Here is a 114,127-nt window from a genome sequence, read left to right on the forward strand (position 1 = left end):
TACAGGGGCGTCGCCAAGCGGTAAGGCAGCAGGTTTTGATCCTGCCATGCGTTGGTTCGAATCCAGTCGCCCCTGCCATTTTTTTCTTCAAATATTAAATTTCTCAATCAGTGCAGGCGAACGCCGGCGCTGGATTTTGCCGTTTCTGTTTCCTGCACGGGCTCTTCGCGGTTTTACCCCGCAAAGAGCCCGTACAGGCACAGCGAATCTAACCCGCTACCCGCAGCAGCTCATTCAGTACCCTGGCCAGTTCATCGGCCAGCACCGGCTTCTGCATCACCAGGCTCCCTGGCACTTCCAGCCCTTCCAACTCCGCATACCCGGTCAGGAACACCACCGGCAACCGCGGATAGCGTTCGCGCGCCGCCAGGGCCAGTTGGCCACCGTTGAATTCAGGCATGGCAAAGTCAGTCAGCAGCAGGTCGATATCGTCGTCCAGCAGGGCCAGCGCCTGCTCCCCACTGTGTGCCTGGCGCACCTGGTAGCCATACTGGCGTAGCACGTCACCGAGCATGTCGCGCACCAGGTGATCGTCATCCACCAGCAGCACCGTGCGGTCCCGGCCACTGTCATCGATTGCCAGGGGGGCGGTTGGCGCTACAGGGTCGATCGCCAGTTCCTGCTTCACCGCCGGCAAGTACACCGCCACCTGGGTGCCATGCCCAGGCTCGGTGTCGATGCGCACACCGCCGCCGGACTGCTTGGCGAAACCGAACACCTGGGCCAGGCCCAGGCCGGAGCCCTTGCCGATGTCCTTGGTGGTGAAAAACGGCTCGAACACCTTGGCCAGCACCTCTTCGCTCATGCCGCAGCCGGTGTCACGGATGCTCAGCATCACGTACTCGCCGGGCTCCGGGTCCTCCGGGCGCTGCGGGCGGGCCTTGATGCGTGTGTTGCGGGTCGCAAGGGTCAGCTGGCCGCCGTCGGGCATGGCGTCGCGGGCGTTGATCGCCAGGTTGAGGATGATCATTTCGGTCTGGGTCGGGTCGGTCAGCGCCTGCCACAGGCTGTGGTCCAGGTCCAGGCGCACCCGGATGTTGCCGCCGAGGGTGCGACGCAGCAGTTCTTCCAGGCCGCAGAGGGTGCGGTTCAGGTTCAGCGGCACCGGCTCCAGGCGCTGGCGACGGGAGAAGGCGAGCAGTTGCGAGGTCAGCTTGGCGCCGCGCTCACCGGCTTCGCGGATATGCGTGAGGCGGCTGCGGGCCTTGTCCAGGTCGCCCTTGGCCAAGTCGCGCTCAAGGAAGCTGGCGCCGGTCAAAATGACCGTGAGCAGGTTGTTGAAGTCGTGGGCGACGCCGGCGGTGAGCTGGCCGACGGCCTCCAGCCGCTGCATCTGCTGCAGCGCCGCCTCGATACGTTCGCGTTCGGTAATCTGTTCACGCAGGCGGGTATTGGCTTCGGCCAGGCCCAAGGCGGTGTCCCGCTCGCTGGTGATGTCCCGCGCCACCACGTAGAGCAGGGTGTCTTCTGGCACCACCACCCAGGACAACCAGCGCAACTGGCCACCGGCGTGCTGGATCCGGCCAACGAAACGGGCGCTGGTGCGGCCATGGGCGAGGGCGGCCAGCTCGGTGAGCAACGCCTCCTGATCCACTTCGGGCAGCAGGTGCAGCAGCGAAGCCTGGCTCAGGCGTTCGCGGGAAAAGCCCAGGCTGGCCTCCCAGGCCGGGTTGAGGGCCACCGGGGTCAGGTCCTTGTTGAGCACCGCAAGCAAGTCCTGGGACAGCTCCCAGGCGCGGTCGCGTTCGCGGGTACGGCGCTCGACCCGTTCGCCGAGCATCTCGTTGAGCTGCCTGAGTGCCTGGGTCGCCTGGCGCTGGGTATGGATGTCCTGCAGCACGCCGGTAAACCGCGTGCACTGGCCGTCGACGAACTGGCACTGGCCGCTGCTGAGCAGCCAGCGCGGTTCCAGGCCATTGGCCTGGACAATGCGAAACTCGACCCGGTACAGGCCGTCGCTGTCCGGGCGCATGGCCTGCTCCACGGCTTCGCGCACCTTGGCCTGATCGTCGGGGTGGATGCCGGCGTAGAACACCCCAAGGTTCATCTCGGTCTCGACCGGCAGGCCGAACAGGGCCTTGCAACGGTCATCCCAGATCAGCAGGCCCTGTTGCGGCCGGAAGTCCCAGGTGCCCATGCCGGCGGCATCGATGGCAATGCGCGCGCGTGCCTCGACATCGGCCAGGGCCTCTTCCGCACGGCGCCGGCGCTGGCGCTCCAGCACTTCAGACAGGGCCCGGCGCACGGCCTTGGGCAGCAGCGGCAGGTTCTTCTTCAGCACATAGTCGGTGGCGCCCAGGCGAATCATCTCAACCGCATGTTCTTCGCCATAGATGCCGGAGAGGAAAATGAACGGTGTGTCGGGCGCCAGGCGCTGGGCGATGGCCAGCACCTCGGTACCGGAAGAGCCGGGCAGCACGCAGTCGCAAAGGATCAGGTCGAAACTGGCTTCAAGCAGGGCGTGTTCGACCCCGGCATGGTCGAATACCAGCTGCGATTGCACCTGCAACCCGCTGCGCTCCAGGCGCATCAGGGTCAGCTCGGCGTCGAGCGAGCTGTCTTCGACCATCAACAGTTTGAGCGGTGTCGGTAACATCTTTGCGGGGGCCTCAGTGGCTGCCACGGCGGTTCAGGCGCAGCGAGCCGGGTGGTGGTTCGTTGAGCACTGCCCAGAACACGCCGAGGTCGGAAATCGCCGCGACGAACTCCTTGAACTCCACCGGCTTGACCACATAGGCATTGACCCCCAGCTCGTAGGCCCGCAGCAGGTCGGGCTCCTCCCGCGAGGAGGTCAGCATCACGGTGGGTATGCTGCGCAGTTCGGGCGTGGCACGCACCACCTTGAGCACTTCCAGGCCATCGACCTTCGGCAGCTTCAGGTCGAGCAGCAGGACGGCCGGGTTGCCATCGGCACGTTCGGCGTATGTGTTGCGGCGCAGCAGGTAGTCGAGGGCATCGGCACCGTCGCGTAGAACGATCACTTCGTTGGCCAGCTGGCTGCGCTCCAGGGCCAGCAGCGTCAGCTCCAGGTCGCGGGGGTTGTCTTCGACCAGCAGGATGGGCTTGAGCATGGTGATACGGGTACCTCAGGTAGTTGCCGGGTGACGGGGCAGGGTGAAGTGGAAGCTGGCGCCCTGGTCGACCTGGCCTTCGGCCCAGACTCGCCCGTCGTGACGCTCGATGATCCGCCGCACGCTGGCCAGGCCGATCCCGGTGCCTTCGAAGTCTTCCATGCGGTGCAGGCGCTGGAACACCCCGAACAGCTTGTTGGCATAGGCCATGTCGAAGCCTACACCATTGTCGCGGATGTACACCTCGATCTCGCTCTGGTGCTGGCGGGCGCGGACCGCGATGTGGGCGGGGTCACGGCCCCGGGTGTATTTGATGGCGTTGGCGATCAGGTTGTGCAAGGCCAGGTTGAGGAATGCCGGGTCGGCGATCACCTTGGGCAGCGGCGCGATGTCCCAGATGATTTCGCGGCCTTGGTAATCCGGGGCCAGGTCCTGGCGGATGGTATCGACCAGTGCGTTGAGGTCGACATCCGACAGGCGCAAGGCCGAGCGGCCCATCTGCGAGAAATTGAGCAGGTTGTCGACCAGGCTGCCGGCGAAGTGCGCGGCTTCCTCGATGTGTTGCAGATAGCGCTTGCCGCGCTCGCTCAACGCGCGGCCCTCGATTTCGCCAAGCAGCTCGGAGTAGCCGGCGATGTGACGCAACGGGGCGCGCAGGTCGTGGGACACACTGTAGGAAAAGGCTTCGAGCTCCTTGTTCGAGCGGCGTAGCTCGTTGGCCAGCTGTGCCAGCTCCTCGGCCTTGCGCAGCACGATACCCAGCACAGCCGTACGCAGTTCGAGCACGCCTTCGATGACCAGCGGGTCCCAAGGTTCGCAGTAGCCGCTGACCTGCTCCTGCCAGCGATCAAAGCTGTGCCGCGGGTCGAGCGCACCGTGGGCGCCAATCTGCTTGTCGGGCCGCCCGGCCCAGTCGACGGTGCGCACCTGCTCGGGGCGGAACCACAGCAGGTAGTGCGAGTGGATCTGCGAGATGGCCACTGCCAGCACGCCGCCAGCATGGGCTGCCAGCTCTGGCAGTTCATCGATGTCTCGGCGCAGGTTGTCGCTGTGGAATACCGTTTCCTCGCCGCGTTGCTCCAGCCAGTGCACCAGGGCGGTAACCTGCGCCGCAGGCGGGGTCTGGCCGATCAGGTCGCAGCGCTCGGCGGAGATTAACGCCGCGCCGCTGGCGCTGGCGAAGGCCAGCAGCACCTCGGGCAAGTCGCGCAGGCCTTCGCTGACACTGTCGTGGTCGGCCATCGAGGAGATCATGCGCACGACGTGCTGGCGCAGGTCGAGTAGCTGGCGAGTCCTGGCGTGCGATTCGCGGGCCTCGATCTGCAGTGACAGCACGCTGGCCAGCAGTTCGCAGGCCGTGCGGGTACGCAGCTCGACCGCGCGCGGCTGGGCGTGGTGGCAGGAGATCAGGCCCCAGAGCTGGCCATCGACCACAATCGACAGTGACATCGACGCCAGGGTACCCATGTTGCGCATGTACTGCAGGTGCACCGGCGACACGCTGCGCAGGGCGGCGAAACTCATGTCCAGGGGCTTGCCGGTGCGTGGGTTGGTGGCCGGCAGCAGGGGTGAGGCCTGGTAGTTGGCATCTTCGATCACGCGGATGCGGTTGACCCGGTACAGCTCGCGGGCCTGACGCGGGATGTCCGCTGCGGGAAAATGCAGGCCGAGGTAACGCGGGTAACCGGCGTCGGCCAGTTCGGCGAGCACCTGGCCATTGCCCTCGGCATCGAAACGGTAGGCCTTGACCCGGCCAAAGCCGGTGATGCGCTTGACCTGAACCACGCACTGCTGCAACAGCTCTTGCAGGGTGTCGGCGTTGTGCAGGCTGCTGACGAAACCGCGCACAATCGGGTAGTAGTCGCCCGGATCGGCCAAGTCGGCAGGCAGGCGGAAGGGTTCGAACTCAGCGATCAGTACCTGGTCGTGGCGATGGACCAACAGGCGCAGCGTGTCGCGGCAGGGCGCGCCCTGGCGCAAGCGCACATCGCCGATATGGAACGGGAAGGCGTCGTCGTTGGGCAGGCGTTCGAGCTGGGCGCGCAGGTCGAAGCTTTCGCTGACCACGTCGGCGAAGGTGCAGCCGATCAGTGCTGCGGCCGTCACACCCAGCCAGCGTTCGACATTTTCGCTGGCCTGGAGGATGCACAGGTCGTGTTCATCCAGTGCCAGCAGAAAGCCGTGCGGCTGGATGCTGCCAGGGACCTGGATCGGCTCCTCGGCGCAGCGTTCCACAGCTGCGGCGAGTGCTTTGTCTGTCATCAATGGAAAAGCTCCTGTGATGTTCTTCCATGCCTACTACCTGCGTCGGGTGCCGGCTGTTGGCTACCGCGCACCGTAGCAGAATGTCGACCGCTTTGCCGGCTCATGGCCATTGGAGGCATGGGATGCCCAGGGGTTCGCCTGGATTGGGAAATTTCTTGCCGGCGCGCCAGCGCTTTGTCGTTAGCACAAAAGAATGGCACCCAGCCATCACGGTTCTGCCACCTGCTGCTACGCTCAGAATCACACTAGAGAAACAAGGAACATCCAGTGACGGAACGCTTTTTGGCCGCGCTGTTTGGCCTGTTGTTGAGCGGCAGTGCCGTAGCGGCGGACTTCCTGGTCGAGGTGCGGGTACTGGTGCAGCGGGGCTGCATGCTGGTCACCCAGCAGCGTGACGCGGGCGCCCAGGCCCTGGGTCGGATCGACCTGGGCACTACCGCTCGTCTGGACGGCCCGGATGCGCCATTGAGTGGCGTACTGCTCAGCCAGCGCCCGCCACGCCTCGAATGCAACCCAGACACGCCTTATCAGGTGCGCGTCGACGGTGGCCAGCACGGCGGTGTCGGCGAACTGCGTTTTCTCGCCAGCCATGACACCAAGGCCAAGCCGATCCCCTATCGCCTGTTCCGTGATGCCGCCTGGCGCGAACCCGTGGTGGTGGGTGAGCCGCATGCCGCACGTGTGCCAGGCAGTGGGTCGGTCGAGCTGCCGCTCTACGCCCGAATCGACAAGCTGGCCTGGGTGCCCCGCGCCGGGCAGTACGCCGACCTGCTCAAAGTCACGGTCACCTGGTAGCGAGGCCGCCATGCACAAGATGAACCGCACATCAATCCTGCTGCTCAGCCTCGGCCCGCTGCTGTTGCCCAGTGGCGTGGCGCATGGCACCAGCACCGGGTTCATCCAGGCCCGCCTGGTGATCAGCGCCGCCTGCCAGATCAACAGTGGTGATCAGCCGCCCGCTACGCTGGGCAACCCAGGCCTGATGGACTTTGGCCAGCGCGGCCCGAACTGGGATGCGCCGCTGCGCAGCCGGGTTGACGAGGCGGTGGGCGAGGGCAGCTTGCAGATCAGCTGCACGCCCGAGGTGAGGGCGTTCAACGTGCGCATCAATGCTGGCCTGAATGGCGACGATGGCGTGCGTCGGCTGAGCAACGGCCGCGAAATGATCCCCTATCAGCTGGCGGTCGACCCAGGTGGCAATAGCCGCTACGGCATCGGCCAGGCCCGTGCTTTCACCATCAGCAGTACCGAGCAGGTCCCTGTTCCCATCTACGGTGTGGTAGTGGCGCAACCGCGCGCGCTGCCGGCCGGGCTGTACCGCGACACCCTGAGAGTGACCCTGGACTGGTAAACGACGCAAGGAGACTCCGATGCGAACGACTTTCACCCGTTGCATGCTCGCCGGCCTCGGCCTGGCCATGGCAGCTCACACCCAGGCCGCTACGGTGACCGGGACCATCACCTCGACCCTGACCCTGACCTCGGCGTGCCAGGTCAACGGCAGTGGCGGCACCTCAGGGTTGAACTTCGGTGCCCTCAACTTCGGTACCCAGGAGGCCCTGTTCACCACGGCCAACGCCCAAGTGCTGGGCGGCGGCGGCGGGGCCATGAGCATCCTGTGCTCGGCAGGCACGGTCCCGGCGATCCGCGTGCGCGCCGGGTCCCATGACGGCCAGTCGACGGGTGGTACGCGTGCGCTGGCTGATGGCGCTGGCAATTTCGTGCCCTACGACTTCTACACCGATGCCGGTCACTCCACGTTGCTGGCCATCGACGGCACCATCACCTTGCCGACCAGCACCGGCGTGGCGCAAACCGTCAACTTGTATGGCCAGGCGCGTGGCAAGGCAGGGCTACCGGCCGGGACATACACCGACACGGTGGCTGTCGAGTTGTCGTTCTGAGCCATGTTCAACGCCATGCGTGCCTGGCTCGCGGGTGGCCTGACGGGGCTCGGCATGTTGCTGGCCGCGCCCCTGGATGCGGCGACCAGCAGTACCTTCCAGGTGAGCGCGCAGATCGTTGCCGGCTGCCTGGTGGTGGGCGGGGTGACCAGCTATGGCGTGCTCGATTTCGGCACCCAGTCGGCACTGTCCACCGGCATCCTCAGTACTTCACTGGGCGGCACCACGGTGACCTTCCAGTGCACCCCGGGGGTGGCCATGAGCATGAGCCTGGACGGCGGCCAGAACAGTGCCAGTGGTACGCGCAACCTCAAGCGCACGGGCGGCACGCAGGTGCTGGCCTACCAGTTGTACCAGGACGCGGCCTACAGCCAGGCCCTGGGGATCGGCCAGAGCGTGACGGTGAGTTACACCGACGCCACGGCCATCAAGTTGCCGGTGTATGGCCGTACCCAGTTGCCTGGCACTTTGCCGGCCGGGACCTACACCGATGTGGTGCAAGTGTCGGTGACCTGGTGAACACACCAGCAGCCTAGAAAAAGAAACCAAGGAGAGTGGCATGGGGGTAGGCGCGAAGTGGGCGCAAGGTGTGATCGGTCTGTTGCTGCTGGCGAGCCTGCCGGCAGGGGCGGCCACCTCGGTGCTGATCTGGCCGATCGACCCGGTGCTGGAGGCTGACCAGAAGGCCGGCGCCCTGTGGCTGGAAAACCGCGGCACGGCGCCGGCCAGCTTGCAGGTACGGGTGTTCGCCTGGCGCCAGGGCGATTATCAGGAGCAGTTCCAGGCCCAGCGCGAAATCATCGGTAGCCCACCCGTGGCCACCATTGCCCCAGGGCAAAAGCAGCTGATCCGCCTGACCCGCACGGGCAGTTCGCCGGTCGGCCAGGAGCAGGCCTACCGCATCATCATCGACGAGATCCCCTCGCCAATGCCCACCGATACTGCCAGCCAGGGCACCACCGCAGCGATCCGCCTGCAGATGCGCTATTCGGTGCCGTTGTTCGTCTATGGCGAAGGCTTGTGGGGCAAGCCCGACCCGCAGGGCAAGCGCAACGCCGACGGCATCGGCAAGCCGCAGCTCAGCTGGCGCCCGGTGACGGTGCAGGGCAAACCCTATGTGGAAATGCGCAATACCGGCCCGGTGCATGCACGCCTGACCGATGTGGTGGTGCTGCAGGGCGGCCAGGGCAAACCCTTGGCCGAAGGCCTGCTTGGCTATGTGCTGCCCGGTGCCAGCATGCGCTGGCCGGCGCCGGTGGTGCCGAACGCGGGCAGCGTGATCAAGGGGAGGGTGAACGGCCAGGAAGTGGCCGAAGCGATCCGGCAAGGGCAATGAGCCCGCCGCTGAATGAAGGGCATGGGCCATGGAGGACCTGGCAATGGTCGGAATCCGTGTGTGAGACGGCTGTCGCGGGCTTCGCGCCGCTGGTGCCTGGGGCTGACCTTGTTCGGCCCCTGCCTGGCGCTGGCCGACGACCTGCCACCGCCGCCCAGCGAATCCATGGCCATCGCCGACGCCACGCTGTACCTCGACTTGCTGGTGAACCAGGTGCCCAGGGCTGAACTGGTAGCGGTGCAGCAACGTGCCGGGCGCCTGTACCTGGACAGCGATGTGCTGCGCAACCTCAGTATCCAGCTGCCGGGCGACCCGCAGGGTGAGCTGGCGCTGGACGATGTGCCGGGCCTGCACAGCGATTACGACAGCCAGAACCAGCGCCTGCTGCTGCAGGTGCCGCCGGCCTGGTTGCCAGACCAGCAGGTCGGTGATCGCGGCCTGTATCCAGCCACTGAGGCGCGCAGCAGCTTCGGCGCCTTGTTCAACTACGACCTGTACCTCAACGACACCGACGATGGCGGGTCCTACCTGGCAGCCTGGAACGAACTGCGCCTGTTCGACAGCTGGGGCACGTTCTCGACCACCGGCCAGTGGCGCCAGTCGTTTAATGGCGCGCAGAGCGATGCCAACCGGCAGGGCTTTCTGCGTTATGACACCACCTGGCGTTTCACCGATGAACAGCGCCTGCTCACTTACGAGGCAGGCGACTTCGTGACCGGGGCTTTGCCCTGGACCAGTTCGGTGCGGGTGGGCGGCGTGCAACTGTCGCGTGACTTTGGCGCCCGTCCGGATCTGGTGACCTATCCGTTGCCGGCCTTTGCTGGTGAAGCAGCGGTGCCGACGTCGCTGGACCTGTTCATCAACGGCTACAAGTCCAGCACCGCCGAATTGCAGCCAGGCCCCTACACCCTGACCAACGTGCCGTTCATCAACGGCGCCGGCGAGGCCGTGGTGGTGACCACCGATGCCCTGGGCCGGCAGGTGTCCACTACCTTGCCGTTCTACGTCACCAGCAGCTTGCTGCAGAAAGGCCTGTCGGACTTCTCGGTGGCCGCCGGCAGCCTGCGCCGTGACTATGCCGTGGAAGATTTCGGCTACGGTACCGGTGTTGCCTCGGCCAGCCTGCGCCACGGCGTCAGCGACAGCTTCACGCTCGAAACCCATGTCGAGACTGCCGAGTCGCTGCTGCTCGGCGGCCTGGGCGGCAACATGCGCCTGGGGACCTTCGGTGTGCTCAATGCCGCCTTGGCGCAGAGCCAGTTCGAAGGCGAGAAGGGCCATCAGGTTGCCCTCGGTTACCAGTACAACAGCCAGCGCTTCGGCTTCAACTACCAGCGCCTGCAGCGGCATGGCGAGTACTCGGACCTGACCCGGGTCGATACCCCCGACATGCAACTGAGCCAGCGCAGCGAACAGGTGACCCTGAGCGTCAACCTCGACCAGTACGGCAGCCTTGGCGCCGGCTATTTCGATGTGCGTGCCGGCGACGACACGCGCACCCGGCTGATCAACCTGAGCTGGAGCAAGCCGCTGTGGGGCAACAGCAGCCTGTACCTGTCGGCTAACCGTGAGGTCGGCGACAGCAACTGGGCGGTGCAGGCGCAGGTGGTGATTCCGTTCGACTTCGGCGGCACCCTGGCGGTGGGCACCGAACACGGCAAGGACGGCGAGAGCCTGCAGCGGGTCAATTACAGCCGCGCCGTGCCGGTGGGTGGCGGCGTCGGCTATAACCTCGGCTATGCCAGCGGCAGCGACCGCGATGCCTATCGCCAGGCTGATGTCACCTGGCGCCTGCAATCGGTGCAGCTGCAGGCCGGCGTATACGGCAGCAGCGGCGAGATGACCCGCTGGGCCGACGCCAGCGGTTCGCTGGTGTGGATGGATTCCGGCGTGTACGCCGCCAACCGCATCGACGATGCCTTCGTGGTGGTCAGCACCGGTGGCTACGCCGATGTGCCGGTGCGCTACGAGAACCAGGAAATCGGCCGTACCGACCGTAGCGGTCACTTGCTGGTGCCTTACAGCAGCGGCTACTACCGCGGCAAATACGAGATCGACCCGATGAACCTGCCGCCCGATGTGCTGGCCGCCGAGGTGGAGCAACGGGTGGCGGTGCGCCGTGGCAGCGGCTACCTGCTGGAGTTCCCGCTCAAGCGCGTGCTGGCGGCGAGCATCGAGCTGGTCGATGCCAATCAGCAACCGCTGAAGCTTGGCAGCAAGGTCAGCCATCAGGAAAGCGGCAGCCAGGCGGTGGTCGGCTGGGATGGCCTGGTGTACCTGGAAAACCTGTCGCCGCACAACCGCCTGCAGATTGCAGTGGAAGGAGGAGGGCAGTGTCAGGTCGAATTCGATTTGCCGGAGTCGGCGGGTTCGATCCCGTTGATTGGTCCGCTGCCATGCAAATGAAGCGGCTGTTGTGCAGTCTGCTGCTGTTGCCGGCAGGTTCTGCCTGGGCGCTGTGCTCGTCGGTGGCAACCACGCCAGCGGCGTTCGGCACGATCAACTCGACCCTGGTACGTACCACGGTGCAGAACGCTTCGAGTACCAACTCCGGGCTGCAGTGCACCGGGTCGCTGCTGAGCCTGCTCAGTTCCAACGACCATTTTTACGCGACCATCACCTCGTCTACCAGCGGGCTGGTCGGCCCGACGGGCGACGTCATTGCGTACACCCTGTACGCAGACAACAGCACCAGCTACCCGATCACACGCGGCGTTGCCTTTGACTTCGCCCGAAACGGCATCCTCGATCTGTTGGGGTTGTTGAATGGCACCACGCCCAAGTCAGTGCCGCTGTACATGAAGACCCAGGTCGGCAGCAATGTCGCGGCGGGTTTGTACCAGGAAACCCTGACCATCGCCTGGAGCTGGAACTACTGCTCCGGGATCGGTGTCGCCAGCATCTGTCTGGGGCGAGATATCGGTTCTGGCAGCCAGACGATGATCGTAAACCTGACAGTGAGCAACGACTGCCAGATCACCACCCCCAGCATCAGCTTCGGCAGTGCGCCGGTGGTGGCCGGGTTTGGCACGGTGAGCCAGAGCGTGAGCCTGTCATGCACCAAGGGCAGCGCCTACACGGTGGGCTTGAATGATGGGGAGAACGTGTCGGGTGGGCGGCGGCGGATGAAATCCACGGCCGGCAACTACCTGGACTATGACATCTTCAAGAGCGCCGGCACCGTGCGCTGGGGTTCGCTGACCAGCGCCCGGCGCGCGAGCAGCGATGCCGATGTAAACCCCGGAAACGGAACCGGGACGGGCAGCCAGGTGTTCAACTACAACGCCAAGGTCTACACCGACCAGGCCACGCCACCCGCGGCGAGTTATGTCGACAATGTGATCCTGGATGTGGCGTTCTAACCTGCTCAGCGCAAATCGTCGACCATCTTCAACAAAGTTTCCAGCACCGCCCCGGCCAACACCTTGGACCGCGCCCCCGACCATTCGGCCAGCGGTTCCGGTGCATCGTCATGGTCCTTGAACGGCATCTCCAGGGTCAGCGACAGGCAGTCATACGCCATCCCCACCGCATTGCACGCCAGCGTGGTATTCGCCTGCCCCGGTTCGTCCCGCGTGTAGCCATGCACCGTCTGGAAGTCCGGGGTCACGCTGCACAAGGTCGTGCGGAACTGTTGTTCCAGCTTGGCCAGTCGTGGCGTGTACCCCGGGTTGCCCTCGCAGGCCGCCGTGAATACATGCGGGATTTCCTCATCCCCATGTACGTCGATGAATGCATCCACCCCGTACTGCTTCATCTGCGCCTGGGCAAAGAACACCTCCGGGCTGAACTCGACACTGGCATCCTGCCAGGCCCGGTTCAGGTCCTTGCCTTTGAAGTTGGTGCGCAGGTGGCCGAGGAAGGCGCCGTCCGGGTTCATGTTCGGGATCAGGTACAGGTCGGCTTTTTCCAGCAGCTTCTGAACGGTTGGGTCATTGGCTTGCAGCCGGTCGATCACCCCCTCCATGAACCACTCGGCCATGTGCTCGCCTGGGTGCTGCTGGGCAATCAGCCACAGCTTGCGCTTGCCCGCCGCACCATCGCCTGCGCGCAGCAGTGGGATGTCCCGGCCTTGCACGCTGCGGCCGTGGGCCAGCAGCTCGACGCCAGGGATCTGCTGGGCGCGTTCTATCAGCTGGTTGTGGCGGGCACGCGGGTAGGGCTCGAAGTAGGCGAACCAGGCCTGCTCTTGCTCGGCCTTGAGCTCGAACGACAGCGCCTTGCCATCGAACTGGCTCGGCACGCGGAACCAGGTCTGTTGGTCGTAGGAGGCGACGGCGTTGTAGCCGCTCCAGGCGTTCTTGTAGGAAGACTCGCTGGCGTTGTCCAGGCTGAAGCGGTGGACCTGGCCCGGGGTGAGGCCGCTGACCTTGAAGTGGAACCACTGGAAGTGGCCGCTGTTCGTGTCCGGGCGGATGGCCAGGTGCACCTGGGCCGGGTTGCTGGCATCCAGGACCTGGATGTTGCCGGAATCGAAATCGCAGTCGATTTGCAGGGGGGACAGCTTCACGGTCATGGGCGGGCTCCTTGGGATTTGTTGTGGGGGTACTGTACACCGCTTGAGGGTGGGTGTGTGGGTGGACTAACGGGCGCGCGAGTTTGGGGTGCGGGAAGTTTCCTACAAGTGCTATGGGCTTTTCCTTCAAAGATTAATCTTGCGCATCTTTCTTTAATGGCGAAATATCGGGCGTCAGAATGACGCGGTACTCAATTAGGTAGTCGGGCTCGATTACATCTTATTTATATAGATTGAGGAAAGGGCTGGCTCGATGAGTAGGCGAGACACTCCGAAGTCCACTAAGTGTTATGTTTTATTGCTCCTTCTTATCACACTTTTGGGCGTATTTCCGCTCGATGTGATTTTACCCTCTGTGCCTTTGTTGGCCCGGGACTTTGCTGTCGATGCGCAGTACATTGCCTATTCGATCAGCCTGTTCGCTGTCGGTGTCGCCATTTCGCAAACCATCATCGGTCCGCTTTCTGACCGAATGGGGCGAAAGCGCCTGCTGATTGCTGGTCTAGTGGTTTCCGTTGCAGGTGCGGTGGGGTGTATCGTCGCAACCAGTTACGAAGGCTTCATTGCCTTTCGTTTACTACAGGCGTTGGGCTGCGGGTGCTTCGTGCTTAGCCAGGCGCTGGTGCAGGATAAGTTCAGTGGCCAGCAGCGCAATGCGATGCGTATCCTGATGACCAGCGGAAGTGGCTTGTTTATTTCTTTGTCGCCGCTTGCAGGCAGCGTGCTCCAGCAGTATTTCGGGTGGGCAGGCAGCTTCAGGTCTTTGTGGTGCTGGCCGTTGTTGTGCTGGTGCTTGCCTTGAGGTTACTGCAAGAGAAGCCGACATTACCTGGCAGTGCAGGCATGTTGAGTAGTTATCAGGTTTTGCTCAAGGATCGCACTTTTCTCGTCAGCTCGCTTTTTTCATGCTTGGCGTTCGCCTGTCATTTTTCATTTGTGGTTGTGTCCCCCTTGATGCTAATCGAACAGCTGGGCCTGACGGAGTTCGCCTTCTCCATGGTCTTTCTCGGATATGGGCTGGCATACATGGTCGGCGGATTCATTGCCAGCTGGCTGAATGGCCGCATGGGGATGCAGGCGCAGGTTGGTTGGGGATTCGCGCTCATCGGTCTGGCTGGGGTTGCTCTATGTTTGGTTGTAACCGTACATGAGCTTGGAGTTTTCAGCCTTCTGTTTCCATTGGTGCTCTGTACCATCGGTACAACCATCGTTCGGCCAGCTGCAACGACACATGCGTTGGGCCGGCACCCAGAGCGGGCAGGTGCAGCGGCTTCGCTCAACAATACGATGTTGTTTGCATTCGGTGGGGGCGCCAGCATGCTGGTGGCTTCGATCAGCGGCAGCTTGCCGATGAGTCTGGCGCTGGGCTTTATTGCTTCCAGCCTTGCAGGCTGGTATTTGCTCGTCTATCTGAAAGGCTTGGAGCGTAAAGCGCGGGTGGCTGCGGCCCCAGCGGGTATGTAACTCAGGCCTAATGGCCAAACTACCACAGCCCCTCCCACACACACACCCAAGTCAATTACGGTCAGAGGGTTTTAACGATGATATGGAAAAAGCTCATTTTTTTTAAAGCACTGATTTTTCTCATGCTAAAAAAGAAATGCCCTACAGTGGTGAAGGTTGACTGTCCTTAGTTGAAGTATTTATTCTCGTTTCCACCTTGGTAAGCCCCAGTAGTGATACTTCAATAAGTGGAGGGAGATGTTTATTATGGCGACCTCAGTAAAGCGAATTCTGTTAACCCGAGCCGAGCATATACAGGTCCGCAGCTTGTTGGATGAAATCCTTCAACAACCCGCAATGTCAAATCAATACAGCTTCATGGAAAAAGCTGCTTTGTATGCCCATGAGCTACCGATAGGCATACGCGAAGCATTTTATGATTTCAAGCGAAGGGAAGATGATTCGGCGCTTGTGGTTGTCGGCAAATCCGGTGTTGGCTGATGGTCCGGGACCCACGCCGTCCCGATACGTCGAGTTAGACGAAGACTATCGTTTGAATGATGCAGAGATACTGCATGGCCTTTATGGGTCGTTACTAGGCGAGGCAATTGGGTTCACATCGCAACGTAACGGTAGTATTTACAATACTATTGTTCCTCTTGAAGGAAATAAAACAATCGCCAATTCGAGCGCAGGGTCTGACTTGGCCTTTGGCTTCCATGTGGAAGATGCCTTTCATCCCGCTCGGCCTGAGTACGTGGGACTGGTATGCATGCGCAACGAAGAGCGCGCAGCAACCATTATTTCAAGTCTCGATAATATCAAGTTGAGTGCTGAGGAGAGAAAGGTGCTGTTTGAGCCAAGGTTCAGAATTTCTCACAATCCAATCCATGTCACGTCTAATGTAATAGAGGAAAGCGCCCAGAGTATTCTGTTCGGGCACAGCGACGTCCCCTACGTCAAGATCAACGCTGCAACGCTGAGTATTGATGAGTATGAAGGCATCGAGCGGCAAGCACTGGAAAGGCTGCTGACGCACTTCGCAGAGAATCGTGTAGCACTCATGCTTGAACCCGGCGATTGCGCCTTCATCGATAACTATCGTTGCGTGCATGCACGGGACTCCTTCAAGGCTCACTATGGTGAACGCGCTCGCTGGTTGTCGAGGGTGGTGTTCGCATCAAGTTTGAAATCGTCTCGTGCGATGCGGAACTCTATAAGTACTCGCGCCATCAATGCATAGGATATCGATGGTAGCCCAAAAAACGCCACGGGTAGTTCCACCCGGTTTTTGGTTTGATGACGAAGTCAGTTTTAATGATGTTCAAGGGTTCGGCTCAGAACGTCCAATCGTGGTACTTGATTCAGGCGTGGGCGGCTTGACTGTCGTGCGACAACTGGAGCGGCTGATTCCAGGCGCAAGCATCCTCTATGTAGTGGATAACGATTGGTATCCTTACGGTAATAAACCCGGCAGCGCAGTTGCTGGAAGAGTCCAGCAATTGTTTGATCAGCTATGCAACCAGGTCAAGCCCTCGGCGTTCGTATTGGCGTGTAATACCGCGTCAATAGCGCTAATAGAACATGGTTTTGAACCGCGTAATCATCATGTATTTTCGGTCGTCCCTCTCATAGAAGAGGCACTTGAGGTTTCGGTGAGTAAGCAGATTGTCTTGCTTGCCACTCCCGGCACGGTCAAGAGTGATTATATCTGCCATAAAGTAGCAGGTGCCAGAATGCACGCAAATCTGTGGTCAATGGCTGCCCAGTCTTTAGTTACCCTCTCTGAAAGAAAGCTGTCGGGGCAAAAGCCCGATTTCAAGGGTTTCTCTGATTGGGTCAGCGATCAGTTGACAGCAAAGGAACGTTTATCTGTCGATACCGTGATTCTTGGTTGTACCCATTTTCCGCATTTGATTGATGAGCTGAATGAGATCTTTCCGTCCGTCGAGCACTGGGTCGACCCTGCAAATAAAATTGCGTTGCAGGTGTTCGCTCTGACGGGAGCAAGACTCGCGTCTACCCATCGACCTGCAAAGGCCGCAATTTTTACCCGTCAGCGAGGTGCAAGTCACTATCAGCGGGTGCTCCGAAAAAATGGGTTCATCTCTTCATGGTCGTACATTTTGAGTGCTTTAGAAGGAGGGCTGGGGCGTGGGGTTACGAAATAATCAGTATCGTTGGGTGGTTCTTTTCGCCGCTACACTTGCACAAGCATGTGCCTGCTTTTTTGTTCAAGGCTTTGGGGCGATCGCACTAGACGTAAAAAATGCCATGGGTCTTGATAACTGGCAGGTGGGTATGCTGGTTTCAGCCGCGCAATTGGTCCCGATGATTGGGTTGTTGGTGGCTGGCGAATTGCTGGATAGATTTGACGAGAGGTTCGTTGTAGGTATTGGGACGTTGATCGTCGGGGGCTCACTGTGCGTTGCAGCCCTGGTCAATAGCTACACTGAGTTGCTCATAATTCTTGTCATATTAGGCTTCGGTTACAGTACTGCCCAGCCTGGAGGGAGCAAGTCTGTATCAAATTGGTTCGAAGGTGGCCAGTTGGGTTTTGCCATGGGCATTCGTCAAGCCGGGTTGCCACTCGGCGGCGCCATGGCGATCCTGCTGCTGCCATTTATTGCTGTCGAATACTCTGTTCAAGCAGCTTTTCTGGCAGGCGGCTTGGTCGCCTTGGTGGGTGCTCTTTTGTTTATGCTGTTGTATCGGAGTCCTGGACTGTCTCCGTGCAGCCCAAAAGAGCAGATCGATCTGAGAGATATCATCCAATCTCGGCTATCGATGGTTACGGAGCCTTCCATGAAAAATATCATGGTTTCGGGTGCTTGCCTGACGGCCGCGCAGTACGCTATCTCTGTGTTTTTAGTGCTGTATCTGCACACGGCTCTTGGACTTGATAGTTTCATGGCGACCATGATGTTCTTTCTGGTGCTGGGGTCGGGCATCGTCGGAAGAATAAGCCTCGCAGCTTGGAGTGACCGTTGCAAGGCAGGGAGGTATTATCCTGTGATGACCTGCCTAGGTGCAGTAACTGCCTTATTGATACTATTACCCTTGGTAAAGGGTTTAGATCTGGCGACCCTGAGTATATTCATGGCAGTCACTGGATTTTTTGTCTACGGATGGTATGGCCCGTGGGTAGCCTACGTAGCAGAAACTGCCCCCGCTGACCGTAAAGGCTTCGCGCTGGGTATGGCCATGACAGCCAATCAGGTATCCGTTATCTTGACGCCCCCGCTTGTTGGCTTATTGCGAGATGTCTTCGGCACTTATAATTACGGCTGGGGAGTATTGGCGGTCGCTTCTGCAGTTGTGTTGTTTACTACAAGCAGGCGTTATCAGACGATGAAGCCTCAGTCGACCTGACGACTTTTAAACAGCCGTTGAAGGTCGGTGCAGTCCGGTAGGATGACGCGCTCGCTCACGCCCAATAGCCAAACAACAACAGCGCTGCGATACCCAAGCCAACCGCCACCGAACACCCGCCCAACGATAGGGCCGCACGCCCTTGCCGATACCAGCCATCGTGCCCCAGCTCCCGCGCCGGGGCGAGCAGGCTGCGCCAGCGCAGCTCGGTATCGTGAAACGACTGCAGGTGTGCAGGTGCCGCATCCAGCCAGCGGCGAAAGTCGATGCGCTCGCACGACGTCACGTCCGGGCTCTGCAGGCGCACATACCATTGCCCGGCCAGACTGGCCAGTGCATCCCCGCGTGGTTGCACCACATGCAGGGCCTGGTTCATGTTGCGTTCGATGCTGAGCAGCGGGAGGTCGAGGCGCTTGGCGATGCTGGCAAAGTCCAGCTGATCGAGGCGGTTGAGCAGGAACACTTGCTGCACACGCCGAGGCAGGCGCTTGAGTGCATACAGCAGCTCATTCTCGACAGCATGTTCGCGGGAAGGCGTGGGATGCTCAAGGGGCAGCAGCAGACGGCTCATGGACAGCTCCTTGCTCGGGGTAGGGGTGGGGGCATCGTCCTTGATGCAGAAACAGCGTAGTTAAAACGAGATTGATTCTCAAGTGCTGATTCCGCAAAGATTTGTAATGAGCGTTCACGCTCTGAAACACTTTTGCTATCATGCGCGCCATCAACGATCTTCATTAGCCTGAAGAGCAAAAAAAAAGACCCGGCAAAAAGCCGGGTCAAAAACCGTGATTAGCCTGATGAGGAGATAATCTGGAGCGACCTAAGCTCCGGGTTATCCAGCAGATCTTGCGATCAGCTGAGTGCAATAATAATCGTTATCATTTGCCAGTCAAATGAATTTTCATTTATCCGGTAAAAAAGTTTTACCGGCGCGCTTCCTTGTCCCGGCAAACGGGGCCTTTGGCCGGTATTCGGCCATCACGTTTCTCCCTTCTTCTTTTGCCTATAACCCGTTCTGCAGGGCGCGTCTGTGCTCCAGCAGGGCCCTGGCCATGTCGATCATGTGCATTAGCGCGAACGTCAGTTCGCGGGTGCTGCCTTCCTGGTGAGTGGCGGTTTCGTGGGCTGTGGCGGCGGCGCAGCGCAGCAGCTCGATGGCGTGGTTCTGGGCCTGCTCGGCGGTGACGTCTTCGTGCAGGGTCCAGATTCTGTTATGCGCGCTTGGGCGCGTGGGGTTCGGATTAAGGTAGTAATCGAGCGCGCGGCGGGCTGCTTCGCTGTCGAGATCTGTTACGTCGTCTTTCGGTGGTTTCATCCTGATACCTGCGCAGGCCAATGGGAAAGGGTTCTGCCTGAGTTTAATACCTTGGGTATTTATGTGCTTTTCTAGAAATAATACTGAATGTTTATTGAGCGCCAGAAGGCAGTCCGTATCGTGCCAGCGATGAATATGGATAAATGGATTGCCCTCGTCCGTGACCGGATGGAGGAGCTGAAGCTCACTCAAGAGCAGCTTGCCGAGCGCGTTGGCGTGTCTCAAGGCAGCGTGGGGCATTGGGTGAACAAGCGGCGCCAGCCGAAGATCGAGTCGATGAACCGTACGTTCGTCGAGATTGGCATGCCCCACTACAGCGTCAGCTTGCAGCTGCGCATTCAGGGTCAGGTTGGCGAGGAGCGTGGCATCTACGAGGTGGATGACGACGATGACGAACTCGACCTCATGCAATACATCGTGTGCTTTCGCTACCCGGTGTTGGCGTGGGATGAGCTAGGTGCCGCAGAGGCTGTCGAGCCTGGTGTATTCGAACAGACGGACTACCTGGCCCAGGGCAAGGCGTTCTGGTTGACCGTGGAAAACGACACGATGAGCTCGGCCAGTGGCCGCAGTGTGCCGCAGGGCATGCGAATACTGGTGGATCCGGGGCTGGAAGTGGAGCCGGGGCGCTTGGTGATTGCCCGGCAGCCGGGCAAGACGGCGATCCTGCGTGAGCTGGCCGAGGAGGGTGGGCAGCAGTACCTGAAGGCGCTGAACCGCAGTTATCCGACGCTGGTGTGTGAAGAAGGCTGCGAGTTTCTCGGCGTGGTCGTGCGGGTGCACGGCGTCTTCTAGATTGCTGGGGCCGCACAGCGGCCCCTGTATGCCTTACTCGGCCAGTTCGACCAACACCGTCCCTTCGCTGACCATATCCCCTTCCTGGCAGAACAGCGCTTTCACCGTCCCGGCATGGGGCGCACGGATGCTGTGCTCCATCTTCATCGCCTCCAACACCACCAGCGCGGTTCCAGCCTCCACTGGCTGGCCAGGCTCCACCAGCACCCGCACGATACTGCCGTTCATGGGCGCACCCAGCCCACCCTGATGGCTGTGGCTGGCCTCGGCCTCGGCGATCGGGTCGAAGGCTTCGACGGCATGCACCTCGCCATCCCAACGCAGGAACAGCGTGCCCCCGCGACGTACCGCCAGATAGCGGCGACGGATACCGTCCTGGTCATGGCCCAGCTGCTCCCCGTCAAGCTGCCAGGTAGCGGTGGCGCTACGCTCCAGGGCAACCGCCTGGTTTTCGCCGCCACTCACCAGGTGCAGGCTGCTGCGCGCCGGCAGCCCCAGGCGCAGGCCATTGCGCTCGGCCCACGGCGAACGTGCATCGTCGGCCCGCTGGTGTGGCGCCTGGCCTTGCAGCCAGGCTTCTGCTGCAGCTTCCCAGAAGCCCGCAGGCAGTGCCTTTGGTGCTGGCAGCAACACATCCTGATGCCGGGGAATGAAGCCGGTATCCAGTTCGGCTGCGGCAAAGGACGGGTGGGCCAGGATGCGCCGCAGGAAGGCAATGTTGGTCTTCAGCCCGCCGATGGCGAATTCGTCGAGCATCGCCAGCAAGCGCAGGCGCGCCTGCTCGCGGTCCTGCCCCCAGGCGATCAGCTTGCCCAGCATCGGGTCGTAGAACGGCGACACCACATCACCCTCGCTGACCCCGCTGTCCACCCGGCGGCCTTCGCCGGGTGCCGACTCGCGGTACAGCGTGAGCGTACCGGTGGCCGGCAGGAATTCATTGGCCGGGTCCTCGGCATACAGCCGCACCTCGATGGCATGGCCGATCAGCGGCACCTGCTCCTGGGTGATCGGCAGCGGCTCGCCGCAGGCCACGCGAATCTGCCAGGCCACCAGATCAAGGCCAGTGATGGCTTCGGTGACCGGGTGCTCGACCTGCAGGCGGGTGTTCATCTCCATGAAGAAGAACTCGCCACGGGCATCGAGCAGAAACTCGACGGTACCGGCACCGACATAGCCAATGGCTTGGGCTGCGCGTACTGCGGCCTCACCCATGGCCCGGCGCAATTCGGCGGACAGGCCCGGCGCTGGCGCTTCCTCAACGACCTTCTGGTGGCGACGCTGGATCGAGCAATCACGCTCGTTGAGGTACAGGCAGTTGCCGTGCTGGTCGGCGAACACCTGGATTTCCACGTGGCGTGGCTTGAGTACGTACTTTTCCACCAGCATGCGCGCATCGCCGAACGACGACTGCGCCTCACGCTGGGCCGAGGCCAGGGCGTCGGCCAGCTGGCTTTCGTCCTCGACCACTTTCATGCCCTTGCCGCCACCCCCTGCGCTGGCCTTGAGCAGCACCGGGTAGCCGATGCGTTCGGCGGCGGCGCGGAAGGTATCCAGGTCCTGGGCTTCGCCGTGGTAACCAGGTACCAGTGGCACCCCGGCTTCTTCCATCAGGGCCTTGGCCGCCGACTTGCTGCCCATGGCATCGATGGCGCTGGCCGGTGGGCCGAGGAAGATCAAACCGGCCTGTTCGATGGCGCGGGCAAAGCCTGCGTTTTCGGACAGGAAGCCGTAGCCCGGGTGGATGGCCTGGGCGCCGCTGGCCTTGGCCGCAGCGAGGATCTTGTCGACCACCAGGTAGCTGTCGGCGGCCTTGCTGCCGCCCAGGTCGACGCGAATATCCGCTTCGCGGCTGTGGCGGGCGTCACGGTCGGTGGCGCTGTGCACGGCGACGGTGGTCAGGCCCATGGCCTTGGCGGTGCGCATGACCCGGCAGGCGATCTCGCCACGGTTGGCGACCAGCAGGGTGGTCAAAGCGGGGCGGCTCATGGGCGCGGCTCCTTCTTGTCGTCGGTTTGCCAGGCGGGGCGGCGCTTTTCCAGGAAGGCGCGCAGGCCCTCCTGGCCTTCGGCGCTGACGCGGATGCGGGCGATGGTGTTTTCGCAGTAACGGCGCAGGGCCGGGCTGAGTTCGCCGTCGTCCACTTCGCGCAGCAGGTCCTTGGTGGCGCGCAGCGCTTGCGGGCTGTTCTGCAGCAGGTTGTTCACCCAGGCTTCCACCTGTGCGTCCAGTTCGCTGGCCGGGTACACCTCGGCCAGCAGGCCCAGCTCGCGGGCCCGCTCGCCGCTGAAACGCTCGGCGGTAAGGGCATAGCGGCGTGCGGCGCGTTCACCGATGGCCTTGACCACGAACGGGCTGATCACCGCCGGGGCCAGGCCGATGCGCACTTCCGACAGGCACAGCTGGGCGTCTTCGGCGCCAATGGCCATGTCGCAGCAACTGATCAGGCCCAACGCGCCGCCGAAGGCCGCGCCTTGCACCACGGCCAGGGTCGGTGCCTTGAGGCGGTGCAGGGCGTACATCAGCTCGCCGAGCTCGCGGGCGTCATCCAGGTTGGTGTTGAAGTCCAGCTGCGCCGATTGCTGCATCCAGGCCAGGTCGGCACCGGCGCTGAAGTGCCGGCCACGGCCGCGCAGCAGCAAAAAACGCAGGCTGGCGTCTTCGGCCAGTTGGTCGAGGGCGACGATCAGCTCGCGGATCATCAGCGCATTGAAGGCGTTGTTCTTGTCCTCGCGGCTTAGCCACAGGGTGGCGAAGCCGCGGGGGTCGCGGATCACTTCGAGGGTGCTGAAATCGCTCATGGGTCACATCCGGAAAATGCCGAAGCGGCTCTGTTCGATCGGGGCGTTCAGCGCGGCGGATAACGCCAGGCCGAGCACGTCGCGGGTTTGCGCCGGGTCGATGACACCGTCGTCCCACAGGCGGGCGCTGGAGTAGTAGGGGTGGCCCTGGTGCTCGTACTGGTCGAGGATCGGCTGCTTGAGCTTTGCCTCGTCCTCGGCGCTGAAGGTCTGGCCGCTGCGTTCACTCTGCTCGCGCTTGACCTGGGCCAGCACCCCGGCGGCCTGCTCGGCGCCCATCACGCCGATCCGCGCATTGGGCCACATCCACAGGAAGCGCGGGTCGTAGGCGCGGCCGCACATGCCGTAGTTGCCAGCGCCGAAGCTGCCACCGATGATCACCGTGAACTTCGGCACCTGGGCGCAGGCCACGGCGGTGACCAGCTTGGCGCCGTGCTTGGCGATGCCGCCTTCCTCGTACTTCTTGCCGACCATGAAGCCGGTGATGTTCTGCAGGAACAACAGCGGGATGCCGCGCTGGCAGGCCAGCTCGATGAAGTGCGCGCCTTTTTGCGCAGCTTCCGCGAAGAGGATGCCGTTGTTGGCCAGGATTGCTACCGGGTAGCCATGCAGGTGGGCGAAGCCGCACACCAGGGTGGTGCCGAACAGCGCCTTGAACTCATCGAACACCGAGCCGTCGACCAGCCGTGCGATCACTTCGCGCACGTCGAACGGCTGCTTGGCATCGGCCGGGACCACGCCATACAGCTCGTCGGCGGCATACAGCGGTGCCACTGGCGCCTGGCGCTGCAGCTTGCCGAGCTTGTGCCAGTTGAGGTTGGCGACACTGCGCCGGGCGATGGCCAGGGCGTGTTCGTCGTTGTCGGCGTAGTGGTCGGCGACGCCGCTGGTGCGGCAGTGCACATCGGCGCCGCCGAGGTCTTCGGCGCTCACTACTTCACCGGTTGCCGCCTTCACCAGCGGAGGGCCGGCGAGGAAGATGGTCGCTTGCTGGCGGACCATGATCGCCTCGTCCGCCATGGCCGGCACGTAGGCGCCACCCGCGGTGCACGAGCCCATCACCACGGCGATCTGCGGGATGCCCAGGGCACTCATGTTGGCCTGGTTGAAGAAGATCCGCCCAAAGTGTTCGCGGTCGGGGAACACTTCATCCTGGCGCGGCAGGTTGGCGCCGCCGGAATCCACCAGGTAGATGCACGGCAGGCGGTTCTGCAGGGCGATGGTCTGCGCGCGCAGGTGTTTTTTCACCGTCAGCGGGTAGTAGGAGCCGCCTTTGACCGTGGCGTCGTTGGCCACGATCATGCATTCCACGCCTTCGACGCGGCCGATGCCGGCGATCACGCCGGCGGCTGGCACGTCTTCGCCGTACACCTCATGGGCGGCCAGCTGGCCGAGCTCGAGGAACGGCGAGCCCGGGTCGAGCAGGCGGTCGATGCGCTCGCGCGGCAGCAGCTTGCCCCGCGAGGTGTGCCGCTCCTGGGCCTTGGGGCCGCCGCCCTGGGCCACCTGGGCGAGCAGGCCGCGCAGGGCCTGGACCTGTTCGAGCATGGCCGCGCTGTTGCCGGCAAACTCCGCCGAACGCGGGTTGATCTGGGTGTGCAAGGTAGCCATGTGCGCCCGTCCCCTGTGCTCAGCGGGTTTCGTTGAACAGTTCGCGGCCGATCAGCATCCGGCGGATTTCGCTGGTGCCGGCGCCGATTTCGTACAGCTTGGCGTCGCGCAGCAGGCGGCCCGCCGGGAATTCGTTGATGTAGCCGTTGCCACCGAGAATCTGGATCGCTTCCAGGGCCATTTGCGTGGCGCGTTCGGCGGTGTAGAGGATCACCCCGGCGGCGTCCTTGCGGGTGGTCTCGCCACGGTCGCAGGCCTGGGCTACGGCATACAGGTAGGCGCGGCTGGCGTTGAGTTGGGTGTACATGTCGGCGATCTTGCCCTGGATCAGCTGGAACTCGCCGATGCTCTGGCCGAACTGCTTGCGGTCGTGGATGTACGGCACCACCAGGTCCATGCAGCTTTGCATGATGCCGGTCGGGCCACCGGACAGCACCACGCGCTCGTAGTCCAGGCCGCTCATCAGCACACGCACACCACCGTTGAGCTGGCCGAGGATGTTTTCTTGCGGCACTTCGACGCCGTCGAAGAACAGCTCACAGGTGTTGGAGCCGCGCATGCCCAGCTTGTCGAACTTGTTGCTGCGGCTGAAGCCTTTCCAGTCGCGCTCGACGATGAACGCGGTGATGCCGTGCGGGCCCTTGTCCAGGTCGGTCTTGGCGTAGATCACGTAGGTGTTGGCGTCGGGGCCGTTGGTGATCCAGGTCTTGCTGCCGTTGAGCACATAGTGGTCACCGCGCTTCTCGGCGCGCAGCTTCATCGACACCACGTCGGAGCCGGCGTTGGGTTCGCTCATGGCCAGGGCGCCGATGTGCTCGCCGCTGATCAGCTTGGGCAGGTACTTGAGCTTCTGCTCATGGGTGCCGTTGCGGTTGATCTGGTTCACGCAGAGGTTGGAATGGGCGCCGTAGGAGAGGGCGACCGAAGCGGAGCCGCGGCTGATCTCTTCCATCGACACCACATGGGCCAGGTAGCCCAGGCCGGCGCCGCCGTATTCCTCGGCAACGGTAATGCCCAGCAGGCCCATGTCGCCGAACTTGCGCCACATGTCGGCGGGGAACAGGTTGTCATGGTCGATCTGCGCGGCGCGCGGGGCCAGCTCGGCGGCAACGAAGGTGCGCACCTGGTCGCGGAGCATGTCGATGGTTTCGCCCAGGGCGAAGTTCAGGGAGGGGTAATGCATGCTGGGGCACCTTGTTGTTCTTGAAATTGGATTACACCGTAGCCCATGGATTCGCTGGCGGATGTGCAGGGACAGGTGTGGTTCATCACCTTTACGTTAACGTAAACCTGCCTTCGATTACTGTCAATCCGCTCATCACCTTTACGTAAACGTAAATCTGCGCCAGAGTATTCCCAGCTCGCTTCAGCCGTGCCCAGAACAACCACAAGAAGGGACACCCATGAGTCAACCAAGCTACACCCGTGGCCGCCAGGACCAACCGCTGCTAACCCTGACCATCGGCCAGGCCTTCGACGCCACCGTGGCCCGCTGCGCCGATGGCGAAGCGCTGGTGGTGCGCCACCAGGGCCTGCGCTACAGCTGGCGGCAGCTGGCCGAACAGGTCGACACCCATGCCCGCGCCCTGATGGCCCTGGGCGTGAACAGCGGCGACCGGGTCGGCATCTGGGCGCCCAACTGCGCCCAGTGGTGCATTTTGCAACTGGCCAGCGCCAAGGTTGGCGCGATCCTGGTCAACATCAACCCGGCCTATCGCGTGGGTGAACTGGAGTACGTACTACGCCAGTCCGGTTGCCGCTGGCTGGTGTGTGCCGATGCGTTCAAGACTTCTGATTACCATGCCATGGTTGAGGAACTGGTACCGGAGTTGGCGACCGCGAACCTTGGCGAACTGGCCAGTGAACGCCTGCCCGAGCTGCGCGGGGTGATCAGCCTGGCGGCCAACCCGCCCAGCGGCTTCCTGCCCTGGCCGGCACTGGCCGAGCGGGCAGGGCAGATCTCGAGCGAAGCCTTTGCAGCGCGTCAGCAGGGCCTGCAGTTCGACCAGCCGGTGAACATCCAGTACACCTCCGGCACCACTGGCGCACCCAAAGGTGCCACGCTCAGCCACTACAACATCCTCAACAACGGCTTCATGGTTGGCGAAAGCCTGGGCCTGAGCGAACGCGACCGCATGGTGATCCCGGTGCCGCTGTACCACTGCTTCGGCATGGTCATGGCCAACCTCGGCTGCATTACCCACGGCAGCACCATGGTCTACCCCAACGATGCCTTCGATGCCGAACTCACCCTGCGCGCCGTGGCCGAGGAGCGCGCCAGCATCCTGTATGGCGTGCCGACCATGTTCATCGCCATGCTCGACCACCCGTCGCGTACGCAGCTGGACCTGTCGAGCCTGCGCAGCGGCATCATGGCCGGCGCCACCTGTCCGATCGAGGTGATGCGCAGGGTGATCGACCAGATGCACATGGCCGAAGTGCAGATCGCCTATGGCATGACCGAAACCAGCCCGGTGTCGCTGCAGACCGGCCCGGATGACGAACTGGAGCTGCGCGTGACCACCGTCGGCCGCACCCAGCCACAGCTGGAAACCAAGCTGGTGGACGCCGATGGCTGCATTGTTGCCCGAGGCGAGATTGGCGAACTGTGCACCCGTGGCTACAGCGTGATGCTCGGCTACTGGGACAACCCCCAGGCCACGGCAGACGCCATCGACCCGGCCGGCTGGATGCATTCGGGCGATCTGGCAGTGATGGACGAGCACGGGTATGTGCGCATTGTCGGGCGCAACAAGGACATGATCATTCGCGGCGGCGAGAACATCTATCCGCGTGAGCTGGAAGAGTTCTTCTATACCCATCCGGCGGTGGCCGATGCGCAGGTGGTCGGTATTCCTTGCAGCCGTTATGGCGAGGAGATCGTCGCCTGGATCAAGCTGCATCCGGGGCACAGCGCTACGGTTGAGGAACTTCAGGCCTGGTGCAAGGAGCGGATTGCACACTTCAAGGTGCCGCGGCATTTCCGCTTCGTTGAGGAATTCCCGATGACGGTCACAGGGAAAGTGCAGAAGTTCCTGATGCGGGAGATCAGTGTGTCGGAGATTATGGCTGTAACCTCTGGTTGAATCATGAGCTTTACTGCCCTCTTCGCGGCCACACTCGCGAAGAGGGCAGTCAGATCAGCGCGACTTTACTGCTTTCCACAATTCTTGAGCCAGGGTACTGACAGTCATACTGCTGGGTTCCAGCTTGAAGCTGGCATCGAAGTCCGATTTCAACTGCAAGGCGGCGAAGTTGAGCTTCTCTCTGTCCATGTCGACCAAGCGTGTGCCTGGCGTCGGCTCGACAATGCCCGCATCCTCCAGATACTCCATAACGTACTGCTCATACTCTTTTTGCTCAGCGGTAGTCATTACGTCCTCCATGGTGAATCTTCCTGTAGTAATGAGGAGACTCATCATCGAAACAACGCACCAACCGCGCTACTGGCAAAAATATCAGGTCCGGTCGTCTACCCTTAAGCCTTCACCGGTGGTTCATCATTCGGCGGATCCCCCACCGTCGGCGGCATGGTCGGCTTGATCGGCAGCTCGTCCGGGTCTTCCTCCGGCACGGCTGGCGGCAGGCTCGGGTCGTCGATGTTGGGGTCGGGTGTTTCCGGTGGAATTGGGATGTTCATTGCCTGACCTCGCATGGGGGAATTGAAGAGGTGCTGCAGGCTCTGACCGCTGGAAGCTGCCGTTCGCTCAATTTTTTTGAACCCCATGCCTGTGCCCGGCTCTGAACCCTTACCGCCAACAGCCTGAGGGAGCAAGGTCGATGACACGAAACGAGCCCTTTGCAAGCGTGCCCGTGGCGAACGATCACCCGGACCAGGCCATCAGCCTGTCCCAGGCGCTGCTGGCGCCGCGCATCGTGATCGAAGGCACCCAACCGGTGCTCGAAGCCGGCACCTTCGCCGCCAAGGCCGTCAGTGGCCAAGCAGTCGCCGTCAGCAGCAAGGTCTACGGCGACGGCCACGACCGCCTGGCGGTGGTGCTCAACTGGCGCCACGCCCATAGCCGCCGCTGGCACTGCGTGCCGATGCAGTCGCCGGGCAACGACCTGTGGCTGGCCGAGTTCACCCCCACCGAACTGGGCCCCCACCTGTTCAGCATCGAGGCCTGGATCGACCCGTTCGCCACCTACTGCCACGACCTGGAGAAGAAGTACCACGCCGGGGTCGAGGTCAAGCTGGAGCTGGAGGAGGGCCGGCTGATGCTTGGCCAGGGTATCAACCTCAGCGAAGGCGAGCTGCGCGAGGAGATCGAAGCCCTGCAACAGCAACTGGTTTCGCTCAAGGCCGATGATCAGGTGGCGCTGCTGCTGCATCCAGATACCGCACGGCTGATGGCCGCAGCCGAACACCGCAGTTACCTGACCCGCAGCCCTGAATTCCCCATCGATGTCGACCGGCCGGCAGCGCTGTTCGCCAGCTGGTACGAGCTGTTCCCGCGCTCGGTCACCGACAGCCCCGAGCGCCACGGCACCTTCAACGACGTGCATCAGCGCCTGCCGATGATCCGCGACATGGGTTTCGACGTGCTGTACTTCCCGCCGATCCACCCGATCGGCACCCAGCACAGGAAGGGCCGCAACAACGCGCTGCGCGCCGAGCCCGGCGACCCTGGCAGCCCTTATGCCATCGGTAGCGCGCAGGGCGGCCACGAGGCCATCCACCCGCAGCTGGGCACGCGCGAGGACTTCCGCCGGCTGGTCGCCGCCGCGGCCGAGCATGGCCTGGAAATCGCCCTGGACTTTGCCATCCAGTGCTCCCAGGACCACCCTTGGCTCAAGGAGCATCCCGGCTGGTTCAGCTGGCGCCCGGACGGCACCATCCGCTATGCCGAGAACCCGCCGAAGAAGTATCAGGACATCGTCAACGTCGACTTCTACGCCGCCGACGCCGTACCGAGCCTGTGGCTGGCCCTGCGTGACGTGGTGGTCGGCTGGGTCGAGGAGGGCGTGAAGACTTTTCGCGTCGACAACCCGCACACCAAGCCGCTGCCGTTCTGGCAATGGCTGATCGCCAATGTGCGCAGCCAGCACCCCGAGGTGATCTTCCTCGCCGAGGCCTTCACCAAGCCTGCGATGATGGCGCGCCTGGGCAAGGTGGGGTATGCGCAGAGCTACACCTACTTCACCTGGCGCAACAGCAAGCAGGAGCTGCGCGAGTATTTCGAGGAACTCAACCAGCCGCCGTGGTGCTACTGCTACCGCCCGAACTTCTTCGTCAACACGCCGGATATCAACCCGTATTTCCTGCATACCTCGGGCCGCGCCGGGTTCCTCATCCGCGCCGCGCTGGCGACCATGGGTTCGGGGCTGTGGGGCATGTATTCAGGCTTTGAACTGTGCGAAAGCGCAGCGTTGCCGGGCAAGGAGGAGTACCTGGATTCGGAGAAGTACGAGATCCGTCCGCGCGATTTCAACCAGCCAGGCAACATCATTGCCGAGATTGCCCAGCTCAATCGCATACGACGTCAGAACCGGGCGTTGCAGACGCACCTTGGGGTGGCGTTCTTCAATTGCTGGAACGACAACATCCTGTACTTCGCCAAGCGCACGCCCGAGCGCGACAACTACATCCTGGTGGCGATCAGCCTCGACCCGCACAACGCACAAGAGGCCAGTTTCGAGTTGCCATTGTGGGAGCTGGGGCTGGACGACAACGCCGATACCTTGGGTGAGGACCTGATGAACGGCCACCGCTGGACCTGGCATGGCAAGACCCAGTGGATGCGCATCGAGCCCTGGCACCAGCCGTTCGGTATCTGGCGTATCGAAAAGGCCCGCTAGCCCGCGCGCCCAGACAGTTGCGTGCAACCGAGGACAGAAAGGAGTCACCCATGGCCAAGCGTTCCCGCCCGGCAGCCTTCATCGATGACCCGCTGTGGTACAAGGACGCCGTGATCTACCAGCTGCACATCAAGTCGTTCTTCGATGCCAACAACGACGGCATCGGCGATTTCGCCGGCCTGATCAGCAAGCTCGACTACATCGCCGAGCTCGGCGTCAACACCCTCTGGCTGCTGCCGTTCTACCCCTCGCCACGGCGCGACGACGGCTACGACATCGCCGAATACAAGGCCGTGCACCCGGACTACGGCAGCATGGCTGATGCCCGCCGCTTCATCGCCGAGGCCCACAAGCGTGGCCTGCGGGTGATCACCGAGCTGGTCATCAACCACACCAGCGACCAGCACCCGTGGTTCCAGCGCGCCCGCCACGCCAAGCGCGGCAGCAAGGCGCGGGACTTCTACGTGTGGTCGGATGACGATCAGAAGTACGACGGCACGCGGATCATCTTCCTCGACACCGAGAAGTCCAACTGGACCTGGGACCCGGTCGCCGGCCAGTACTTCTGGCACCGCTTTTATTCGCACCAGCCAGACCTCAACTTCGACAACCCGCAGGTGCTCAAGGCGGTGATCGGGGTGATGCGCTTCTGGCTCGACCTGGGCGTGGACGGCCTGCGCCTGGACGCCATTCCGTACCTGATCGAACGCGACGGCACCAACAACGAGAACCTCCCCGAGACCCACACGGTGCTCAAGGCGATCCGCGCCGAGATCGACGCCAACTACCCTGACCGCATGCTGCTGGCCGAGGCCAACCAGTGGCCCGAAGACACCCGCCCGTACTTCGGCGAAGGCGAAGGCGATGAATGCCACATGGCTTTCCACTTCCCGCTGATGCCGCGCATGTACATGGCCCTGGCCATGGAAGACCGCTTCCCGATCACCGACATCCTGCGCCAGACCCCGGAAATCCCCGCCAACTGCCAGTGGGCGATCTTCCTGCGCAACCACGATGAGCTGACCCTGGAAATGGTCACCGACCGCGAGCGCGACTACCTGTGGAACTACTACGCCGAAGACCGCCGTGCACGCATCAATCTCGGCATTCGCCGGCGCCTGGCGCCGCTGCTGCAGCGTGACCGGCGGCGCATCGAGCTGCTCACCAGCCTGCTGCTGTCGATGCCCGGTACGCCAACCCTGTACTACGGCGATGAACTGGGCATGGGCGACAACATCTACCTCGGCGACCGCGACGGCGTGCGCACGCCGATGCAGTGGTCACCGGACCGCAACGGCGGTTTCTCCCGGGCCGACCCACAGCGCCTGGTACTGCCGCCGATCATGGACCCGTTGTACGGCTACCAGACCGTCAACGTCGAAGCCCAGGCCCACGACCCGCACTCGCTGCTGAACTGGAACCGCCGCCTGCTGGCAGTGCGCAAGCAGCAGAAGGCCTTTGGCCGCGGCAGCCTGCGCACGCTGACACCGAGCAATCGGCGCATCCTGGCGTACATCCGTGAGTACACCGACGCCGACGGCAACACCGAGGTGGTCCTCTGCGTCGCCAACGTTTCCCGCGCTGCCCAGGCGGCGGAGCTCGAGCTGTCGCAATACGCAGGCAAAGTGCCGGTGGAGATGCTCGGTGGCAGCGCCTTCCCGCCGATTGGCCAACTGCCATTCCTGCTGACCTTGCCGCCTTATGCCTTCTACTGGTTCCTGCTGGCTGCCCACGACCGCATGCCCAGTTGGCACATCCAAGCTACCGAGGGGTTACCCGAGTTGACTACGTTAGTACTGCGCAAACGCATGGAAGAACTGCTCGAGTCCCCCGCCAGCGACACCCTGAACAACACGGTCCTGCCGCAATACCTGCCCAAGCGCCGTTGGTTCGCCGGCAAGGAAGGCCCGATCGACCAGGTGCAGCTGCGCTACGGCGTGCGCTTCGGCACCGCCACCACGCCGGTGCTGCTCAGCGAGATCGAAGTGCTCAGCGACGGCGTAGCGACCCGCTACCAGCTGCCGTTCGGCCTGCTGCCGGAGGAGCAGATCAACACGGCGTTGCCGCAGCAGCTGGCGCTGTCGCGGGTACGCCGTGGCCGCCAGGTTGGCCTGATCACCGACGCCTTCGTCCTTGAACCGTTCATTCGCGCCGTGTTGCGTGCCTGTCAGGACGGCGTGCGCTTGCCCTGCGGCAACGGTGAAGGCGAGCTGCGCTTCGCATGCACCGACGCGTTGGCTGGCCTGGCGCTGAGCGACGAGAGCGAGGTGCGCTACCTGAGCGCCGAACAGTCCAACAGCTCGGTGGTGATTGGCGACCGCGTGGTGCTCAAGCTGATTCGCCGGGTCAACCCGGGCATTCACCCCGAGCTGGAAATGAGCGCCTACCTCACCGCCGCCGGCTTCGCCAACATCTCGCCGCTGCTGGCTTGGGTCAGCCGCGTCAATGAGCAGGGCGCGCCGCACCTGTTGATGATCGCCCAAGGCTACCTGAGCAACCAGGGCGATGCCTGGGCCTGGACCCAGAACACCCTGGAGCGGGCCATCCGCGACGAGATGGAGCCGACCAGCACCGACCCTGAAGCGCACACCGACGCGTTGGCCGAACTCAACGGCTTCGCCGCCTTGCTCGGCCAGCGCCTGGGCGAGATGCACCTGTTGCTGGCTGCCCCGACCCACGATGAAGCCTTCCAGCCACGCCCCAGCGACGCCGACGACAGCCAACGCTGGAGCGCGCAGATCAGCGCCGAACTGGGCCACGCCCTCGATCTGCTGGCGCAGCACCGCGAGCACCTCGACACCGACAGTCAGGCTCTGGTCGATGACCTGCAACAGCAGCGTGACGGCCTGGCCCAGCACATTGCCAAGCTCGCCGAACAGGCCCAGGGCGGCCTGCTGATGCGCGTGCACGGCGACCTGCACCTGGGCCAGGTGCTGGTGGTGCAAGGCGATGCCTACCTGATCGATTTCGAGGGCGAACCGGCCCGTCCGCTGGACGAGCGCCGGGCCAAACACAGCCCGTACAAGGATGTCAGCGGCGTGTTGCGATCCTTCGACTATGCTGCTGCGATGATCTTGCGCAGCGCGTCTGCGGTGGACCTTTCCGGCCCGGCGCGACAAGCCCGGCAACGGGTTGCCCGGCAGTACCTGCACCAGTCGCGGCATGCCTTCGTCGAAGCCTATGGCCTGGCCACCGCCGCCATGCCGCACGCTTGGCAAGAGGCCGAGGGCGAGCGCGCCGCACTGGAGTTGTTCTGCCTGGAAAAAGCCGCCTACGAAATCACATACGAAGCCGAGAACCGTCCGAGTTGGCTGGCCGTGCCTTTGCATGGCCTGCATGGACTGATCAGTACCTGGGGAGAGTCATAGATGAATGCAACCACGCGTGAAAACGGCGGCCTTCGGCAACGGGACCTGGATGCCCTGGCCCGCGCCGAGCACGCCGATCCATTTGCAGTACTGGGCCCCCACGACGACGGGCAGGGCGGCGTGTTCGTCCGTGCCTTCCTGCCCAATGCCCTCAACGTGCGGGTGCTGGCGCGCCATGATGGGCGCATCCTCGCCGAAATGGTGCAGAGCAGCCTGCCCGGTTTGTTCAGCGCGCACCTCGATGAGGCGCACCCGTACCTGCTGCAGATCGGCTGGGCCGGTGGCGAGCAGGTGACCGAAGACCCCTACAGCTTCGGCCCGCAACTCGGCGACATGGACCTCTACCTGTTCGCCGAAGGCAACCACCGCGACCTGTCCGGGCGTTTCGGCGCACAGCCGCTTCAGGTCGAGGGTGTCGAGGGCGTGTGCTTCTCGGTGTGGGCGCCGAATGCGCGGCGGGTGTCGGTGGTGGGCGACTTCAACAACTGGGACGGTCGCCGCCACCCCATGCGCCTGCGCCACAGCGCCGGGGTGTGGGAGCTGTTCGTGCCGCGCCTGGGTGTGGGCGAAACCTACAAGTTCGAAGTGCTCGGCAAGGACGGCATATTGCCGCTGAAGGCCGACCCGCTAGCCCGCGCCACCGAATTGCCGCCGAGCACCGCGTCGAAGGTGGCCGCTGAGCTGAGCCATGACTGGCAGGACCACGAGTGGATGGCACATCGCGCCGAGCGCCACGCCTACAGTGCACCGTTGTCGATCTACGAACTGCATCCTGGTTCCTGGCAATGCGAACTCGACGAGCTGGGCGAAGTGTCGCGTTACTACAACTGGCGTGAACTGGCCGAACGCCTGGTGCCTTACGTGCAGCAGTTAGGCTTCACCCATATCGAGCTGCTGCCGATCATGGAGCACCCGTTCGGTGGCTCCTGGGGCTACCAGCCGCTGTCGATGTTCGCGCCAACCTCGCGCTATGGCACGCCTGAAGACTTCGCCGCCTTCATCGATGCCTGTCACCAAGGTGGCATCGGCGTGATCCTTGACTGGGTGCCGGCGCATTTCCCCACTGACGAACACGGCCTGGCCCGCTTCGACGGCACCGCACTGTACGAGTACGACAACCCGCTGGAAGGCTACCACCAGGACTGGAACACGCTGATCTACAACCTCGGCCGCAACGAGGTGCGTGGTTTCATGATGGCGTCGGCCTTGCACTGGCTCAAGCACTTCCACATCGATGGTTTGCGCGTCGATGCGGTGGCCTCGATGCTGTACCGCGATTACTCGCGCAAGGCTGGCGAATGGGTGCCCAACCGCCACGGTGGGCGCGAAAACCTCGAGGCCATCGACTTTATCCGCCACCTCAATGGCATCGCCGCCCACGAGGCACCGGGCGCGCTGATCATCGCCGAGGAATCCACCGCCTGGCCGGGTGTGAGCCAACCGACCCAGCAGGGCGGCCTGGGCTTTGCCTACAAGTGGAACATGGGCTGGATGCACGACACCTTGCATTACATCCAGAACGACCCGGTGCACCGTACCTATCACCACAACGAGATGAGCTTCGGCCTGATCTATGCCTATTCCGAGCATTTCATCCTGCCGATCTCCCACGACGAGGTGGTGCACGGCAAGCACTCGCTGATCGACAAGATGCCCGGTGACCGCTGGCAGAAGTTTGCCAACCTGCGCGCCTACCTGACCTTCATGTGGACCCACCCGGGCAAGAAGCTGCTGTTCATGGGCTGCGAGTTTGGCCAGTGGCGCGAGTGGAACCATGATCACCAACTGGACTGGTACCTGCTGCAGTACCCCGAGCACCAAGGCGTGCAGCGCCTGGTCGGCGACCTCAACCGCCTGTACCGCGAACTGCCGGCGCTGCACGAGCAGGACTGCCAGCCCCAGGGCTTCCAGTGGTTGATCGGCGATGATGCGCACAACAGCGTGTACGCCTGGTTGCGCTGGAGCAGCCAGGGCGAGCCGTTGCTGGTGGTGGCCAACTTCACCCCGGTGCCGCGTGAGGGCTACCGGATTGGCGTGCCGTTCGGGGCGCGTTGGCAAGAGTTGCTGAACAGCGATGCCGGGCTGTATGCCGGGTCGAATGTCGGCAACCTGGGGGCGGTGCAGAGTGATGAGGTGGCCAGCCATGGGCAGCCGTTGTCACTGGCACTGAACCTGCCGCCGTTGGGGGTGCTGGTGATGAAACCGGCCTGATGGGTTGCCTGTGCTGGCCTCATCGCGGATAAATCCGCTCCTACGGGGATCACGATTGATCCGCGATAGGGCCAGACCTGCCTACCACCGCATCCGCACTCCAAGGCTGCCAATCAACCCATTGATGTCGTTGCCATCCACATCACTGCTGTAATCGGCACTGACAAACAGCGCCACCGCAGGTGTCACCCGTGCCACCAACCCCAGGCCCAATTCCACCGTGGTCGAATAGCGCGAGCTGGAGATCTTGTCGACCTGATCCAGCTTCACTTCGCTGGTGTCGTTGAAGTCATACCAGACGTTGGTCCGCACATAGGGTTCGATCCCCATGCCTTTCACCTCATAACGCCCGGACAACTTGGCACCCACCCGGCCGCTCCAGCTGGGCTGGCTGTCGAAGGCCTTCAAGGTCTCCGCCTGCACCTGGTTGCCCGGGAAGAACTGCTGATTGATCAACTGTGCCTGGGGCTCGATGACCCAGCCACCCCCCAGGCCGATCGGGTAACCGCCTTCCACCGAAAAGGTCATCGCATGGCCGCTGTCATCCAGGCGCTGGCCACTTTCGCCGCGGCCCATCACCTCGATGCGCGAACCCATGGCCACGGCATCCAGGTGCCAGCCTTGCTCATGGGTCATGCTCCAGTACACCCCCAGGCTCTCGCCGCTGAGGTTGACCGCGTTGCGCTGCTGCTCGCCCAGCAATGGCCGCGCGCCATTGAAGCTGCTCTGCAGGTTGTTGTGCCCCACGAAAATCCCCGCACGGTGGACGTTGCCATCGGCGGTTTCACGCACGAACAGGTCCGGGCCGATCATCAGTTGCTGGCTGGGCGCTTCCAGCTGCTCTGGCGCCCGCGCGCCAGGTTGTGGTGTGGCGCCAGGGAACAACTGTGCCCACTGGCCGCCCGCCAGGTCGGGTGCTGGCAGGGTGTGCCGTTCGCCCATTTTCGCGCTGAAGGCGTTCAGCGTAGCCAGGTTCAGGCCGCTGGCGCTGACCGGGTCGAGCGAGGGTGTCGGCACGGTCGGTTGTTGCAGGTATGTGGGGGAGATCGGATCTTCCTGCAGTTCGAACGCGAAAGTTTCCACCGGGGTTGCCAGAAGCATCGACGTGGAAACCGCGCAGAAAATATGATCGAAGCGCAAGGGATTCGAGGTTCTTTTCATGGCGGATCTCCTCTTTTTTTTTGTTGTACAGCCCAAGGACCTGGCCTGTTGTCACGAGCTGTACGACAAAAACAGAGGGCGACCCAAACCAGCACGCCAGCTTTTGCGAGCGCGCACAAAGGCGCGAGCTAGAGGCTCGGCGCGAGTTTTTACATCTAGTGATAGTGTTCAGCTAAGGAGAGACCGGCGCTTGCGTCAAGAAAGCGTGAAAGGTCTGTTGAAACTCCGTGGCTGTCATTAACCCTTTGATTATCCAAGTTATTTTGTCGGATATAGCGATGATCGCTATTTCTGCGGCACTGGCTATGCCGAATCATTGTTACAACCTGACCTCCACGGCCAGTGGCAGATGGTCGGAAAGGTGCGTCCAAGGTTTGTGCCCCAGAATCTGCGGCGCATGGCTATCGGCGTTGCGCAGGTAGATGCGGTCCAGGCGCAGCAGTGGCAAACGCGCCGGGTAGGTGCGGGCGAGGTGGCCATGGTGGCGTTCGAACGCCTCGTGCAGGTCACGTTGCAGGCCGAGGGTGCGGTTGCCATGGGACTTCCAGTCGTTGAAGTCGCCGGCGATGATCACTGGCGCATCGGCAGGCAACGATTCGAGCAGCTGACGCAGCAGCTTGAGCTGTTTCTGCCGATGGTTTTCCAGCAATGACAGGTGCACGCAGATGGCATGCACCTTGTGCTGCCCGGGAACGTCGAGGATGCAGTGCAACAGGCCGCGACGCTCGGGGCCGGTGATCGACACGTCAAGGTTGCGGTGTTCGATGATCGGGTACTTGGACAGCAGCGCATTGCCGTGGTGGCCGTCGGGGTAGACCGCGTTGCGGCCATAGGCGAAGTCGCTCCACATGCTGTCGGCGAGGAATTCGTACTGCGAGGTCTGCGGCCAGCCGGGGTAGCGCGCGGCATGGCGGTCGTGGCTGCCGAGCACTTCCTGGAGGAACACGACATCGGCCTGGGTGCTGCGCACTGCCTCGCGCAGCTCAGGCAGGATGAAGCGCCGGTTGAAGGCGGTGAAACCTTTGTGGGTGTTCACCGTCAGCACCCGCAGGCGTTTCACCGGCGGGGCCTGGCGGGTGCTGGCGAAACCTGGGCTGCCGGCTTCGAGGTTCACGGTGGCTCCTCAACGCTACGGATACAGGTGGGACAGGGTGCGCCTGTTCCGGTTCATTCTTCCTCGCGCTGCAACACCATCAGCAGCAACGACCGCCCCTTGACCTCGAAGGTGCTGTCGAACTGCAGGTGTGGCGGCTTGCGCATCTCCGGCCGGTCGGTGTCGATCAGGCAGCTCCAGTAGTCGCCTTCCGGCACGGCCGGCAGCAGGAACGGCACCACATCATGGTGCGCGTTGAAGATCAGCAGCATGGTCGCCTCCGACCCGGGCCGTGCGATACCACTGACCTGGGCGCGGCCATCGATCAGCATGCCCAGGCAACGGCCGTGCGGGTCTTCCCACTGCTCCACGCTCATCTCGCTGCCATCCGGCGCCAGCCAGGTCACGTCCTTGACCCCGATCGCCTCATTGTAATCCCCCACCAAAAAGCGCGAGCGGCGCAGCACCGGGTAGGCCAGGCGCAGGCGGGTCAGGCGCTTGACGAAGGCCAGCAGCGCTTCACCCTCCTGGTCCAGGTCCCAGTTGACCCAGCCGATCTCGCTGTCCTGGCAGTAGGCGTTGTTATTGCCGTGCTGGGTGCGGCTGAATTCGTCGCCGGCGACGATCATCGGCGTGCCCTGGGCCAGCAGCAGGGTGGCGAAGAAGTTGCGCATCTGGCGCATGCGCAGTGCATTGATTTGAGGGTCATCGGTCGGGCCCTCGGCGCCGCAATTCCACGACAGGTTGTTGTCGGTGCCGTCCTGGTTGTTCTCGTCGTTGTCTTCGTTGTGCTTGCTGTTGTACGACACCAGGTCGCGCAGGGTGAAGCCATCGTGGGCGGTGATGAAGTTGACCGAGGAATATGGCCGGCGGCCACGGTTGTTGAACATGTCGCCCGAGGCGGTCATGCGGGCGGCGAAGTCGGCCAGCTGGCCCTCGTCGCCTTTCCAGAAGGCCCGTGCGGTATCGCGGAAACGGTCGTTCCATTCGGCCCAGCCCGGTGCGAAGTTACCGACTTGATAGCCGCCAGGGCCGCAGTCCCAGGGCTCGGCGATCAGCTTGACCTGGCTGAGCATCGGGTCCTGGCGGCAGGCCACGAGGAAACCGTGGCGCTCGCTGTAGCCGTCGTGATAACGGCCGAGGATGGTCGCCAGGTCGAAACGGAAACCGTCCACGCGCATTTCGCCAGCCCAGTAGCGCAGTGAGTCAGTGACCAATTGCAGCACCCGCGGGTGGCTGAGGTCGAGGGTGTTGCCGGTGCCGGAATCGTTGATGTAGAAGCGCTTGTCGTCGGGCATCAGGCGGTAGTACGAGACGTTGTCGATACCGCGCATGGACAGCGTCGGGCCGCGCTCGTTGCCTTCGGCGGTGTGGTTGTAGACCACGTCAAGGATCACCTCCAGGCCGGCGTCGTGCAGGTGCGCGACCATCTCCTTGAACTCGGCGATCTTGCCGCTGGCCAGGTATTTGGGGTGTGGCGCGAAGAAGGCGATGCTGTTGTAGCCCCAGTAATTGTTCAGGCCTTTGTCCAGCAGGTGCTGGTCGTTGACGAAGGCGTGAATGGGCAGCAGCTCGATGCTCGACACGCCCAGGTCCTTGATGTGCTTGAGCAGTTCATCGTTGGCCAGGCCGGCAAAGGTCCCACGCAGTGCTTCCGGTACCGCCGGGTGGCGCATGCTGATGCCGCGGGTGTGGGCTTCATAGATGATCGTGCGCTCCCAAGGCACCTGCACGCGCTGGTCGCGGCCCCAGGTGAAGGCCGGGTCGATGACCTTGCACTTGGGCACGAAAGGCGCGCTGTCGCGCTCGTCGAACGACAGGTCCCCATCGGGGTGGCCGATGGTGTAGCCGAACAGCGCCTCGGACCATTTCAGGCTGCCGACCAGTTGTTTGGCATAGGGGTCGATGAGCAGTTTGTTGGGGTTGAAGCGGTGGCCGTTTTCCGGCTCGTAAGGGCCGTACACGCGGTAACCGTAGACCAGCCCGGGATGAGCATCGGGCAGGTAGCCGTGGTAGATCTCATCGGTGTACTCGGGCAGTTCGATACGCTCGATTTCCTGCTCGCCGGTGGAGTCGAACAGGCACAGCTCGACCTTGGTGGCGTTGGCCGAGAACAGGGCGAAGTTGACCCCCAGGCCGTCCCAGGTGGCGCCGAGGGGGAAGGGCAGGCCTTCGCGGATGCGCGACGGGGCGACGGAGCGGGTTTTCTTCGGGGTGCGGGGGCTCATGGCGGTCCTCGATTGGCCGTGATGGAGGGGATATTGCGCAGACCTGTGCCGGCCTCTTCGCGGCTAAAGCCGCTCCCACAGGGATTGCACTGAATTAGAAAGCAGTGGAGAACCTGTGGGAGCTGCTTTAGCCGCGAAAGGGCCGGAACAGGCTTAACCAGCAGTCGGCTTTTTCACTGCCCGAGGCTTCTTGGCCGCCACCGGTTTGCTGGCCCCAGGCAATGCCGCAGCCTTCGGCTCAGCTGCTACCTTGGGCTTGGCCGGTGCGCGCTTGCGCGGCGCTGCCTTGGGGGCCAGCGCCTCGGCTTCGGCAAGCTTGCGTGCCATGTCCCAGTGCCGTTCCTCCTGGCCCTCGGGCTTACCTTCCGATTCCCAGATCTGGTAAGCAAATTCGCGTACTCGTTTTTCTTCGACACTCATCACGACGCTCCTGAATGCTATGCATGTTCAATCAACAGGTTGACTGGGAATTCCGCCAATACCGCGCTCAACATCAGCTCCCTTGTAGGGCTGACAGCGGCACCGCCAAAAAGTCCAGTCCAAGTGGCAGGCGACAAGGCAAACGGCAGGATCACCCGGGTGTCGTCCCAGTTCTGTGCCGGGATCAACGGTGTAGTGGCGCCGCCGAGCAGGCCGCTGGCCAGGCGCGGGGCGACGACGATGACGCGTTGCTCTTCGCCCAGGCGGGCGAAGGCGATGACCTGGTCGGCATGCCGGCCTTGCACGTTCAGGGGCAGGTAGGCGCCCCGGCGGAACAGCTCGGCATGGGCCTGGCGGCAATCCAGCAACCGGGCGATCAGAGCCTGCTTGATGCGGCCGTCGCGCCAGTGCGCCAGCAGTTCGCCGGGCGTGGTGGCATCGTCCAGGGTGCGGCGCCTGCAAGCGTAGTCCACGGCACGGCGGTTGTCCGGGTCGACCAGGCTGAAATCCCAGTACTCGTTGCCCTGGTACAGGTCAGGCACACCCGGCACGGTCATGCGCAGCAGGCTCTGGACCAGGCCGTTGAGGGCGCCGGGGCAGGCGATCAGTTGTGCGGCATCGGCCAGCGACTGGCGCAGTTGCTGGTTTTGCCGATCCAGCAGCAAACCATCGACATAGGCGGCGCAGGCTGCCTCGTAGGCCTCGTTCGGCGCGCTCCAGCTGCTGCGCAGCTTGGCTTCGCGCAGGGCCTTCTGCTGCCATTGGCGGATGCGTTCGGCGTACTGGCGCAGCGCGTTGTCGTCGTGCAGGTCGAGGGTCAATGGCCAGCTGCCCAGCAACGTCTGCCATAACAGCAGTTCGTCGCCTGGGCTGGGCGCCACGCCGTCATCCAGTTGCTCGCGCAGCGGTGCGGCCAGCTCGCGCCAGTGCTCCACACGGCTGGCGAACCAGGGCCCGCGCTCACTCAGCACGGCCAGGCGGGCGCGGCTGTCCTCGCCACGCTTGTGGTCGTGGGTGGCGGTGGCCAGCAGGTTGTCGGGGAAATCGCGCAGACGCCGCTGGGCCTCGTTGTGGAAATGTTCGGGGCTGGCACTGAAGCGCTCGGCCTCAAAGCCCACGTCGTTACGCGACAGCAGCCGTGCCGAACGGTAGAAGGCGGTGTCCTCCACGGCCTTGGCGGCACTGGGTGCGGTGAGCTGCTGGAAGCGCACGCAGGCATGGCGCAGGTGCTTGCGTGGCCGGCCCGGTGGCATCTGGCGCCAGGGCTGGCCGCCGAGCCATTGCTCAAGCTGGTCGAGCAACGGCCAGTCGGCTTCGCCCAGGTCCTGGCGGGCATTGGCCAGGGCCTGCTGGAAGAAACGTTCGTCCTCGGCCGGGCGCCCGCAGGCGTTGAAATAGGTGCGATACACCGGGTAATGCGCAACCAGCGCCTGCAGTGCGCGGCGGATCGCGCCGAGGGTCAGGTCGCGGGTCATCAGGTCGTCGCGGGCGACCTGCAACAGGGCCTGGGCTACGGACTCGCAATCGCCGGCCAGGCTGGCGTTGAGCACCAGGTGACGCGCCTGGCGCACTTCCTCGGGGAACCCTGGGCGCTCGCTGACCGTGGCCCACAACTCGGTCAAGGGTGCTTCGCCGGCCGGGTCGTGCTGCAGCAGCGACACCTGGTTCATGAACTCGTAGCCGGTGGTGCCGTCGGTAAGCCAGTCGCGGTGCAGGTGTTCATCGGCGCCGAGGATCTTTTCCACGTAGATCGGGAAGTGCTCCAGCGCGGCCTGCACCGGGCGCCTGGCGAGCAGGCTGTCGACCCGGCGACGCAGCTTGCGGCAGTAGCCGCGCGGGTCGGCCAGACCGTCGATATGGTCGATGCGCAGGCCGTCCACCAGGCCGCGTTCGATCAGCTCGAACAGCTTGGCGTGGGTCGCCTCGAACACCACGGCACGCTCCACCCGCAGGCCGCCCAGTTCGTTGATGTCGAAGAAGCGCCGCCAGTTGATGTCATCGGCGGCGGTGCGCCAGCTGGCCAGGCGATAGGTTTGGCGTTCAAGCAGCAGGTGCAGGCGCTTGAAGCCGGGTTCGCTGCGGCTGTCGAAGGCGTCCAGGGCCGACGCCAGGTCCGCGCCTTCACGCACCAGGCGCGCCAGTTCGGCGTGCAGGGGCAGGGCGTTTGCCAGTGGCTCAGGCGCCTCTCGCAGCGCGGTGAAATGCTCGGCCAGGGCCTTCAGCGCAGGCTCAGGGCTCTGCGCGAGGATCCAGCCATAATCCAGCGGGCAGATCGGGAAGCGGTGCTGATAGTGGGCGATCTGCAACAAGCCCGATTGCTTGTCGAACTGCAGCGGGATTTCGCCGTTCTTCAGCGCCGCGCCATAGTCGCTGCCAAGGAACGGCAGCAGCAACTGGCCGGCCAGCAGTGGGTCACTGGAGTGCCACTGGATGTCGAAGAACTCCGCATAGGGGCTGCGTCGGCCCCAGGCCAGCAAGCTCTGCCACCAGGGGTTGTCGGCGCCGCCCACGGCCATGTGGTTGGACACGGTGTCGAGGATCAGCCCCATGCCATGCTGGCGCAGCGCAGCCACCAGCCGTTGCAACGCTGCCTCGCCACCGAGCTCAGGGTTGACGCAGGTCGGGTCGACCACGTCGTAACCGTGGCGCGAGCCGGCGCGGGCCTTGAGGATCGGCGAGGCATACAGGTGGCTGATACCCAGCTGGGCGAAATACGGCACCAGTGGCACGGCGTCATCGAGGCTGAAGTCGCTGTGAAATTGCAGGCGCAGCGTCGCTGTCAGTGGCTTCATCGGTCACGCTCCCAGGCTTGTTCGCGGGCCTGGGCCAGCAGTTCAAGGCGCCGTGCGGCGTCTTCGTCGTCGAGCAGTTGGCGCACCGGCGCGGCGAAGCGCCGGCGCCAGTTGGGGTGGCCGCTGGTGGTGCCGGGCAGGTTGGGCTGCTCGTCGCTGCCGAGCAGGTCTTCCAGCGGGATCAGCACCAACGGGGCGCGGGTGTGGCCGACGTAACGGATGGCGGCATCGATCAGTGCGTCGTTGTCCGCTTGCGGGCCGTAGTTGGCTTCCAGGGTGCGGCGCAGGCCTTCGCACTCCTTCTGCCGTGCGTGGCGCCAGTGCAATTCAGTGGCGGCGTCGATCAGTTGCAGGCGCTGGCTCCAGTCGATGTCGCGGCTTTGCAGCCAACCGGCCAGTGGCGCCAGGTCGTGGGTGCCGGTGGTGGCCAGGGCGTCGTCCGGCCAGTCGAGGATCGGCTTGAAGTGGCCGGGCTGGGTCTGCTCGAAAGGCAGCACGCGCATGCCCAGCACGGCCTTGGCCGCCAGCTGCTCGCGCAGGCCTTCGGGCACGGTGCCGAGGTCTTCGCCGAGGATGATCGCCTGGTGGCGCACCGACTCCAGGGCCAGCAGGCGCAGCAAGTCTTGCAGCGGGTAGTCGAGGTAGGCGCCCTCGTCGGGCTTGCAGCCACGGGGGATCAGCCACAGCCGGCGCAGGCCCATCACATGGTCGATGCGCAGGCCACCGGCATGGGCCAGGTTGGCCCGCAGCATTTCGATGAAGGCGCGGTAGCCGTTGCGCTTGAGGCCTTCGGGGGAGAAGGCGCAGATGCCCCAGTCCTGGCCCGCGCGGTTGAGTATGTCGGGTGGGGCGCCGACCTTGAGGTTGGCCAGCAGTTCGTCCTGGCGGCTCCAGGCTTGGCTACCGGCGCCGTCGGCACCCACTGCCAGGTCGGCGATCAGGCCGATAGCCATGCCGTTGCTGCGCGCGGCGTGCTGAGCGCGTTGCAGGCTGCGTTCGGTCAGCCACTGGCAGAACGCGTGGAATTCGATCTTGGCCGGGTAGGCGTTGGCAAAGGCTTCGACTTCCGGGTGGTACGGGTCGTGCCAGGTGCTGGGCCAGTTGCGCCAGTCGGCGCCCAGGCCGTGTTCGACGGCTTGCGCCTGCAGCACTTCGAAGCGGCAGTGGTGTTCCAGGGCCTGGCCGCGGGCCTCACGGAAGCTGTCGAAGTCCTTGCGCAGCGGGTGGTCGGCCTGGCTGAAGTCCTGGTACAGCGCTTCAAGCAGGCGCAGGCGGGCGTCGGCGGCGCGGGGCCAGTCCACCAGCGGGCGCTGCTCCAGGTCTTCGAGCACCTGCTCCAGGCCACAGGCTTCGATCGCCATGCGCACGGCACGCTCGCCCAGCAGCGTGCCGGGGCTGGCGTACAGGGTGTTGAGCAGCAGGCGGCTGGACGGCGAGTAGGGACTGTAGTGTTGCTGGTCGGCGGCCGACAGGGCATGGATCGGGCTGATCGCCAGGGCATCGGCGCCGCGTTCGGCGGCGCTGCGCGCCAGTTGTTCCAGGGCCAGGCAGTCACCGTAACCACCATCGCCGCTGCGGCGCAGGCTGTAGAGCTGCACCGCCAGGCCCCAGCAGCGTGGCGGCGGTTCGCTGACGGCGTCGGCCAGGCTGTAGCAGCGCGGCGGTGCCACGGCGAGGGTGAAGCTGCGGTCGTTGATCTGCAACAGGTGATAGCCCACCGGCAGCCCGCCGGGCAGGTTGCCTTGGGCATCGAGGGTGAGGTACTGCAGGCGGTTGCTTTCCAGGGTACAGCGCACGGCGCTGCCCGGCGGGAAGTAGCGCCGCAAGGGCAGCGGCTGGTCAAGGTCGGCGGTGATCAGCGGGGGCAGGTGTTCGGCGTCCTCGGCGGCCTCCACGGCCTGCAGGCTGGCCTGGATGGCAGCCTCGTCGTCGGCGGGATGGCCCAGGCCTTCGAGGACCTTGCGCAGGACCTCGTCACTGACCTGCTGCGGCCGGTTGTTAGCGTCGATCCAGTCGCGGGCCAGCCCTACGCGGGCGGCCAGTCGGTGCAAGGCGGTTTCGCTCATGGGTGCTCCTGGCCAGGTGGAAACAGGCTGACCACGCAGCTGTAGGCGGACAGCGCAGTATCTGGGTGGGTGGTGTCGCTGCTGTCGAACAGGCGCCGTTCTGCGGCGGGCAGTGCCACTGCCTGCGGCGCGGCGGCCAGGTTCAGGTCGATGCGCAGGGTGCTGCCATCACCCAGGCGCCAGCGTGCGGTCAGGGCCTTTTCGCCCAGCACCTCTGCGCCCAGGGCGCGGCTGCCGGGCAAGTGGGGGATGATGTGACGCTGGCGCAGGTCGAGCAGCTGGTGGTAAAGGCCATGCCAGCCGGCGAGGACCTCCTTGTTTTGCGGCCGCGATGCCTCGAAGGTCTGCTGGGCATTGGGGTCGGGTATGTGTTCGCGCTGCTCGGCGTCGGTGAACGCCTTGAAGTGGGCGAATTCGCCCCGGCGGCCCTCGCGCACGGCATCGGCCAACGCATCGTGGAAGTCGGTGAAGAACAGGAACGGCCGGCAGCTGCCATCGTCATCGCCCATGAACAGCAACGGGATCATCGGTGCCAGCAGCAACAGGCCGGTGGCCGCACGCAAGGCCGCTGGCGGGCACAGGCGGGTCAGGCGCTCGCCCAGGGCGCGGTTGCCGATCTGGTCATGGTTCTGCAGGAACAGCACGAAGGCACTCGGCGCCAGGTGCCCGCTGGGTTCGCCGCGTGGTGTGCCGTGGCGGTTGGCCTGGCCCTGGAACACGAAGCCTTCGGACAGGCAGCGGGCCAGTTTGTCGATGGGCTGTTCCTGATAGTCGGCGTAATAGCCTTCGGTTTCACCGGTCAGCAGCACATGCAAGGCGTTGTGGCCGTCGTCGTTCCACTGGGCATCGAAACCCTGTTCGAGCAGCGAGGCCTGGTTGTGCTCGTTCTCCAGCACCAGCCACACATGCCGGCCAGGTTCGACGGCGGCGCGCACCCGTTGCGCCAGCTCGACCAGGAAGTCGGGCTGGTCGATGGCATGCACCGCATCCAGGCGCAGGCCGTCGCAGCGGTAGTCGCACAGCCACATCAGGGCGTTCTGGATGAAGTACTCGCGCACTTCGCGGCGGCGAAAATCGATGGCGGCGCCCCAAGGCGTCTGGCGGTCTTCGCGGAAGAACGGGCTGGCGTACTGGTGCAGGTAATTGCCGTCAGGGCCGAAGTGGTTGTAGACCACATCAATCATCACCATCAGCCCCTGGCCGTGGGCGTGATCCACCAGCGCGCACAGCTGCTCGGGGCTGCCGTAGCTGTGTTGCGGTGCAAAGGGCAGCACACCGTCGTAGCCCCAGTTGCGCTCACCGGGGAACTGGCCCAGCGGCATCAGCTCAATGGCGCTGATGCCCAGTTCGGCGAGCCTGGGCAGCTGCCGGGCGACGCCCTGGTAGCCTTCGAGCACGCCGACGTGCAGCTCCTGGATCACCGCTTCGTGCCAAGGCCGGCCTTGCCAGGGGTGCTGCCAGGCGTAGGCGCCGACATCCACCACCTGGCTCGGCCCATGCACGCCTTCGGGCTGATAGCGCGACGCTGGGTCGGCCACCTGCAGTGTGCCGTCGATGCGGTAGTGATAGCGGTCGCCGGCCTGGCACGCGGCAACCGCCGTGTACCAGCCGTCGTCTTCGGGCTGCAGCTCGATGGCGGGCTGCTGCTCCAGTTCCAGGCTCACGCTGCGCGCATCTGGCGCCCATAGGGCGAAGCGCGCCGACGTGGCGTCCAGGAGGTGTGCGCCATGTCTGTGCATCTTCGAACCCCGCTCAGTAATGGCTCAGGTGTGCCTGCTTGACCAGGTCCTCGTAGAGGCGGGCATAGGGTTCCACCGCCTGGCACCAGTTGAACGGCTGGGTCATCGACAGGCAGCGCATGGCATTGAGCAAGTCCTTCTTGCCATAGGTGTAGAAGGCGCGGCTCAGCGCTTCGCGGTAGCTCTCGAAGGTCGACTCATCGAACAGGAAGCCGGTGACGCCATTCTCGATGGTGTCGGCCAGGCCGCCGGTGTTGCGCGCCACCGGCAGCGAGCCGAAGCGCTGGGCATACATCTGGCTCAGGCCGCAGGGCTCGTAGCGCGAAGGCATCAGCAGGAAGTCGCTGCCGGCGAACATGCGCCGGGCATCGGTTTCGTTGAAACCGATGCGCACGCCAATGCGGCCAGGGTGACGCAGGGCCAGCTCGCGCATGGCCTGTTCTTCTTCCGGCTCGCCGCGGCCGATGATCGCGATCTGCCCGCCTTGCTCGACGATGTAGTCGGCAACGCCCAGGGTCAGGTCCAGGCCTTTCTGGTAGACCAGCCGCGAGACCACGGCGAACAGTGGCCCTTCGCACGGCTCCAGTTCGAACAGCTTGCGCACTTCGGCGGTATTGCGTGCCTTGCCGTCCCAGTCGTTGATGCTGAAGTTGTGCTGCAGGTGCTGGTCGGTGGCCGAGTCCCAGCTTTCGTCGATGCCGTTGGGGATGCCGCCGAGCAGGCCTTGCTGGGCCTTGCTGGCCAGGAAGCCATCGAGCCCGCAGCCGAATTCCGGGGTGGTGATTTCCTGGGCGTAGGTGGCGCTGACCGTGGTGATGTGGCTGGAGTAGGCAAGGCCGGCCTTGAGGAACGACAGTTTGCCGTAGAACTCCATGCCTTCTTGCTGCATGGCATGGTCAGGGATCGCCAGCTCGGGGCTGCAGCCGCGGCTGTAGACGCCTTGATACGCCAGGTTGTGAATGGTGAACAAGGTTGGCGTGTTCAGCCCGCGCCAGTGCATGTAGGCCGGTGCCAGGCCGGCAGGCCAGTCATGCGCATGCACCACTTCGGGTTGCCAGTGGATCCTGCCTTCGCCTGCAGCAATCTCGGCTGCGGCCAGGCCCAGGCGGGCAAAACGGATGTGGTTGTCGGGCCAGTCGCGGCCGTTGTTGGCACCATAGGGGGTGCCGTCGCGCTGGTACAGCTCGGGGCAGATCAGCACGTAGATGACCAGCCCGTCGGCCATGTCCATGCGGCCGATCTTGCACGGTGGCAGGGCCGCGTGGCCGCCGAGTTCGCCGACGATATGAATCGGGTTGTCGCTTTCCATCACCTGGCGGTAGCCGGGGATCAGCACCCGTACATCGTGCAGGTGCGCCAAGGCGCGCGGCAGCGCCGCAGAAACGTCGCCAAGGCCGCCGGTCTTGACCAGGTCGGCGATCTCCGAGGTGACGAACAGGATCTTGCGCTTGTTCGGGTTGTGCTGGCGCTGGGCGCCGGGTGCCGTGCCTGTCTTGGCGAAGTCCGGGGTGAGCGGATCGCGGTTGTCCGGGTTGAATGAATCTACGTGAGGCTCGACAGCGGCACTGATCATACTTCTCTCCGTCCCTAAGTGTTGGCAGGGTGCTGGCACCCTTGGTGTTATCTCGTGCGGGTTCTCTCTGATTCGATAGTTGCGTATAGCTATCCATGCCCCGAAGTCGTGCGCGCAGGCACAACACGATCAGCATTCCGGCCGAAGGCGATTGGGCTGGTTGGGGTCGGGCCTTGCGAAGGAAGTCCTATTGCATTTGGCCTACTTAGTTGCTGACCCACCACCGTTTCCAAAAGTTCGACTTTTTTACGTCGCTCTTCCTCTGAGCAAATGGCGGGCCGAAACCTCAGTGTAGGAGAGCCGGAGATAAAAAGGTGACCCACTGGTCACTTTCGTTATGACGCGAGATAGACGCAAACGTTGGCGTGTGTGACCGAATATGAACAGGGCTGTTCGAGGGTGGGGCAAGGCTGTTTGACGCGTGCGCCATGGGGTGGCTGGCCAGCGTTTCATGCACCATGATGGGGCGGGAATTCAGCAGTGTGGGAGCGCGAAGCTCCCACCAGGGGAGGGGATGAATCAGAGGCTGACGATTTTGCCGTCGCTACGCGCCTGTTCCAGCAGCATGTGCAATTGAGCGACCTGCTGGCGCAGCTGGTCACGTTCGTCCTTCAACTTGCGCAGCTCATCGCGGCGCACGGAGACATAGAGGGTCTGGGTTGGAGTAGCAGGCATCAAGGTACCCATGAGCACACCTCGCGGTTTTGGCTGGTGACAGTTAAAGCGTAGACGCTTCACGCGGCGCGCATTCTGAATTCTTTCGCTGCCCATGGGAACTTTTTTGGTTAACGTTGTCACGCCGTTCGTCGCTGAACCCTCGGGCGCCGTGCTGGACTAATCTGAAAAGTTGAACTGTGTTTGTCATCCATTTCGTAAGGGGAGCATCGGCTCATGCAATTGGGAATCGTCGGGCTGGGCCGCATGGGCGGCAATATTGCAAGGCGGCTGATGCGCGCCGGCCACCGCACCGTGGTCCATGACCGTAACCGTGATGCCATCGTCGGGCTGGAAGGCGAGGGCGCCCAGGGTGCCCACGACCTTGGCGCGCTGGTGCAGAAGCTCAAGGCGCCACGCGCGGTGTGGGTGATGCTGCCGGCCGGTGAACCCACCGAGCAGACCATTGCCCAGCTGGCCGAGCTGCTGGAACCGGGCGATGCCATCATCGACGGCGGCAACACCTTCTATAAGGATGACATGCGCCGTGCGGCCGAACTGGGCAAGCGCGGCCTGCATTATCTGGACGTCGGCACCTCTGGCGGTGTGTGGGGCCTGGACCGTGGCTATTGCATGATGATCGGTGGTGAGAAGGACGTGTTCGAGCGCCTGGAGCCGCTGTTCAAGGCACTGGCGCCGGGCGTCGGCGACATTGCGCGTACCCACGGCCGCAGCGGTGAGCACGCGCGTGCCGAGCATGGCTATATCCATGCCGGCCCGCCCGGCGCCGGGCACTACGTGAAGATGGTGCACAACGGTATCGAATACGGCCTGATGCAGGCTTACGCCGAAGGCTTCGACCTGCTGCGCAGCAAGGGTGGCAACGAACTGCCGGAAGACCAGCGCTTCGACCTGAACGTGGCCGAGATCGCCGAGGTCTGGCGCCGTGGCAGCGTGGTCACCTCCTGGCTGCTCGACCTCACCGCCGATGCGCTGGTGGCCGACCCGCAGCTGGCGCAGTTCAGTGGCTCGGTGTCCGACAGTGGCGAAGGCCGCTGGACCATCGACGCCGCCGTCGAACAGGCGGTGCCGGTACCGGTGCTGTCCAGCGCGCTGTTCGCCCGCTTCCGCTCGCGCCAGCAGCAGGGCACCTATGCTGACAAGATTCTCTCGGCCATGCGCCTGGGCTTCGGTGGTCACGTCGAGAAAAAAGACTGATGACCAAACAGACCATTCCTGCTGCTCCGCCCTGCACGCTGTTCCTGTTTGGCGCCAACGGTGACCTGGTCAAGCGCCTGCTGATGCCGGCGCTTTACAACCTCAGCCGTGACGGTTTGCTCGACCGCAACCTGCGCATCGTCGGCGTTGACCACAACCCGGCCACGGCCGATGAATTCGCCGAGCGCCTGCATGCCTTCATGCAGGCGCGCGACAAAGGCGGCGAGGGCGCTGCCAAGTGCCTCGACGAAACGCTCTGGGCACGTCTGGCCAAGCGCCTGGACTACCAGACCGGAGACTTCCTCGACCCGGCGACCTATGCGGCGTTGGCCAAGCGCATCGAGAAAACCCGCCACGGCAACGCCATCTTCTATCTGGCCACTTCGCCGCGTTTCTTCCCCGAGGTGGCTAAGCGCCTGGGCGAAGCCGGGCTGCTCGACGAGTCGGCCGGTGGCTTCCGGCGTGTGGTGGTGGAGAAGCCCTTCGGCACCGACCTGGCCAGTGCCGAGGCGCTCAACGCCTGCCTGTTGAAAGTGATGAGCGAGCGGCAGATCTACCGTATCGACCATTACCTGGGCAAGGAAACGGTGCAGAACATTCTGGTCAGCCGTTTCTCCAACGGCCTGTTCGAGTCGTTCTGGAACAACCACTACATCGATCATGTGCAGATCACCGCCGCCGAGACGGTCGGTGTCGAGACCCGCGGCGCGTTCTATGACACCACCGGTGCCCTGCGCGACATGGTGCCCAACCACCTGTTCCAGCTGCTGGCGATGGTGGCGATGGAGCCTCCGGCGGCGTTTGGGGCCGATGCCGTGCGAGGCGAGAAGGCCAAGGTGATCGGTGCCATCCGCCCCTGGACGGCGAAGATGGCCCTGAAGAACTCGGTGCGGGGTCAATACGTGGCAGGCAAGCAGGGCCGCAAGCCGCTGCCGGGCTATCGCCAGGAAAGCAACGTCGCCCCCGACAGCCAGACCGAAACCTACGTGGCGCTCAAGGTGATGATCGACAACTGGCGCTGGGCCGGGGTGCCGTTCTACCTGCGCACCGGCAAGCGCATGAGCGTGCGCGACACCGAGATCGCCATCTGCTTCAAGCCGGCGCCCTACGCGCAGTTTCGCGAGTCGGAGCTGGAGCGGCCCAAGCCCAATTACCTGAAGATCCAGATCCAGCCCAACGAAGGCATGTGGTTCGACCTGCAGGCCAAGCGGCCGGGGCCGGAGCTGGTGATGGAGAACATCGAGCTGGGCTTTGCCTACAAGGACTTCTTCAAGATGACCCCGGCCACCGGTTACGAAACGCTGATCTACGACTGCCTGACCGGCGACCAGACCTTGTTCCAGCGGGCCGACAACATCGAGAACGGCTGGCGCGCGGTACAGCCGTTTCTCGATGCCTGGGCCCAGGGCGGCGAGGTGCATGAGTACCCGGCGGGCGAGGATGGCCCTGAAGCTGGCACTGAGTTGCTGACTCGCGACAAGCGTGAGTGGCACAAGTTGGGGTGACGCCATACAGGAGGTGCAATGCCCGCCCACATCGAAGACTACGCCCTGCTCGGCAACTGCCGCAGCGCCGCCCTGGTCAGCCGCGACGGCTCGATCGACTGGTTGTGCCTGCCGCGCTTCGACGCCCCGGCCGTGTTCGCCGCACTGCTGGGCAACGAAGAGAACGGCCGCTGGCGCGTGGCACCCAGCGACCCCGTCGAGCACACCAGCCGCCAGTACCTGGGCGACACCCTGGTGCTGGAAACCACCTGGGTCACTGCCAGCGGCCGCGCCCGGGTGCTCGACTTCATGCCGCTGGACGAGGTCAACTCGGTGGTGCGCATCGTCGAGGGCGTGGCCGGCGAGACCAACTTCGAAATGGACCTGGTACTGCGCTTCGACTACGGTCGCAGCGTGCCCTGGGTAGAGAAAATCGACCCGCTGACGCTCAGTGCGGTGGCCGGCCCCGATCGCGTGATCCTGCGCAGCAGCGTGGTACCCCACGGCCTCGACCACCACACCGTCGCCCGTTTTCGCGTGGCTGCAGGTGAGCGCCAGATCTTCAGCCTGCGTCACCAGCCCTCGCATTTGCCGGTGCAGCCCGACTGCGACATCGACCATGCCCTGCAACACACCCTCAGGCACTGGCAGGCGTTTGCCGACCGTTGCCCTGAAGTGGGCCCCTACACCGGTCTGGTGCGCCGGTCGCTGCTCACCCTCAAGGCCATGACCTACGCGCCCACCGGCGGCATCGTCGCAGCGGTCACCACCTCGCTGCCCGAAAGCATCGGCCACGAGCGCAACTGGGACTACCGCTTCTGCTGGCTGCGCGACGCCACCATGACCTTGCTGGCCTTCATGAACCTCGGCTACTTCGATGAAGCCCAGGCCTGGCGTGAGTGGCTGCTGCGCTCGGTAGCCGGCAACCCCGAGCAGATGCAGATCATGTATGGCCTGGCGGGCGAGCGTGACCTGCAGGAGTACACCTTGCCGTGGCTGGCGGGCTACGAACACTCGCAGCCGGTGCGGGTCGGCAACGCGGCTTCCGAGCAGGTGCAACTGGATATCTACGGCGAACTGGCCGATGCCATGACCCAGGCGATCAAGGGTGGCCTGCCGCGCCACCCGCGCAGTGCGGCGATCTCCCGGCTGATCCTGCCCTATGTCGAGCGTATCTGGCGCGAGCCTGACGAAGGGCTGTGGGAAGTGCGCGGTGGCCGTCAGCATTTCGTCCACTCCAAGGTCATGGCCTGGGTCGCCTTCGACCGCGCGGCGGGGCTGGCCGACACCACCGAGCAAGGCCGCGAGCAGGGCCGACACTATCGGCAGGTGGCCGACGAGATTCATCGCGAGGTCTGCGCGCAAGGGCTCGATGCTGGCGGCCAGCACTTCGTCCAGGCCTATGGCTCGGCCGAGATGGACGCCAGCCTGTTGCAGATCGCCCTGACCGGCTTTCTGCCAGTGGAGGATCCGCGCTTTCAGCGCACCCTGGCGCAGATCGAGCAACGGTTGCTGAAGAACGGCCTGCTGCTGCGCTACGACAGCGACAGCTGCAGCGACGGGCTGACCCCAGGGGAGGGCACGTTCCTGGTGTGCTCGTTCTGGTTGGCCGATGTGTACGTGCTGCTGGGGCGCGAGGCCGAGGCCCAGGCGCTGTACGAGAAGCTCACCGGCCTGTGCAACGACGTCGGCCTGCTGGCTGAGCAGTACGACCCGGCCGGCAAGTGCATGCTCGGCAACTTCCCCCAGGCGTTCAGCCATATCGGCATCATCAACACGGCGCTGAACCTGCATCGGGCGCAATGCCCGGTGCGCGATCGGGCACGATGTGGCTAGCGATGAATTTAGTGTGTGACGCATTGCGTCACACATGATACTTTGATTCGTGTGATGTATGGGGTCACACTCTGCCGCACTCCCAAATGGACACGGCGAGCTACCCATGATCATCAGTTTTCGACACAAGGGACTGCGATTCTTTTACGAAACGGGCAACACCCGAGGTATTCAGGCCACTCATGCAAAACGCCTGAAGCGACAGCTGCAATTTCTGGAACGCGCCATCATCGCGCAGGACTTGAACCTGCCAGGTTGGCAACTGCATCCGCTCAAGGGGGAGCTGTCGGGCTTCTGGTCAGTGAGTGTTTGCGGCAACTGGAGGCTGATCTTTCGTTTCGTGGGTTCGGATGTCGAATGGGTCGATTACCTTGATTATCACTGAACAGGAGGGCTGATCATGCCTTTGCACAATCCGCCACATCCCGGCGAAACCTTGCGTGAGGATGTATTGCCAGCGCTCGGCCTGACGGTAAAGGCTTTCGCAACGCATCTGGGGTTTTCTCGAGAAGCGCTTTCGCGGGTACTGCATGGCCGTGCGGCCATGTCGCCAGACCTGGCGCTGCGTCTGGAAATGGCAGGTATCAGTACAGCTCGGATGTGGCTCGCCATCCAGGCCGACTATGACATCTGGCAGGCCCGCCATCGTCAGCAGCCCGTCATCGCCCGGTTATTTCAGGCGGCCTGATTCAATCGGGGGAAAGTACCGGAGTAGACTAGGGCAACCCCCATTCGGCAAGGAGCACGCATGAGCGTTCGTGGCCACGATCGGCAGATCGACAACATCGAATTCAACGTCAGCGACATCGCACGGAGCAAGGCTTTCTACGGTAGCGTGTTCGGCTGGCGCTTCACCGACTACGGGCCGACCTATACCGAGTTCAGCGATGGGCGCTTGACCGGCGGCTTCACCACTGGCGAAGCGGTGCGGCCGGGCGGGCCACTGATCATCCTTTATGCCGACGACCTGGAAGGCACGCAACAGCGGGTCGAGGCCGCCGGATCGACAATCAGCCGGGCTACCTTTGCCTTCCCGGGTGGTCGCCGTTTCCATTTCATCGACCCGGACGGATACGAACTTGCTGTGTGGACGGCCCAAGCCTGATGGCCAACCACAAGATCGAAATTCGCCGTCGCAATATCGAGAAGATCCTCGTCGCCGCAGAAAAGGTGTTTGCCGAAAAGGGTTATGGCGCCACCTCGATGGGTGACATCGCCGAGCAGGCCGAGCTGCCGCGTTCCAACCTGCATTATTACTTCAGTACCAAGGACGAGCTGTTCCGCGCAGTGCTGCAGGACCTGCTGGATGTGTGGAAGCAGGACGCGCTGTGCTTCGAGAACTTCGACGACCCGCGGGTGGTGCTGACCAGCTACATCCGCGCCAAGATGGGCCATTCGCGTTCACGGCCGCTGGGTTCGAAGATCTGGGCCGAGGAGATGCTGCATGGGGCGCCGGTGCTGGGGGTGAACCTGGCGGAGAGCCTTGTGCCGTGGGCGAAGCTCAAGGAGGACAAGATCCGTCGCTGGGTGACGGAGGGGCGCATCCTGTCGGTGGAGCCTTCGGCGCTGCTTTACATGATCTGGGCGTCGACCCAGCACTATGCCGACTTTGGTTACCAGGTGGCGTTGCTCAACGAAGGTGAGCCATTGTCCGACAGGGCGTTCGAAAGTGCGGTGCAGACGGTGACTTGTGTGATCTTGCGCGGGATCGGGCTGGAGCCATGAGTGAACGGGGCCGCTGTGCGGCCCCAATGGCTTCAACCAGCCTCGCGGTAGGGGTTGCGCGGATCCTGCGTCCAGTTCAAGTAAGGCTTACCGGTATCCTGCGCGACCATCTCGATGCAGTTCTCCACCGGGCAGGTGATCTGGCACAGGTTGCAGCCCACGCATTCGTCCTCGATCACGTTGTAGGCATGTGTCCCATCAGCCTTCAAGGTGCTGGCAATCGCCTGGTGCGAAGTATCCTCACAGGCAATATGGCAACGCCCACAGCCAATACAGGCCTCCTGGTCGATATGCGCCACCGACTTGTAGTTGATGTCCAGGTACTTCCAGTCGGTGGTGTGCCCCACGGCCTGCCCGCGGAAAGCCTCAAGGTTGCGGTGGCCGTGCTGGTCCATCCAGCGCGCCAGGCCATCCTGCATGTCTTCGACAATGCGGAAGCCATGCAGCATCGCCGCCGTACACACCTGCACCGCACCGCTGCCCAGGGCGATGAACTCGGCAGCATCGCGCCAGTTGCCGATCCCGCCGATGCCGCAGATCGGCAACCCGCGGGTTTCCGGGTCGCGGGCGATTTCGGCGACCATGTTCAACGCAATCGGCTTGACCGCCGAGCCGCAGTAGCCGCCATGGGTACTCTGGTCGCCGACGATGGGGTGGGCGACCATGCGGTCCAGGTCGACGCTGGTGATCGAGTTGATGGTGTTGATCAGCGACACCGCATCCGCGCCGCCGCGATAGGCCGCCCGGGCCGACTGGCGAATGTCGGTGATGTTTGGCGTGAGCTTGACGATCACCGGCAGCGAGCAGTGCATCTTGCACCAGCGGGTGACCATCTCCACGTACTCCGGCACCTGGCCGACCGCCGCGCCCATGCCGCGCTCAGGCATGCCGTGGGGGCAGCCGAAGTTCAGCTCGATACCATCGGCGCCAGTGGCCTCCACCAGCGGCAGGATGAACTTCCACGACGCTTCCACGCACGGCACCATCAGCGATACGACCAATGCGCGGTCGGGCCAGTCCTTCTTCACCTGGGTGATTTCCCGCAGGTTGATCTCCAGTGAGCGGTCGGTGATCAGCTCGATGTTGTTGATGCCCTGCACCTGGCGGTTGGGGCCGTAGTGCGCGGAATAACGTGACGACACGTTGACCGCCGCCGGGTCCTCGCCCAGGGTCTTCCAGACCACGCCGCCCCAGCCGGCCTCGAAGGCGCGGACCACGTTGTAGGCCTTGTCGGTCGGTGGCGCGGAGGCCAGCCAGAAAGGGTTGGGTGCCTTGATGCCGGCGAATTCGATGGACAGGTCGGCCATTTACGCTGCCTCCACGTTGAGCATGAGTTGGGCATGGATGGCTTCGGCGGCCAGCTTGCCGTGTTGCACGGCCTGGACGGTGAGGTCCTGGCCCAGGGCGGTGCAGTCGCCACCGGCGTACACGCCTGGGAGGCTGGTGCGCAGGTTGTCGTCGACGCGGATGCGCTCGCCGTCGCGCGCCAGTTGCGCGGCGACCGGGTCGCCGAGGCTGGCGTCGTCGAAGCGCTGGCCGATGGCCTTGAAGATGGCGTCGGCGGCCAGCTCGAACGTTTCGCCAGTGTCGCGCAGGCGGTCGTCGGCCAGTTCGGTACGCATGAGGCGCATGCCACGCACGTGGCCGTCGTCATCGAGCAGCACGGCGTCGGGGCGGGCCCAGGTATGCAGGCGTACCTGGTTGGCCTTGGCGATATCCTGCTCATGGCCAGTGGCGCCCATGTCGGCGAAACCGCGGCGGTACACCAGGTTGACGTCGCGGGCGCCCAGGCGGCTCATCTGCACAGCCATGTCGATGGCGGTGTTGCCGGCGCCGATCACCAGGCAGCGGTCGGCCAGTGGCAGTTGCGCAAGGTCGTCGGCCTGGCGCAGTTCACGGATGTACGCAGTGGCAGCCAGCAGGCCGGGGGCTTGTTCGTCGGCCAGGCCAAGCTGGCGCACGGCGTTCAGGCCCAGGCCGAGGAACACTGCGTCGTACTGGTCGCGCAACTCGCCCAGGCCAAGGTTGGCGCCCAGGCGCTGGCCGTGACGGATCTCGATCCCCCCGATGCCGAGCAGAAATTCCACTTCGCGCTGGGCGTAGTCATCGACCAGCTTGTAGCGGGCGATGCCGTACTCGTTGAGGCCGCCGGCCTTGTCGCAGGCCTCGTACACCACCACATCATGGCCGTGCATGGCCAGGCGATGGGCGCACGACAACCCGGCGGGGCCGGCACCGACCACGGCGATGCGCTTGCCAGTACTGGGCGAGCGCTTGAACGGGTGCTCGCTGAAGTGGGCATTGTCCAGGGCGTAGCGTTGCAACTGGCCGATCAGCACCGGGGCGCATTCCTGGGCATTGTTGCGCACACAGGCTTGTTGGCAGAGGATCTCGGTGGGGCACACGCGGGCGCAGCTGCCGCCGAGGATATTGGCCGACAGTATGCGCTCGGCAGCGCCTTGCAGGTTCTCGTCGCTGATGCGGTGGATGAACGACGGGATGTCGATTTCGCTCGGGCAGGCGTTCACGCAGGGGGCATCGTAGCAGTACAGGCAGCGGGCGCTCTCGACGGCAGCCTGGCGGGCGGTGAGGGGCGGCGCCAGGTCGCTAAAGCGCTCGGCCAGTTGGTCGCTGCCGGCACGCGGGCGCGGCAAGTGGTTCAGGGCTTCGATCACGGTTGTAGCCTCTCTTTTCTTTTTGGTTGTGGCAGTCAACGGCAATACGGCGCCGCCCGGCCTCTGAGGGCCGGTACGGCAATGCGGGTCAGGTCAGCGCTGAACGGGTGTCGGGCGCTGTTGCTCGGCGCGTCGGCCCAGCACCTCGTACACCGAGGGGTAGGCCGGGCGCTCCACGTAACGACCGGCGCCAGGCTCGGCGCGCAGGTCGCCATCGGCCCAGAGCACCTTGCCCTGGCTGATGGTGTGGCTGGGGATGCCGCGTACGGTGCGGCCTTCGAAGATGTTGAAGTCGACCCGCTGGTGGTGGGTCTGGGCGGAAATGGTGCGCGTGCCCTGCGGGTCCCACAGCACCAGGTCGGCGTCGGCGCCGACGCGGATGGCACCCTTGCGTGGGAACAGGTTGAAGATTTTCGCGGTGTTGGTCGAGGTCAGCGCGACGAACTCGTGCAGCGACAGGCGCCCGCTGTTGACCCCGGCGTCCCACAGCACCGCCATGCGGTCTTCGATGCCGGCCGTGCCGTTGGGGATGCGGCTGAAGTCGTTGCGGCCCATGGCCTTCTGCTCGGCGCAGAAGCAGCAGTGGTCGGTGGCGGTGGTGTGCAGGTTGCCCGATTGCAGGCCGCGCCACAGCGCCTCCTGGTGCTCGCGCGGGCGGAACGGCGGGCTCATCACATAACCGGCGGCGGTCGCCCAGTCCGGGTGGCGGTAGACACTGTCGTCGATCAGCAGGTGGCCCGGCAGCACTTCGCCGTACACCGGCTGGCCTTTGGCCCGGGCGTAGGTGATTTCGTCCAGCGCTTCACGGCTGGAGATGTGTACCACGTACAACGGTGTGCCAATGGTCTCGGCAATGCGGATGGCGCGGCTGGCGGCTTCGCCTTCGACTTGCGAAGGGCGCGACAGCGGGTGCGCTTCCGGCCCGGTCAGGCCCTGGGCCAGCAATTTTTGCTGCAGGTGGTAGACCAGCTCGCCGTTCTCGGCGTGCACCGTGGGCACGGCGCCCAGCTGCAGGCAGCGCTCGAAGCTGGCCACCAGGGTGTCGTCGGCCGCCATGATGGCGTTCTTGTAAGCCATGAAGTGCTTGAAGCTGTTGACCCCATGTTTGCTGACCAGCTCGCCCATTTCTTCGGCGACTTGCTCGCTCCACCAGGTGATGGCGACGTGGAAGCCGTAGTCGGATGCACTCTTCTGTGCCCAGCCGCGCCAGGTGTGAAAGGCCTCCAGCAGCGATTGCTGCGGGTTGGGGATGACGAAGTCGATGATCGAGGTGGTGCCACCGGCCAGCCCTGCGGCGGTGCCGCTGAAGAAGTCCTCGCTGGCGACCGTGCCCATGAAGGGCAGCTGCATGTGGGTGTGCGGGTCGATGCCGCCGGGCATCAGGTAGCGGCCGCTGCCGTCGAGGATCTCGCACTCGGTCGGGGCTTCGAGGTCTTTGCCGATGGCGCGGATCTGGCCATCGACACACAGCACATCGGCGGGATAGCTCTCTTCATGGGTAACCACGGTGGCGCCACGGATCAACAGGGACATGCCGTCTTCCTCGCAGGCTGACCGGTCTGTGCCGGTTCTTGAAGTTGTTATGTGCCAGGGGCTGAAGGCGGCGTGTTAATCCTGTCAGGCCTGACAAGATTGGAATTTAGATGCAGTTTCAGGATTGTTCAAGAAAATAATTTATATGCTTATAGCTCTAATAACTAATTGATAATTAACGATAAATTGTTGAAATCACCAAAATGGTGAGGCCTTTCACCATTTTGACGCACTTGACAAGAAGCCAAATTGGTCAAGATTTTCCATGCAAAATCAGCTGCTTGATTACTGGCTTCGAGGCGCAGGCCGCGCCGTTGAAAAACCAGGCTGCACCAGTTTGAAACCTGTTGCAGGGGCCAAGGCCGGCCCAAGGCGGCGCAAGCGCCAGGCGAGGGGATAACCGTGCCCGCGCCTGCCGCACAACAATGCTATGCAGATCAGTTGTTTACCTCCGGTCGGCGGCGGCCGGCCGGGTAGGCGCAAGCCAACCCGGCACGCAATTTGAGTACGGCCACAACCGCCAGGCCGGGCCGGAGGAGCAGTACTGGTGGTGTGTGTCCTCCGGCCATCGCGTTAGCCCGATGAGCAAACAACTAGAAGAAATCTGGAGAAGGCCCCATGCAACAGAGCAGATCGCAAGTGATCGAGCAGGCAGGCCTGTTCGAGCTGTCCGCAGGCAGTGACGTCCTCGACAGCCCGCGCTACAACCACGACATCGCGCCGACCAAGGTGCACCAGCGCACCTGGAACAAATGGCACATCACCGCGCTGTGGGTGGGCATGTCCATCTGCGTGCCCACCTACACCCTCGGCGGCGTGCTCACGGCTTACTTCGGCCTGAGCGTGGGCGAGGCGCTGCTGGCGATTCTGCTGGCCAACCTCATCGTGCTGATCCCGCTGACCCTCAACGCCTTTCCGGGTACCCAGTACGGCATCCCGTTCCCGGTGCTGCTGCGCTCGTCGTTCGGCATCCTCGGCTCCAACGTACCGTGCCTGATCCGCGCGGTGGTGGCCTGTGGCTGGTTCGGCATCCAGACGATGTTCGGCGGCCTGGCCATCCACCTGTTCCTCGGCTCGATCTTCGACGGCTGGAAGGCGCTGGGCGGTACCGGCGAGGTGATCGGTTTCATGATCTTCTGGGCGCTGAACCTGTGGGTGGTGCTGCGTGGTGCCGAGTCGATCAAATGGCTGGAAACACTGTCGGCACCGCTGCTGGTGGCGGTTGGGTTCGGCCTGCTGTTCTGGGCCTTGCCGCACATGTCGATGAGCGAACTGCTGGCGCAGCCACCCAAGCGCCCGGAAGGCGCCAGCGTGGTCGGTTACTTCTGCGCCGGGCTCACTGCCATGGTCGGCTTCTGGGCTACCTTGTCGCTGAACATTCCGGACTTCAGCCGTTATGCGAAAAGCCAGAAGGACCAGATTCTCGGGCAGATCTTCGGCCTGCCGCTGACCATGTTCCTGTTCGCCTCGCTGGGCGTGGTGATGACCGCAGCCTCGGCATCGCTGGTGGGCGAAACGGTGTCCGACCCGGTCACCCTCATCGGCAAGATCCACAGCCCCGGCTGGGTGGCGCTGGCCATGGCGCTGATCGTGATCGCCACGCTGTCGACCAACACCGCCGCCAACATCGTCTCGCCGACCAATGACTTCCAGAACATCGCCCCGCGCCTGATCGGGCGCAGCCGCGCCGTGTGGCTGACCGGTTTCATCGGCCTGGCGCTGATGAGCCACGAGTTGCTGAAGAAACTGGGCTGGATCGTTTCTGACCTGAGCCTGGAGAGCGTCTATTCCAACTGGTTGCTGGGCTACTCCAGCCTGCTCGGGCCGATCGCCGGGATCATGGTGGTGGACTACTTCCTGATCCGCCGCCAGCGCCTGGACCTGGCCGGGCTGTACCGCGACGACGTGTACCCAGCATGGAACTGGGCCGGTTTCGTCGCGTTCGCCTTCCCGGTGGCATTGACCGTGCTGGCCATCGGCAACAGCAGTTTCAGCTGGTTCTACGACTATGGCTGGTTCACCGGGTCGCTGCTGGGCGGGGCGCTGTACTACGCCCTGGGCGGTATGGCGGTGCACGGGCCGGCGATCGCGCCAGTGCAAACCAATAAAAATGCCTGAGGAGAAACACCATGAGCCAATCCCAGCATGTCCTGAAATCCACCGAGCGCCACGTCGACAGCGCACGCCTGTGGCAATCGCTGATGGAACTTGCCCGTCTCGGCGCCACCGCCAAGGGGGGCGTGTGCCGGCTGGCCCTGACCGACCTTGACCGCCAGGCTCGCGACCTGTTCGTCCAATGGACCGAGGCTGCCGGTTGCAGCGTCAGCGTCGATGCGGTGGGCAACATCTTCGCCCGCCGCCCGGGGCGTAACCCCAAGTTGCCACCGGTGATGACCGGCAGCCATATCGACACCCAGCCAACCGGCGGCAAGTTCGATGGCTGTTTCGGCGTGATGGCCGGGCTGGAAGTGCTGCGTACCCTCAACGACCTGGGCATCGAGACCGAGGCCCCATTGGAAGTGGTGGTGTGGACCAACGAAGAAGGCTCGCGTTTTGCGCCCTGCATGATGGGGTCGGGTGTGTTCGCCGGCAAGTTCACCCTGGAAGAAACCCTGGCCAAGCGTGATGCCCAGGGCGTGTCGGTCGGCGAGGCGCTGAACGCCATCGGCTATGCCGGCCAGCGCGCGGTGCTCGGGCACCCGGTAGGCGCCTACTTCGAAGCGCATATCGAACAGGGGCCGATCCTTGAGGACCAGGCCAAGACCATCGGTGTGGTGCTCGGTGCCCTCGGGCAGAAGTGGTTCGACCTGACCCTGCGCGGCGTCGAAGCCCACGCCGGGCCCACGCCGATGCACCTGCGCAAGGACGCCCTGGTGGGCGCCGCAGCCGTGGTCGAAGCGGTCAACCGCACCGCCCATGCGCATCAGCCGCACGCCTGTGGCACGGTCGGTTGCCTGCAGGCCTACCCCGGCTCGCGCAACGTGATCCCGGGGGAGGTGCGCATGACCCTGGACTTCCGCCATCTGGAAGGCGACCAGCTGGATGCGATGATCGCCGAAGTGCGCGCGGTGATCGAGGCGACCTGTGCCAAGCATGGCTTGAGCCATGAACTGATCCCCACGGCAGACTTCCCGGCGCTGTACTTCGACCGCGGTTGCGTCGATGCCGTACGCCAGTCGGCGCAAGCACTGGGGTTGCCGCACATGGACATCGTCAGCGGGGCAGGGCATGACGCGATCTTCCTGGCCGAGTTGGGGCCGGCGGGGATGATCTTCGTGCCTTGCGAGAATGGCATCAGCCACAACGAGATCGAGAACGCCACGCCAGAAGACCTGGCGGCGGGTTGTGCCGTGTTGCTGCGGGCCATGCTGGCGGCGTCGGAGGCGATCGCCAGCGGGCGGCTGGCGGCATAGCAACGCTCTGACCGGGGCCGCAAAGCGGCCCCGGCGATCTCAAGACGAAACGGCCACCAGGCACCCATCACGCCCGATATGGTAACGCTGCAGGTCCTGCGCCAAGGTCAGATGCCCGCTGTAGTGAGCCAACGCTTCATCACGCACATCATCGATGCACGGGCTGCGCTTAGGATCCCCCTGATACCGCGCACTGAAATGCGTCAACACCAGATTACGCACCCCGGCCGCTTCAGCAAACTGCGCCACTGCCGCCGCCGTGCTGTGGCCAAACGTATTGCCACTGCGCTCGACGATGGGCTGGGTATAGGTTGCCTCATGCACCAGCACATCTGCGTCCCTGGCGGCCTCGGCAAGTAATTCCGGGTTGTCGTTATCGCCACAGACGATCACCCGCCGCGGTGGTCGAGAGGCTTTCAGGTAGTCTCGCGGCTCAAGCTGCTGCCCGTCATGCTCGACCGCCAGGCCCTTGGCCAGGTCACCCCACAACGGCCCACGCGGGATCCCTTCGGCCTCCAGCCGCTGAATATCCAGGCGTGGTTCAGGGTTCAGTTCGGTAAACACGAAGCCAACGCTCGGCACTCGGTGCGACAGCTGCACGGTACTGACCTGGATGTGCTCGCTGTGCCAGTGCCCCAGGTGCTCGACCGGCAACAGGCGCAGTTCGAACGGCAGGTAGGTTTCGCTCGCCGCCAGGCTCAGGCGCACCCAGTCCTGCAAGGCGGCGGGCAGGATCAGGTCCAGTGGTTCGCTGCGCCCACCCATCCCGGCACTGGCCAGCAGCCCCGGCAGGCCGAAGCAATGGTCGCCATGCACATGGGTGATGAAGATGCCGCGCAGGTCGCGTACCGACAGCGAACTGTGCAGCAGCTGGTGCTGGGTACCTTCGCCGCAATCGACCAGGTACCAGTGTTTGCCGCTGGCTTCGATGACGGCGGTGGCGCTGACATTACGGGCTTTGGTGGGCACCCCGGAGGAGGTGCCCAGAAACTGCAGGTCCAATGTTTTGCTCCATGCGTGGGGGAGCCACACCTTAGACGGAATGCTGCAGGGCGTCGATGCTCAGGGCTCGGCAGGGGCGTCCTGACGCCAGATCAGCTTGCTGGTGTCGTAGCCCTGCTTCTGGGCCAGCGCCAACAGCTGGTCGCGGGTCTGGTCGGTGATTGCCGGCGTGCGCGACAGCAGCCACAGGTATTCGCGGTTGGGGTGGCCGACCAGTGCCACGCGGTAGTCCTTGTCGTGGTACAGCACCCAGTACTCGCCCTTGGTCAGCCCCGGCGCCAGGCGGCTGAACCAGTTGTCGAAGCGCACCCAGAGCTTGTCGGTACGGCCCGGCACCTGGGCTTCGGCGATGCCGCGGGCTTCGTTCAATGCGCCGTCCTTTTCCTTGCAGCGGTTGGTCACGTCGATGCGGCCATCCTCGCGCAAACCGTAATGGGCTTCGGACTGCACGCAGTTGCGCTGGAAGAACATCGGCAGGCGCGCCAGCTCGTACCAGGTCCCCTGGTAGCGGTGCAGGTCGACCTGTTCGGTGGTCGGCGGGGTGTGGTGATCGTCGTTGGAACCGACGCAGCCCATCAGGGCCAGGGTCATGCAGGAAAGCATAAGGGCCTTGCGCATCGCCATGGCAAACCTCCTGTCAGCGAGTGTGGGGCTTACTTTTGATTGGATGCGGGTAGGGTGTAAAAGTTGTATTGGTTCGCTTTGGCATTTGCAGCGCCTGTCAGCCCTCACCCATTCTCCGGCGGCAAATCAAACGATCCGGTCTCAACCTCACCCACCCGCACATAGCGGGCAATGATCACACCCTTGGGTGTCACCTGAGAACGCTCCAGTTTGAAAACCCCAGGCGCCGCATCATCACCGAACAACCGCTTGCCATGCCCCAGCAACACAGGGTGAATGAGCAACTGAAGCTCATCGACCAGCCCGGCAGCAAGCAGTTGCTGCACCACATTTGCACTGCCCTGGGTCAGCAGATCGGCGCCGTCCTGCTGCTTCAAGGTACGTACTGCTGCAACAATATCCGCACCCAGTGCATGGCTGTTATGCCAACCAAGGCTGCTCGGCTCATGAGTAGCGACGTGCTTGGCCACGCTGTTGAACAGGTTGGCGATGGAGAAATCCTCGGTATCGTCCTTCACCTTCGGCCAATAGCCGGCAAAGATATCGTAGGTGCGCCTTCCCAGCAGCAATTCGAAAGGCTGGTTGAACAGTGCCTGCATGGCCTGGCCGAACACTTCCTCGGCATGGGGCACGAGCCAGCCGCCATAGGTGAAGCCGCCGCTGCTGTCTTCCTGTGGGCCGCCGGGGGCCTGCATGACGCCGTCGAGGCTGACGAAGGCGGCTACGATGAGTTTGCGCATGACGGCTCTCCTGAAAGGCCTGTCGGGGTTGATGATTCACCTATGGTCGAACGGCACGCGGCCATTTCGACAGGGCATGCAGTCCCGTTTTTGGCACAAGCACGGTCACCTGCCTGGGTTACCATCCACGCCGTGAACCCTATCTCCACAGGAGTGCCGCCCGTGACCGAATACACCGCGTTCAAGGTCGAACTGACCGACAACATCGCCCATGTACAGATCAACCGCCCGGAAAAGATCAACGCGATGAACGCGGCCTTCTGGGCGGAAATCGTCGACATCTTCCAGTGGATCGATGACACCGATGCCGTGCGTGCAGTGGTGATCAGCGGTGCCGGCAAGCATTTTTCCGCCGGTATCGACCTGATGATGCTGGCGTCGCTGGCCGGGCAGATGGGCAAGGACGTTGGCCGCAATGCCCGCTTCCTGCGCAAGACCATCCAGCGCCTGCAGGCGTCGTTCAATGCCGTGGACAACTGCCGCAAGCCGGTGCTGGCGGCGGTGCAGGGTTATTGCATTGGCGGTGCGATCGACCTGATCTCTGCCTGCGACATGCGCTACTGCAGCCGCGATGCGCAATTCTCGATCAAGGAAATCGACATGGGCATGGCCGCCGATGTCGGCACCTTGCAACGTTTGCCACGCATCATCGGCGACGGCATCATGCGTGAGCTGGCCTTCACCGGGCGCAATGTGGACGCCGACGAGGCGCTGCGCATCGGCCTGGTCAACCGGGTCTATGATGATCAGGCCGCGCTGCTCGACGGGGTCTTTGCCATTGCCCGCGAGATTGCCGCAAAATCGCCGATCGCTGTGGCCGGCACCAAGGAGATGCTCAGCTACATGCGTGACCATCGCATCGACGATGGCCTGGATTACATCGCCACCTGGAACGCCGCGATGCTGCAGTCCGAAGACCTGCGCGTGGCCGTGGCGGCGCACATGAGCAAACAGAAACCGACGTTCGCCGACTGACCGGGCCGGGGGACGCGCAGTAAAGGAACCCCCGACATGTCAGTTCGCTGGACTACCGCAGTACTCGACCCACAGCTCACCGGGGGGCTGGCCGTGGCCCGCAGCCCGGAAGGGTTCCTGGTGGACGCCAACGGCGCGCTGTTCCCTCGCGACTGGCTCAAGCGCCAGGACCTGGACGTGCTGGGCGAGCACGGCATCGGCCATTTCGACGGCGAGCCGGTATTCCTGCTGGAGCTGCGCAGCGCGACCGAGGTACCGGGTTGCAGCTGGCGTGGCCTGCGTGCATTCATGCTGGAGGGTGACTTCGACATCTACAAAGTGCTCGGTTATGCCGCGCAGATCGGCACCTGGGCGCGCGAGCACCGTTTCTGCGGCAGCTGCGGCCAGGCAATGACGCAGATTCGCTGGGAGCGGGCGATGTACTGCCAGCCCTGCGACCTGCGCAGCTACCCGCGCATTTCGCCGAGCATGATCGTGCTGGTGACCCGGGGCGACGAGATCCTGCTGGCCCGTTCGCCGCGCTTCGTCACGGGTGTATACAGCACCCTGGCGGGCTTTGCCGAGCCGGGCGAATCCGCTGAAGACTGCCTGGTACGCGAAGTGCGCGAAGAGGTGGCGGTGGAGGTGCGCAACATCCAGTACGTCGGCAGCCAGTGCTGGCCGTTCCCGCACTCGATGATGCTGGGCTTCCATGCCGAATATGCCGGGGGCGAGATCGTCATGCAGCCGGACGAGATCGAGGATGCCAAGTGGTTCAGCGTCCATGACCTGCCGCCGCTGCCGGCTGGGCGCTCTATCGCCCGTTACCTGATCGACTTGTACGTGGCCAGGCGGCTGGGCAGTGACATCCCTGCTTTCCCGTCCTAGCTGCAGTGAGAAATGACCACCGACTAGGCGCAGGATGCAGGCAATGGTCATTCCATTGCCAAATCCTGCAACGACGGCGGAGGACATTTCTCGCGCAGATAGGGCGGGAAAGCAGGGGTGTCATTGCCCATCAGGCCTGCCCGAACCAGTGCTGCCACGCTAGGCGTACGGTCAACGCCAGCACCACGGTGATGAACACCGGGCGGATGAACTTGCTGCCGCCACTTATCGCCGTGCGTGCGCCGAAGAAGGCGCCGACCATCACCGACAGGCCCATGCACAGGCCGACGATGTAGTCCACCTGCCCGGAAATGATGAACACCGTCAGCGCCGCGATGTTGCTGACGAAGTTCATGCTGCGCGCCACGCCGCTGGCGCGGACCAGGTCGATGGGGTAGAGCAGCAGTGTGCTCACGGTCCAGAACGCCCCGGTGCCGGGGCCGGCCACGCCGTCGTAGAAACCCAGGGTGAAGCCTTGGGGAAACTGCCATTTCTTCTTGATTGGTGCATCGGCATCCAGCGGTGCCTTGGGCGTGCCGCCGAACAGCAGGTAGATGCCGCAGGCGAAGACGATCACTGGCAGCATCTTGTTCAGCCACTCGGCTGGCATGTAGTGGGCCACCACCGCGCCGATCGAGGCACCGAGCAGCGTCGCGAGCAGGGCCGGGCGCCATTGCGCCGGGTGGAACAGCTTGCGCTTGTAGTAGGTGAAGCCGGCGGTGGCCGAGCCGAAGGTCGAGCTGAGTTTGTTGGTGCCCAGCACCAGGTGCGGCGGCATGCCGGCGGTGAGCAGTGCCGGGGTGGTCAGCAGGCCGCCGCCGCCGGCGATGGCATCGATGAAGCCGGCGACAAAGGCGACCAGGGCGAGGATCAGCAGGGTGAGCGGTTCTACGGTGAGTTCGAAGGGCATGGTGGCTGGCAGGCAGAGGGTAGGGCGTGCGGCAAAAGGCCGCGCTAGAAGGGGGACATGGTAATCCTGGGCGCAAACGGTTGCCAGTGCCGGCCTCTGCGGGCTTGTCGAGGCGTCGAACCGCCGCGAAGAGGCCGGTACAGCAATCCCCATCAACTCTGGATGAACGCCAGCAGATCCGCATTGATCACATCTGCATGCGTGGTCGGCATGCCATGCGGGTATCCCTTGTAGGTCTTCAAGGTGCCATTGGGCAGCAACTTGGCCGACAGCGGACCGGAGTTCTCGTAGGGTACGATCTGGTCATCATCGCCATGCATCACCAGCACGGGCTGTTTGATGCCTTTGAGATCCTCGGTGAAATCGGTCTGCGAAAACGCCACGATGCCGTCGTAATGTGCTTTGGCGCTACCGATCATGCCCTGGCGCCACCAGTTGCCAATGATACCTTCCGACGCCTCTACGCCCGGCCGGTTGTAGCCATAGAACGGCCCTGTCGGCACATCGCGATAGAACTGCGCACGGTTGCTGGCGACCTGGGCCTGGAAGCCGTCGAACACCGACTTGGGCAGGCCGCCGGGGTTGGCCGGTGTCTGCACCATCAGCGGCGGCACGGCGGCGATCAGCACGGCTTTGGCGACCGGGTCACCAGGGTGCCGAGCCATGTAGCGCACCACTTCGCCGCCTCCGGTGGAGTGGCCGACATGCACCGCGCCCTGGGTGCCGAGGTGGGCGACCACGGCTGCCACATCGTCGGCATAGTGGTCCATGTCGTGGCCGTCCCACACCTGGCTGGAGCGCCCGTGGCCGCGGCGGTCATGGGCGACCACGCGAAAGCCCTTGGCGAGGAAGAACAGCATCTGCGCGTCCCAGTCGTCGGCGCTGAGCGGCCAGCCGTGGTGGAAGTGGATGACCGGCGCGTCGCGCGGGCCCCAATCCTTGTAGAAAATCTGAACGCCATCCTTCGTGGTTACGTAGCTCATGGTCGTGTCTCCTCAGTGCACGAACCGAAGTGAGCTATTGAGAATAGGAGGGATTGCGCACGGCATTGGAATTTGTGGTGGCGGTACCGGCTTCTTCGCGGGTAAACCCGCGAAGAAGCCAAAATCTATGTCACAGGAACCAGCGGTACTCCCGCGCACTGACTTCCTGCATGAATGCCAGATGGTCCTGGCGCTTGTTCTCGCAATACACCATCACGAACTCCTCCCCCAGCCCCTCGTTCACCGCCGGGTGGCTGCGCATGGCCGCGACCGCGCCGAGCATGTCCTTGGGGAAATCGATCCCGCTGCTGCGATCTTCGTTCAGCGGCGCAATCGGCTCCTGCCCGGCATCCAGCCCATGCTCCATGCCGCACAGGATCGCCGCCAGCACCAGGTACGGGTTGGCATCCGCCCCCGCCAGCCGATGCTCGATACGCAGGTTGCGCGCATCCGACTCGGGAATGCGAATGCACGCATCACGGTCCTCGAACCCCCAGCTGGCACGGCTGGCGGCATTGACCATGGCGCCGTAGCGGCGGAACGCATTGTGGTTGGCGGCGAAGATCGGCATGCAGTGCGGCAGCAGCGCCAGGCAGCCGGCCACCGCGTGGCGCAACGGGCGTTGCTGGTCGGCGGCCAGCAGGTTGTTGCCGGCCTGGTCGTACAGGCTCACATGCACATGCATGCCGCTGCCCGGCGCCTGCAGGTAGGGCTTGCTCATGAACGAGGCGCGCAGCCCATGCTTGAGCGCCACCCCGCGGGTGCTGCGGCAGAACAGGGCGGCCCAGTCGGCGGCTTGCAGGCCGTCGTCGCAGTGGCCGAAGTTGATCTCGAACTGACCGGGGCCCAGTTCGGCGGTGATGACGTTGGCGTCTACACCTTGCGTATTGGCGGTGTCGACCATGTCGTGCAGCACGTCGCTGAAGCGCGACAGCCGTTCGATGTGCATGTTGGGCTGGTCGTCGGGGTCATCGCTGAGGGGATCACGCGGGAACTGCGGCAGGCCTTGCTTGAGCGCACGGTCGAACAGGTAGAACTCCAGTTCGAACGCCACCACCGGGCGAATGCCGCGTCGTTCGAGGCGCTGCAGCACACGGGCGAGGACCTCGCGGGGCTCGAACTCGATCGGCGCGGCAGTGCCGTCGGAGCTGATCAGCATCTGCCCCAGCGGCTCGCGCTCCCAGGTTACCGGCTTGAGCGTGCCGGGGATCAGGCGGCGGATGGCATCCGGGTCGCCGTCGTTGAAGCAGTAGTCGCCAATCGGGAACAGCCCACCTTGTACGCCCAACAGCACGCAGTTCTGCGGCAGTTTCAGCGGGCTGCCAGCGGCGACTTTCTCCAGCATGTCGATGGGGTAGCGCTTGCCATAGAAGTGCCCGGGGATGTCCAGGCTGAGCAGGTCGACATGGCTGACGTCGGGGTAGCGGGCACGGAACGCGCGGACTTCACTGAGCAGATCGGGAAAGCCTGTTGTTAGGGTCATGCTGTGCTCTCATCGGAATACCCAGAGGACGCGGGTCGTCTGGTTGGTCAGGTTGGCGTAGCGAAAGTGGCGGTTGGGTGGCAGCTGGAAGCTGTCGTTGGGCGCGAGGGTCACGGCTTGCTCGTCCTCGGCAAGCCAGAGGGTCAGTTCACCCTCGAGGACGAAACCCCCTTGCTCGGAGCTGTCGTCCAGGTGCCCCTCGCCACTGCTGGCGCCGGGCGCCAGGTGGCTTTCGAGCATGGCAAAACGGCCGTTGAGGGTCGGCGAGGCGAGCACGTCGCTGATGCCTTCGGCGTAGTAGATGGTGCGTCGCTCGCCGGGGCGGGTGACCCAGTCCAGCGCGGGTGGCTGGCTGGCCTGGTAGAAGTAGGTGGTCGGCACCTGCAGGGCTTCGCTGATCGCCGTGAGGTCGGCCACGGTCGGCTGCGACAGGCCGCGCTCGACCTGGGACAGAAAGCCCAGCGAGCGTTTGACCTTGCCCGCCAGCTCATCGAGGGTCAGCCCGCGGTGCTTGCGCAGGTCGCGGATCAGCAGGGCCAGGCCCTGGGCGTCTTCAGACATGATCGCGCATCCTGTACCAGGCCTTGGCCGCCGCTTCCAGCGGAGCGGCCAGCAGGTCACCGCCGGGGAAGCGGCCGTTGTCGATGCCCTGGTACAACGCCAGCAGGTCGTCGTCGCCGAGGATGGCATCGCTGACCGCCCGCGCGGCGGCCAGGGTCGGCAGTACGCCATGGCCGGAGAAACCTTGCAGCCAGTAGCGCTGGCCCTCGCGGCCGACGTCCGGGGTGCGCTGGATGCTGCAGTCGATGTGGCCGCCCCAGGCATAGTCGATGGCCACCCCGGCCAGTTGCGGGAACACCCGTTCCAGGTAGGGGCGGGTGGCGCTGGCGACGTCCTTGGGGATGCCGCCCAGGTAGGTGCAGCCACCGCCGAACAGCAAGCGGTGGTCGGGGGTGAGGCGGAAGTAGTCGGGCACGAACTGGTTGTCGATCACGCAGCTGTTGCGCGGCAGCAGCGAGCGGGCGAACTCGGCATCCAGCGGCGCGGTGGCCACCTGGTATGAGCCGACCGGCAGCAGCCGGCGCGACAGGCCGCGGTCGAGGCGGTCGATGTAGGCATTGCAGGCCAGTACCAGCACGTCGCAGTGCACCTCGCCATGCTCGGTGCGGGCCACGTAGCCGTTGGCGCCGGGCTGATAGCCGAGCACCTGGCTCTGCTCGAAGATGCGCCCGCCATGGGCTTCGATAGTGGCAGCCAGGCCCTGGGCCAGCTTCAGCGGGTTGAGGTGCGCGCCTTTGCCGTCATACAGCGCGGCCTGGTAGCGCGGGCTGTCGATCCATTGCGGCAGCTCGTCACGGCCGATCAGGCGCAGGGCGTCGTAGCCCCATTTGTGCTCGGCGTCGTGCAGGGCGTCTTCGAGCATCTTGATGCGCCGAGGCAGCACGGCGGTCCACAGGCTGCCGAGCCGGTAGTCGATGTCGAAGCCATGGCGCAGGGGCAGCTCGCGCATCTCGTCGGCGGCCCAGCACATGCTGTCCCGCAGCCGCCGGGTGCGTTCCACGCCCAGCGCTTTCTCCAAGGGCGGCATGTCGCACGACCAGCCCAGCAACGCCTGGCCACCGTTGCGACCGGAGGCGGCCCAGGCAACCCGGCTGGCTTCCAGCAGGGTGACGCGTTTGCCGGCCAAGGTCAGGCGCAGTGCCGTGTGCAGGCCGCTGAAACCGGCGCCGATGATCAGCACATCGGTGTTGTGCGGGCCTTGCAGGGTAGGGCGCAGGGGGATGCTGGCGGGGTAGGTCTGGGCGTAGTAGCTGGCGACGTGCTGGGCGGATTGCTTGAACATGCCTGGGCCTCGTGAAATTTATTGTGGTTATTTTCATGAAAATTTAGCAGGTAATTTTCATGGCGCCAGGGCCGTTCGTCTTTCTTGATGGGTTGTATATGATCCGCAAGCCGCTCTGACAGGAATCTCCGATGCGCCGCCTGCCTTCCCTGACCGCCCTGCGCACCTTCGAATGCGCCGCCCGCCATGGCCACTTCGGCCGCGCCGCCGCTGAGTTGTGCGTCACCGACAGCGCCGTCAGCCACCAGATTCGCCAGCTCGAGGAGCAGCTCGGTGTCGCCCTGTTCGAGCGCGTGGGCCGCCAGGTGCGCCCCAGCGCCGAAGCCGAACGCCTGCTGCATCACCTGCAACAGGCCTTCGAGCTGATCGGCAAGGCCTGCGACGAGTTGCGTGACCCGGCGTCCCAAGCGGTGCTGAGGGTGGCGGTGACAGCGGAGCTGGCGCAAAAATGGCTGGTCGCGCGCCTGGCCGACTTCAGCAGCCGCTACCCGCACATCACCCTGCACCTGCACGATCAGCCGATTGATGCCGGCGCCCCGGCGCTGGACGTCGACCTGGCCATCACCTACGGCACCAGCGCCCTGGACGCCAGCACCCACTTCGTTCGGCCACTGCCGTTGCTGCAGTTCTTTCCGGTGTGCAGCCCGGGCCTGTTCAACCAGGGCGGCCTCAAGCGCCCGCGCGAGCTGGTGCGCCACTGCCTGTTGCACGACGACCAGGATGGCCGCACCTGGACCACCTGGCTGGCCACCCATGCCGAGGACGCCTTGCCCACCCGTCAGCTGTATTTCCCCCATGCCGCGCTGGCGCTGGAGGCCGCGCTGCTGGGGCAGGGCGTGGCGATGGGCGACAACCTGACCTGCCAGGCTGACCTGCAGAGCGGCCGGCTGGTGCGCCCGTTCAGTGCCAGCGTGACGGCCCAGGGGCAGTACGCGCTGGTGTGCGAACGGCTGCGCCTGGAGCGTGCGCCGGTGGCCGACTTCATCGAATGGTTCATCGAACAGCTGGGCGATAGCTGAATTGAATTCAGCTATCGCTGAGTTTTCATCGTTGGATGCCGCCAGCGCGGCGGCGTAGCGTGCAGCCATCACTCACCGACACGAGGTTGACCCATGGCACGTTCGCTCACCACCACCCCCAAGGCCGATGGTTTCCGCCTGCCCGGCGAATTCGAGCGCAAGGCTGGCTGCTGGCTCGGCTGGCCTGAGCGCCCGGATGTCTGGCGCAATGGCGCCAAGCCTGCGCAGAAGGTCTGGGTCGAGATCGTCACGGCGATCGCCTCCAGCGAGCCGGTCACGGTCTGCGCCTCCGCTGCCCAGTACGCCAACGCCCGACGCCTGCTGCCAGCGCAGGTGCGGGTGGTGGAAATGACCTGCAACGACACTTGGTTCCGTGACAGCGGTGCCTGCTTTGTAGTCAATGACAACAGTGGTGAAGTGCGCGGTGTCGACTTCGAGTTCAACGCCTACGGCGGGCTCGATGGTGGCCTCTACTACCCGTGGGACAAGGACGACCAGATTGCCCAGAAGATCCTCGAAATCGAAGGCCTGGACCGCTACCGTGCGCCGCTGATCGCCGAGCTTGGCGGCATCCAGAGTGACGGCCAGGGCAGCCTACTGACCACCGAGCAATGCCTGCTCAACCGCAACCGCAACGCCCACCTGGGCAAGGCCGAGGTGACCCGTCGCCTTGAAGACTACCTGGGTGCCGAGCAGGTGATCTGGCTGCCGCGTGGTTGCAAGTTCGACGAGACCGATGGCCACGTCGACGACCTGGCCTGCTTCGTGCGCCCCGGCGAAGTGGTGCTGCAATGGACCGACAACCGTGACGACCCACAGTGGGAAATCTACCAGGAGGCCTACGACATCCTGCGCAGCAGCCGCGATGCCCGTGGGCGTGAACTCAAGGTACACAAGCTGCCCCAGCCCGACGTGCTGCGCTGGACGGCCGAAGAGGCCGCAGGGCTGGATCAGGTCGAAGGTACACACCTGCGCGAGGCCGGTACCCAGATCTGTGCCTCGTACATCAACTATTACGCCGGCAACTCGGCCATCGTCGTGCCGCTGTTTGGCGACCGCAATGACGCCGTTGCCCAGGCGACCCTGGCCGAGCTGTTCCCCGATCACCGCATCATCGGTATCGAGAACTCCCGCGAGATCCTGCTTGGCGGCGGCAATGTCGCCTGCATCACCATGCCGCAATACGCAGGAGGCCGCCGCTGATGAAGCTGAGCGCACTCACCCTTGCGCTCGCCCTGGGCTGCGCCGCCTCGGCGGCCCAGGCTGCCGAGGCACAACAGCCGACCGTCAACCTGTATATCTGGGGCGAGTACCTTGCCCCCGATACCTTGACCCGGTTCGAGCAGGAAACCGGCATTCGTGTGGTGGCCGATCACTTCGACTCGCTGGAAACGGCCGAGACCAAGCTGTTGACCGGTGGCAGTGGCTACGACGTGGTACTGACCGCCGGCCAGCACCTGAGCCGGGCCATTGCCAGCGGCGCCCTGCAGCCGCTGGACAAAGCCCGGCTGCCGCACCTGGCTGGGGTGGGTGAAGAGTTCCGCCAGCACATGGCCTTGTTCGACCCGGGCAACCGCTATGCCGGGACCTATGCCTGGGGCACCACAGGGGTGGGCTACCAGCAGCAGGCAGTAACTGCGCGTATGGGCGACGCGCCGCTGGACAGTTGGGCGATGCTGTTCGACCCGCAGGTGGTGGCGAAATTCGCCGACTGCGGGGTGAGCCTGCTCAACGACCCCAACGAAGTGTTTGCTGCGGTGATGCGCTACATGGGCCTGGACATCAATCAGCAGCGCCTTGAGGACCTGAAGGCGGCCGAGGTGCAGCTGCGCAAGGTGCGCCCGTACATTCGCTACTTTGACAATGACCGCAACATCAACGACCTGGCCAATGGCGAAACCTGTGTGGCGATGTCGTGGAACGGCAACGTGGCCATCGCCGCGGGGCAGGCGCAGCAGGCGGGCAAGGCGTTTGAGCTGGATTACAGCATTCCGAAGGAGGGCACGTTGATCTGGCTGGATGCGCTGGTGGTGCCCAAGGATGCACCGCATGCGGATGCGGCGTGGAAGTTGGTGGACTACCTGATGCGGCCGGATGTGATCGCGCCGATTACCGACACCATCCATTACGCCAATGCGATCACGGCGGCGGATGGGCTGGTGGATGCGCAGATCCGCAATGCGCCGGGGACTTATCCGCCTGCCGAAGTGAGGGCGCGGTTGTATGGCAAGAATGACAATGGCAAGGAGTTCAACCGCGAGCTGACCCGGGCGTTCAGCCGACTGAAGAGTGGTACCTGACAGGCAACCCATCAGCTTGAAGCTTTGCGCCTTGGTTTGCGGGCAGTAGTTTTGCCTTCAGCCGCCTTGCCTTTTGCGGCACTGCTGCGGCGCTTCTTCTTCCACGGCGCCGCCTTGCCCACCGCCGGCCCGGTAATGGTCATGCGCATCCCCCGGCAACGCTCCACCAGCTTGCCCATCCATGCCGACTGCCGGGTGACGAACTCTTCCAGGCTCATCTCGCCACTCTGCACCATGTCCAGCGCCTGTTCCCAGATGGCCGTGGTACCGGGGTCGGCAATGGCGCGGGGCACGGCGTCGATCAGGCTGAAGGCGGCTGGGGTGGCGGACAGGGCCTTGCCGTTCTTCAGCAGATAACCGCGGTCGAGCAAGCCCTGGATGATGCTGGCGCGGGTGGCTTCGGTGCCGATCCCGGTGGTTTCCTTGAGCTTCTGTTTCAGCTTTGGGTCGTCCACCAGCTTGGCGACGTTCTTCATCGCCTTGATCAGGTCGCCTTCGGTGAACGGTTTGGGTGGCTGGGTCCACAGGTCCTTCAGTTGCAAACCGTGCACGTTGCAGGCCTGGCCTTCACGCAAGGCCGGCAGCACCTGGGCTGGCTGGGCCTCGCGGCCCTTGGCCGGGGTCAGCGCCTCGGGCAGGGCGCGGCGCCAGCCGGGCTCGACGATTTGCTTGCCGACGGCGCGCAGGGCATGGCCGGCGCAGTCGAACTCGGCCTGGGTGCGGTCGCACTCGTGGTTGGGCAGGAACTGCGCCAGGTAGCGGGCACGGATCAGGGTATAGACCGCCTTGTGTTTGGCCGGCAGGCGAGCCGGGTCGCTGGCGGCTGCCGTGGGGATGATGCCGTGGTGGGCGCTGACCTTGGCGTCGTTCCAGGCGCGTGATCGGCGCTGTGGCTCCAGGTGCGCTTGCAGCGGCGCCAGGCTGGCGTCGGCCCGCTGCAGCGCCGCGAGGATGGCCGGCGCCTCGCCGTGCTGGCTGACCGGCAGGTAGCCGCAGTCGCTGCGCGGGTAGGTGATCAGCTTGTGGGTTTCGTACAGCGCCTGGGCGATGTCGAGGGTTTCCTGGGCGCCAAGGCCAAACTTTTTCGAGCATAGCTCCTGCAGGGTACCGAGGTCGAAGGGCAGTGGTGCGGCCTCGCGCACGCGCTCGGTGGCGACCTTGAGTACCCGTGCCGTACCGGCATTGTTCATGTCGGCAGCGGCCTGCTGGGCCAGCGCCTGATTGAGGCAGCGGCCCTGGTCGTCACAGGTGTCCTCCGGTGCGCGCCACTGGGCGTTGAAAACCTGGCCGGCACTTTCCAGCTGGACATCGATGGCCCAGAACGGCACGGGCACGAAATCAGCGATGCTGCGGTCGCGGTCGACCACCAGGCGTAGGGTAGGGGTTTGTACCCGGCCCACTGGCAGCACGCCCTGGTAGCCGGACTGGCGACCGAGCAGGGTGAACAACCGGCTCATGTTCATGCCGATCAGCCAGTCGGCGCGGGAGCGGCCCAGGGCCGAGTGGTAGAGGTTGAAGGTTTCCTGGCCGGGTAGCAGGCGCGCCAGGGCCTTGCGGATCGAGGCGTCGTCCAGGGCCGACAGCCACAGGCGCTGGATCGGGCCGCGGTAGCGGCAATGCTCGACCAGTTCGCGGGCAATCATTTCGCCTTCGCGGTCGGCGTCGGTGGCGATCACCAGCTCGCGGGCTTCGCCAAGCAGGCGCTTGACCGCCTTGTACTGGCTGGCGGTCTTGGGCTTGACCAGCATCTTCCACTTTTCCGGAATGATCGGCAGGTCGGCCAGGTTCCAGCGCTTGTAGCGGTTGTCGTAGCTGTCGGGCGGAGCGGTTTCCAGCAGGTGGCCGATGCACCAGGTCACGCAGACGTCGGTGCCCTGCCAGCAGCCGTCGGCCTTGCGGTTGGCACCGAGCACCTTGGCGATGTCTTTGGCCTGGGAGGGTTTTTCACAGAGGAACAGGCGCATGGCCGGGAACGCTTCATCGGGAGTGATGGGCACTAGGATGCGCAAGCGGGGGCGCAGAGGCAAGTTTTATCTGGATGGATGTACAGGTTTTTTGTGAGGGGGAGTGTCTTGACCTGTGCCGGCCTCTTCGCGGGTAAACCCGCGAAAGGGCCAGTGCAGGTTACAGATCAGGCGCGCGAGTCGCGCACCATGTCCACGTGCGGGATGCCGGCTTCGAGGAACTCCTCGCTGACTACGCGAAAGCCCAGGCGTTCGTAGAACGGCGTGGCATGCACCTGCGCACTGAGCATCTGCTGCTTCAGGTCACGCTCCTGCGCTTCGACGATCACTGCATTCATCAGTGCATCGCCGACTTTCAGGCCACGCCAGTCCTTGAGCACCGAGACCCGGCCGATGGTGCCGTCAGGCAGCAGGCGGGCGGTGCCGATCGGGTAGTCGCCTTCCAGCGCCAGGAAGTGCGCGGCGCTCGGATCGTCCGAATCCCACTCAAGCTCCGGCGGTACATGCTGCTCGGCAATGAACACGGCTTCGCGAATACGGCGGATATCAGCGTTGTCCTTGTGCCAGTCGGCTAGGCGCACACGAATCTTATTCATTGGCGAATCCCAGGCTTCCTTGTTTGATCAGCTGCTGTACCAGCATAAGGCCATCTTCATCCTGCAACCACTGCTCAAGGTTGTCGATGTGTAACGCATCGGCCGAGCACACCAGCTTCAGCAGTTCGCGCAGCTTGGCCGGCAGTGGGCAGCTGCGGCCGCTGGCGAACAGCATCAGGTCGTCGCCGAGCTCGGACCAGGCCATGCGGGCGCTTGGGTTGCGGATCAGGATGGCGCCGTCTTCCAGGGCTTCGATCAGCTCGTCCTCGTCCATTTCTTCACCGACCACCTGCTCCGGGTAGCGCGGCTCGGTCATGAACTGGCCGAACCAGGTCAGCAGCAGGTCCTTGTCGTTGGTGTGCTTGTCGATCAGCGCCTTGAGGCGGTCGAGGGCGTCGTGCTGGATCTGGTGCGGGTCGCTGGCAGGTTGTGCGTCGGCGTCGCTGTAGCGCTCTTCGTCCGGCAGGAACTGGCCGAGGAAGTCGGTGAAGTGGGTCAGCACTTCGGCGGCGCTTGGGGCGCGGAAGCCCACCGAGTAGGTCAGGCAGTTGTCCACGGCGACGCCGTAGTGGGCCAGGCGCGGGGGCAGGTAGAGCATGTCGCCCGGCTCCAGGGTCCATTCGCCGCTCTGTTCGAACTCGGCGAGGATGCGCAGGTCGGCGTGCTCCAGCAGCGGGCTGTCGCTGTTGCACATCTGGCCGATCTTCCAGTTGCGCTCGCCGTGGCCCTGCAGCAGGAACACGTCGTAGTTGTCGAAGTGCGGGCCGACGCTGCCGCCTGGGGTGGCGAAGCTGATCATCACGTCATCGATACGCCAGCTCGGCAGGAAGCGGAAGTGCTCCAGCAGCTCGGCAACTTCCGGGACGAACTGGTCGACGGCCTGCACCAGCAGGGTCCAGTCCTGTTCCGGCAGCTCGGCGAAGGTGTCTTCGGTGAACGGGCCGCGGCGCAGCTCCCATGGGTGGGCGCCGTGTTCAAGGACGATGCGCGACTCGACTTCCTCTTCCAGGGCCAGGCCGGCCAGCTCGTCGGGGTCGATCGGGCTTTCGAAGTCCGGGAAGGCCTGGCGCACCAGCAGTGGCTTCTTCTGCCAGTAGTCGCGCATGAATTCGCGGGCCGAGATGCCGCCGAGCAGCTGCAGTGGAGTATCAGGATTCATGTTCAACCTATTGAAAAAACGTAATTTTCGTCCGGGAATAAAAACGCCCGGCTAGGCCGGGCGTTGAACGCGACGGTCAGCTTAGATGCGTTTGGCCTGGGCTGCCGCGTTACCGATGTAGGTAGCCGGGGTCAGCAGCTTCAGTTCGGCCTTGGCGTCGGCCGGCATGTCGAGGCCGTCGATGAAGGTCAGCAGCGCTTCTGGCGTGATGCCCTTGCCACGGGTCAGCTCCTTGAGCTTCTCGTAGGGGTTCTCGATGTTGAAGCGGCGCATCACGGTCTGGATCGGCTCGGCGAGGACTTCCCAGCAGGCGTCCAGGTCGGCGGCGATGCGGGCTTCGTTGACTTCCAGCTTGCCGATGCCTTTCAGGCTGGCTTCATAGGCGATGACGCTGTGGGCGAAGCCCACGCCCAGGTTGCGCAGCACGGTGGAGTCGGTCAGGTCACGCTGCCAGCGCGAGATCGGCAGCTTGCTGGCCAGGTGCTGGAACAGCGCGTTGGCGATGCCTAAGTTGCCTTCGGAGTTTTCGAAGTCGATCGGGTTGACCTTGTGCGGCATGGTCGACGAGCCGATTTCGCCGGCAACGGTCTTCTGCTTGAAGTAGCCCAGCGAGATGTAACCCCAGACGTCGCGGTCGAAGTCGATGAGGATGGTGTTGAAGCGGGCGATCGCGTCGAACAGCTCGGCGATGTAGTCGTGCGGCTCGATCTGGGTGGTGTACGGGTTGAACTGCAGGCCCAGCTCGTCTTCGATGAAGGCGCGGGCGTTTTCTTCCCAGTCGATCTGCGAATAGGCCGACAGGTGGGCGTTGTAGTTGCCCACGGCGCCGTTGATCTTGCCCAGCAGCGGCACGGCGGCAACCTGGGCGATCTGGCGCTCCAGGCGGTACACGACGTTGGCCAGCTCTTTGCCCAGGGTGGTCGGCGAAGCCGGCTGGCCGTGGGTGCGCGAAAGCATCGGCACGTCGGCGTGGGCGTGGGCCAGGGCGCGGATGGCGTCGGCGATCTGGCGCATCAGCGGCAGCAGCACGTCGTCACGGCCAGCGCGCAGCATCAGGGCGTGGGACAGGTTGTTGATGTCCTCGCTGGTGCAGGCGAAGTGGATGAACTCGCTGACCTTGGCCAGCTCAGGCAGCTTGGCGGCCTGCTCCTTGAGGAGGTATTCGATCGCCTTGACGTCGTGGTTGGTGGTGCGCTCGATTTCCTTGACGCGTTCGGCGTGCTCGAGCTTGAAGTCGCTGGCCAGGCTGTCCAGCAGGGCGTTGGCTTCGGCGGAGAACGCCGGCACTTCGCTGATCTGCGGGTGGGCGGCCAGGCGCTGCAGCCAGCGCACTTCGACCAGGGCGCGGAAACGGATCAGGCCGAATTCGCTGAAAATGGGGCGCAAGGCCTGGGTTTTGCCGGCGTAACGGCCGTCTACAGGGGAAACCGCAGTGAGCGAAGAAAGCTGCATGGGGTGTTCTCGGACAGTCAGGCTTTTGGAAGGGCGCATATCATACATGAATTTTGCGCCCGAGTCGGGTGGCTGACCAAAGGTCAGCCCTATAAAAGTGCTTGATGCGATCCCTGTGGGAGCGGGTTTACCCGCGAATGCGGCAGTGAGGCCAACATCGCATTCGCGGCGGTTCGACGCTTCGATGAACCCGCTCCCACAGCGTCAGGAGGGCGAACGCATCATGTCGTACAGTTCGTTGAGCAGCTTGCGGCGGCTGAACACCAGCTGCCAGCGGTGCCCGCCCAGCTGGCGCCACAGGCGCGCGGCGCGGATGCCGGCGAGCAGCAGGGCGCGGATCTTCGAGGCGTTGCTGGCCTGCTGCAGGAAGCGCATGTCGCCATGCACCTGGATGCGCTGGCGCAAGGTACTCAGGGTGTCCTGGTACAAGGCTCCGCTGGAAGCGATGACATTTTCGTGAACCAGGCCGAAATGGTCGGCCTGGGACTGGATTTGCGGCAGGCGGTTGCCGATGGTGTCGAGCAGGTCGCCGCGCTTGTTCAGCTGGCGCTCAAGGCCGAGCATCGACAGCGCGTAGCGCAGCGGCTCGCGCTGCAGGCTGCTGGGGTCGCGCTCCAGGGCGCCGACCAGGGCGCGATAACCGTCACGCAGGTTGAGGTCGTCGCCGCCGAACACCTCCAGGGTGTCCTTGGGGTCGCGCACCAGCAGGCTGCCGAGCATGCAGCCGATGTTGGCTTCGCTGGCCTGGCCGGTACGGGCGATGCGGTCGACCAGCACGGCGGCCTGGAATACGCCGCCCAGGGCAATCAGCTGCTCCTGCAGGTTGCTCATGCGCGTGGGCTCCACGGCTCGGCGGTTTCGATCACGCCGCCGCCCAGGCACACTTCGCCGTCATAGAACACCACCGACTGGCCCGGGGTCACGGCGCGCTGCGGCTCGTCGAACACGGCGCGATAGCCGGTTGCGGTCAGCTCCAGGGTGCACTGCTGGTCGCTCTGACGGTAGCGCACCTTGGCCGTGAGCTGGCGCGGGCTGCTCAGGTCGATCGGGTTGACCCAGAAGATTTCCGAGGCGAGCAGGGCGCGGGAGAACAGCCACGGGTGTTCGTTGCCTTGGCCGACCACCAGCACATTGCGGGTCAGGTCCTTGTGCAGCACGTACCACGGCTCGTCACCGGCGTCCTTCAGGCCACCTATCCCTAAGCCCTGACGCTGGCCGATGGTGTGGTACATCAGGCCGTGGTGGCGGCCGATCACTTCACCTTCGGTGGTTTCGATGTCGCCGGGCTGGGCCGGCAGGTACTGCTTGAGGAAGTCGCTGAAGCGGCGCTCGCCGATGAAGCAGATCCCGGTGGAATCCTTCTTCTTGGCGGTGGCCAGGCCGTGTTTTTCGGCGATGGCGCGCACTTCGGGCTTTTCCAGTTCGCCGACCGGGAACAGGGTGCGGGCAATCTCTTTGCCGCCGACGGCGTGCAGGAAGTAGCTCTGGTCCTTGTTCGGGTCCAGGCCCTTGAGCAGTTCGGTCAGTTCGCGAGTGTCGCGGCGACGTACGTAGTGGCCGGTGGCGATCAGGTCGGCACCCAGCGACAGGGCGTAGTCGAGGAACGCCTTGAACTTGATTTCGCGGTTGCAGAGGATGTCCGGGTTGGGCGTGCGGCCGGCCTTGTATTCCTCGAGGAAGTGCTCGAACACGTTGTCCCAGTATTCGGCGGCGAAGTTGGCGGTGTGCAGCTTGATGCCGATGCGGTCGCACACGGCCTGGGCGTCGGCCAGGTCTTCACGGGCGGTACAGTATTCGGTGCCGTCGTCTTCTTCCCAGTTCTTCATGAACAGCCCTTCCACCTGGTAGCCCTGCTCCATGAGCAGAAGGGCGGAGACGGAAGAGTCCACGCCGCCGGACATGCCGACGATGACGCGGGTCTTGGCGGGGTCTTTGAGTGCTGGGCTGGTCATGGGTACCGGTGTGTATCAAGGGGGAAAAACGCCGATTCTATCAAAACCGGCGCGGCGCGTCAGTCACGCAGCAAGTCGAGGCTATGCAGCGGGCCGTCGAGGTAGTCGTCCAGGCAGCGCGGGACGAGTTCGCTGCGCCAGCGGGAGGGGTCGGCCAGCAGTTCGTCACGGGTCAGCCACACGGCGCGGACGATATCGCTGTCCAGCGCCCGCTCGGCATGGTGGCGCACGGGGCGGGCGGCGAAGCAGATGCGCTGGTAGGTCACGCCGTTGCTTGGCGCGGTGTACAGGTAGATGCCGACCACGCCGGTGAGCTCGACTTCCCAGGCGGTTTCTTCCAGGGTTTCGCGCAGGGCGGCCTGGGGCAGGGTCTCGTTGGGTTCGAGGTGGCCGGCGGGTTGGTTGAAGACGTGCTGGCCGGCTTTGAATTCTTCGACGAAAAGGAACTTGCCTTGGTCTTCGACGAGGGTGGCGACGGTGATGTGCGGTTGCCAGGTCATTGCGGGGTCCTTTGTCCAGAAAGCACAAACCCCGGTGCGTGGCCGGGGTTTGTGCTGTTACGTCAAGCGAACCTTACAGGGCGGCAATGGCGCTGTTCAGGGTCTGGCTTGGGCGCATCACCTTGGCGGTCAGCGCGGCATCCGGGGCGTAGTAGCCACCGATGTCGGCCGGCTTGCCCTGAACGGCGTTGAGCTCGGCGACGATGGTCTCCTCGTTCTCGGCCAGGGTTTTCGCCAGCGGTGCGAAGCGCGCTTGCAGCGCAGCGTCGTCAGTCTGGGCAGCCAGGGCCTGAGCCCAGTACAGGGTCAGGTAGAAGTGGCTGCCGCGGTTGTCGATACCACCGACTTTGCGCGAAGGCGACTTGTTGGTGTCGAGGAACTTGCCGGTAGCCTGGTCCAGGGTGTTGGCCAGGACCTTGGCGCGTGGGTTGTCGTAGGTGTTGCCCAGGTGCTCCAGGGAAGCGGCCAGGGCCAGGAATTCACCCAGCGAGTCCCAACGCAGGAAGTTCTCTTCCACCAGCTGCTGCACGTGCTTCGGAGCCGAACCACCGGCGCCGGTTTCGAACAGGCCACCGCCGTTCATCAGCGGCACGATCGACAGCATCTTGGCGCTGGTGCCCAGTTCCATGATCGGGAACAGGTCGGTCAGGTAGTCGCGCAGCACGTTGCCGGTCACCGAGATGGTGTCCTTGCCTTCGCGGATGCGGGCCAGGGAGAACTTGATCGCGTCGACCGGAGCCAGGACACGGATGTCCAGGCCAGCGGTGTCGTGATCCTTCAGGTACTTCTGTACCTTCTCGATCATCACGCCGTCGTGGGCGCGCGCTGGGTCCAGCCAGAACACCGCCGGGGTGTTGCTCAGGCGGGCACGGTTGACGGCCAGCTTGACCCAGTCCTGGATCGGCGCGTCTTTGGTCTGGCACATGCGGAAGATGTCACCGGCTTCGACGTTCTGCTCCAGAACGACCTTGCCCTTGCCATCGACCACACGCACCACGCCGTCGGCCTGGATCTGGAAGGTCTTGTCGTGGGAACCGTACTCTTCGGCCTTCTGCGCCATCAGGCCGACGTTCGGCACGCTGCCCATGGTGGTCGGGTCGAAGGCACCGTTGACTTTGCAGTCTTCGATGGTGGCCTGGTAAATGCCGGCGTAGCAACGATCCGGGATGATCGCCTTGGCATCCTGCAGTTCACCGGCGGTGTTCCACATCTTGCCCGAGTCACGGATCATCGCCGGCATCGAGGCGTCGACGATGACGTCGCTCGGCACGTGCAGGTTGGTGATGCCCTTGTCGGAGTTGACCATGGCCAGGGCTGGACGCTCGGCGTACAGGGCCTGGATGTCGGCTTCGATCTCGGCCTGCTTGTCAGCTGGCAGGTCCTTGATGCGGGCGTACAGGTCGCCGATGCCGTTGTTGGCGTTGAAGCCAACCTGGGTCAGGGCGGCGGCGTGCTTGGCCAGCACGTCGTTGTAGAATTCTTCGACAATGACGCCGAACATGATCGGGTCGGAGACCTTCATCATGGTGGCCTTCAGGTGCACCGACAGCAGCACGCCGGAGGCCTTGGCATCGGCGATCTGCTCGGCGATGAAGGCTTTCAGGGCCTTGCGGCTCATGGTGGCGCAGTCGACGATTTCGGCGGCCTTGACGGCGGTCTTGGCTTTCAGCACGGTGGTGCTGCCATCTTTGCCGACCAGCTCGATGCGCAGGCTGTCGTCAGCCTCGATCAGTGCGGCTTTTTCGCTGCCGTAGAAGTCGCCGTTGGTCATGTGGGCAACGTGCGACTGCGAGTCGGCGGCCCAGGCGCCCATCTTGTGCGGGTGCTTGCGGGCGTAGTTCTTGACCGACAGCGGCGCGCGGCGGTCGGAGTTGCCTTCGCGCAGCACCGGGTTCACGGCCGAGCCCTTGATCCGGTCGTAGCGGGCGCGGGATTCTTTCTCGGCCTCGGTGGACGGCTCGTCGGCGTAGTCAGGGATGTTGAAGCCCTTGCCTTGCAGCTCCTTGATCGCGGCCTTGAGCTGCGGTACCGAGGCGCTGATGTTCGGCAGCTTGATGATGTTGGCTTCAGGGGTGGTAGCCAGCTGGCCCAGTTCCGCCAGGTGATCGCCTACTTGCTTCTCTGCGCCCAGTTGCTCCGGGAAGGCGGCGAGGATACGGCCAGCCAGGGAGATGTCGCGAGTTTCGACGGCGATGTCAGCGCAAGCTGTGAAGGCTTCGACGATCGGCAGCAGCGAGTAGGTGGCGAGGGCGGGGGCTTCGTCGGTGAAGGTATAGATGATCTTGGAACGGGTGGGCATGCGGGTTAACTCTCTGTGTGCTGAGCGTGCTCGAGTCTCGTGTTGCGCAGGGTAGGCGCATCGCCCTGGCAACGCCATGAGCGGAAAGTCGAGAGGCTGCGAGCGGTGATGGTGGATGCATCAGTCGAGCGTCAATGCTGAGCTGCGGTAACAACCCAGACTTTTTCGGCCTTCATGGCCAAGGGCGGTCCGCATTTTCCTGGGATTCGCCCCGATGACCCTTCGGTCGCGGCGGAGTATACCAAACCATTCGGGCTATTCAGCAAGGCGAAGTGACATCGGCGCCATTTATAAGACCAAAGACGTAGGGGCAATGTGGTGAATTGCCGCACCGCTTGCAGGTCGACGGATGTGGTTTAGGCTCATTGCATCGCATGATGTCCAATCACACCCGACAGCGGAGTAGTGCAAGCATGGGATACCAGAAAATCAAGGTTCCGACCGACGGCACCAAGATCACCGTCAATGCAGACCATTCGCTCAACGTGCCCGACAACCCGATCATTCCTTATATCGAAGGTGACGGGATTGGCGTCGATGTTTCGCCAGTGATGATCAAGGTGGTCGATGCCGCCGTGCAGAAGGCCTACGGCGGCAAGCGCAAGATCGCCTGGATGGAAGTGTATGCCGGCGAGAAGGCCACCCAGGTATATGACCAGGACACCTGGCTGCCCCAGGAAACCCTGGATGCGGTGAGAGACTACGTGGTGTCGATCAAGGGGCCGCTGACCACTCCGGTCGGTGGCGGCATTCGCTCGCTCAACGTGGCCCTGCGCCAGCAGCTCGACCTTTATGTGTGCCTGCGCCCGGTGCTGTGGTTCCAGGGCGTGCCAAGCCCGGTGAAGAAACCCGGCGATGTCGACATGGTGATCTTCCGCGAGAACTCCGAGGACATCTATGCCGGTATTGAGTGGAAGGCCGGCTCGCCTGAAGCGAACAAGGTGATCAAGTTCCTCAAGGAGGAAATGGGCGTCACCAAGATCCGTTTCGACCAGGATTGTGGCATCGGCGTCAAGCCGGTCTCCCGCGAGGGCACCAAGCGCCTGGTGCGCAAGGCGCTGCAGTATGTGGTGGATAACGATCGCGAGTCGCTGACCCTGGTGCACAAGGGCAACATCATGAAGTTCACCGAGGGTGCCTTCAAGGACTGGGGCTACGAAGTGGCTCGCGACGAGTTCGGCGCCGAACTGCTCGATGGTGGCCCATGGATGAAGTTCAAGAACCCCAAGAGCGGCCGTGAGGTGATCGTCAAGGACGCCATTGCTGACGCCATGCTCCAGCAGATCCTGCTCCGCCCGGCCGAGTACGATGTGATCGCCACCCTCAACCTCAACGGTGACTACCTGTCCGACGCCCTGGCGGCGGAGGTGGGTGGTATCGGCATCGCGCCAGGCGCCAACCTGTCCGACACGGTGGCCATGTTCGAGGCTACCCACGGTACTGCGCCGAAGTATGCCGGGCAGGACAAGGTCAACCCGGGTTCGGTGATCCTGTCAGCGGAGATGATGCTGCGCCACATGGGCTGGACCGAGGCGGCCGACCTGATCATCAAGGGCACCAACGGCGCGATCGCGGCCAAGACCGTGACCTACGACTTCGAGCGCTTGATGGACGGCGCTACGTTGGTGGGCAGCTCGGGCTTTGGTGACGCGATGATCAAGCATATGTAAGGCAATAGAAAACCGGCCGCTTCCATTAAAGAAGCGGCCGGTTTTTTCGTATAGCGGCAGAGGGCAAGGGTCAGACTTGCACGGTTACGCCCTCGGACTGGCCTGCGGCGCTGGCCGTGGTGGCAGCAACAGCGGCGGCGTCCCTGATATTGACCGCATGCAGGCCTTTAGGGCCCTGAATGATCTCGAATACCACGGATTGGCCGGCCTTGAGCGTCTTGTATCCGTCCATCTGCACCGCTGAATAGTGCGCGAACAGATCCTCGGTTTTACCCTCCTCATTGACGAATCCGTAGCCCTTGGCATTGTTGAACCACTTGACTTTACCGCTTGCCATCCCTATGTCCCTCTGCAAAGGACTCCATCACTGGAGTATCATCCACTTCATCCGCATACGAACCATGCGAAAAATCTGGTTGACTGCGCGGATCTTTATCGACCACGGTGGGTTCTTATTGGTTGTAACACCGTTTTGCCGATAGTCAAGGTCAGGTGGCGCGTGCGCCAGCGGCCGCCAATGCAGTCAACCCACAACCTTAACCTGACGCTCATGATGAAATTCTTTCCATGCATGCACCCAGTGAGATTCGACTAACATTCAATCAGGATCGCCCGCAATCCAATGAGGACGACGGCTCGGGGCTTGCAGTACAGGAAGCCAAGCCGATCCTGCAGGCGCCACCGATGTACAAGGTGGTTTTGTTCAACGATGACTACACGCCGATGGATTTCGTCGTCGAAGTGCTCGAAACGTTCTTCAGTCTGAACCGCGAGCTGGCGACCAAGATCATGCTGACCGTCCATACCGAAGGGCGGGCAGTGTGCGGATTGTTTACCCGTGACATCGCCGAAACAAAGGCCATGCAGGTCAACCAATACGCCAGGGAAAGCCAGCATCCGCTACTCTGTGAAATCGAGAAGGACGGTTAATCGCCGACCACTTGGGTATGAGGTGAAGCTATGTTAAACCGCGAGCTCGAAGTCACCCTCAATCTTGCCTTCAAGGAGGCTCGTTCGAAGCGTCATGAGTTCATGACCGTCGAACATCTGCTGCTGGCACTCCTTGACAATGAGGCTGCTGCGACCGTTCTGCGCGCCTGTGGCGCCAATCTCGACAAACTCAAGCACGACCTGCAAGAGTTCATCGACTCCACTACACCCCTGATCCCCGTCAACGACGAAGACCGCGAAACCCAGCCGACCCTGGGCTTCCAGCGTGTGCTGCAACGTGCCGTGTTCCACGTGCAGAGTTCCGGCAAGCGCGAAGTCACCGGCGCCAATGTGCTGGTGGCAATCTTCAGCGAACAGGAAAGCCAGGCCGTGTTCCTGCTCAAGCAGCAGAGCGTGGCCCGTATCGACGTGGTCAACTACATCGCCCACGGCATCTCCAAGGTGCCGGGCCATGGTTCGCATTCCGAAAGCGACCAGGAAATGCAAGACGAAGAGGGCGGCGAAACCTCCTCTTCGAGCAACCCGCTGGATGCCTATGCCAGCAACCTGAACGAGCTGGCCCGTGCCGGCCGTATCGACCCGCTGGTGGGCCGCGAGCAGGAAGTCGAGCGTGTGGCGCAGATTCTGGCCCGCCGACGCAAGAACAACCCGCTGCTGGTCGGTGAGGCTGGTGTTGGCAAGACCGCCATCGCTGAGGGCCTGGCCAAGCGTATCGTCGACGGCCAGGTGCCTGACCTGCTGGCGCAGAGCGTGGTGTATTCGCTGGACCTCGGTGCGCTGCTGGCCGGTACCAAATACCGCGGTGATTTCGAAAAACGCTTCAAGGCGCTGCTCGGTGAGCTGAAGAAGCGCCCGCAAGCGATTCTGTTCATTGATGAAATCCACACCATCATCGGTGCCGGTGCGGCGTCTGGTGGGGTGATGGATGCGTCCAACCTGCTCAAGCCGCTGCTGTCGTCCGGTGAGATTCGTTGCATCGGTTCGACCACCTTCCAGGAATTCCGCGGCATCTTCGAGAAAGACCGTGCCCTGGCGCGGCGCTTCCAGAAGGTCGATGTCAGCGAGCCATCGGTGGAAGACACCGTGGGCATCCTGCGCGGCCTGAAAGGCCGCTTCGAGAGCCACCACAACATCGAGTACAGCGACGAAGCCCTGCGCGCCGCCGCCGAGCTCGCCTCGCGCTACATCAATGATCGCCACATGCCGGACAAGGCCATCGACGTGATCGACGAAGCGGGTGCCTATCAGCGCCTGCAGCCTGAGGCGAACCGGGTCAAGCGTATCGACGTGCCGCAGGTCGAGGACATTGTCGCCAAGATCGCGCGGATTCCGCCGAAGCACGTCACCAGTTCCGACAAGGAGCTGCTGCGTAATCTCGAGCGCGACCTGAAGCTGACCGTGTTCGGTCAGGACCAGGCCATCGACTCGCTGGCTACCGCCATCAAGCTGTCCCGTGCCGGCCTCAAGTCGCCGGACAAGCCGGTCGGTTCGTTCCTGTTCGCCGGCCCGACCGGTGTGGGCAAGACCGAGGCGGCGCGGCAGCTGGCCAAGGCGCTGGGTGTCGAGCTGGTACGCTTCGACATGTCCGAGTACATGGAGCGCCACACTGTGTCGCGCCTGATCGGTGCGCCACCCGGCTACGTTGGTTTCGACCAGGGCGGCCTGCTGACTGAAGCGATCACCAAGCAACCGCACTGCGTGCTGCTGCTCGACGAAATCGAGAAGGCCCACCCGGAAGTCTTCAACCTGCTGCTGCAGGTGATGGACCACGGGACCCTGACCGACAACAACGGGCGCAAGGCCGACTTCCGTAACGTGATCCTGATCATGACCACCAACGCCGGTGCCGAAACTGCCGCGCGGGCCTCGATCGGCTTCACCCATCAGGACCACGCGTCCGATGCCATGGAAGTCATCCGCAAGAGCTTCACGCCGGAGTTCCGCAACCGTCTGGACACCATCATCCAGTTTGGCCGCCTGAGCACCGAGACGATCAAGAGCATCGTCGACAAGTTCCTCATCGAACTGCAGGCGCAGCTGGAAGACAAGCGTGTGCTGCTGGAAGTCAGCGATGCCGCCCGCGGCTGGCTGGCGGTGTCCGGCTACGACGTGCAGATGGGCGCACGGCCGATGGCGCGGCTTATCCAGGACAAGATCAAGCGGCCGCTGGCCGAGGAGATCCTGTTTGGCGAGCTGGCCGAGCATGGGGGCGTGGTGCACGTCGACCTGCGCGATGGCGAGCTGGTGTTCGACTTCGAGACTACGGCTGAGGTTGCCTGACGAAAGGGGGCCGCTGTGCGGCCCGTCGCGGCTGAAGCCGCGCCTGCAGGGGGTTGTGTGCCCTTGTAGGTGCGGCTTTGGTCGCGATGCGTTTTCAGCAGGCACAAAAAAGCCCGGCACATGGCCGGGCTTTTTCATGGCTAGAGCTTAGCGCGCACGGTAAGTGATGCGGCCCTTGCTCAGGTCGTAAGGCGTCAGTTCGACGCGGACCTTGTCGCCAGTGAGAATACGGATGTAGTTTTTGCGCATCTTTCCGGAGATGTGCGCGGTTACGACGTGCCCGTTTTCCAACTCCACGCGGAACATGGTGTTGGGCAGGGTGTCGACGACAGTGCCTTCCATTTCGAAGCTGTCTTCTTTCGACATGCAGTAGTGCCCTCGGATCCAGTGTTGGCCCGACGCATAACCGCACCGGGCAAAAAAGTGGCGTGGATTATGCCCGAAAACTGCGTGTCAAGCCAATGCTTTCAATTGAGGGTGACCCAGCGCTGGTTTATCAACAGCTCGATAGGCCGATACTGCGTCTTGTAGTTCATTTTCTTGCAGTTCTTGATCCAGTAACCCAGGTACACCGCCTCCAGGTTCTGGCGCAGGGCTTCGGTGATCTGCCAGAGAATGGCAAAGCGCCCTAGGCTGCGGCGTTCTTCTTCGGGTTCGTAGAAGGTGTACACCGCCGACAGGCCGTTGGGCAGCAGGTCGCAGACGGCGACTGCCAGCAGGCGGCCTTCCAGGCGAAATTCGTAGAACCAGCAGAACGGCAGGTCGCGCACCAGGAAGGTGGAAAACTGGTCACGGCTCGGCGGGTACATGTCGCCATCGGCGTGGCGGGTCTCGATGTAGCGCCGGTACAGGTCGAAATACTCTTCCTTGAACGCCGGGCGGGCGGCCGTCACGGTCAGGTCGGCGTTGCGCTTGAGGATGCGCCGCTGCTGGCGGTTGGGGATGAAGCGCGCGGCGGGAATGCGCGCCGGTACGCAGGCATTGCAGTTCTGGCAATGCGGCCGGTACAGGTGGTCGCCACTGCGGCGAAAGCCCATTTCCGACAGGTCGGCATAGACATTCACGTCCATCGGCTGGCTGGGGTCGAGGAACAGTGTGGTGGCCTGTTCATCCGGCAGGTAGCTGCAGGAGTGGGGTTGAGTGGCATAGAACTTCAACCGCGCCAACTCTGTCATGATCAACCCCCTCGGTGTGACTTTGCTTTAAGTGTAAGCCAGCTGGCAGAACTCGCCTAGCAAACCCAGGGGGCGCTGTTGGGCTGGTCGAGGTGCTGTGCCAGGTAGTCGGCGAAGCGCGCGCGGCTGATGGCGCGGGCACCGAGGCTGTGCAGGTGGTTGGTCGGCATCTGGCAGTCGATCAGCACGAAGCCGGCCTGGCGCAAATGTTCGACCAGCGTCACGAAGCCGACCTTGGAGGCATTGTCGGCGCGGCTGAACATCGATTCGCCGAAGAACAGCTGGCCGATGGCAAGGCCGTATAGGCCGCCGACCAGCTCGCCGTCTTCGCGCACTTCCACCGAGTGGGCAATACCGCGCCGGTGCAGCTCGCAGTAGGCATTGCGCATGGTGTCGGTGATCCAGGTGCCGTCGGCATAGTCGCGCGGGGCCGCGCAGGCGGCAATCACCGCCGGGAAGTCGCTGTCGAAACTGACCTGGTAGCGGCCCTGGCGCATCAGCTTGGCCAGCGAGCGCGAGACGTGCAGCTCGTCAGGGAACAGCACCGTGCGCGGGTCGGGCGACCACCAGAGGATCGGCTGGCCGTCCTGGTACCAGGGGAAGCAGCCATGCCGGTAGGCTTGCTCCAGGCGCTCGGGGCTCAGGTCGCCGCCCGCGGCGAGCAAGCCGTTGGGGTCGTGCAGGGCCTTTTCCAGGGGCGGGAAGGTCAGCGAGTCGCGGGTTAGCCAGGTGAGCATGGTCTATCGTGCGGTGGGGGAGGGGAGAGGGCAGCATGGCGCGCAGTGCTTGCGGGGTCAATGCTGGCAGGGGCAAGAGTCATTGGCGGGCAGCAGAATAGGCAATTTCCTACACATTCATGAAAGCATAGGCACCATCCGCTACATTTGCTGTCACACCTGTGCAAAAACACAGCATAAGCCTTTGTCACAAAAGAAAATGCATGCTCAAATTGCACCTATACGAAAGTCGCCCCCACTCGAGCTCCATACGGCGTGCCGTCATGGCGGCTGGCGGGCAGTAATGTTAAAAGTAGTGGTTCATTGGCCAGACACCGGCCGATCACTACTGGACGCGCAGCACGCGCAGGAATAGACGCGTTTTGAAGAAATCCACCGCAACTCCAGCTCCTTTGCCTGTGCCCCTGTGGCGGCAGCAGCTGCATTACCGCCTCAAGGAAGGTGCGTTGATCGCTGTCGGCGCCCTGTGCCTGTACTTGTGGATGGCACTGCTGACCTACGATACGTCGGACCCGGGCTTCAGCCACACCAGCAACATCGACCAGGTGCAGAATGCCGCCGGGCGTGCCGGTGCGTACTTCGCCGACATCCTGTTCATGGTGCTCGGCTACTTCGCCTATATCTTCCCGCTGCTGCTGGCGATCAAGACCTGGCAGATTTTCCGCGAACGCCACCAGCCGTGGCAGTGGAGCGGCTGGTTGTTCTCCTGGCGGCTGATTGGCCTGGTGTTCCTGGTGCTCTCGGGCGCGGCCCTGGCGCATATCCATTTCCACCCGCCGGCGAGCCTGCCGTTTTCCGCGGGCGGTGCGCTGGGCGAAAGCCTCGGCGACCTGGCGCGCAACCTGCTGAACGTGCAGGGCAGCACGCTGATGTTCATCGCCCTGTTCCTGTTCGGCCTGACCGTGTTCACCGACCTGTCGTGGTTCAAGGTGATGGACATGACCGGCAAGATCACCCTCGACCTGTTCGAGCTGGTGCAGGGCGCGGCCAGCCGCTGGTGGGAAGCGCGCAACGAACGCAAGCGCCTGGAAGCGCAGCTGCGTGAAGTTGACGACCCGGTGTTCGACCTGGGGGCGAAGGCCACCGACAAGCGCGAGCCGGCCAAGCCGGCGCTGCGCGAGCGCATCTTCAAGCGTGAGGAAGCGCCGGCCCAGCCCGTTGAACCCCGCGAACCGACCCTGGCGCGTGAGCCTGTCGTGCGCACCGAGCCGACCCTTACCCGCGAACCTGTCGTGCCGCGTGATCCCGTGGTGCCGCGCGAGCAGCCGATTGCAGCGGCGCCGACCATCGTGCCACCGGCCGCCGCCAGGGCGCCGGAGCCGAGCAAGCGGGTAATGAAGGAAAAGCAGGCGCCGCTGTTCGTCGACAGCGCCGTGGAAGGTACCTTGCCGTCGATTTCCATCCTCGACCCGGCCGAAGAGAAGAAGATCGAGTACTCGCCAGAATCCCTGGCCGGTGTCGGCCAGTTGCTGGAAATCAAGCTCAAGGAATTCGGCGTGGAAGTCTCGGTGGACTCCATCCACCCGGGCCCGGTGATTACCCGTTACGAAATCCAGCCGGCTGCTGGCGTCAAGGTCAGCCGCATTGCCAACCTGGCCAAGGACCTGGCGCGGTCGCTGGCGGTGACCAGTGTGCGGGTGGTCGAAGTGATCCCCGGCAAGACCACCGTGGGTATCGAGATCCCCAACGAAAACCGGCAGATGGTGCGCTTCTCGGAAGTGCTCGCCACGCCGCAGTACGACGAGCAGAAATCGCCGGTCACCCTGGCCCTGGGCCACGATATCGGCGGCAAGCCGGTGATCACCGACCTGGCCAAGATGCCGCACCTGCTGGTGGCCGGTACTACCGGTTCCGGTAAGTCGGTGGGTGTCAACGCGATGATCCTGTCGATCCTGTTCAAGTCCAGCCCGGAAGACGCGCGGCTGATCATGATCGACCCGAAAATGCTCGAACTGTCGATCTACGAGGGCATCCCGCACCTGCTGTGCCCGGTGGTTACCGACATGAAGGACGCCGCCAACGCCCTGCGCTGGAGCGTGGCCGAGATGGAGCGGCGCTACAAGCTGATGGCGGCCATGGGCGTGCGTAACCTGGCTGGCTTCAACCGCAAGATCAAGGACGCCCAGGAAGCCGGCGAGATCATCCATGACCCGCTGTACCGCCGCGAGAGCATGGACGACGAGCCGCCAGCGCTGAAGACCCTGCCGACCATCGTCGTGGTAGTCGACGAATTCGCCGACATGATGATGATCGTCGGCAAGAAGGTCGAAGAGCTGATTGCCCGTATCGCCCAGAAAGCGCGGGCCGCCGGTATCCACCTGATCCTCGCCACCCAGCGCCCGTCGGTGGACGTGATCACCGGCCTGATCAAGGCCAACATCCCGACCCGCATGGCGTTCCAGGTGTCGAGCAAGATCGACTCGCGGACCATCATCGACCAGGGCGGCGCCGAACAGCTGCTCGGCCACGGTGACATGCTGTACATGCCGCCGGGCACCAGCCTGCCGATCCGGGTGCACGGTGCGTTCGTTTCCGACGATGAAGTGCACCGCACGGTCGAGGCGTGGAAGCTGCGTGGCGCGCCGGACTACAACGACGACATCCTCAATGGCGTCGAGGAGGCCGGCAGCGGCTTCGAAGGCGGCGGTGGTGGTGGCGATGGTGACGATGCCGAAACCGATGCCCTGTATGATGAGGCCGTGCAGTTCGTGCTGGAAAGCCGCCGCGCTTCCATCTCGGCGGTGCAGCGCAAGCTGAAGATCGGCTACAACCGCGCTGCGCGGATGATCGAGTCGATGGAGATGGCCGGCGTGGTCACCCCAATGAACAGCAACGGCTCGCGGGAAGTGATTGCCCCGGGCGGCCCGCGCGACTGATGAACACCTTGCCGGGCGCCAACGGTGGCGCCCGGCCTTTTCAATGCTCAATGAGGATTCCCATGCGCGCGATTCGCATGCTGTTGGTTTCTGCCCTGACCCTGGGCTCGGTTACTGCTTATGCCGGTGAGCAAGACGTACAACGCCTGACCCAGCTGTTGGAAAAGTCCCAGACCATCGAGGCCAACTTCTCGCAGCTGACCCTGGACGCCGGCGGCACCAGCCTGCAGGAAACGTCCGGCAAGATGACCGTGAAGCGCCCGGGCCTGTTCTACTGGCACACCAATGCGCCGCAGGAGCAGGTGGTGGTGTCCGACGGCAAGAATGTCACCCTGTGGGACCCGGACCTGGAACAGGCGACCATCAAGAAGCTCGACCAGCGCCTGAACCAGACCCCGGCACTGCTGCTGTCCGGTGATGTGTCGAAGATCAGCCAGAGCTTCGACATCACCTCCAAGGAGCAGGGCGATGTGATGGACTTCACCCTCAAGCCGAAGACCAAGGACACCCTGTTCGACTCGCTGCGCGTGTCGTTCCGCAAGGGCCTGATCAATGACATGCAGCTGATCGACAGCGTCGGCCAGCGCACCAACATCCTGTTCAATGGCGTCAAGGCCAACCAGGCGGTGCCGGACAGCCAGTTCAAGTTCGACATCCCCAAAGGCGCCGACGTCATCAAGGAGTAAGCGGAGCTCGCCATGGACCTGTTTCGAAGCGAACCCGTCGCCCAGCCTCTCGCTGCCCGCCTGCGCCCGTCCAACCTGGACGAGTACGTCGGCCAGGAGCACCTGCTGGCGCGCGGCAAACCGTTGCGCGAGGCGCTGGAGCAGGGTGCGCTGCACTCGATGATCTTCTGGGGGCCGCCAGGGGTGGGCAAGACCACCCTGGCGCGGCTGCTGGCTCAGTTTTGCGATGCGCACTTCGAAACGGTGTCGGCGGTGCTGGCCGGGGTCAAGGAGATCCGCCAGGCGGTCGAGGTGGCCAAGCAGCAGGCCGGCCAGTATGGCCGGCGCACCATCCTGTTCGTCGACGAAGTGCACCGCTTCAACAAGTCCCAGCAGGATGCCTTCTTGCCCTACGTGGAAGACGGCACGCTGCTGTTCATCGGTGCCACCACCGAGAACCCGTCGTTCGAACTGAACAACGCCTTGCTGTCGCGGGCGCGGGTGTACGTGCTCAAGAGCCTCGACGAAGCGGCGCTGCGCAAGCTGGTCAACCGTGCGCTGACCGAAGAGCGCGGGCTGGGCAAGCGCAACCTGCGTGTCGGTGACGACGCCTTCAAGATGCTCATGGCCGCCGCCGATGGCGATGGCCGGCGCATGCTCAACTTCCTGGAGAATGCCTCCGACCTGGCTGAAGATGGCAGCGAGATCGACGTCGAGATGCTGCAAAGCCTGCTCGGCGACAGCCGCCGACGCTTCGACAAGGGCGGCGAGGCGTTCTACGACCAGATTTCCGCGCTGCACAAGTCTGTGCGCGGCTCCAACCCCGATGGCGCCCTGTACTGGTTCGCCCGCATGCTCGACGGCGGCTGCGACCCGCTGTACATCGCCCGCCGCGTGGTGCGCATGGCCAGCGAGGATATCGGCAACGCCGACCCGCGCGCCTTGAGCCTGTGCCTGGCGGCCTGGGACGTGCAGGAGCGCCTGGGCAGCCCGGAAGGCGAGCTGGCGGTGGCCCAGGCCATCACCTACATCGCCTGCGCGCCGAAAAGCAATGCGGTGTACGTGGGCTTCAAGGCCGCGCTGCGCGAGGCTGCCGAGCATGGCTCGCTGGAAGTGCCACTGCACCTGCGCAATGCCCCGACCAAGCTGATGAAGCAACTGGGCTACGGCGAAGAATACCGCTACGCCCACGACGAGCCCGATGCCTATGCCGCCGGCGAGGATTACTTCCCCGAAGCGCTTGAGCCGCGCCAGTATTACCAGCCCGTGCCGCGAGGCCTGGAGCTGAAGATCGGCGAGAAGCTGCGCCACCTGGCCGACCTTGACCGCAACAGCCCTCGCCAACGGAGAAAATCGTGATTGCACTGATCGCCGCAGTAAGCGCGGGCGGTATTGCCGGGACCTTGATGCGTTTTGCCGCCGCCAATTGGGTCGCGGCCAACTGGCCACGGCACTTCTATCTCGGTACGCTGGCGGTCAACCTGGTTGGCTGCCTGCTGATCGGCCTGCTTTATGGCCTGTTCCTGCACAAACCACTGGCGCCGGTCGAACTGCGCGCCGGCCTGATCGTCGGCTTCCTTGGCGGCCTGACCACCTTTTCTTCCTTCTCGCTCGATACCGTGCGCCTGATCGAAAGTGGGCAAATGCCCCTCGCCTTGGGCTATACCAGTATCAGCGTGGTGGGCGGGCTTCTGGCCACCTGGGCCGGCCTGTCCCTGACCCGATTCTGAACCAACACTTATCCATAACGAGAGAACGATATGCTCGATTCCAAACTGTTACGCGGCCAACTTCAGGAAGTGGCGGATCGCCTGGCCTCCCGTGGCTTCAGCCTGGATGTCGCGCGCATCGAATCACTGGAAGAGCGCCGCAAGGCGGTGCAGACCCGCACCGAGCAGCTGCAAGCCGAGCGTAACGCCCGTTCCAAGTCGATCGGCCAGGCCAAGGCCAAGGGCGAGGACATTGCCCCGCTGATGGCTGACGTCGAGCGCATGGCCAACGAACTGGCTGCCGGCAAGGTCGAGCTGGACGGTATCCAGGCCGAACTGGACGGTATCCTGCTGACCATCCCCAACCTGCCGGACGCCAGCGTTCCGGTCGGCGCCAGCGAAGACGACAACGTCGAAGTGCGCCGCTGGGGCACGCCGACCGCTTTCGATTTCGAAATCAAGGACCACGTCGCCCTGGGCGAAGTCAGCGGTGGCCTGGACTTCGAAGCTGCGGCCAAGTTGTCTGGCGCGCGCTTTGCCGTGCTGCGCGGGCCGATCGCCCGCCTGCACCGCGCCCTGGCGCAATTCATGATCAACCTGCACACCGGCGAGCACGGCTACGAGGAACACTACACCCCGTACCTGGTGCAGGCCCCGGCCTTGCAGGGCACCGGCCAACTGCCGAAGTTCGAGGAAGATCTGTTCAAGATCACCCGCGAAGGCGAAGCCGACTTCTACCTGATCCCGACGGCCGAAGTTTCGCTGACCAACCTGGTCGCCGACCAGATCCTCGACGCCAAGCAGCTGCCGTTGAAACTGGTTGCGCACACCCCGTGCTTCCGCAGTGAAGCCGGTGCGTCGGGCCGTGACACCCGTGGCATGATCCGTCAGCACCAGTTCGACAAGGTCGAGATGGTCCAGGTGGTCGAGCCGTCGAAGTCGATGGAAGCCCTGGAAGGCCTGACCGCCAACGCCGAGCGCGTGCTGCAACTGCTGGAGCTGCCCTACCGCGTGCTGGCCCTGTGCACCGGCGACATGGGCTTCGGCGCCGTCAAGACCTACGACCTGGAAGTGTGGGTACCGAGCCAGGACAAGTACCGCGAAATCAGCTCCTGCTCCAACTGCGGCGACTTCCAGGCCCGCCGCATGCAGGCCCGCTGGCGCAACCCGGAAACCGGCAAGCCCGAGCTGGTGCACACCCTCAACGGGTCCGGCCTGGCCGTAGGCCGTACCTTGGTGGCCGTGCTGGAGAACTACCAGCAGGCCGACGGTTCGATCCGTGTACCGGACGTGCTGAAGCCGTACATGGGCGGCGTCGAGGTCATCCGCTAAATGGATTACCTGCCGCTGTTCCACAAGCTGCAGGGCGGCCGGGTGCTGGTCGTCGGCGGCGGTGAGATCGCCTTGCGCAAGGCGCGCCTGCTGGCTGATGCCGGCGCCGCGCTGCGCGTGGTGGCGCCGGACGTCGACGGCCAACTGGCCGCGCTGGCCCGGGAAGGTGGCGGTGAGGTGCTGGTGCGTGGCTATCAGGCGGCCGACCTGGTCGGCTGCCGGCTGGTGATCGCGGCCACTGACGATCCTGGGCTCAACGCCCAGGTGTCGGCCGATGCGCAGGCGCTGAGCCTGCCGGTCAACGTGGTGGATGCGCCGGCCCTGTGCACGGTGATCTTCCCGGCCATCGTCGACCGCTCACCGTTGGTGATCGCGGTGTCCAGTGGCGGTGACGCCCCGGTGCTGGCGCGTTTGATTCGCGCCAAGCTGGAGGCCTGGATTCCGTCGGCTTATGGTGAGCTGGCCGGGCTGGCTGCGCGGTTCCGGCACAAGGTCAAGTCCTTGTACCCGGATGTCAATCAGCGCCGTGGCTTCTGGGAAACCGTGTTCCAGGGCCCGATTGCCGAGCGCCAGCTGGCCGGGCAGGGCGCCGAGGCCGAACGCCTGTTGCAGGCAATGGTAGACGGTGCGCCGTTGCAGCAGGGCGGTGAGGTGTATCTGGTGGGGGCGGGGCCGGGCGATCCGGACTTGCTGACCTTCCGTGCCTTGCGCCTGATGCAGCAGGCCGACGTGGTGCTTTATGACCGCTTGGTGGCGCCGGCCATCATCGAGATGTGTCGGCGTGATGCCGAGCGCATCTACGTTGGCAAGCGCCGCGCCGACCATGCCGTGCCGCAGGACCAGATCAACCGCCTGCTGGTTGACCTCGCCCTGCAGGGCAAGCGGGTGTTGCGCCTCAAAGGCGGCGACCCGTTCATCTTCGGCCGGGGTGGCGAAGAGATCGAGGAGCTGGCCGAGCAGGGGATCCCGTTCCAGGTGGTGCCGGGCATTACCGCAGCCAGTGGTTGCTCCGCCTATGGCGGCATTCCGCTGACTCACCGCGACTATGCCCAGTCGGTGCGTTTCGTCACCGGCCACCTCAAGGATGGCACCAGCAACCTGCCTTGGCATGACCTGGTGGCGCCGGCCCAGACCCTGGTGTTCTACATGGGCCTGGTGGGGTTGCCGACCATCTGTGCCGAACTGATTCGCCATGGGCGGGCGGCCAGTACGCCAGCTGCCCTGGTGCAGCAGGGGACCACGCGCAATCAGCGGGTGTTTACCGGCACCCTGGCGGATCTGCCGGAGCTGGTGGCCCAGCATGAGGTGCATGCGCCGACCCTGGTGATTGTCGGGGAAGTGGTGCAGCTGCGCGACAAGCTGGCCTGGTTCGAAGGCTCGCAAAACAGCTGAAATCGTTGGGGCTGCGAAGCAGCCCCGGCTATCTCAAGCCTGATAGATCCCTTTGCCCACCAACCGCTCCCGGTCGTGGGGCTGGTTGAAGTCCTGCAGCGGCCCCTTGGGCACGATGCCGTTCGGGTTGATGGTCTTGTGGCTCATGTAGTAATGCTTCTGGATGTGCTCCATATCCACAGTCCCGGCCACGCCCGGCCATTGGTACAGCTCGCGCAGCCAGTTGGACAGGTTGTGGTAGTCGCTCAGGCGGCGCAGGTTGCACTTGAAGTGCCCGTGGTACACCGCATCGAAGCGCACCAGGGTGGTGAACAGGCGCACATCGGCCTCGGTCAGGTACTCGCCGGCCAGGTAGCGATTGCGGCCCAGCAACGCTTCCAGATGATCCAGTTCGTTGAATACCTCATCGAAGGCAGCCTCGTAGGCGTCCTGGGTGGTGGCGAAGCCTGCGCGGTACACGCCGTTGTTCACCGCCGGGTAGATGCGTTCGTTCAGCGCTTCGATGGTCGGGCGCAGCGGCTCGGGGTACAGGTCCAGGGTGTTGCCGGTCAGCTCGTTGAACGCGCTGTTGAAGATGCGGATGATCTCCGACGACTCGTTGTTGACGATGCGCTTCTCTTTCTTGTCCCACAGCACGGGCACGGTCACGCGGCCGGTGTAGTGCGGGTCGTCCTGGGTGTAGCGCTGGTGCAGGTACTGCAGGGCGTCGAGGTGGTCGCCAGTGGAGCCTTGCTGCTGGTCGAAGGTCCAGCCATGGTCCTGCATCAGCCAGCTGACCACCGACACGTCGATCAGTGGCTCCAGGCCTTTGAGGGCGCGAACGATCAGGGTGCGGTGGGCCCATGGGCAGGCCAGCGAAACGTACAGGTGGTAGCGGCCGGCTTCCGGGGCGGGCAGCTGATTGCGGCGCTGGGCGTTTTCGCGTTTGAAGGTGCCGTCCTTGCCGTTTTCATACCACTGGTCGTGCCAGCGGCCGTCGATCAAAAGGCCCATGCTGAGCTCCTCGGAAACAAAGTTGTTTGTCGTTGGAGCCCAGTCTAGGGCAAATCGTTCGAATAACTAGCGCAAAAACCGCCCTTATACTATCTAGTTATTCGATTTGTTTCGTGCGGCCCAGTAATCACGAGCGGTGGTAAAGGCCTGTTCGCGATCCTGGCCCAGCCCACGCAGCGCCAGGGCCATGGTCGCTACCACGGCCATTTCGCCGTAGCTGTCCTCGGCCTCGCCGCGCCAGACTGCCAGTAGCTGCTCGGGTTGCAAGCTTGGTGGTTTCACATGGCGGCGTTCGCTCAGCGCCGGCCATTCCTCGTCCCAGGCTTCGCCTGCAAGGGTGCCGTACAGGTGGCTGATGACATCCGGGTTGACCTCGATCTCGCCGCCATCGCCCTTGATCACCACGGCATGGTCGCCGAGCAGGCGGCTGGCTTCACGGTGTACGGCCTGGTAGCCGGGGTGGAAGATGCTCTGCAGGCCGCAGCGTGCGCTCAGCGGATTCAGCACCCGCGCCAGGGAATGGATGGGCGAGCGCAGCCCCAGCGTGTTGCGCAGGTCGATCATCCGCTGCAGTTGCGGTGCCCAGTCGTGCAGCGGGGCGAAGGCCAGGCGCTGTTGGTCGAGGGCTTGGCTGACCGCTGCCCAGTCGCGGCACAGCGGGATGTGCAGCAGCGCCAGCAGCTGTTCGGTGTACATGCGCCCAGCCGTATGCGCGCCGCCACCGTGCATGAGGATACGCACGCCATTGGCGGCCAGGCACTTGGCGCTCAGCAGATACCAGGGCAGGTGGCGCTTCTTGCCGGCATAGGTCGGCCAGTCGATATCCACGGCGATGCGCGGCGCCTGCAGGTGCGCACGCAGGGCTTCGGTGAAGCCGGCGAGCTCCTCAGCGCTTTCTTCCTTGTGCCGCAGCAGCATCAGGAAGGCACCCAACTGGGTGTCTTCGACCTTGCCTTCGAGCAGCAGGGTCATGGCGGCACGGGCTTCCTCGCGGGTCAGGCCGCGAGCGCCGCGTTTGCCTTTGCCAAGGATGCGCACGAATTCGGCGAACGGGTGTTCGGCCGGGGTTTCCAGGGTCAGCGGGCGGGCGTCGGTCATATGCAATTGGTCGGCTTGGGCAGGCCCGCCAGCTTGGCGGCGAGTTTGGCGGGGGTGCCGTTGAACAGGCGGTTGAGGTGCGGGCTGTTGCCCTTTTCCGTGCCCAGCTTGAGCGCGGTGTACTTGATCAGCGGGCGGGTGGCCGGCGACAGCTGGTATTCGTTGTAGAACTGGCGCAGCAGTTCGAGGATTTCCCAGTGGTCGGCGGTCAGGGCGATGCTTTCGCGCTCGGCCAGGGCCTCGGCGACGGGGTGCGACCAGTCTTGCAGGTCGACCAGGAAGCCGTCCTTGTCCAGGGCGATGGCGCGATCGCCGACGTTCAGCGTACTCATAGCCAGCTGTTGACCTTGTCGTAGTGCAGTGACAGCTCGACGAAGGCCTGGTAGTCCACGGCCTTGGCCAGCGCGCTGCTGATGCCCCGGGCCTGCAGGTCTTCGTCGAGGGCGAACAGGCGCTGCGCCAGGTTGGCAGCCTGCAGCTGGCGCTGGCAGTCACTGCCGTCGCGCAGGGCATAGACCGCATCGCCGCACAGCAGCACGCCGTCGTCGGCGCCCAGCAGGCGCAGGCAGCTGTCCAGACGCTCGTCGCCGAACGGGGAGTGGGATAACACGTGCAGGGTTGGCATCAGAGCGTCACCACTTGGTCGAAACGGGCAATCAGGGCTTGCAGGGCTGCGTTGTCCAGCACCTCCACCGGCAGCTCCAGGCCATCGGCGGCCAGGCCACGGCGCGCCAGGCTGTGCTGGCAGGCAAACAGCTCTTCGACGCCAAACATCGGCAGCGCCTGCAGGTTGGCGGCGAGGTTCTTTTGCTCCACCGCGGCAGGTTGCTGGCCGGGCGCCAGCTGGAACACGCCGTCATCGAGGAACAGCATGGCCAATGGCAGGTCGAAGGCACCGCCGGCCAAGGCGATATCCAGGGCTTCGCGGGCGGATGGGCCGTTCCACGGTGCCTGGCGGCTGATGATCAACATGGATTTGGCCATTTCAGTCGCCTCCGAAGCAGACCAGGCGGTCGGCCGTTTGTGCGGCTTCGTGCAGCTGACCGAGGCCAGACAACTCCCACGGCTTGGGCAGGTTCACCGCCGGGCGTTGGTAGCGGCTGGCTTCGGCTTCATCGAGCACGCCACGGCGCAGCGCGGCAGCGATACACACCACCGCGTCGAGCCGGTTGATGTCGATAAAGGCCCGCCACTGGGCGGCGATGTCCTGTTCATCCTGGGGCGCGACCACGTTGGCCGAGGCGCTGTGCACCCCGTCCTGATAGAAGAACAGCCGGGCAATCTCATGCCCGCCAGCCAGCACCGCCTCGGCGAAGCGCAAGGCGCGGCGCGAGGAGGGCGCATGGGCCGGGGAAAAAACCGCGATAGCGAATTTCATGGATAACTCGTGCAAAGGAATGCCGCCATGATAAAGCAAAAAGCCCGCGCAAGTGGGCGCGGGCTTTGTTGGCAGGGCAGGCGCGGGTCAGGCGTTTTCCTTGCTCTCCGGCAGGAACCAGTTCAGCACCAGGGCGCAGATGCCACCGGTGGCTACACCCGATTCCAGCACATTGCGGATCGCCGCCGGCATATGCGCGAGGAACTCCGGTACCTGTGCCACGCCCAGGCCCAGCGCCAGCGACACGGCGATAATCAGCAGGGCGCGGCGGTCCAGGCGAGTACTGGCGAGAATATTGATACCCGACGCGGCAACCGCACCGAACATGACCATCGCCGCGCCACCCAGCACCGGCTCAGGCACTGCCTGAATCACACCGGCCACGCTCGGGAACAGCCCCAGCACCACCAGCATCGCGGCAATCCAGATACCGATATGGCGGCTGGCAATACCGGTCAGCTGAATCACGCCGTTGTTCTGGGCGAAGATCGAACTGGGGAAGGTGTTGAACAGGCCGGCCAGCAGCGAGTTGGCACCGTTGACCAGCACGCCGCCCTTGATGCGCGACATCCACAGCGGCCCCTCGACCGGTTGGCGCGAGACCTTGCTGGTGGCGGTGACGTCACCGATGGCTTCCAGCGAAGTCACCAGGTAGATCACCAGCATCGGAATGAACAGTGCCCAGGAGAAGCCCAGGCCGAAATGCAGCGGTGTCGGCACTTGGAACAGCGCGGCTTCATGCATGCCGGTGAAGTCCAGGCGGCCCAGGTAACCGGCCAGGGCATAGCCGACCGCCAAGGCGATGACGATGGCGCAGCTGCGCATCCATACCACCGGGATGCGGTTGAGGATCACGATCACCGCCAGTACAGCGCCCGACAGCAGCAGGTTTTCGCCGTTGGCGAAGGTGCCATTGGCCATGGCGCCGAAGCCACCACCCATGCTGATCAGGCCGACCTTGATCAGGGTCAGGCCGATCATCAATACGACGATGCCGGTCACCAGCGGAGTGATCAGGCGTTTGACGAATGGCAGGATGCGCGACACGCCCATCTCGACGAACGAGCCGGCAATCACCACGCCGAAGATCGCCGCCATCACGCTTTCCACCGGCGTGCCTTGCTTGACCATCAATGCGCCACCGGCAATCAGCGGCCCGACGAAGTTGAAGCTGGTGCCCTGTACGATCAGCAGCCCGGCACCGAACGGGCCGAAGCGCTTGCACTGGACGAAGGTGGCGATACCGGAGATCACCAGCGACATGGAGACGATGAGGTTGGTATCGCGAGCCGAAACGCCCAGCGCCTGGCAGATCAGCAGGCCAGGGGTAACGATGGGTACGATGATCGCCAGCAGGTGCTGCAGGGCTGCCAGCAGGCCGATCAACAGCCGTGGCTTGTCCTCGAGGCCAAGTACCAGTTCGTTGGCAGGCGCCGCCGCGCCTGGGCTGTGTTCGTGTGAGCTCATCGGTGAAGCTGCCCCGGAAGAAAAAAGGAGCGCATTCTACGGGCTGAAGTGCGATTGCGGTAGGGGAAGGTACGATGGCGACATGATCGGCGACCATTTGCCTGTTTTTCTGACTTTTAAGTCAGTGATCGGGTGGGGTAGGCTGACAGGTGCCTGACTGGGGTATTTAGGCGGCGTTCGATCTCACAGGCGCTAAACCCCTCAAGGCGAGCACTCCACAACCCCACCCCTTTTCCACCACGCATAGAAAAGCCCGCCGAAGCGGGCTTTCTCAAGCAGCAATCAATCAGTCATCACGACCCATGATGCCAAACAGCTGCAGCAAGCTGATGAACAGGTTATAGATCGAAACATACAGGCTGATGGTCGCCATGATGTAGTTGCGCTCACCGCCATGAATGATCGCGCTGGTCTGGAACAGAATGCAGACCGACGAGAACAGCACGAAGCCAGCGCTGATCGCCAGTTGCAGGCCGCTGATCTGGAAGAAGAAGCTCGCGACCACCGCACCCAGCAGGACAAAGAAACCAGCGGTGATGAAGCCGCTGAGGAAGCTCATGTCCTTGCGGGTAATCAGCACATAGGCCGACAGGCCACCAAATACCAGGGCGGTCATGGCAAACGCCGAGCTGACCACTTCAGCGCCACCGGCCATGCCCAGGTAACGGTTGAGGATCGGGCCGAGGATGAAGCCCATGAAACCGGTGAGGGCAAAGGTAGACACCAGGCCCCAGACCGAATCACGCAGTTTGTTGGTCAGGAAGAACAGACCGTAGAAGCCGATCAGCACGACGAACACGTTCGGGTAACCGACACGCATCTGCTGGGCGACGAAGGCCATGACACCGCTGAAGGCGAGGGTGAGTGCCAGCAGGCTGTACGTATTGCGCAGGACCTTGCTGACCTCCTGCTGCTCGGCTTGCTGGCCGTGGTGTACGGCATAATCCTGTTCGCGCATGGCGACACTCCTTATGGATCCGTGGTTTTGGACGTTCAGATGCAAGCAGTCTAACAGAGGCTCCGCAACCCGTGACACAGAGAGTTTGACAGCGTGTTTCATTACGGTATTATGGCGGCCGCAAAACGAGCTGGAAGCGTGGCCGAGTGGTTTAAGGCAACGGTCTTGAAAACCGTCGATGGGCAACTATCCTAGAGTTCGAATCTCTACGCTTCCGCCATATTTTTCAGCAAAAGCCCCGATTATTCGGGGCTTTTGCGTTTCTGGGCTTTTCAAAGCCCGAAGCGAAAGCGCGCATCAGTTGTTAGAGCAGCCATTCCCCACCACGCGGTACTCCATGATATGGCGCTCGCCATTGGAGTCGTCATAAGTCAGCTGCATCGGCACAACATCGCAAACATTGGGTACCGGCGTAACAGCCACAACGTGCGCGATATCGAGGTTCTGAGCGTAGCGATAGGGTTCGACCGTAATGTGTGCAGTGTGAATACCCTGATCATCGGCCATCGCAACAGACCCAAGGCAGCCTAGGAACAAAACGAGTAACAGTTTCATGGTAATCACCTGTACTGAGGGCGCAAGAAGGCCTGAGCACCCAATCGGCGCTCGTCCGTCATAAATGTTGGGGGTGGCCCGGCGCCGTAAGGCGCCGGGCTGAGCTACATCAGAAGGGCTTGGTAGGCAGGTACTTGCCGTCCAGGGTGATCACAGCACGGTGGCCACCGTCCAGATCTTCGACCTTCTTGATGTCCAGCTTGAAGTTTATGGCACTGATGATGCCGTCGCCAAACTTCTCGTGGACCAGGGCTTTGAGAGTGGTTCCATACACCGACATCATTTCGTAGAAGCGGTAGATGGTAGGGTCGCTCGGCACGCCATCGAAGAAGCTGCCGCGGATCGGCATCGATTGCAACAGCGCCACTTGATCAGCGTCGAGGTCGAGCTTCTCGCCCACGACCTTCGCGGCGCTTTCTGGCAGCGGATGTTGACCAAGCAGGGCAGCGGTGACAAAGGCCTCGGACAGGCCGGTACCGTCAACGATTTGCGCAAAGGACAGGTCCTTGCGAGCCTTGGCCAAAATGATAACTTCGGTCAGTTCCTGGCGAGCGGTGCGGGTGGCTTGAGTCTGGATCATGGTGAATCTCCTGGGTAAATAAAGGTGCAGGTGCAGGTTTCAGGCGACGTGCCTGGCTTGCTGGGAAACGGCGTGGACTTCTGGGTTTTCCGCGAGAGACACGAAGGTGCCGGTACTGCCATCAAAGGCGTCGATACGTCCGGTCTCGATGTCATAGACCCAGCCATGCAGGGTCACACGGCCTTCTTCGAGAGCCAGGCGGACGGATGGGTGGGTCTGGATGTTGGCCAACTGCGCGACCACGTTTTCGCGCACCATGGAAGCAACTTTGCTTGGGCCATCAGCGTGCTGACGGGCCTCATTAACGACCTTGGCCGAGTCGGCGTACCGCAACCAACCGGCCACGGCGGGCATGTGATCCAGGCACTTGCAGGTGGCAATGGCGGTCATCGCGCCACAGTCGGAGTGGCCGCAGATCACGATGTCTGCAACGTTAAGTCCTGCGACCGCATATTCGACAGAAGCCGAAACGCCACCTGGCTCTGGCCCATACGACGGCACGATATTGCCGGCGTTGCGGATTACAAACAGATCGCCTGGCTCGCGTTGGGTGACCAGCTCGGGCACCAGTCGGCTATCAGAGCAGGAGATGAAGAGCGCCTTTGGCGCCTGCTGATTGGCAAGGTCCTTGAACAGTTTGACCCGCTCAGGAAAGGCGTTTTTTTGAAACTTCAGAAATCCGTCAATGATCGCTTTCATGGTTGCTGTCTCAATGTCGCTGGGTGTGAGACAAAGATTAAGCAGTGCATGGCATAAGGTAAAAGTCTCATTTATTATGAGTCGAATCAGATTTTCTTATGGGAATGGTCATGCTCGCTCGACACATCCAGTACTTCCTGGCCGTTGCGGAACATCTCAGTTTCACCAAGGCTGCAGCGGCGCTGCATGTCTCTCAGCCGGCCCTTTCTCAGCAAGTAAGGCAGTTGGAAGAGAGTTTGGGAGCCCAGCTGTTTGACCGCTCAGGCCGCACAACGCGTTTGACTGACGCGGGGGATGTCTATCTTCTGTATGCGCGCCGTGCGTATCAGGAATTGCAGGAAGCCAAAAGGGCTATACATGATGTCAGCGACCTCAGCCGTGGCTCATTGCGTGTTGCCGTAACGCCGACGTTCACGACCTATCTGGTGGGGCCGCTGATTGAGGCATTTCACTTCAGGTATCCCAAGATCACCGTCAACCTGAAAGAGATCTCCCAGGAGCGTATCGAGGAGCTGCTGCTGGCGGGAGAGTTGGACGTAGGGATCGCGTTCGATGAAATACATGCACCGGACATCGAAGCCGTCCCCTTGCTGAACGAAACGCTCGCTTTGGTTACGAGCCGCAGACACCGCCTGGCCAAGGAACGCTCCATTACCTCGCACGGCCTGAGTGCTGAGTCTTTGGTCTTGCTCAGCACAGAGTTTGCCACGCGCGAGCAAATCGACCGCTACTGCCGCAAATATGAGATTCGCCCTAAGGTGCAGATGGAGGCCAATGCCCTAGGCGCAGTGATCGAGATCGTTCGCCGGACGAATCTCTCGACCTTATTGCCTGCCAGAATTGCGTTGGCCCATGACGACCTGGTGGCCATCACGCTAGAGCCGGAGCGCTTGCAGCGACGGGCCGTTCTAATGCGGCGCAAAGACGCTTTCCTGAGCGCGGCGGTGCGGGTTTTCATTGAGCTGGCGAAAGAAGTATCCAGCGACCTTGATGAGTGAGACCCATGCGCAGGTGAAGAAAGCCCCCTATTGGCTTTCTAGCCGCCGACGGCGCGCAGATCTATCGCAAAAAAGCCGTAATAGGGATCACGAATCGCGGCTAAACGAAAAAACCTGATCCTTTTAGTGAAAAGGATCAGGTTAAGGATGACTTACAGGCCGAGTTCAGTCAGACCTGGATGGTCATCCGGACGGCGACCCAGTGGCCAGTGGAACTTACGCTCGCTTTCCTTGATAGGCATGTCGTTTATGCAAGCGAAACGACGGTGCATCAGGCCATCAGCTTCAAATTCCCAGTTCTCGTTGCCGTAGGAGCGGAACCAGTTACCGGAATCATCATGCCACTCGTATGCGTAACGGACGGCGATGCGGTTATCGGTAAAGGCCCAGAGCTCTTTGATCAGGCGATAATCCAGCTCTTTTTTCCACTTGCGGGTAAGGAAGCCTTTAGCCTCCTCGCGATTGGTAGCAAACTCAGCACGGTTACGCCATTGGGTATCCAGCGTGTAGGCGAGCGCAACTTTCTCGGCATCGCGGCTGTTCCAACCATCTTCAGCCAGTCGAACTTTTTCAATCGCTGTTTCGCGAGTGAAAGGAGGAAGTGGCGGGCGAGTTTGGGCATTGGACATGGTGGTGCCTCCAGATTAATTGGATCATTCAGGAACATGCGTGCTTGTGGAACACGGGCCTAAAGCAAGGCCCGTTAGATCTTCGATTGCGGGGGTAAAGCTGTGTTGCCAACTACAAGGTTGAAACCTGTTGCTATCGTGGCGGGCGAGTTTGGGCATTGGACAGGGTAATGACCCCAGTCTCGTTGGATGATAACTATGAGTAGTGTCTCTGACGCTCAGTCTTTAGGGCGCGAGCGCTCTCAGCAACATCTGCGCAACTTCCTTTGCATTATCAGCAGCGTGATAATCACCCATGACACGCGCCGTGGTGATTGCGCCTTCCATCAAAATAAATAATTGCCTGGCTAAGACCAACGGTTGCTCGGTATTCAATTGCTCAGTCAGTTCAAGCGTATAGTCCAAGAGCTTTTGCTTGTGCAGCTTTGCGATCTGGCGGATGGGGTCTTCAGGATCCCCAACTTCGCCTGCCGTGTTAATGAACGCACAGCCGCGGAAACCATCCGTCTCGAACCAGCTCTTCAAAACAGTAAACATGTTCAGTATGCGATCGTACGGCGTAGCGGCTTTGTCGCATTCAGTCCTGAACCATTGCATCCAGCGTACGTCGCGGGCGCTCAAGGCCGCAGCTGCGACATCATCTTTGGTGGCGAAGTGGTTGTAGATACCCTTCCTTGAAACGCCAGAGGTCTTCACCAACAGGTCCATGCCAGTGGCATGAATCCCGTTTTCGTAGATGAGTTTCTCGGCGGTGGCCAGGATCTGGGCTCTGTGATCTATCGTTGGTCTGCTCATGGATTCAATGTAGAACGATCGTTCTCTCCGGTCAAGCACCACACGGTAATTTTTCGATAAGGGGGGCGAGCCTCTGTCAGGGCCGGCGGTCCATGGGGCTGATGCACTGACTTAATCGAGACGATAGCGGGAATATATTTTGCGCGCAAAATATTATCGCGCAAAGTTAGCCTCAAGCAGCAAACATCCGCCCGAACACTGCAGGCAACCAGAACTGAACGCCTGCCCACGCCCTAGGAGCTCAAACCATGAAACTGTCCCGAACCCTCACCGCCGGCCTGCTGGCTCTGGCTGTCAACAGTGCCTTCGCCGCTGGTAGCCCTGGCGTGGAACACACCACCCAAGGCTTTCTTGAGGCTCTGGCTGCAGGCGGCGGCAAGCCGCTGGAAACCTTGCCGCCGAAAGACGCCCGAGCGGTGCTGACCGGCGCCCAGGCAAGCGTGAAAGTCGACGTGTCCGGTATTCAGGTCGAGCGCCGTACCATCCAGGCCGATGGTCAGCCGCTGGAGATCAGGGTAGTGCGGCCGGAGGGCGCTAAGGGTGACCTGCCGGTGTTCATGTTCTTCCATGGTGGTGGCTGGGTGTTGGGCGATTATCCGACCCACGAGCGGCTGATTCACGACCTGGTAGTGGGCTCTGGTGCGGCAGCGGTCTACGTCGATTACACGCCATCGCCCGAGGCCAAGTTCCCCACAGCGATCAACCAGGCGTACGCCGCCACCCGCTGGGTCGCTGAGCATGGCAAGCAGATCGGTGTCGACGGCAGCCGCCTGGCGGTGGCTGGCAACAGCGTCGGCGGCAACATGGCTGCGGTAGTAGCTATCAAGGCAAAGGAAGCCGGTACTCCGAAGCTGCGCTTCCAGGCACTGCTGTGGCCCGTGACTGATGCCAACTTCAACAACAGTTCCTACAACCAATTCGCCGAAGGGCACTTCCTGACACGCAACATGATGCAGTGGTTCTGGGACAGCTACACGACTGATCCGAAGCAGCGTGACGACATTCACGCATCGCCGCTACGTGCCAGCCTTGATCAGTTGAAAGGTTTACCGCCGGCACTGGTACAAACTGCTGAAATGGACGTGCTGCGTGATGAAGGTGAAGCCTATGCTCGCAAGTTGAATGCCGCTGGTGTGCCGGTAACCGCCGTGCGCTACAACGGGATGATTCACGACTTCGGCCTACTCAACGTCCTGGGCGAAGTGCCTGGTACCCGAAGTGCGATGGACCAAGCTGCACAGGCGATCAAACAGCACCTCCAGTAACAGCGGCAATAAGGGCCGGGGCGAACGTTGTCGCCCCCGGTCATTGAGCGGATGAACAGGTCGGGGACAGTGCTGTCCTCGGTATTATCCCTACCGCTAGTCGGATATTTCTAAGGGGTCTGGTGCGACGACTAGCCTCCAGCCTAGCGTCAGGGATAACGCTGAACATTCGGCCCATGGAGGGCCAGTACGCCTCGTCGTCCCGACGCTTTATCTGCTGAGGAGACGATAATGAAAATAACCCTGAAACGCTTGGCGTACATGGGTGCAAGCTTCACCAGCGCGCTAGCCATGGCCGATGCGGCCAGCCCGCCGGCGCTGTCACCTGCGATACCCTTCGACGTCACCGCCAATCCCCCCATCACCCTGGACAACCTGCAGCACGATTTCGACGTGCTGTCGTGGCAGACATTCGTCGCGCTGAACTGGCCCGCCAACGCCGACGGCAGCGCCAACACCTCGGCGAAGATCGGCGCGCCGGGGCAGACGGTCTGGGAGTCGTGGAAGGAGAGCTACGAGATTTTCCTGCCCCAGGGCCAGAAGCCGGTCGCCTGGAATCAGAAGGCGCCGCTACCCGCCGCCTGCCAAGGCAAGGGTGACCTGCCTGTGCTGCAGCAGATGGGCAAGGTCGCCGGTGTGCTCGACGAATTCATCCAGCCGTTCAAAACCGGCCCGCTGGTGGACCAGCACGGCACCTACACGCGCAACGCGATCATGGTCAACCAGCCGATGTTCGATGACATCGTCAACAATGGCCTGTACAGCAAGGAAGGCCAGCAAGCGTTCCTGAGCAAGGCCGACAACCGCATCGCCTTCGCCTGCGGTTCGCAAAAGGCCCAGCAGGTCGGCGCCATCATGGTCAAGTCGGCCTGGAAAGTGCTCGATGGCAGCGACAACCCGGCGGATTTCCACTCCGTCGACGCGCTGGTCTACACGCCGGGCAACGCCGACCCGAACAAGGGCACGTTAATCCCCGAGTCGTGCAGTGCGCAGAAGGTCGGGCTGGTCGGCCTGCACATCGTCCACAAAACCAATGCTGCGCCGCAGTGGGTGTGGTCGAGCTTCGAGCACGTGCGCAACGTGCCGGAAAAGACCACGCCGCTCAACGAGCGCAAAGGCCCCTACCTGTTCTACGACGCCCAGGCCAGCGATCGCCCGGTGAACGAGCCACCCGCGCGACCGTGGGACCCGTCGAAGAAGGCCACGCCTTCGCAGATCGTGCGGGAAATTCCGCTCACTGCCGCAACCCACCAGCTCAACCTGCAGTGGCAGGGCGCGCTCAAGGGCACCGTATGGGCAAACTACCAGTTGATCAGCACCCAATGGCCAACCGACCCCGCCGATAACTGTCAGGTACCGTCGCCAACCAACCCACTCGGCACGCCTGCGCCGAACTTCCTGGCCAATGCCACGCTGGAAACCTATAACCAGGGCACGACGCCGCAGGCTTCGTCCAGTTGCATGGAATGTCACAACAACGCGACCACCCGCGTGACCCAGTCACCGCGCACCAGCTTCGCCGATTTCACCTTCCTGCTTGAACGTGCCCAATCCACTGGCGCCAAGGAGTGATGCCATGAGCGACCCGAACCTGCAGAACTTCATCGACCTGTCCGCCGTGCTCACTGGCCTGTCAGCCGACCTGCTGGCGCCTTCGATCGACCCGATCAACCTGCCGCCGGTGTTCTTCGCCACCGCACGGCAAGGCATGGGCACCGCAGCGTTCAGCAACCTGCTGGAGCTGTACGTCAGTCTCAAGAGCCAACCCCCAGCGCAGATTGCCAGCGCCGTGCTCGGCAACGCGGACGCGCAGATCGCCCAGGGCGCTCGCTCGATCATGAAG

At 63.4% G+C, this 114,127-nt stretch carries 101 protein-coding genes and 2 tRNA genes (1 of these 103 cut by a window edge); 46 read left to right on the top strand and 57 right to left on the bottom strand.

Annotated elements, in window-relative coordinates:
* Window positions 1-3: 3 nt before the first annotated feature.
* Window positions 4-78, top strand: a tRNA-Gln gene (locus F6X59_RS08955).
* A 130-nt stretch (window positions 79-208) separates the two neighbouring features.
* Here the strand turns inward: F6X59_RS08955 and F6X59_RS08960 are convergent.
* The 3 genes from F6X59_RS08960 to F6X59_RS08970 are packed head-to-tail and all read right to left on the bottom strand — an operon-like array spanning window position 209 to window position 5,333.
* Window positions 209-2,596 (bottom strand): hybrid sensor histidine kinase/response regulator, encoded by a 2,388-nt coding sequence (locus F6X59_RS08960; protein ID WP_152955929.1) that lies wholly within the window; start codon window positions 2,594-2,596, stop codon window positions 209-211.
* Between the two features lie 13 nt (window positions 2,597-2,609).
* Complete coding sequence (locus F6X59_RS08965) at window positions 2,610-3,071, bottom strand: response regulator (RefSeq protein ID WP_152955930.1); 462 nt, start codon at window positions 3,069-3,071, stop codon at window positions 2,610-2,612.
* 15 nt (window positions 3,072-3,086) lie between these two features.
* Window positions 3,087-5,333 carry an ATP-binding protein gene (locus tag F6X59_RS08970; RefSeq protein WP_372240339.1) on the bottom strand — a complete coding sequence of 749 codons (2,247 nt, stop codon included), beginning with the start codon at window positions 5,331-5,333 and terminating at the stop codon, window positions 3,087-3,089.
* Between the two features lie 270 nt (window positions 5,334-5,603).
* Here F6X59_RS08970 and F6X59_RS08975 point away from each other — a divergent pair, with 270 nt between their 5' ends.
* The 7 genes from F6X59_RS08975 (at window position 5,604) to F6X59_RS09005 (ending at window position 11,938) form a co-directional block, all read left to right on the top strand.
* Complete coding sequence (locus F6X59_RS08975) at window positions 5,604-6,131, top strand: spore coat U domain-containing protein (protein WP_346653007.1); 528 nt, start codon at window positions 5,604-5,606, stop codon at window positions 6,129-6,131.
* A gap of 19 nt (window positions 6,132-6,150) precedes the next feature.
* On the top strand, window positions 6,151-6,687 hold the full coding sequence (locus F6X59_RS08980) for a spore coat U domain-containing protein (protein WP_152956137.1): 537 nt from the start codon (window positions 6,151-6,153) through the stop codon (window positions 6,685-6,687).
* Window positions 6,688-6,706: 19 nt separating this feature from the next.
* Window positions 6,707-7,240, top strand: coding sequence for a spore coat protein U domain-containing protein (locus F6X59_RS08985; RefSeq protein WP_152955932.1), 534 nt, complete (start codon window positions 6,707-6,709; stop codon window positions 7,238-7,240).
* Window positions 7,241-7,255: 15 nt separating this feature from the next.
* Window positions 7,256-7,759: a spore coat U domain-containing protein gene (locus F6X59_RS08990; RefSeq protein WP_152955933.1), complete on the top strand. Its 504-nt coding sequence runs from the start codon at window positions 7,256-7,258 to the stop codon at window positions 7,757-7,759.
* A 40-nt stretch (window positions 7,760-7,799) separates the two neighbouring features.
* Complete coding sequence (locus F6X59_RS08995; RefSeq protein ID WP_152955934.1) at window positions 7,800-8,576, top strand: molecular chaperone; 777 nt, start codon at window positions 7,800-7,802, stop codon at window positions 8,574-8,576.
* Window positions 8,577-8,741: 165 nt separating this feature from the next.
* Entirely contained in the window at window positions 8,742-10,982 is a 2,241-nt protein-coding gene (locus tag F6X59_RS09000; RefSeq protein WP_256669183.1) for a fimbria/pilus outer membrane usher protein, read from the top strand.
* Entirely contained in the window at window positions 10,973-11,938 is a 966-nt protein-coding gene (locus F6X59_RS09005; RefSeq protein WP_152955936.1) for a spore coat U domain-containing protein, read from the top strand. The genes F6X59_RS09000 and F6X59_RS09005 overlap by 10 nt, the downstream gene beginning before the upstream one ends.
* A gap of 5 nt (window positions 11,939-11,943) precedes the next feature.
* Here F6X59_RS09005 and F6X59_RS09010 read toward each other — a convergent pair whose 3' ends face one another.
* Window positions 11,944-13,092, bottom strand: a complete 1,149-nt coding sequence (locus F6X59_RS09010) for a M14-type cytosolic carboxypeptidase (protein WP_152955937.1) — start codon at window positions 13,090-13,092, stop codon at window positions 11,944-11,946.
* A 298-nt stretch (window positions 13,093-13,390) separates the two neighbouring features.
* On the opposite strand from F6X59_RS09010, the gene F6X59_RS28825 reads away from it, so the two are divergent.
* The 5 genes from F6X59_RS28825 (at window position 13,391) to F6X59_RS09030 (ending at window position 17,907) form a co-directional block, all read left to right on the top strand.
* The gene (locus F6X59_RS28825; protein WP_306109979.1) at window positions 13,391-13,894 is read left to right on the top strand and encodes an MFS transporter; all 504 of its coding nucleotides are present in this window, start codon (window positions 13,391-13,393) and stop codon (window positions 13,892-13,894) included.
* Window positions 13,834-14,556: an MFS transporter gene (locus F6X59_RS28830; RefSeq protein WP_372240340.1), complete on the top strand. Its 723-nt coding sequence runs from the start codon at window positions 13,834-13,836 to the stop codon at window positions 14,554-14,556. The genes F6X59_RS28825 and F6X59_RS28830 overlap by 61 nt, the downstream gene beginning before the upstream one ends.
* A 415-nt stretch (window positions 14,557-14,971) precedes the next feature.
* A complete protein-coding gene (locus tag F6X59_RS09020) occupies window positions 14,972-15,778 on the top strand; it encodes a TauD/TfdA family dioxygenase (RefSeq protein WP_178120059.1) in 807 nt (268 codons plus the stop codon).
* A 7-nt stretch (window positions 15,779-15,785) separates the two neighbouring features.
* A complete protein-coding gene (locus F6X59_RS09025) occupies window positions 15,786-16,706 on the top strand; it encodes a glutamate racemase (RefSeq protein ID WP_178120060.1) in 921 nt (306 codons plus the stop codon).
* The gene (locus tag F6X59_RS09030) at window positions 16,690-17,907 is read left to right on the top strand and encodes an MFS transporter (RefSeq protein WP_372240341.1); all 1,218 of its coding nucleotides are present in this window, start codon (window positions 16,690-16,692) and stop codon (window positions 17,905-17,907) included. The genes F6X59_RS09025 and F6X59_RS09030 overlap by 17 nt, the downstream gene beginning before the upstream one ends.
* Window positions 17,908-17,962: 55 nt before the next feature.
* Here the strand turns inward: F6X59_RS09030 and F6X59_RS09035 are convergent, their stop codons facing one another.
* Window positions 17,963-18,478, bottom strand: coding sequence for a DUF4880 domain-containing protein (locus F6X59_RS09035; protein WP_152955939.1), 516 nt, complete (start codon window positions 18,476-18,478; stop codon window positions 17,963-17,965).
* Window positions 18,479-18,910: 432 nt separating this feature from the next.
* A complete protein-coding gene (locus tag F6X59_RS09040; RefSeq protein WP_152955940.1) occupies window positions 18,911-19,222 on the bottom strand; it encodes a DUF6124 family protein in 312 nt (103 codons plus the stop codon).
* Window positions 19,223-19,309: 87 nt separating this feature from the next.
* On the opposite strand from F6X59_RS09040, the gene F6X59_RS09045 reads away from it, so the two are divergent.
* Entirely contained in the window at window positions 19,310-20,017 is a 708-nt protein-coding gene (locus F6X59_RS09045; RefSeq protein WP_152955941.1) for a LexA family transcriptional regulator, read from the top strand.
* A gap of 33 nt (window positions 20,018-20,050) precedes the next feature.
* On the opposite strand, the gene F6X59_RS09050 is transcribed toward F6X59_RS09045, so the two are convergent.
* The 4 genes from F6X59_RS09050 to F6X59_RS09065 are packed head-to-tail and all read right to left on the bottom strand — an operon-like array spanning window position 20,051 to window position 25,609.
* Window positions 20,051-22,003, bottom strand: coding sequence for an acetyl/propionyl/methylcrotonyl-CoA carboxylase subunit alpha (locus F6X59_RS09050; RefSeq protein WP_152955942.1), 1,953 nt, complete (start codon window positions 22,001-22,003; stop codon window positions 20,051-20,053).
* Complete coding sequence (locus tag F6X59_RS09055; protein ID WP_152955943.1) at window positions 22,000-22,815, bottom strand: gamma-carboxygeranoyl-CoA hydratase; 816 nt, start codon at window positions 22,813-22,815, stop codon at window positions 22,000-22,002. Before F6X59_RS09055 ends, F6X59_RS09050 begins: the two co-directional genes overlap by 4 nt.
* Window positions 22,816-22,818: 3 nt before the next feature.
* Window positions 22,819-24,426, bottom strand: coding sequence for a carboxyl transferase domain-containing protein (locus F6X59_RS09060; RefSeq protein ID WP_152955944.1), 1,608 nt, complete (start codon window positions 24,424-24,426; stop codon window positions 22,819-22,821).
* 19 nt (window positions 24,427-24,445) lie between these two features.
* Entirely contained in the window at window positions 24,446-25,609 is a 1,164-nt protein-coding gene (locus F6X59_RS09065; RefSeq protein ID WP_152955945.1) for an isovaleryl-CoA dehydrogenase, read from the bottom strand.
* Window positions 25,610-25,829: 220 nt separating this feature from the next.
* Here F6X59_RS09065 and F6X59_RS09070 point away from each other — a divergent pair, with 220 nt between their 5' ends.
* Window positions 25,830-27,512 carry an AMP-binding protein gene (locus tag F6X59_RS09070; RefSeq protein WP_152955946.1) on the top strand — a complete coding sequence of 561 codons (1,683 nt, stop codon included), beginning with the start codon at window positions 25,830-25,832 and terminating at the stop codon, window positions 27,510-27,512.
* 54 nt (window positions 27,513-27,566) lie between these two features.
* On the opposite strand, the gene F6X59_RS09075 is transcribed toward F6X59_RS09070, so the two are convergent.
* Window positions 27,567-27,800 (bottom strand): hypothetical protein, encoded by a 234-nt coding sequence (locus F6X59_RS09075; protein WP_152955947.1) that lies wholly within the window; start codon window positions 27,798-27,800, stop codon window positions 27,567-27,569.
* A 104-nt stretch (window positions 27,801-27,904) separates the two neighbouring features.
* Complete coding sequence (locus tag F6X59_RS28375; protein ID WP_178120061.1) at window positions 27,905-28,066, bottom strand: hypothetical protein; 162 nt, start codon at window positions 28,064-28,066, stop codon at window positions 27,905-27,907.
* Between the two features lie 140 nt (window positions 28,067-28,206).
* Here F6X59_RS28375 and F6X59_RS09080 point away from each other — a divergent pair, with 140 nt between their 5' ends.
* From F6X59_RS09080 to glgB, 3 genes are read left to right on the top strand one after another with little or no spacing between them, the layout of a single operon-like run.
* Window positions 28,207-30,225, top strand: coding sequence for an alpha-1,4-glucan--maltose-1-phosphate maltosyltransferase (locus tag F6X59_RS09080; protein WP_152955948.1), 2,019 nt, complete (start codon window positions 28,207-28,209; stop codon window positions 30,223-30,225).
* A 50-nt stretch (window positions 30,226-30,275) separates the two neighbouring features.
* A complete protein-coding gene (treS, locus tag F6X59_RS09085; RefSeq protein WP_152955949.1) occupies window positions 30,276-33,593 on the top strand; it encodes a maltose alpha-D-glucosyltransferase in 3,318 nt (1,105 codons plus the stop codon).
* A complete protein-coding gene (gene glgB, locus F6X59_RS09090; RefSeq protein ID WP_152955950.1) occupies window positions 33,594-35,804 on the top strand; it encodes a 1,4-alpha-glucan branching protein GlgB in 2,211 nt (736 codons plus the stop codon).
* Between the two features lie 81 nt (window positions 35,805-35,885).
* On the opposite strand, the gene F6X59_RS09095 is transcribed toward glgB, so the two are convergent.
* The 9 genes from F6X59_RS09095 to F6X59_RS28380 all read right to left on the bottom strand — a co-directional run bounded on the left by F6X59_RS09095 (window position 35,886) and on the right by F6X59_RS28380 (window position 49,563).
* A complete protein-coding gene (locus tag F6X59_RS09095; protein ID WP_152955951.1) occupies window positions 35,886-36,965 on the bottom strand; it encodes an autotransporter outer membrane beta-barrel domain-containing protein in 1,080 nt (359 codons plus the stop codon).
* A 319-nt stretch (window positions 36,966-37,284) separates the two neighbouring features.
* A complete protein-coding gene (locus F6X59_RS09100) occupies window positions 37,285-38,079 on the bottom strand; it encodes an endonuclease/exonuclease/phosphatase family protein (protein ID WP_346653022.1) in 795 nt (264 codons plus the stop codon).
* 53 nt (window positions 38,080-38,132) lie between these two features.
* Window positions 38,133-40,286: a glycogen debranching protein GlgX gene (gene glgX / locus F6X59_RS09105; RefSeq protein ID WP_152955952.1), complete on the bottom strand. Its 2,154-nt coding sequence runs from the start codon at window positions 40,284-40,286 to the stop codon at window positions 38,133-38,135.
* A 153-nt stretch (window positions 40,287-40,439) separates the two neighbouring features.
* Window positions 40,440-40,706: a DUF2934 domain-containing protein gene (locus tag F6X59_RS09110; protein ID WP_152955953.1), complete on the bottom strand. Its 267-nt coding sequence runs from the start codon at window positions 40,704-40,706 to the stop codon at window positions 40,440-40,442.
* A gap of 17 nt (window positions 40,707-40,723) precedes the next feature.
* Window positions 40,724-43,498 (bottom strand): malto-oligosyltrehalose synthase, encoded by a 2,775-nt coding sequence (locus tag F6X59_RS09115; protein WP_152955954.1) that lies wholly within the window; start codon window positions 43,496-43,498, stop codon window positions 40,724-40,726.
* Complete coding sequence (malQ, locus tag F6X59_RS09120; RefSeq protein WP_152955955.1) at window positions 43,495-45,564, bottom strand: 4-alpha-glucanotransferase; 2,070 nt, start codon at window positions 45,562-45,564, stop codon at window positions 43,495-43,497. The genes F6X59_RS09115 and malQ overlap by 4 nt, the downstream gene beginning before the upstream one ends.
* Complete coding sequence (gene treZ / locus F6X59_RS09125) at window positions 45,561-47,303, bottom strand: malto-oligosyltrehalose trehalohydrolase (protein WP_152955956.1); 1,743 nt, start codon at window positions 47,301-47,303, stop codon at window positions 45,561-45,563. The genes malQ and treZ overlap by 4 nt, the downstream gene beginning before the upstream one ends.
* 13 nt (window positions 47,304-47,316) lie before the next feature.
* Window positions 47,317-48,876 carry a glycogen synthase GlgA gene (gene glgA, locus F6X59_RS09130; RefSeq protein ID WP_152955957.1) on the bottom strand — a complete coding sequence of 520 codons (1,560 nt, stop codon included), beginning with the start codon at window positions 48,874-48,876 and terminating at the stop codon, window positions 47,317-47,319.
* 519 nt (window positions 48,877-49,395) lie between these two features.
* Window positions 49,396-49,563 carry a DUF6026 family protein gene (locus tag F6X59_RS28380; RefSeq protein ID WP_218572246.1) on the bottom strand — a complete coding sequence of 56 codons (168 nt, stop codon included), beginning with the start codon at window positions 49,561-49,563 and terminating at the stop codon, window positions 49,396-49,398.
* A 204-nt stretch (window positions 49,564-49,767) separates the two neighbouring features.
* Here F6X59_RS28380 and gnd point away from each other — a divergent pair, with 204 nt between their 5' ends.
* The 7 genes from gnd (at window position 49,768) to F6X59_RS09165 (ending at window position 55,793) form a co-directional block, all read left to right on the top strand.
* The gene (gene gnd, locus F6X59_RS09135) at window positions 49,768-50,748 is read left to right on the top strand and encodes a phosphogluconate dehydrogenase (NAD(+)-dependent, decarboxylating) (RefSeq protein ID WP_152955958.1); all 981 of its coding nucleotides are present in this window, start codon (window positions 49,768-49,770) and stop codon (window positions 50,746-50,748) included.
* Complete coding sequence (zwf, locus tag F6X59_RS09140) at window positions 50,748-52,253, top strand: glucose-6-phosphate dehydrogenase (protein ID WP_152955959.1); 1,506 nt, start codon at window positions 50,748-50,750, stop codon at window positions 52,251-52,253. The genes gnd and zwf overlap by 1 nt, the downstream gene beginning before the upstream one ends.
* Before the next feature lie 18 nt (window positions 52,254-52,271).
* Window positions 52,272-54,068 (top strand): glycoside hydrolase family 15 protein, encoded by a 1,797-nt coding sequence (locus F6X59_RS09145; RefSeq protein ID WP_152955960.1) that lies wholly within the window; start codon window positions 52,272-52,274, stop codon window positions 54,066-54,068.
* Between the two features lie 106 nt (window positions 54,069-54,174).
* The gene (locus F6X59_RS09150) at window positions 54,175-54,453 is read left to right on the top strand and encodes a type II toxin-antitoxin system RelE/ParE family toxin (protein WP_152955961.1); all 279 of its coding nucleotides are present in this window, start codon (window positions 54,175-54,177) and stop codon (window positions 54,451-54,453) included.
* Window positions 54,454-54,468: 15 nt separating this feature from the next.
* Window positions 54,469-54,756 (top strand): HigA family addiction module antitoxin, encoded by a 288-nt coding sequence (locus tag F6X59_RS09155; protein ID WP_152955962.1) that lies wholly within the window; start codon window positions 54,469-54,471, stop codon window positions 54,754-54,756.
* 60 nt (window positions 54,757-54,816) lie between these two features.
* The gene (locus tag F6X59_RS09160) at window positions 54,817-55,173 is read left to right on the top strand and encodes a VOC family protein (protein WP_152955963.1); all 357 of its coding nucleotides are present in this window, start codon (window positions 54,817-54,819) and stop codon (window positions 55,171-55,173) included.
* Window positions 55,173-55,793: a TetR/AcrR family transcriptional regulator gene (locus F6X59_RS09165; RefSeq protein ID WP_152956139.1), complete on the top strand. Its 621-nt coding sequence runs from the start codon at window positions 55,173-55,175 to the stop codon at window positions 55,791-55,793. The genes F6X59_RS09160 and F6X59_RS09165 overlap by 1 nt, the downstream gene beginning before the upstream one ends.
* A gap of 32 nt (window positions 55,794-55,825) precedes the next feature.
* On the opposite strand, the gene preA is transcribed toward F6X59_RS09165, so the two are convergent.
* The 3 genes from preA to hydA all read right to left on the bottom strand — a co-directional run bounded on the left by preA (window position 55,826) and on the right by hydA (window position 60,001).
* The gene (preA, locus tag F6X59_RS09170) at window positions 55,826-57,100 is read right to left on the bottom strand and encodes an NAD-dependent dihydropyrimidine dehydrogenase subunit PreA (protein ID WP_152955964.1); all 1,275 of its coding nucleotides are present in this window, start codon (window positions 57,098-57,100) and stop codon (window positions 55,826-55,828) included.
* Entirely contained in the window at window positions 57,101-58,468 is a 1,368-nt protein-coding gene (locus F6X59_RS09175; RefSeq protein WP_372240342.1) for an NAD(P)-dependent oxidoreductase, read from the bottom strand.
* A 93-nt stretch (window positions 58,469-58,561) separates the two neighbouring features.
* Window positions 58,562-60,001, bottom strand: coding sequence for a dihydropyrimidinase (gene hydA, locus F6X59_RS09180; RefSeq protein WP_152955966.1), 1,440 nt, complete (start codon window positions 59,999-60,001; stop codon window positions 58,562-58,564).
* A gap of 618 nt (window positions 60,002-60,619) precedes the next feature.
* Here hydA and F6X59_RS09185 point away from each other — a divergent pair.
* Window positions 60,620-62,119 (top strand): NCS1 family nucleobase:cation symporter-1, encoded by a 1,500-nt coding sequence (locus F6X59_RS09185; RefSeq protein ID WP_152955967.1) that lies wholly within the window; start codon window positions 60,620-60,622, stop codon window positions 62,117-62,119.
* Window positions 62,120-62,130: 11 nt separating this feature from the next.
* Window positions 62,131-63,414, top strand: a complete 1,284-nt coding sequence (locus F6X59_RS09190) for a Zn-dependent hydrolase (protein ID WP_152955968.1) — start codon at window positions 62,131-62,133, stop codon at window positions 63,412-63,414.
* A 39-nt stretch (window positions 63,415-63,453) separates the two neighbouring features.
* Here the strand turns inward: F6X59_RS09190 and F6X59_RS09195 are convergent, their stop codons facing one another.
* The 3 genes from F6X59_RS09195 to F6X59_RS09205 all read right to left on the bottom strand — a co-directional run bounded on the left by F6X59_RS09195 (window position 63,454) and on the right by F6X59_RS09205 (window position 65,780).
* Entirely contained in the window at window positions 63,454-64,416 is a 963-nt protein-coding gene (locus F6X59_RS09195; RefSeq protein ID WP_152955969.1) for a ribonuclease Z, read from the bottom strand.
* A 60-nt stretch (window positions 64,417-64,476) separates the two neighbouring features.
* Window positions 64,477-65,040 carry a lipocalin family protein gene (locus F6X59_RS09200; RefSeq protein ID WP_152955970.1) on the bottom strand — a complete coding sequence of 188 codons (564 nt, stop codon included), beginning with the start codon at window positions 65,038-65,040 and terminating at the stop codon, window positions 64,477-64,479.
* Between the two features lie 104 nt (window positions 65,041-65,144).
* Window positions 65,145-65,780 carry a dihydrofolate reductase family protein gene (locus F6X59_RS09205; RefSeq protein WP_152955971.1) on the bottom strand — a complete coding sequence of 212 codons (636 nt, stop codon included), beginning with the start codon at window positions 65,778-65,780 and terminating at the stop codon, window positions 65,145-65,147.
* 162 nt (window positions 65,781-65,942) lie between these two features.
* Here F6X59_RS09205 and F6X59_RS09210 point away from each other — a divergent pair, with 162 nt between their 5' ends.
* Window positions 65,943-66,755 carry a crotonase/enoyl-CoA hydratase family protein gene (locus F6X59_RS09210; protein WP_372240343.1) on the top strand — a complete coding sequence of 271 codons (813 nt, stop codon included), beginning with the start codon at window positions 65,943-65,945 and terminating at the stop codon, window positions 66,753-66,755.
* A 36-nt stretch (window positions 66,756-66,791) separates the two neighbouring features.
* A complete protein-coding gene (gene nudC / locus F6X59_RS09215; RefSeq protein WP_152955973.1) occupies window positions 66,792-67,622 on the top strand; it encodes an NAD(+) diphosphatase in 831 nt (276 codons plus the stop codon).
* A 130-nt stretch (window positions 67,623-67,752) separates the two neighbouring features.
* Here the strand turns inward: nudC and F6X59_RS09220 are convergent, their stop codons facing one another.
* The 5 genes from F6X59_RS09220 to F6X59_RS09240 form a co-directional block, all read right to left on the bottom strand.
* Window positions 67,753-68,532 (bottom strand): TSUP family transporter, encoded by a 780-nt coding sequence (locus F6X59_RS09220; RefSeq protein ID WP_152955974.1) that lies wholly within the window; start codon window positions 68,530-68,532, stop codon window positions 67,753-67,755.
* Window positions 68,533-68,684: 152 nt separating this feature from the next.
* A complete protein-coding gene (locus F6X59_RS09225) occupies window positions 68,685-69,515 on the bottom strand; it encodes an alpha/beta fold hydrolase (RefSeq protein ID WP_152955975.1) in 831 nt (276 codons plus the stop codon).
* Window positions 69,516-69,645: 130 nt separating this feature from the next.
* The gene (locus F6X59_RS09230) at window positions 69,646-70,998 is read right to left on the bottom strand and encodes a glutamine synthetase family protein (protein WP_152955976.1); all 1,353 of its coding nucleotides are present in this window, start codon (window positions 70,996-70,998) and stop codon (window positions 69,646-69,648) included.
* A gap of 9 nt (window positions 70,999-71,007) precedes the next feature.
* Window positions 71,008-71,559, bottom strand: a complete 552-nt coding sequence (locus F6X59_RS09235; protein WP_152955977.1) for a helix-turn-helix domain-containing protein — start codon at window positions 71,557-71,559, stop codon at window positions 71,008-71,010.
* Window positions 71,552-72,841: an FAD-binding oxidoreductase gene (locus tag F6X59_RS09240; RefSeq protein WP_152955978.1), complete on the bottom strand. Its 1,290-nt coding sequence runs from the start codon at window positions 72,839-72,841 to the stop codon at window positions 71,552-71,554. Before F6X59_RS09240 ends, F6X59_RS09235 begins: the two co-directional genes overlap by 8 nt.
* Window positions 72,842-72,972: 131 nt before the next feature.
* On the opposite strand from F6X59_RS09240, the gene F6X59_RS09245 reads away from it, so the two are divergent.
* The 3 genes from F6X59_RS09245 (at window position 72,973) to F6X59_RS09255 (ending at window position 76,160) form a co-directional block, all read left to right on the top strand.
* Window positions 72,973-73,860 (top strand): LysR substrate-binding domain-containing protein, encoded by an 888-nt coding sequence (locus F6X59_RS09245; RefSeq protein WP_152955979.1) that lies wholly within the window; start codon window positions 72,973-72,975, stop codon window positions 73,858-73,860.
* Window positions 73,861-73,953: 93 nt separating this feature from the next.
* The gene (gene aguA, locus F6X59_RS09250) at window positions 73,954-75,063 is read left to right on the top strand and encodes an agmatine deiminase (RefSeq protein ID WP_152955980.1); all 1,110 of its coding nucleotides are present in this window, start codon (window positions 73,954-73,956) and stop codon (window positions 75,061-75,063) included.
* A complete protein-coding gene (locus F6X59_RS09255; RefSeq protein ID WP_152955981.1) occupies window positions 75,063-76,160 on the top strand; it encodes an extracellular solute-binding protein in 1,098 nt (365 codons plus the stop codon). Before aguA ends, F6X59_RS09255 begins: the two co-directional genes overlap by 1 nt.
* Before the next feature lie 11 nt (window positions 76,161-76,171).
* On the opposite strand, the gene F6X59_RS09260 is transcribed toward F6X59_RS09255, so the two are convergent.
* The 8 genes from F6X59_RS09260 to F6X59_RS09295 form a co-directional block, all read right to left on the bottom strand.
* A complete protein-coding gene (locus F6X59_RS09260; RefSeq protein ID WP_152956140.1) occupies window positions 76,172-78,124 on the bottom strand; it encodes a DNA topoisomerase III in 1,953 nt (650 codons plus the stop codon).
* 167 nt (window positions 78,125-78,291) lie between these two features.
* Window positions 78,292-78,720 (bottom strand): GNAT family N-acetyltransferase, encoded by a 429-nt coding sequence (locus F6X59_RS09265; RefSeq protein WP_152955982.1) that lies wholly within the window; start codon window positions 78,718-78,720, stop codon window positions 78,292-78,294.
* On the bottom strand, window positions 78,713-79,879 hold the full coding sequence (locus F6X59_RS09270; RefSeq protein ID WP_152955983.1) for a cupin domain-containing protein: 1,167 nt from the start codon (window positions 79,877-79,879) through the stop codon (window positions 78,713-78,715). The genes F6X59_RS09265 and F6X59_RS09270 overlap by 8 nt, the downstream gene beginning before the upstream one ends.
* Before the next feature lie 81 nt (window positions 79,880-79,960).
* A complete protein-coding gene (purB, locus tag F6X59_RS09275) occupies window positions 79,961-81,331 on the bottom strand; it encodes an adenylosuccinate lyase (RefSeq protein ID WP_152955984.1) in 1,371 nt (456 codons plus the stop codon).
* Window positions 81,332-81,535: 204 nt separating this feature from the next.
* A complete protein-coding gene (hflD, locus tag F6X59_RS09280) occupies window positions 81,536-82,162 on the bottom strand; it encodes a high frequency lysogenization protein HflD (RefSeq protein WP_027919723.1) in 627 nt (208 codons plus the stop codon).
* Window positions 82,159-83,283, bottom strand: coding sequence for a tRNA 2-thiouridine(34) synthase MnmA (gene mnmA / locus F6X59_RS09285; protein WP_152955985.1), 1,125 nt, complete (start codon window positions 83,281-83,283; stop codon window positions 82,159-82,161). The genes hflD and mnmA overlap by 4 nt, the downstream gene beginning before the upstream one ends.
* Window positions 83,284-83,342: 59 nt before the next feature.
* Window positions 83,343-83,783 (bottom strand): NUDIX hydrolase, encoded by a 441-nt coding sequence (locus F6X59_RS09290; RefSeq protein WP_152955986.1) that lies wholly within the window; start codon window positions 83,781-83,783, stop codon window positions 83,343-83,345.
* Between the two features lie 73 nt (window positions 83,784-83,856).
* Entirely contained in the window at window positions 83,857-86,082 is a 2,226-nt protein-coding gene (locus tag F6X59_RS09295) for an NADP-dependent isocitrate dehydrogenase (protein ID WP_152955987.1), read from the bottom strand.
* A gap of 413 nt (window positions 86,083-86,495) precedes the next feature.
* On the opposite strand from F6X59_RS09295, the gene icd reads away from it, so the two are divergent.
* Window positions 86,496-87,752, top strand: coding sequence for an NADP-dependent isocitrate dehydrogenase (gene icd / locus F6X59_RS09300; RefSeq protein WP_152955988.1), 1,257 nt, complete (start codon window positions 86,496-86,498; stop codon window positions 87,750-87,752).
* Between the two features lie 70 nt (window positions 87,753-87,822).
* Here icd and cspD read toward each other — a convergent pair whose 3' ends face one another.
* Window positions 87,823-88,089: a cold shock domain-containing protein CspD gene (gene cspD, locus F6X59_RS09305; RefSeq protein WP_152955989.1), complete on the bottom strand. Its 267-nt coding sequence runs from the start codon at window positions 88,087-88,089 to the stop codon at window positions 87,823-87,825.
* Between the two features lie 230 nt (window positions 88,090-88,319).
* On the opposite strand from cspD, the gene clpS reads away from it, so the two are divergent.
* Together clpS and clpA are read left to right on the top strand one after the other, a co-directional pair.
* Window positions 88,320-88,682 (top strand): ATP-dependent Clp protease adapter ClpS, encoded by a 363-nt coding sequence (gene clpS / locus F6X59_RS09310; RefSeq protein ID WP_003251220.1) that lies wholly within the window; start codon window positions 88,320-88,322, stop codon window positions 88,680-88,682.
* Window positions 88,683-88,712: 30 nt separating this feature from the next.
* Window positions 88,713-90,983 carry an ATP-dependent Clp protease ATP-binding subunit ClpA gene (clpA, locus tag F6X59_RS09315; RefSeq protein ID WP_152955990.1) on the top strand — a complete coding sequence of 757 codons (2,271 nt, stop codon included), beginning with the start codon at window positions 88,713-88,715 and terminating at the stop codon, window positions 90,981-90,983.
* A 147-nt stretch (window positions 90,984-91,130) separates the two neighbouring features.
* On the opposite strand, the gene infA is transcribed toward clpA, so the two are convergent.
* The 3 genes from infA to aat form a co-directional block, all read right to left on the bottom strand.
* Window positions 91,131-91,349, bottom strand: a complete 219-nt coding sequence (infA, locus tag F6X59_RS09320) for a translation initiation factor IF-1 (protein ID WP_002553999.1) — start codon at window positions 91,347-91,349, stop codon at window positions 91,131-91,133.
* A gap of 101 nt (window positions 91,350-91,450) precedes the next feature.
* A complete protein-coding gene (locus F6X59_RS09325) occupies window positions 91,451-92,158 on the bottom strand; it encodes an arginyltransferase (protein ID WP_152955991.1) in 708 nt (235 codons plus the stop codon).
* Between the two features lie 56 nt (window positions 92,159-92,214).
* A complete protein-coding gene (gene aat / locus F6X59_RS09330) occupies window positions 92,215-92,895 on the bottom strand; it encodes a leucyl/phenylalanyl-tRNA--protein transferase (protein WP_152955992.1) in 681 nt (226 codons plus the stop codon).
* Between the two features lie 302 nt (window positions 92,896-93,197).
* Here aat and F6X59_RS09335 point away from each other — a divergent pair, with 302 nt between their 5' ends.
* The 6 genes from F6X59_RS09335 (at window position 93,198) to cysG (ending at window position 100,869) form a co-directional block, all read left to right on the top strand.
* Window positions 93,198-95,771 (top strand): DNA translocase FtsK, encoded by a 2,574-nt coding sequence (locus F6X59_RS09335; RefSeq protein ID WP_372240348.1) that lies wholly within the window; start codon window positions 93,198-93,200, stop codon window positions 95,769-95,771.
* Between the two features lie 62 nt (window positions 95,772-95,833).
* A complete protein-coding gene (gene lolA, locus F6X59_RS09340) occupies window positions 95,834-96,457 on the top strand; it encodes an outer membrane lipoprotein chaperone LolA (protein ID WP_060511141.1) in 624 nt (207 codons plus the stop codon).
* A gap of 12 nt (window positions 96,458-96,469) precedes the next feature.
* Entirely contained in the window at window positions 96,470-97,795 is a 1,326-nt protein-coding gene (locus F6X59_RS09345; protein WP_152955993.1) for a replication-associated recombination protein A, read from the top strand.
* Window positions 97,792-98,166 (top strand): fluoride efflux transporter CrcB, encoded by a 375-nt coding sequence (gene crcB, locus F6X59_RS09350; protein WP_372240344.1) that lies wholly within the window; start codon window positions 97,792-97,794, stop codon window positions 98,164-98,166. The genes F6X59_RS09345 and crcB overlap by 4 nt, the downstream gene beginning before the upstream one ends.
* A 30-nt stretch (window positions 98,167-98,196) precedes the next feature.
* Window positions 98,197-99,477, top strand: a complete 1,281-nt coding sequence (serS, locus tag F6X59_RS09355) for a serine--tRNA ligase (protein WP_152955994.1) — start codon at window positions 98,197-98,199, stop codon at window positions 99,475-99,477.
* Window positions 99,478-100,869 (top strand): siroheme synthase CysG, encoded by a 1,392-nt coding sequence (gene cysG, locus F6X59_RS09360; protein WP_152955995.1) that lies wholly within the window; start codon window positions 99,478-99,480, stop codon window positions 100,867-100,869. It abuts the gene before it with no gap.
* A 33-nt stretch (window positions 100,870-100,902) separates the two neighbouring features.
* Here the strand turns inward: cysG and F6X59_RS09365 are convergent, their stop codons facing one another.
* From F6X59_RS09365 to F6X59_RS09400, 8 genes are all read right to left on the bottom strand, one after another.
* Window positions 100,903-101,862, bottom strand: coding sequence for a glutathione S-transferase family protein (locus F6X59_RS09365; RefSeq protein ID WP_152955996.1), 960 nt, complete (start codon window positions 101,860-101,862; stop codon window positions 100,903-100,905).
* A gap of 93 nt (window positions 101,863-101,955) precedes the next feature.
* Window positions 101,956-102,960, bottom strand: coding sequence for a glycosyl transferase family protein (locus F6X59_RS09370; protein ID WP_152955997.1), 1,005 nt, complete (start codon window positions 102,958-102,960; stop codon window positions 101,956-101,958).
* Entirely contained in the window at window positions 102,957-103,292 is a 336-nt protein-coding gene (locus F6X59_RS09375) for a TusE/DsrC/DsvC family sulfur relay protein (RefSeq protein WP_152955998.1), read from the bottom strand. Before F6X59_RS09375 ends, F6X59_RS09370 begins: the two co-directional genes overlap by 4 nt.
* Complete coding sequence (tusB, locus tag F6X59_RS09380) at window positions 103,289-103,585, bottom strand: sulfurtransferase complex subunit TusB (RefSeq protein WP_152955999.1); 297 nt, start codon at window positions 103,583-103,585, stop codon at window positions 103,289-103,291. Before tusB ends, F6X59_RS09375 begins: the two co-directional genes overlap by 4 nt.
* Window positions 103,585-103,944: a sulfurtransferase complex subunit TusC gene (tusC, locus tag F6X59_RS09385; RefSeq protein WP_152956000.1), complete on the bottom strand. Its 360-nt coding sequence runs from the start codon at window positions 103,942-103,944 to the stop codon at window positions 103,585-103,587. The genes tusB and tusC overlap by 1 nt, the downstream gene beginning before the upstream one ends.
* Window position 103,945: 1 nt before the next feature.
* Window positions 103,946-104,338, bottom strand: a complete 393-nt coding sequence (gene tusD / locus F6X59_RS09390; RefSeq protein WP_079227317.1) for a sulfurtransferase complex subunit TusD — start codon at window positions 104,336-104,338, stop codon at window positions 103,946-103,948.
* A gap of 87 nt (window positions 104,339-104,425) precedes the next feature.
* Window positions 104,426-105,805, bottom strand: coding sequence for a nucleobase:cation symporter-2 family protein (locus F6X59_RS09395; RefSeq protein WP_152956001.1), 1,380 nt, complete (start codon window positions 105,803-105,805; stop codon window positions 104,426-104,428).
* A 286-nt stretch (window positions 105,806-106,091) separates the two neighbouring features.
* Window positions 106,092-106,763: a Bax inhibitor-1/YccA family protein gene (locus F6X59_RS09400; RefSeq protein ID WP_060511118.1), complete on the bottom strand. Its 672-nt coding sequence runs from the start codon at window positions 106,761-106,763 to the stop codon at window positions 106,092-106,094.
* 132 nt (window positions 106,764-106,895) lie between these two features.
* Here F6X59_RS09400 and F6X59_RS09405 point away from each other — a divergent pair.
* Window positions 106,896-106,983 (top strand) — tRNA-Ser (locus F6X59_RS09405).
* Window positions 106,984-107,060: 77 nt separating this feature from the next.
* Here the strand turns inward: F6X59_RS09405 and F6X59_RS09410 are convergent.
* The 3 genes from F6X59_RS09410 to F6X59_RS09420 all read right to left on the bottom strand — a co-directional run bounded on the left by F6X59_RS09410 (window position 107,061) and on the right by F6X59_RS09420 (window position 108,597).
* A complete protein-coding gene (locus F6X59_RS09410) occupies window positions 107,061-107,318 on the bottom strand; it encodes a DUF2790 domain-containing protein (protein WP_152956002.1) in 258 nt (85 codons plus the stop codon).
* A 109-nt stretch (window positions 107,319-107,427) separates the two neighbouring features.
* Window positions 107,428-107,898, bottom strand: a complete 471-nt coding sequence (gene cynS / locus F6X59_RS09415) for a cyanase (protein ID WP_152956003.1) — start codon at window positions 107,896-107,898, stop codon at window positions 107,428-107,430.
* Window positions 107,899-107,937: 39 nt separating this feature from the next.
* Window positions 107,938-108,597, bottom strand: a complete 660-nt coding sequence (locus F6X59_RS09420; RefSeq protein ID WP_152956004.1) for a carbonic anhydrase — start codon at window positions 108,595-108,597, stop codon at window positions 107,938-107,940.
* 110 nt (window positions 108,598-108,707) lie between these two features.
* On the opposite strand from F6X59_RS09420, the gene cynR reads away from it, so the two are divergent.
* Entirely contained in the window at window positions 108,708-109,595 is an 888-nt protein-coding gene (gene cynR / locus F6X59_RS09425) for a transcriptional regulator CynR (RefSeq protein ID WP_152956005.1), read from the top strand.
* A gap of 152 nt (window positions 109,596-109,747) precedes the next feature.
* Here cynR and F6X59_RS09430 read toward each other — a convergent pair whose 3' ends face one another.
* The gene (locus F6X59_RS09430) at window positions 109,748-110,224 is read right to left on the bottom strand and encodes a nuclear transport factor 2 family protein (RefSeq protein ID WP_152956006.1); all 477 of its coding nucleotides are present in this window, start codon (window positions 110,222-110,224) and stop codon (window positions 109,748-109,750) included.
* Between the two features lie 225 nt (window positions 110,225-110,449).
* Complete coding sequence (locus F6X59_RS09435; protein WP_152956007.1) at window positions 110,450-111,019, bottom strand: TetR/AcrR family transcriptional regulator; 570 nt, start codon at window positions 111,017-111,019, stop codon at window positions 110,450-110,452.
* Window positions 111,020-111,267: 248 nt separating this feature from the next.
* On the opposite strand from F6X59_RS09435, the gene F6X59_RS09440 reads away from it, so the two are divergent.
* The 3 genes from F6X59_RS09440 to F6X59_RS09450 all read left to right on the top strand — a co-directional run.
* Entirely contained in the window at window positions 111,268-112,284 is a 1,017-nt protein-coding gene (locus F6X59_RS09440) for an alpha/beta hydrolase (protein WP_152956008.1), read from the top strand.
* Between the two features lie 231 nt (window positions 112,285-112,515).
* Window positions 112,516-113,856, top strand: a complete 1,341-nt coding sequence (locus F6X59_RS09445; RefSeq protein WP_152956009.1) for a cytochrome C — start codon at window positions 112,516-112,518, stop codon at window positions 113,854-113,856.
* Window positions 113,857-113,860: 4 nt separating this feature from the next.
* Window positions 113,861-114,127, top strand: partial view of a sorbitol dehydrogenase gene (locus tag F6X59_RS09450; RefSeq protein WP_152956010.1) — the 5' portion only. It continues 225 nt past the right edge of the window; 267 of the gene's 492 nt are visible here — the first part of the coding sequence; it begins with the start codon at window positions 113,861-113,863; its stop codon lies off the right edge, out of view.

This window comes from Pseudomonas sp. MN1F, assembly GCF_009391885.1.
In the GTDB taxonomy this organism is placed as follows: Bacteria; Pseudomonadota; Gammaproteobacteria; order Pseudomonadales; family Pseudomonadaceae; genus Aquipseudomonas.

Coding starts and splice junctions, on each gene's coding strand:
- F6X59_RS08960 (WP_152955929.1), bottom strand. CDS start 2,596: ATGTTACCGACACCGCTCAAACTGTTGATGGTCGAAGACAGCTCGCTC.
- F6X59_RS08965 (WP_152955930.1), bottom strand. CDS start 3,071: ATGCTCAAGCCCATCCTGCTGGTCGAAGACAACCCCCGCGACCTGGAG.
- F6X59_RS08970 (WP_372240339.1), bottom strand. CDS start 5,333: ATGACAGACAAAGCACTCGCCGCAGCTGTGGAACGCTGCGCCGAGGAG.
- F6X59_RS08980 (WP_152956137.1), top strand. CDS start 6,151: ATGAACCGCACATCAATCCTGCTGCTCAGCCTCGGCCCGCTGCTGTTG.
- F6X59_RS08985 (WP_152955932.1), top strand. CDS start 6,707: ATGCGAACGACTTTCACCCGTTGCATGCTCGCCGGCCTCGGCCTGGCC.
- F6X59_RS08990 (WP_152955933.1), top strand. CDS start 7,256: ATGCGTGCCTGGCTCGCGGGTGGCCTGACGGGGCTCGGCATGTTGCTG.
- F6X59_RS08995 (WP_152955934.1), top strand. CDS start 7,800: ATGGGGGTAGGCGCGAAGTGGGCGCAAGGTGTGATCGGTCTGTTGCTG.
- F6X59_RS09000 (WP_256669183.1), top strand. CDS start 8,742: ATGGCCATCGCCGACGCCACGCTGTACCTCGACTTGCTGGTGAACCAG.
- F6X59_RS09005 (WP_152955936.1), top strand. CDS start 10,973: ATGCAAATGAAGCGGCTGTTGTGCAGTCTGCTGCTGTTGCCGGCAGGT.
- F6X59_RS09010 (WP_152955937.1), bottom strand. CDS start 13,092: ATGACCGTGAAGCTGTCCCCCCTGCAAATCGACTGCGATTTCGATTCC.
- F6X59_RS09020 (WP_178120059.1), top strand. CDS start 14,972: ATGATTTCAAGCGAAGGGAAGATGATTCGGCGCTTGTGGTTGTCGGCA.
- F6X59_RS09025 (WP_178120060.1), top strand. CDS start 15,786: ATGGTAGCCCAAAAAACGCCACGGGTAGTTCCACCCGGTTTTTGGTTT.
- F6X59_RS09035 (WP_152955939.1), bottom strand. CDS start 18,478: ATGAGCCGTCTGCTGCTGCCCCTTGAGCATCCCACGCCTTCCCGCGAA.
- F6X59_RS09040 (WP_152955940.1), bottom strand. CDS start 19,222: ATGAAACCACCGAAAGACGACGTAACAGATCTCGACAGCGAAGCAGCC.
- F6X59_RS09045 (WP_152955941.1), top strand. CDS start 19,310: ATGTTTATTGAGCGCCAGAAGGCAGTCCGTATCGTGCCAGCGATGAAT.
- F6X59_RS09050 (WP_152955942.1), bottom strand. CDS start 22,003: ATGAGCCGCCCCGCTTTGACCACCCTGCTGGTCGCCAACCGTGGCGAG.
- F6X59_RS09055 (WP_152955943.1), bottom strand. CDS start 22,815: ATGAGCGATTTCAGCACCCTCGAAGTGATCCGCGACCCCCGCGGCTTC.
- F6X59_RS09060 (WP_152955944.1), bottom strand. CDS start 24,426: ATGGCTACCTTGCACACCCAGATCAACCCGCGTTCGGCGGAGTTTGCC.
- F6X59_RS09065 (WP_152955945.1), bottom strand. CDS start 25,609: ATGCATTACCCCTCCCTGAACTTCGCCCTGGGCGAAACCATCGACATG.
- F6X59_RS09070 (WP_152955946.1), top strand. CDS start 25,830: ATGAGTCAACCAAGCTACACCCGTGGCCGCCAGGACCAACCGCTGCTA.
- F6X59_RS09075 (WP_152955947.1), bottom strand. CDS start 27,800: ATGACTACCGCTGAGCAAAAAGAGTATGAGCAGTACGTTATGGAGTAT.
- F6X59_RS28375 (WP_178120061.1), bottom strand. CDS start 28,066: ATGAACATCCCAATTCCACCGGAAACACCCGACCCCAACATCGACGAC.
- F6X59_RS09080 (WP_152955948.1), top strand. CDS start 28,207: ATGACACGAAACGAGCCCTTTGCAAGCGTGCCCGTGGCGAACGATCAC.
- treS (WP_152955949.1), top strand. CDS start 30,276: ATGGCCAAGCGTTCCCGCCCGGCAGCCTTCATCGATGACCCGCTGTGG.
- glgB (WP_152955950.1), top strand. CDS start 33,594: ATGAATGCAACCACGCGTGAAAACGGCGGCCTTCGGCAACGGGACCTG.
- F6X59_RS09095 (WP_152955951.1), bottom strand. CDS start 36,965: ATGAAAAGAACCTCGAATCCCTTGCGCTTCGATCATATTTTCTGCGCG.
- glgX (WP_152955952.1), bottom strand. CDS start 40,286: ATGAGCCCCCGCACCCCGAAGAAAACCCGCTCCGTCGCCCCGTCGCGC.
- F6X59_RS09110 (WP_152955953.1), bottom strand. CDS start 40,706: ATGAGTGTCGAAGAAAAACGAGTACGCGAATTTGCTTACCAGATCTGG.
- F6X59_RS09115 (WP_152955954.1), bottom strand. CDS start 43,498: ATGAAGCCACTGACAGCGACGCTGCGCCTGCAATTTCACAGCGACTTC.
- malQ (WP_152955955.1), bottom strand. CDS start 45,564: ATGAGCGAAACCGCCTTGCACCGACTGGCCGCCCGCGTAGGGCTGGCC.
- treZ (WP_152955956.1), bottom strand. CDS start 47,303: ATGCACAGACATGGCGCACACCTCCTGGACGCCACGTCGGCGCGCTTC.
- glgA (WP_152955957.1), bottom strand. CDS start 48,876: ATGATCAGTGCCGCTGTCGAGCCTCACGTAGATTCATTCAACCCGGAC.
- F6X59_RS28380 (WP_218572246.1), bottom strand. CDS start 49,563: ATGGGTACCTTGATGCCTGCTACTCCAACCCAGACCCTCTATGTCTCC.
- gnd (WP_152955958.1), top strand. CDS start 49,768: ATGCAATTGGGAATCGTCGGGCTGGGCCGCATGGGCGGCAATATTGCA.
- zwf (WP_152955959.1), top strand. CDS start 50,748: ATGACCAAACAGACCATTCCTGCTGCTCCGCCCTGCACGCTGTTCCTG.
- F6X59_RS09145 (WP_152955960.1), top strand. CDS start 52,272: ATGCCCGCCCACATCGAAGACTACGCCCTGCTCGGCAACTGCCGCAGC.
- F6X59_RS09150 (WP_152955961.1), top strand. CDS start 54,175: ATGATCATCAGTTTTCGACACAAGGGACTGCGATTCTTTTACGAAACG.
- F6X59_RS09155 (WP_152955962.1), top strand. CDS start 54,469: ATGCCTTTGCACAATCCGCCACATCCCGGCGAAACCTTGCGTGAGGAT.
- F6X59_RS09160 (WP_152955963.1), top strand. CDS start 54,817: ATGAGCGTTCGTGGCCACGATCGGCAGATCGACAACATCGAATTCAAC.
- F6X59_RS09165 (WP_152956139.1), top strand. CDS start 55,173: ATGGCCAACCACAAGATCGAAATTCGCCGTCGCAATATCGAGAAGATC.
- preA (WP_152955964.1), bottom strand. CDS start 57,100: ATGGCCGACCTGTCCATCGAATTCGCCGGCATCAAGGCACCCAACCCT.
- hydA (WP_152955966.1), bottom strand. CDS start 60,001: ATGTCCCTGTTGATCCGTGGCGCCACCGTGGTTACCCATGAAGAGAGC.
- F6X59_RS09185 (WP_152955967.1), top strand. CDS start 60,620: ATGCAACAGAGCAGATCGCAAGTGATCGAGCAGGCAGGCCTGTTCGAG.
- F6X59_RS09190 (WP_152955968.1), top strand. CDS start 62,131: ATGAGCCAATCCCAGCATGTCCTGAAATCCACCGAGCGCCACGTCGAC.
- F6X59_RS09200 (WP_152955970.1), bottom strand. CDS start 65,040: ATGGCGATGCGCAAGGCCCTTATGCTTTCCTGCATGACCCTGGCCCTG.
- F6X59_RS09205 (WP_152955971.1), bottom strand. CDS start 65,780: ATGCGCAAACTCATCGTAGCCGCCTTCGTCAGCCTCGACGGCGTCATG.
- nudC (WP_152955973.1), top strand. CDS start 66,792: ATGTCAGTTCGCTGGACTACCGCAGTACTCGACCCACAGCTCACCGGG.
- F6X59_RS09220 (WP_152955974.1), bottom strand. CDS start 68,532: ATGCCCTTCGAACTCACCGTAGAACCGCTCACCCTGCTGATCCTCGCC.
- F6X59_RS09225 (WP_152955975.1), bottom strand. CDS start 69,515: ATGAGCTACGTAACCACGAAGGATGGCGTTCAGATTTTCTACAAGGAT.
- F6X59_RS09230 (WP_152955976.1), bottom strand. CDS start 70,998: ATGACCCTAACAACAGGCTTTCCCGATCTGCTCAGTGAAGTCCGCGCG.
- F6X59_RS09235 (WP_152955977.1), bottom strand. CDS start 71,559: ATGTCTGAAGACGCCCAGGGCCTGGCCCTGCTGATCCGCGACCTGCGC.
- F6X59_RS09240 (WP_152955978.1), bottom strand. CDS start 72,841: ATGTTCAAGCAATCCGCCCAGCACGTCGCCAGCTACTACGCCCAGACC.
- F6X59_RS09245 (WP_152955979.1), top strand. CDS start 72,973: ATGCGCCGCCTGCCTTCCCTGACCGCCCTGCGCACCTTCGAATGCGCC.
- aguA (WP_152955980.1), top strand. CDS start 73,954: ATGGCACGTTCGCTCACCACCACCCCCAAGGCCGATGGTTTCCGCCTG.
- F6X59_RS09255 (WP_152955981.1), top strand. CDS start 75,063: ATGAAGCTGAGCGCACTCACCCTTGCGCTCGCCCTGGGCTGCGCCGCC.
- F6X59_RS09260 (WP_152956140.1), bottom strand. CDS start 78,124: ATGCGCCTGTTCCTCTGTGAAAAACCCTCCCAGGCCAAAGACATCGCC.
- F6X59_RS09265 (WP_152955982.1), bottom strand. CDS start 78,720: ATGAATAAGATTCGTGTGCGCCTAGCCGACTGGCACAAGGACAACGCT.
- F6X59_RS09270 (WP_152955983.1), bottom strand. CDS start 79,879: ATGAATCCTGATACTCCACTGCAGCTGCTCGGCGGCATCTCGGCCCGC.
- purB (WP_152955984.1), bottom strand. CDS start 81,331: ATGCAGCTTTCTTCGCTCACTGCGGTTTCCCCTGTAGACGGCCGTTAC.
- hflD (WP_027919723.1), bottom strand. CDS start 82,162: ATGAGCAACCTGCAGGAGCAGCTGATTGCCCTGGGCGGCGTATTCCAG.
- mnmA (WP_152955985.1), bottom strand. CDS start 83,283: ATGACCAGCCCAGCACTCAAAGACCCCGCCAAGACCCGCGTCATCGTC.
- F6X59_RS09290 (WP_152955986.1), bottom strand. CDS start 83,783: ATGACCTGGCAACCGCACATCACCGTCGCCACCCTCGTCGAAGACCAA.
- F6X59_RS09295 (WP_152955987.1), bottom strand. CDS start 86,082: ATGCCCACCCGTTCCAAGATCATCTATACCTTCACCGACGAAGCCCCC.
- icd (WP_152955988.1), top strand. CDS start 86,496: ATGGGATACCAGAAAATCAAGGTTCCGACCGACGGCACCAAGATCACC.
- cspD (WP_152955989.1), bottom strand. CDS start 88,089: ATGGCAAGCGGTAAAGTCAAGTGGTTCAACAATGCCAAGGGCTACGGA.
- clpS (WP_003251220.1), top strand. CDS start 88,320: ATGCATGCACCCAGTGAGATTCGACTAACATTCAATCAGGATCGCCCG.
- clpA (WP_152955990.1), top strand. CDS start 88,713: ATGTTAAACCGCGAGCTCGAAGTCACCCTCAATCTTGCCTTCAAGGAG.
- infA (WP_002553999.1), bottom strand. CDS start 91,349: ATGTCGAAAGAAGACAGCTTCGAAATGGAAGGCACTGTCGTCGACACC.
- F6X59_RS09325 (WP_152955991.1), bottom strand. CDS start 92,158: ATGACAGAGTTGGCGCGGTTGAAGTTCTATGCCACTCAACCCCACTCC.
- aat (WP_152955992.1), bottom strand. CDS start 92,895: ATGCTCACCTGGCTAACCCGCGACTCGCTGACCTTCCCGCCCCTGGAA.
- lolA (WP_060511141.1), top strand. CDS start 95,834: ATGCGCGCGATTCGCATGCTGTTGGTTTCTGCCCTGACCCTGGGCTCG.
- F6X59_RS09345 (WP_152955993.1), top strand. CDS start 96,470: ATGGACCTGTTTCGAAGCGAACCCGTCGCCCAGCCTCTCGCTGCCCGC.
- serS (WP_152955994.1), top strand. CDS start 98,197: ATGCTCGATTCCAAACTGTTACGCGGCCAACTTCAGGAAGTGGCGGAT.
- cysG (WP_152955995.1), top strand. CDS start 99,478: ATGGATTACCTGCCGCTGTTCCACAAGCTGCAGGGCGGCCGGGTGCTG.
- F6X59_RS09365 (WP_152955996.1), bottom strand. CDS start 101,862: ATGGGCCTTTTGATCGACGGCCGCTGGCACGACCAGTGGTATGAAAAC.
- F6X59_RS09370 (WP_152955997.1), bottom strand. CDS start 102,960: ATGACCGACGCCCGCCCGCTGACCCTGGAAACCCCGGCCGAACACCCG.
- F6X59_RS09375 (WP_152955998.1), bottom strand. CDS start 103,292: ATGAGTACGCTGAACGTCGGCGATCGCGCCATCGCCCTGGACAAGGAC.
- tusB (WP_152955999.1), bottom strand. CDS start 103,585: ATGCCAACCCTGCACGTGTTATCCCACTCCCCGTTCGGCGACGAGCGT.
- tusC (WP_152956000.1), bottom strand. CDS start 103,944: ATGGCCAAATCCATGTTGATCATCAGCCGCCAGGCACCGTGGAACGGC.
- tusD (WP_079227317.1), bottom strand. CDS start 104,338: ATGAAATTCGCTATCGCGGTTTTTTCCCCGGCCCATGCGCCCTCCTCG.
- F6X59_RS09395 (WP_152956001.1), bottom strand. CDS start 105,805: ATGAGCTCACACGAACACAGCCCAGGCGCGGCGGCGCCTGCCAACGAA.
- F6X59_RS09400 (WP_060511118.1), bottom strand. CDS start 106,763: ATGCGCGAACAGGATTATGCCGTACACCACGGCCAGCAAGCCGAGCAG.
- F6X59_RS09410 (WP_152956002.1), bottom strand. CDS start 107,318: ATGAAACTGTTACTCGTTTTGTTCCTAGGCTGCCTTGGGTCTGTTGCG.
- cynS (WP_152956003.1), bottom strand. CDS start 107,898: ATGATCCAGACTCAAGCCACCCGCACCGCTCGCCAGGAACTGACCGAA.
- F6X59_RS09420 (WP_152956004.1), bottom strand. CDS start 108,597: ATGAAAGCGATCATTGACGGATTTCTGAAGTTTCAAAAAAACGCCTTT.
- cynR (WP_152956005.1), top strand. CDS start 108,708: ATGCTCGCTCGACACATCCAGTACTTCCTGGCCGTTGCGGAACATCTC.
- F6X59_RS09430 (WP_152956006.1), bottom strand. CDS start 110,224: ATGTCCAATGCCCAAACTCGCCCGCCACTTCCTCCTTTCACTCGCGAA.
- F6X59_RS09435 (WP_152956007.1), bottom strand. CDS start 111,019: ATGAGCAGACCAACGATAGATCACAGAGCCCAGATCCTGGCCACCGCC.
- F6X59_RS09440 (WP_152956008.1), top strand. CDS start 111,268: ATGAAACTGTCCCGAACCCTCACCGCCGGCCTGCTGGCTCTGGCTGTC.
- F6X59_RS09445 (WP_152956009.1), top strand. CDS start 112,516: ATGAAAATAACCCTGAAACGCTTGGCGTACATGGGTGCAAGCTTCACC.